The organism is Desulfomonilia bacterium, assembly GCA_036567785.1.
Taxonomy (GTDB): domain Bacteria; phylum Desulfobacterota; class Desulfomonilia; order UBA1062; family UBA1062; genus DATCTV01.
The window spans coordinates 1-115,343 of the sequence record DATCTV010000060.1 but is presented as its reverse complement, the minus strand read 5'-3'; the positions used below and the strand labels follow the sequence as shown (position 1 = coordinate 115,343).

General features: G+C 46.8%; 99 protein-coding genes (1 of these 99 running past the window's edge). 56 read left to right on the top strand and 43 right to left on the bottom strand.

The genetic code is table 11. The features are described 5' to 3' along the window. Together priA and VIS94_15355 are read left to right on the top strand one after the other, a co-directional pair. Positions 1 to 1,395, top strand: the 3' portion of a protein-coding gene (gene priA / locus VIS94_15360) for a primosomal protein N' (protein ID HEY9162455.1). 561 nt of this gene lie to the left of the window's left edge; 1,395 of the gene's 1,956 nt are visible here — the last part of the coding sequence; the start codon falls outside the window, past its left edge; it ends in the stop codon at positions 1,393 to 1,395. Between the two features lie 18 nt (positions 1,396 to 1,413). Next, positions 1,414 to 2,547 (top strand): NAD(P)/FAD-dependent oxidoreductase, encoded by a 1,134-nt coding sequence (locus VIS94_15355; GenBank protein ID HEY9162454.1) that lies wholly within the window; start codon positions 1,414 to 1,416, stop codon positions 2,545 to 2,547. 255 nt (positions 2,548 to 2,802) lie between these two features. Here VIS94_15355 and VIS94_15350 read toward each other — a convergent pair whose 3' ends face one another. After that, a complete protein-coding gene (locus VIS94_15350) occupies positions 2,803 to 4,161 on the bottom strand; it encodes a hypothetical protein (GenBank protein HEY9162453.1) in 1,359 nt (452 codons plus the stop codon). 227 nt (positions 4,162 to 4,388) lie between these two features. Here VIS94_15350 and acs point away from each other — a divergent pair, with 227 nt between their 5' ends. From acs to VIS94_15295, 11 genes are all read left to right on the top strand, one after another. Next, positions 4,389 to 6,359, top strand: coding sequence for an acetate--CoA ligase (gene acs, locus VIS94_15345; GenBank protein HEY9162452.1), 1,971 nt, complete (start codon positions 4,389 to 4,391; stop codon positions 6,357 to 6,359). A gap of 101 nt (positions 6,360 to 6,460) precedes the next feature. Further along, positions 6,461 to 7,039: a TetR/AcrR family transcriptional regulator gene (locus VIS94_15340; GenBank protein HEY9162451.1), complete on the top strand. Its 579-nt coding sequence runs from the start codon at positions 6,461 to 6,463 to the stop codon at positions 7,037 to 7,039. A gap of 38 nt (positions 7,040 to 7,077) precedes the next feature. Continuing rightward, positions 7,078 to 9,057, top strand: coding sequence for an enoyl-CoA hydratase-related protein (locus tag VIS94_15335; protein ID HEY9162450.1), 1,980 nt, complete (start codon positions 7,078 to 7,080; stop codon positions 9,055 to 9,057). Positions 9,058 to 9,096: 39 nt separating this feature from the next. After that, complete coding sequence (locus VIS94_15330; protein HEY9162449.1) at positions 9,097 to 9,876, top strand: electron transfer flavoprotein subunit beta/FixA family protein; 780 nt, start codon at positions 9,097 to 9,099, stop codon at positions 9,874 to 9,876. Between the two features lie 18 nt (positions 9,877 to 9,894). Beyond that, positions 9,895 to 10,866, top strand: a complete 972-nt coding sequence (locus VIS94_15325; protein HEY9162448.1) for an electron transfer flavoprotein subunit alpha/FixB family protein — start codon at positions 9,895 to 9,897, stop codon at positions 10,864 to 10,866. Between the two features lie 140 nt (positions 10,867 to 11,006). Continuing rightward, on the top strand, positions 11,007 to 13,160 hold the full coding sequence (locus VIS94_15320) for a heterodisulfide reductase-related iron-sulfur binding cluster (GenBank protein HEY9162447.1): 2,154 nt from the start codon (positions 11,007 to 11,009) through the stop codon (positions 13,158 to 13,160). Between the two features lie 106 nt (positions 13,161 to 13,266). Continuing rightward, a complete protein-coding gene (locus tag VIS94_15315) occupies positions 13,267 to 14,025 on the top strand; it encodes a phosphomannose isomerase type II C-terminal cupin domain (GenBank protein HEY9162446.1) in 759 nt (252 codons plus the stop codon). A gap of 2 nt (positions 14,026 to 14,027) precedes the next feature. Next, the gene (locus tag VIS94_15310) at positions 14,028 to 14,288 is read left to right on the top strand and encodes a hypothetical protein (protein HEY9162445.1); all 261 of its coding nucleotides are present in this window, start codon (positions 14,028 to 14,030) and stop codon (positions 14,286 to 14,288) included. 48 nt (positions 14,289 to 14,336) lie between these two features. Beyond that, a complete protein-coding gene (rhaD, locus tag VIS94_15305; GenBank protein HEY9162444.1) occupies positions 14,337 to 15,161 on the top strand; it encodes a rhamnulose-1-phosphate aldolase in 825 nt (274 codons plus the stop codon). A 13-nt stretch (positions 15,162 to 15,174) separates the two neighbouring features. Next, positions 15,175 to 16,659, top strand: a complete 1,485-nt coding sequence (locus VIS94_15300) for a rhamnulokinase family protein (GenBank protein ID HEY9162443.1) — start codon at positions 15,175 to 15,177, stop codon at positions 16,657 to 16,659. After that, positions 16,652 to 17,932 carry an L-rhamnose isomerase gene (locus VIS94_15295; protein ID HEY9162442.1) on the top strand — a complete coding sequence of 427 codons (1,281 nt, stop codon included), beginning with the start codon at positions 16,652 to 16,654 and terminating at the stop codon, positions 17,930 to 17,932. The genes VIS94_15300 and VIS94_15295 overlap by 8 nt, the downstream gene beginning before the upstream one ends. A gap of 6 nt (positions 17,933 to 17,938) precedes the next feature. Here the strand turns inward: VIS94_15295 and VIS94_15290 are convergent, their stop codons facing one another. Together VIS94_15290 and VIS94_15285 are read right to left on the bottom strand one after the other, a co-directional pair. Beyond that, a complete protein-coding gene (locus VIS94_15290; protein ID HEY9162441.1) occupies positions 17,939 to 18,262 on the bottom strand; it encodes an L-rhamnose mutarotase in 324 nt (107 codons plus the stop codon). Positions 18,263 to 18,274: 12 nt separating this feature from the next. Then, entirely contained in the window at positions 18,275 to 19,600 is a 1,326-nt protein-coding gene (locus tag VIS94_15285) for a DUF4388 domain-containing protein (protein ID HEY9162440.1), read from the bottom strand. Positions 19,601 to 19,677: 77 nt separating this feature from the next. Between VIS94_15285 and VIS94_15280 the strand changes: the two genes are divergently transcribed. The 3 genes from VIS94_15280 (at position 19,678) to VIS94_15270 (ending at position 21,078) form a co-directional block, all read left to right on the top strand. Then, complete coding sequence (locus VIS94_15280; protein HEY9162439.1) at positions 19,678 to 20,163, top strand: peptidylprolyl isomerase; 486 nt, start codon at positions 19,678 to 19,680, stop codon at positions 20,161 to 20,163. A gap of 124 nt (positions 20,164 to 20,287) precedes the next feature. Further along, positions 20,288 to 20,596 carry an isoamylase early set domain-containing protein gene (locus VIS94_15275; protein HEY9162438.1) on the top strand — a complete coding sequence of 103 codons (309 nt, stop codon included), beginning with the start codon at positions 20,288 to 20,290 and terminating at the stop codon, positions 20,594 to 20,596. A gap of 59 nt (positions 20,597 to 20,655) precedes the next feature. Next, the gene (locus VIS94_15270) at positions 20,656 to 21,078 is read left to right on the top strand and encodes a CBS domain-containing protein (GenBank protein ID HEY9162437.1); all 423 of its coding nucleotides are present in this window, start codon (positions 20,656 to 20,658) and stop codon (positions 21,076 to 21,078) included. Here the strand turns inward: VIS94_15270 and VIS94_15265 are convergent. After that, positions 21,075 to 22,958, bottom strand: a complete 1,884-nt coding sequence (locus VIS94_15265) for a GNAT family N-acetyltransferase (protein HEY9162436.1) — start codon at positions 22,956 to 22,958, stop codon at positions 21,075 to 21,077. The two genes, VIS94_15270 and VIS94_15265, sit on opposite strands and share 4 nt — an antisense overlap. A gap of 114 nt (positions 22,959 to 23,072) precedes the next feature. Here VIS94_15265 and waaF point away from each other — a divergent pair, with 114 nt between their 5' ends. Genes waaF through VIS94_15230 form a run of 7 tightly spaced genes read left to right on the top strand, consistent with a single transcriptional unit; the run spans position 23,073 to position 30,020 of the window. Continuing rightward, the gene (gene waaF, locus VIS94_15260) at positions 23,073 to 24,062 is read left to right on the top strand and encodes a lipopolysaccharide heptosyltransferase II (protein HEY9162435.1); all 990 of its coding nucleotides are present in this window, start codon (positions 23,073 to 23,075) and stop codon (positions 24,060 to 24,062) included. Beyond that, positions 24,059 to 24,823 carry a glycosyltransferase family 2 protein gene (locus tag VIS94_15255; GenBank protein ID HEY9162434.1) on the top strand — a complete coding sequence of 255 codons (765 nt, stop codon included), beginning with the start codon at positions 24,059 to 24,061 and terminating at the stop codon, positions 24,821 to 24,823. Before waaF ends, VIS94_15255 begins: the two co-directional genes overlap by 4 nt. Further along, positions 24,816 to 25,811, top strand: a complete 996-nt coding sequence (locus VIS94_15250; GenBank protein ID HEY9162433.1) for an NAD-dependent epimerase/dehydratase family protein — start codon at positions 24,816 to 24,818, stop codon at positions 25,809 to 25,811. Before VIS94_15255 ends, VIS94_15250 begins: the two co-directional genes overlap by 8 nt. Before the next feature lie 5 nt (positions 25,812 to 25,816). After that, entirely contained in the window at positions 25,817 to 26,926 is a 1,110-nt protein-coding gene (locus VIS94_15245; GenBank protein HEY9162432.1) for a DegT/DnrJ/EryC1/StrS family aminotransferase, read from the top strand. Between the two features lie 2 nt (positions 26,927 to 26,928). Continuing rightward, positions 26,929 to 28,044, top strand: coding sequence for a glycosyltransferase family 4 protein (locus tag VIS94_15240; GenBank protein ID HEY9162431.1), 1,116 nt, complete (start codon positions 26,929 to 26,931; stop codon positions 28,042 to 28,044). Then, a complete protein-coding gene (locus VIS94_15235) occupies positions 28,041 to 29,033 on the top strand; it encodes a glycosyltransferase family 4 protein (GenBank protein ID HEY9162430.1) in 993 nt (330 codons plus the stop codon). The genes VIS94_15240 and VIS94_15235 overlap by 4 nt, the downstream gene beginning before the upstream one ends. Next, positions 29,034 to 30,020, top strand: a complete 987-nt coding sequence (locus VIS94_15230) for a glycosyltransferase (GenBank protein ID HEY9162429.1) — start codon at positions 29,034 to 29,036, stop codon at positions 30,018 to 30,020. Here VIS94_15230 and VIS94_15225 read toward each other — a convergent pair. Genes VIS94_15225 through VIS94_15215 form a run of 3 tightly spaced genes read right to left on the bottom strand, consistent with a single transcriptional unit; the run spans position 30,017 to position 32,760 of the window. After that, positions 30,017 to 31,126 (bottom strand): uroporphyrinogen decarboxylase family protein, encoded by a 1,110-nt coding sequence (locus VIS94_15225; GenBank protein ID HEY9162428.1) that lies wholly within the window; start codon positions 31,124 to 31,126, stop codon positions 30,017 to 30,019. The two genes, VIS94_15230 and VIS94_15225, sit on opposite strands and share 4 nt — an antisense overlap. Beyond that, positions 31,126 to 32,349: a M24 family metallopeptidase gene (locus tag VIS94_15220; GenBank protein HEY9162427.1), complete on the bottom strand. Its 1,224-nt coding sequence runs from the start codon at positions 32,347 to 32,349 to the stop codon at positions 31,126 to 31,128. The genes VIS94_15225 and VIS94_15220 overlap by 1 nt, the downstream gene beginning before the upstream one ends. Positions 32,350 to 32,358: 9 nt before the next feature. Then, a complete protein-coding gene (locus VIS94_15215) occupies positions 32,359 to 32,760 on the bottom strand; it encodes an SCP2 sterol-binding domain-containing protein (GenBank protein HEY9162426.1) in 402 nt (133 codons plus the stop codon). A gap of 93 nt (positions 32,761 to 32,853) precedes the next feature. Here VIS94_15215 and VIS94_15210 point away from each other — a divergent pair, with 93 nt between their 5' ends. Continuing rightward, positions 32,854 to 34,224 carry a sigma-54 dependent transcriptional regulator gene (locus VIS94_15210; GenBank protein HEY9162425.1) on the top strand — a complete coding sequence of 457 codons (1,371 nt, stop codon included), beginning with the start codon at positions 32,854 to 32,856 and terminating at the stop codon, positions 34,222 to 34,224. On the opposite strand, the gene VIS94_15205 is transcribed toward VIS94_15210, so the two are convergent. The 4 genes from VIS94_15205 to VIS94_15190 all read right to left on the bottom strand — a co-directional run bounded on the left by VIS94_15205 (position 34,211) and on the right by VIS94_15190 (position 38,594). Continuing rightward, positions 34,211 to 36,070 (bottom strand): HD domain-containing phosphohydrolase, encoded by a 1,860-nt coding sequence (locus VIS94_15205; protein ID HEY9162424.1) that lies wholly within the window; start codon positions 36,068 to 36,070, stop codon positions 34,211 to 34,213. The two genes, VIS94_15210 and VIS94_15205, sit on opposite strands and share 14 nt — an antisense overlap. Positions 36,071 to 36,313: 243 nt before the next feature. Next, entirely contained in the window at positions 36,314 to 37,861 is a 1,548-nt protein-coding gene (murJ, locus tag VIS94_15200) for a murein biosynthesis integral membrane protein MurJ (GenBank protein ID HEY9162423.1), read from the bottom strand. 34 nt (positions 37,862 to 37,895) lie between these two features. Next, positions 37,896 to 38,327 (bottom strand): hypothetical protein, encoded by a 432-nt coding sequence (locus tag VIS94_15195; GenBank protein ID HEY9162422.1) that lies wholly within the window; start codon positions 38,325 to 38,327, stop codon positions 37,896 to 37,898. Positions 38,328 to 38,387: 60 nt separating this feature from the next. After that, on the bottom strand, positions 38,388 to 38,594 hold the full coding sequence (locus tag VIS94_15190) for a hypothetical protein (GenBank protein HEY9162421.1): 207 nt from the start codon (positions 38,592 to 38,594) through the stop codon (positions 38,388 to 38,390). Between the two features lie 161 nt (positions 38,595 to 38,755). Here VIS94_15190 and VIS94_15185 point away from each other — a divergent pair, with 161 nt between their 5' ends. Together VIS94_15185 and VIS94_15180 are read left to right on the top strand one after the other, a co-directional pair. After that, positions 38,756 to 39,898: a tetratricopeptide repeat protein gene (locus tag VIS94_15185; GenBank protein ID HEY9162420.1), complete on the top strand. Its 1,143-nt coding sequence runs from the start codon at positions 38,756 to 38,758 to the stop codon at positions 39,896 to 39,898. Further along, the gene (locus tag VIS94_15180; protein HEY9162419.1) at positions 39,831 to 40,601 is read left to right on the top strand and encodes an alpha/beta fold hydrolase; all 771 of its coding nucleotides are present in this window, start codon (positions 39,831 to 39,833) and stop codon (positions 40,599 to 40,601) included. Before VIS94_15185 ends, VIS94_15180 begins: the two co-directional genes overlap by 68 nt. 14 nt (positions 40,602 to 40,615) lie before the next feature. On the opposite strand, the gene VIS94_15175 is transcribed toward VIS94_15180, so the two are convergent. From VIS94_15175 to glgA, 8 genes are all read right to left on the bottom strand, one after another. Further along, positions 40,616 to 41,923, bottom strand: a complete 1,308-nt coding sequence (locus VIS94_15175) for an NlpC/P60 family protein (GenBank protein ID HEY9162418.1) — start codon at positions 41,921 to 41,923, stop codon at positions 40,616 to 40,618. Positions 41,924 to 42,122: 199 nt separating this feature from the next. Beyond that, a complete protein-coding gene (locus tag VIS94_15170; protein ID HEY9162417.1) occupies positions 42,123 to 42,533 on the bottom strand; it encodes a CGGC domain-containing protein in 411 nt (136 codons plus the stop codon). 12 nt (positions 42,534 to 42,545) lie between these two features. Then, positions 42,546 to 43,754: a hypothetical protein gene (locus VIS94_15165; protein ID HEY9162416.1), complete on the bottom strand. Its 1,209-nt coding sequence runs from the start codon at positions 43,752 to 43,754 to the stop codon at positions 42,546 to 42,548. A gap of 29 nt (positions 43,755 to 43,783) precedes the next feature. Next, positions 43,784 to 45,130, bottom strand: coding sequence for a phosphoglucosamine mutase (glmM, locus tag VIS94_15160; GenBank protein HEY9162415.1), 1,347 nt, complete (start codon positions 45,128 to 45,130; stop codon positions 43,784 to 43,786). Position 45,131: 1 nt separating this feature from the next. Next, positions 45,132 to 48,779, bottom strand: a complete 3,648-nt coding sequence (locus VIS94_15155; protein ID HEY9162414.1) for an SIS domain-containing protein — start codon at positions 48,777 to 48,779, stop codon at positions 45,132 to 45,134. Continuing rightward, positions 48,769 to 52,218 (bottom strand): alpha-amylase family glycosyl hydrolase, encoded by a 3,450-nt coding sequence (locus tag VIS94_15150; protein HEY9162413.1) that lies wholly within the window; start codon positions 52,216 to 52,218, stop codon positions 48,769 to 48,771. The genes VIS94_15155 and VIS94_15150 overlap by 11 nt, the downstream gene beginning before the upstream one ends. Before the next feature lie 110 nt (positions 52,219 to 52,328). Next, entirely contained in the window at positions 52,329 to 53,657 is a 1,329-nt protein-coding gene (dnaA, locus tag VIS94_15145) for a chromosomal replication initiator protein DnaA (GenBank protein HEY9162412.1), read from the bottom strand. A gap of 296 nt (positions 53,658 to 53,953) precedes the next feature. Further along, the gene (glgA, locus tag VIS94_15140; GenBank protein ID HEY9162411.1) at positions 53,954 to 55,366 is read right to left on the bottom strand and encodes a glycogen synthase GlgA; all 1,413 of its coding nucleotides are present in this window, start codon (positions 55,364 to 55,366) and stop codon (positions 53,954 to 53,956) included. Between the two features lie 76 nt (positions 55,367 to 55,442). Here glgA and VIS94_15135 point away from each other — a divergent pair, with 76 nt between their 5' ends. The 10 genes from VIS94_15135 to VIS94_15090 all read left to right on the top strand — a co-directional run bounded on the left by VIS94_15135 (position 55,443) and on the right by VIS94_15090 (position 63,732). Further along, positions 55,443 to 55,880, top strand: coding sequence for a C-GCAxxG-C-C family protein (locus tag VIS94_15135; protein ID HEY9162410.1), 438 nt, complete (start codon positions 55,443 to 55,445; stop codon positions 55,878 to 55,880). A gap of 16 nt (positions 55,881 to 55,896) precedes the next feature. Then, complete coding sequence (locus VIS94_15130) at positions 55,897 to 56,277, top strand: zf-TFIIB domain-containing protein (GenBank protein ID HEY9162409.1); 381 nt, start codon at positions 55,897 to 55,899, stop codon at positions 56,275 to 56,277. A gap of 18 nt (positions 56,278 to 56,295) precedes the next feature. Further along, entirely contained in the window at positions 56,296 to 56,862 is a 567-nt protein-coding gene (locus tag VIS94_15125; GenBank protein ID HEY9162408.1) for a LemA family protein, read from the top strand. Positions 56,863 to 56,870: 8 nt separating this feature from the next. Next, on the top strand, positions 56,871 to 58,364 hold the full coding sequence (locus tag VIS94_15120; GenBank protein ID HEY9162407.1) for a M48 family metallopeptidase: 1,494 nt from the start codon (positions 56,871 to 56,873) through the stop codon (positions 58,362 to 58,364). Positions 58,365 to 58,426: 62 nt separating this feature from the next. After that, complete coding sequence (locus VIS94_15115) at positions 58,427 to 59,557, top strand: acetoin utilization protein AcuC (protein ID HEY9162406.1); 1,131 nt, start codon at positions 58,427 to 58,429, stop codon at positions 59,555 to 59,557. 65 nt (positions 59,558 to 59,622) lie between these two features. Next, positions 59,623 to 60,042, top strand: coding sequence for a DUF1844 domain-containing protein (locus VIS94_15110; GenBank protein ID HEY9162405.1), 420 nt, complete (start codon positions 59,623 to 59,625; stop codon positions 60,040 to 60,042). Then, entirely contained in the window at positions 60,039 to 61,544 is a 1,506-nt protein-coding gene (locus tag VIS94_15105) for a DegQ family serine endoprotease (GenBank protein HEY9162404.1), read from the top strand. Before VIS94_15110 ends, VIS94_15105 begins: the two co-directional genes overlap by 4 nt. Then, the gene (gene ispE, locus VIS94_15100) at positions 61,541 to 62,404 is read left to right on the top strand and encodes a 4-(cytidine 5'-diphospho)-2-C-methyl-D-erythritol kinase (protein HEY9162403.1); all 864 of its coding nucleotides are present in this window, start codon (positions 61,541 to 61,543) and stop codon (positions 62,402 to 62,404) included. Before VIS94_15105 ends, ispE begins: the two co-directional genes overlap by 4 nt. Then, positions 62,385 to 62,660, top strand: a complete 276-nt coding sequence (gene spoVG, locus VIS94_15095) for a septation regulator SpoVG (protein ID HEY9162402.1) — start codon at positions 62,385 to 62,387, stop codon at positions 62,658 to 62,660. Before ispE ends, spoVG begins: the two co-directional genes overlap by 20 nt. 130 nt (positions 62,661 to 62,790) lie before the next feature. After that, a complete protein-coding gene (locus tag VIS94_15090) occupies positions 62,791 to 63,732 on the top strand; it encodes a ribose-phosphate pyrophosphokinase (protein ID HEY9162401.1) in 942 nt (313 codons plus the stop codon). Between the two features lie 21 nt (positions 63,733 to 63,753). Here the strand turns inward: VIS94_15090 and VIS94_15085 are convergent, their stop codons facing one another. From VIS94_15085 to lpxC, 7 genes are all read right to left on the bottom strand, one after another. Then, positions 63,754 to 65,247: a YifB family Mg chelatase-like AAA ATPase gene (locus VIS94_15085; GenBank protein HEY9162400.1), complete on the bottom strand. Its 1,494-nt coding sequence runs from the start codon at positions 65,245 to 65,247 to the stop codon at positions 63,754 to 63,756. 114 nt (positions 65,248 to 65,361) lie between these two features. Further along, positions 65,362 to 66,648, bottom strand: coding sequence for an outer membrane protein transport protein (locus VIS94_15080; GenBank protein ID HEY9162399.1), 1,287 nt, complete (start codon positions 66,646 to 66,648; stop codon positions 65,362 to 65,364). Between the two features lie 45 nt (positions 66,649 to 66,693). Further along, positions 66,694 to 67,917, bottom strand: coding sequence for a hypothetical protein (locus tag VIS94_15075; protein HEY9162398.1), 1,224 nt, complete (start codon positions 67,915 to 67,917; stop codon positions 66,694 to 66,696). A gap of 123 nt (positions 67,918 to 68,040) precedes the next feature. Then, positions 68,041 to 69,534 carry a radical SAM protein gene (locus VIS94_15070; protein ID HEY9162397.1) on the bottom strand — a complete coding sequence of 498 codons (1,494 nt, stop codon included), beginning with the start codon at positions 69,532 to 69,534 and terminating at the stop codon, positions 68,041 to 68,043. After that, positions 69,527 to 70,876 carry a sigma-54 dependent transcriptional regulator gene (locus VIS94_15065; protein HEY9162396.1) on the bottom strand — a complete coding sequence of 450 codons (1,350 nt, stop codon included), beginning with the start codon at positions 70,874 to 70,876 and terminating at the stop codon, positions 69,527 to 69,529. Before VIS94_15065 ends, VIS94_15070 begins: the two co-directional genes overlap by 8 nt. Then, positions 70,873 to 73,056, bottom strand: a complete 2,184-nt coding sequence (locus VIS94_15060) for an ATP-binding protein (GenBank protein ID HEY9162395.1) — start codon at positions 73,054 to 73,056, stop codon at positions 70,873 to 70,875. Before VIS94_15060 ends, VIS94_15065 begins: the two co-directional genes overlap by 4 nt. A 1-nt stretch (position 73,057) precedes the next feature. Then, complete coding sequence (gene lpxC, locus VIS94_15055; GenBank protein HEY9162394.1) at positions 73,058 to 73,867, bottom strand: UDP-3-O-acyl-N-acetylglucosamine deacetylase; 810 nt, start codon at positions 73,865 to 73,867, stop codon at positions 73,058 to 73,060. A 156-nt stretch (positions 73,868 to 74,023) separates the two neighbouring features. On the opposite strand from lpxC, the gene gpmA reads away from it, so the two are divergent. From gpmA to tatC, 4 genes are read left to right on the top strand one after another with little or no spacing between them, the layout of a single operon-like run. Continuing rightward, entirely contained in the window at positions 74,024 to 74,743 is a 720-nt protein-coding gene (gene gpmA / locus VIS94_15050) for a 2,3-diphosphoglycerate-dependent phosphoglycerate mutase (protein ID HEY9162393.1), read from the top strand. Between the two features lie 17 nt (positions 74,744 to 74,760). After that, the gene (locus VIS94_15045) at positions 74,761 to 75,816 is read left to right on the top strand and encodes a class I fructose-bisphosphate aldolase (protein ID HEY9162392.1); all 1,056 of its coding nucleotides are present in this window, start codon (positions 74,761 to 74,763) and stop codon (positions 75,814 to 75,816) included. A gap of 40 nt (positions 75,817 to 75,856) precedes the next feature. Further along, the gene (gene tatA / locus VIS94_15040; GenBank protein HEY9162391.1) at positions 75,857 to 76,144 is read left to right on the top strand and encodes a twin-arginine translocase TatA/TatE family subunit; all 288 of its coding nucleotides are present in this window, start codon (positions 75,857 to 75,859) and stop codon (positions 76,142 to 76,144) included. Beyond that, entirely contained in the window at positions 76,145 to 76,900 is a 756-nt protein-coding gene (tatC, locus tag VIS94_15035; protein ID HEY9162390.1) for a twin-arginine translocase subunit TatC, read from the top strand. Here the strand turns inward: tatC and VIS94_15030 are convergent. Beyond that, complete coding sequence (locus tag VIS94_15030) at positions 76,894 to 77,565, bottom strand: YggS family pyridoxal phosphate-dependent enzyme (GenBank protein ID HEY9162389.1); 672 nt, start codon at positions 77,563 to 77,565, stop codon at positions 76,894 to 76,896. The two genes, tatC and VIS94_15030, sit on opposite strands and share 7 nt — an antisense overlap. Before the next feature lie 200 nt (positions 77,566 to 77,765). On the opposite strand from VIS94_15030, the gene VIS94_15025 reads away from it, so the two are divergent. The 5 genes from VIS94_15025 to VIS94_15005 all read left to right on the top strand — a co-directional run bounded on the left by VIS94_15025 (position 77,766) and on the right by VIS94_15005 (position 81,801). Beyond that, positions 77,766 to 78,236: a hypothetical protein gene (locus VIS94_15025; GenBank protein ID HEY9162388.1), complete on the top strand. Its 471-nt coding sequence runs from the start codon at positions 77,766 to 77,768 to the stop codon at positions 78,234 to 78,236. Between the two features lie 30 nt (positions 78,237 to 78,266). Continuing rightward, entirely contained in the window at positions 78,267 to 78,704 is a 438-nt protein-coding gene (locus tag VIS94_15020; GenBank protein HEY9162387.1) for a hypothetical protein, read from the top strand. 9 nt (positions 78,705 to 78,713) lie between these two features. Next, positions 78,714 to 80,240 (top strand): GMC family oxidoreductase, encoded by a 1,527-nt coding sequence (locus VIS94_15015; protein HEY9162386.1) that lies wholly within the window; start codon positions 78,714 to 78,716, stop codon positions 80,238 to 80,240. Between the two features lies 1 nt (position 80,241). Further along, complete coding sequence (locus VIS94_15010; protein ID HEY9162385.1) at positions 80,242 to 80,922, top strand: hypothetical protein; 681 nt, start codon at positions 80,242 to 80,244, stop codon at positions 80,920 to 80,922. A 63-nt stretch (positions 80,923 to 80,985) separates the two neighbouring features. Beyond that, entirely contained in the window at positions 80,986 to 81,801 is an 816-nt protein-coding gene (locus tag VIS94_15005) for a prohibitin family protein (protein HEY9162384.1), read from the top strand. A gap of 57 nt (positions 81,802 to 81,858) precedes the next feature. Here the strand turns inward: VIS94_15005 and VIS94_15000 are convergent, their stop codons facing one another. From VIS94_15000 to VIS94_14970, 7 genes are all read right to left on the bottom strand, one after another. Continuing rightward, on the bottom strand, positions 81,859 to 84,045 hold the full coding sequence (locus VIS94_15000; protein HEY9162383.1) for an alpha-galactosidase: 2,187 nt from the start codon (positions 84,043 to 84,045) through the stop codon (positions 81,859 to 81,861). Next, on the bottom strand, positions 84,026 to 85,876 hold the full coding sequence (locus VIS94_14995; GenBank protein HEY9162382.1) for a carbon starvation protein A: 1,851 nt from the start codon (positions 85,874 to 85,876) through the stop codon (positions 84,026 to 84,028). Before VIS94_14995 ends, VIS94_15000 begins: the two co-directional genes overlap by 20 nt. A gap of 153 nt (positions 85,877 to 86,029) precedes the next feature. Further along, the gene (locus VIS94_14990) at positions 86,030 to 89,821 is read right to left on the bottom strand and encodes a PAS domain S-box protein (GenBank protein ID HEY9162381.1); all 3,792 of its coding nucleotides are present in this window, start codon (positions 89,819 to 89,821) and stop codon (positions 86,030 to 86,032) included. 241 nt (positions 89,822 to 90,062) lie between these two features. Continuing rightward, positions 90,063 to 91,400, bottom strand: coding sequence for an MFS transporter (locus VIS94_14985; protein HEY9162380.1), 1,338 nt, complete (start codon positions 91,398 to 91,400; stop codon positions 90,063 to 90,065). A 123-nt stretch (positions 91,401 to 91,523) separates the two neighbouring features. Next, positions 91,524 to 92,963, bottom strand: coding sequence for an efflux transporter outer membrane subunit (locus VIS94_14980; protein HEY9162379.1), 1,440 nt, complete (start codon positions 92,961 to 92,963; stop codon positions 91,524 to 91,526). A 1-nt stretch (position 92,964) separates the two neighbouring features. Next, a complete protein-coding gene (locus VIS94_14975) occupies positions 92,965 to 96,111 on the bottom strand; it encodes a multidrug efflux RND transporter permease subunit (protein ID HEY9162378.1) in 3,147 nt (1,048 codons plus the stop codon). Positions 96,112 to 96,126: 15 nt separating this feature from the next. Further along, positions 96,127 to 97,362 carry an efflux RND transporter periplasmic adaptor subunit gene (locus VIS94_14970; protein HEY9162377.1) on the bottom strand — a complete coding sequence of 412 codons (1,236 nt, stop codon included), beginning with the start codon at positions 97,360 to 97,362 and terminating at the stop codon, positions 96,127 to 96,129. A gap of 149 nt (positions 97,363 to 97,511) precedes the next feature. Here VIS94_14970 and VIS94_14965 point away from each other — a divergent pair, with 149 nt between their 5' ends. Beyond that, a complete protein-coding gene (locus VIS94_14965; protein HEY9162376.1) occupies positions 97,512 to 98,273 on the top strand; it encodes a DUF4410 domain-containing protein in 762 nt (253 codons plus the stop codon). On the opposite strand, the gene VIS94_14960 is transcribed toward VIS94_14965, so the two are convergent. From VIS94_14960 to VIS94_14950, 3 genes are all read right to left on the bottom strand, one after another. After that, a complete protein-coding gene (locus VIS94_14960) occupies positions 98,274 to 98,720 on the bottom strand; it encodes a hypothetical protein (GenBank protein HEY9162375.1) in 447 nt (148 codons plus the stop codon). A 16-nt stretch (positions 98,721 to 98,736) separates the two neighbouring features. Then, positions 98,737 to 100,629 (bottom strand): alpha-L-arabinofuranosidase C-terminal domain-containing protein, encoded by a 1,893-nt coding sequence (locus VIS94_14955; GenBank protein HEY9162374.1) that lies wholly within the window; start codon positions 100,627 to 100,629, stop codon positions 98,737 to 98,739. Positions 100,630 to 100,731: 102 nt separating this feature from the next. Beyond that, complete coding sequence (locus VIS94_14950; GenBank protein ID HEY9162373.1) at positions 100,732 to 101,484, bottom strand: hypothetical protein; 753 nt, start codon at positions 101,482 to 101,484, stop codon at positions 100,732 to 100,734. 120 nt (positions 101,485 to 101,604) lie between these two features. On the opposite strand from VIS94_14950, the gene VIS94_14945 reads away from it, so the two are divergent. The 3 genes from VIS94_14945 to VIS94_14935 all read left to right on the top strand — a co-directional run bounded on the left by VIS94_14945 (position 101,605) and on the right by VIS94_14935 (position 105,264). Continuing rightward, the gene (locus tag VIS94_14945; GenBank protein HEY9162372.1) at positions 101,605 to 102,939 is read left to right on the top strand and encodes a DUF1015 domain-containing protein; all 1,335 of its coding nucleotides are present in this window, start codon (positions 101,605 to 101,607) and stop codon (positions 102,937 to 102,939) included. Positions 102,940 to 102,951: 12 nt separating this feature from the next. Further along, entirely contained in the window at positions 102,952 to 103,530 is a 579-nt protein-coding gene (locus VIS94_14940; protein ID HEY9162371.1) for a dual specificity protein phosphatase family protein, read from the top strand. Between the two features lie 105 nt (positions 103,531 to 103,635). After that, positions 103,636 to 105,264 (top strand): PKD domain-containing protein, encoded by a 1,629-nt coding sequence (locus VIS94_14935; protein ID HEY9162370.1) that lies wholly within the window; start codon positions 103,636 to 103,638, stop codon positions 105,262 to 105,264. 102 nt (positions 105,265 to 105,366) lie between these two features. Here the strand turns inward: VIS94_14935 and VIS94_14930 are convergent, their stop codons facing one another. The 3 genes from VIS94_14930 to VIS94_14920 form a co-directional block, all read right to left on the bottom strand. Beyond that, on the bottom strand, positions 105,367 to 106,620 hold the full coding sequence (locus VIS94_14930) for an OFA family MFS transporter (protein ID HEY9162369.1): 1,254 nt from the start codon (positions 106,618 to 106,620) through the stop codon (positions 105,367 to 105,369). Between the two features lie 66 nt (positions 106,621 to 106,686). Then, entirely contained in the window at positions 106,687 to 106,887 is a 201-nt protein-coding gene (locus VIS94_14925) for a hypothetical protein (protein ID HEY9162368.1), read from the bottom strand. Continuing rightward, positions 106,887 to 107,723, bottom strand: a complete 837-nt coding sequence (locus tag VIS94_14920; protein ID HEY9162367.1) for an MBL fold metallo-hydrolase — start codon at positions 107,721 to 107,723, stop codon at positions 106,887 to 106,889. Before VIS94_14920 ends, VIS94_14925 begins: the two co-directional genes overlap by 1 nt. A 155-nt stretch (positions 107,724 to 107,878) precedes the next feature. Between VIS94_14920 and VIS94_14915 the strand changes: the two genes are divergently transcribed. The 5 genes from VIS94_14915 to VIS94_14895 all read left to right on the top strand — a co-directional run bounded on the left by VIS94_14915 (position 107,879) and on the right by VIS94_14895 (position 112,789). Further along, positions 107,879 to 109,213, top strand: coding sequence for a cytochrome ubiquinol oxidase subunit I (locus VIS94_14915; protein ID HEY9162366.1), 1,335 nt, complete (start codon positions 107,879 to 107,881; stop codon positions 109,211 to 109,213). Then, positions 109,210 to 110,205: a cytochrome d ubiquinol oxidase subunit II gene (gene cydB / locus VIS94_14910; GenBank protein ID HEY9162365.1), complete on the top strand. Its 996-nt coding sequence runs from the start codon at positions 109,210 to 109,212 to the stop codon at positions 110,203 to 110,205. The genes VIS94_14915 and cydB overlap by 4 nt, the downstream gene beginning before the upstream one ends. Before the next feature lie 89 nt (positions 110,206 to 110,294). Then, positions 110,295 to 111,296, top strand: coding sequence for a M28 family peptidase (locus VIS94_14905; GenBank protein ID HEY9162364.1), 1,002 nt, complete (start codon positions 110,295 to 110,297; stop codon positions 111,294 to 111,296). A gap of 126 nt (positions 111,297 to 111,422) precedes the next feature. Next, complete coding sequence (locus tag VIS94_14900) at positions 111,423 to 111,722, top strand: carboxypeptidase-like regulatory domain-containing protein (GenBank protein ID HEY9162363.1); 300 nt, start codon at positions 111,423 to 111,425, stop codon at positions 111,720 to 111,722. Between the two features lie 62 nt (positions 111,723 to 111,784). Then, a complete protein-coding gene (locus VIS94_14895) occupies positions 111,785 to 112,789 on the top strand; it encodes a hypothetical protein (protein ID HEY9162362.1) in 1,005 nt (334 codons plus the stop codon). Between the two features lie 25 nt (positions 112,790 to 112,814). On the opposite strand, the gene VIS94_14890 is transcribed toward VIS94_14895, so the two are convergent. Genes VIS94_14890 through VIS94_14880 form a run of 3 tightly spaced genes read right to left on the bottom strand, consistent with a single transcriptional unit; the run spans position 112,815 to position 113,787 of the window. Continuing rightward, entirely contained in the window at positions 112,815 to 113,309 is a 495-nt protein-coding gene (locus tag VIS94_14890; GenBank protein ID HEY9162361.1) for a ferredoxin-thioredoxin reductase catalytic domain-containing protein, read from the bottom strand. After that, positions 113,306 to 113,584, bottom strand: coding sequence for a glutaredoxin family protein (locus VIS94_14885; GenBank protein ID HEY9162360.1), 279 nt, complete (start codon positions 113,582 to 113,584; stop codon positions 113,306 to 113,308). The genes VIS94_14890 and VIS94_14885 overlap by 4 nt, the downstream gene beginning before the upstream one ends. A 26-nt stretch (positions 113,585 to 113,610) precedes the next feature. Continuing rightward, positions 113,611 to 113,787 (bottom strand): hypothetical protein, encoded by a 177-nt coding sequence (locus VIS94_14880; GenBank protein HEY9162359.1) that lies wholly within the window; start codon positions 113,785 to 113,787, stop codon positions 113,611 to 113,613. Between the two features lie 311 nt (positions 113,788 to 114,098). Here VIS94_14880 and VIS94_14875 point away from each other — a divergent pair, with 311 nt between their 5' ends. Both VIS94_14875 and VIS94_14870 read left to right on the top strand, forming a co-directional pair. Further along, on the top strand, positions 114,099 to 114,302 hold the full coding sequence (locus VIS94_14875) for a DUF5678 domain-containing protein (GenBank protein ID HEY9162358.1): 204 nt from the start codon (positions 114,099 to 114,101) through the stop codon (positions 114,300 to 114,302). A gap of 56 nt (positions 114,303 to 114,358) precedes the next feature. Further along, entirely contained in the window at positions 114,359 to 114,727 is a 369-nt protein-coding gene (locus VIS94_14870) for an aspartyl protease family protein (protein ID HEY9162357.1), read from the top strand. The last annotated feature ends 616 nt before the right edge of the window (positions 114,728 to 115,343 follow it).

The following is a 115,343-nucleotide window of genomic DNA, read 5'->3' as shown; positions in this document are numbered from 1 at the left end:
CCTCAGACCGTCATGCGGATAAACAGCAGGATACCATTTGAATCGGCAATATTTCATTCAGGACTTAGCCCTAATGACAGGTCAAGGGAATTTGTCAAAGTCACCTCCGGAAAGTCCAGATTCGTAATAGGAACGAGATCGGCAATATTTGCGCCCTTAACGGATGTCGGTCTGATTATCATAGACGAAGAGCATGACCAGAGCTACAAGCAATCAGACGGGGTCACCTACAATGCCAGGGACCTTGCCATCATGAGGGCCAGCAAGGCCGATGCAGTAGTCATACTCGGTTCGGCAACACCGAGTCTCGAGACATACGAAAGGGCAAAGAGGACCGATCATACGCTTATTACAATGACGGAAAGAACCGGAAGAGCTTCGCTTCCAGAGATATCCATAATCGATATGCGGGGACGGAGCGAGGTTCTTTCCCGGGAACTCGTTGATGCTGTCAGGGGAACCCTTGATAAGAATCAGCAGACGCTCCTTTTCCTGAACAGGCGCGGGTTTTCTTCGGTGATGATCTGCCCCGGATGCGGTGAGATCCTCGAATGCAGAAGATGCTCAAGAGGACTTACTTATCATAAAGCCAGACAGCTTGCGGTGTGCCATTATTGCGGGCATACGCAGGCCGTGCCCGAGATATGCCCCGGTTGCGGATGCATCGAGATGAAACATGTGGGGCTGGGTGTGGAAAGAGTTATTGAAGAAATACAAAACCTTATTCCGGAGGCAAGACTGCTTCAGATGGATTCTGATAAGATAGATACGCCCTTAAGGCTAAACAGAGCCTTGAAGGCAATAGCGGAAAGAGAAGTTGATATCATCATCGGGACTCAGATGATTTCAAAAGGTCATGATTTTCCCGGGCTGACTCTTGTCGGAATAATACATGCCGAACAGTTACTTCATATGCCTGATTTCAGGGCGGCGGAGAGAACCTTTCAGCAGGTCGTTCAGGTTGCCGGCAGGGCAGGTAGGACAAGACCTGACACAAAGGTGATTCTTCAGACGCTGATACCCGAACACCAGATCATGGGTTTCATATCCGGACATGACTATTTATCGATGATCTCTTCAGAAACAGAGATCAGAAGAAAGACAGGGTTCCCGCCTTTTGCATATATGGCAAGATGTATTTTTTCTTCGCCAAAGGAAAATGAATCAGAAGAACACGCAAAGAAGACATCGAAAAAGCTCAAAGAAAGTGGGGTTAATATTCTGGGGCCTTCGCCTGCCCCGATAGAACTGCTCAGGAATTCTTACCGCTGGAACCTTATTTTATTATCAGGGAACAGAAGCAGACTGCATTCATGTCTTGATAGTCTTGGAAAGATGAAATTCCCTTCATCCCTTAAGGTAAAGATTGATGTAGACCCTTATGATATGCTCTGATAACCGGTACAAAAAGATATGTATGATGTCGATATAGCAATCATAGGTGCAGGAGTTACCGGACTCAGTATCGCTTTGTCGCTCTCATTGAGAAAGGACTTCAGCATAGTTGTAATTGAAAAGGAGCCGGGTCCGGGCAGAGGTGTCAGTTCACGGAGCAGCGAGGTGATACATGCGGGCATATATTATCCTGAGGACTTTCTCAAAACAAAACTTTGTGTTGAGGGAGCAAAACTTCTTTATGAATTCTGCAATAAATACGAAGTGCCTGCATTGAAGGTTGGAAAGCTGATTATATCAACCGATGGTTCAGGCGCAGATGCAATCGAGACCCTTCATAAGCAGGGTATAAGAAACGGGGTTGAAAGATTAAGCCTGATTGATGAAAAGGGATTGAAAATTATTGAACCTAATGTGAGGGGTATCAGCGCATTATATTCTCCTGACTCAGGTATTATAGATTCTCACTCTTTTATTAAGATTGTCGAGGCGCTGGCTTCAAACAATTCCGTCGGATTAATCTACAAGACCGAATTGACTTCTCTTGAGCTATCGAATGAAGGATATACATGTACGGTGAAAGATTCATGCACTGAATATTCTTTCAGATCAAGGATTGTCATTAATGCCGCCGGACTGGGAGCTGATGAAGTTGCACGCATGGCAGGGATTGATATTGATATATCAGGCTATAGAATTCACAAGGTTAAGGGTGAATATTTCAGGCTGAAAAGAAGCAAGGCACGACTTATTAACGGACTTATCTACCCGAGTCCTGATAAAGATTTGAGGGGTCTTGGCATTCATACAACTAAAGATATTGCCGGAGAAGCCCGTCTTGGACCGAATGCATTTTATGTTGATGCATTGGATTATGATGTTGACCCTTCTCATAAGAAAGAATTCTATCTTGGCGTTAAAGATTTTTTGCCTTTTATCGAAGAGGATGACCTGACACCAGATACGGCAGGCATAAGACCAAAGATACAGACAGAAGGAGAGAAAGCGAAGGATTTCATTATCAGGCATGAGAAAGACAGAAATCTTCCCGGTCTTATTAATCTGATTGGAATTGAATCTCCCGGTCTGACATCGTGTCTGGCAATTGGCAGGCATGTTTACCAAATTCTTCTTGATGAGGATCTGCTGTAAAATTACAGCTGAAAAATTATGAAGATAGACTTTCAGTTCTTGACAATAGAAATTTATAAAACTATTTTAGCTCCATGAGCAGAGATAGACTATTATGTCCGGTATGTGCATGGAGAGGGGATTGCAACAAGAAATTCAAATCGTCAGGCGGTGTTAACTGCCCCGATTTCAGCAGAGATATCACCATAAAAGTTGTGGAAGAACCGGTTATACAGCCCAAAAAGGAAGAGAAGAAGCCTAAAAGAGGCCTCTGGCCTATATAACATTATCCTTAAGGCCGACGGTTCTGATAAGTGTCCCTTCGTCTGTAACTATCAGCGCTAGAATCTTGTCTCCATCTACGGCAATATCCACACAGTAGCCCAATGTTGATTTCAAAGGAATGGTTTCTGTGAAATCATTGACATTCCAGGTATAAACCCTTATCTGGCATGATTTGTATGAGGTCACTTTGTCGAGCACGCCCCAGAGCCCCTGATTGTTATCAATTGTTAACATGCAATTTGAATCTGCGATAATGCGGGGGGCTAAAAAGTAATCCACTTCCTGCTCTCTGGATTCAGCGTCTTCTGAGGTACTTGATTTCTTTTCTATGTATATCTGTTCCAGATACAAAGGCAGCCTTGAGAATTGTGTATCTGATGCCCAGAGAGCTTTCTTGTCAACATCCGAGAGAGTGAAAGCCCCTTTGGTTTTTTCCCACCAGCTTTTTGAAGACTCTTTGGGATTTTTCATGTCTTTGCTGAAAACAAGCAGCTTTCCGTTGGATTTTGAGAATGTTATGATTTCATTTCCACTGCTCCAGGGCATGATGTCTGCCCTTGTGGAGGCCAGAGGATCCATTGATGCAGGCAGAAGGTCAGGATCTCCGTCAACAGCCTTTGTTGATGACCACCTGTTGATTTCCTGTGATAAATCAGGAGGCATGGTTATATCTGCCTTGGCCAGACCATTTCCAAGGGGTACCACAACGCCTGTCCAGGTGTTTATGGTAACTCCGTCTTTTATTTGATGGGTTACGAACACATCAGTATTATAACCGCCATTGTACCTGATCAGGGCAATGATTGTATCCTTATAGGGCCACATGCGAAAAATCGGGCCCGGTCCTTTATATGACCACCATGGGGTAGCATTTCCATCATTTATAAGATAAATAGTATTGCCTCCGGATACATAAATATTGTGATTAAAGATAACAATCGATGTTGCTTTAAAATTCAGTCTGGTATCTTTTATTTTTGCCATGGGAGCCACAGGTGTTGAAGGGGGTTGGACAGAGAAAAGTGAAGCAATCATTTCATTAATTGTTGATGTCAAATCATTAAAAGATTTCATATCTTTATGAAAAGCTTTCGGGGGAGCGCTGTCAAGAATGGCATCGAATGAATACACATCTCCAAGCTTGTTTATATGGATACTGAGATTATTAAATTTTCCAATATCAATACCGTTTGCAAGACACCTTGTTTCAACTGTCTTGTTTATGGCGTCTTTCTGGTTTTTTAATTCATCCGGACCATTTATCTGGGTGTCGATAGCCATTGCAGATAATTGAGATGTAATGCAGAATAAAACTCCTAATGAAATCATCAGGACGAATAATTTTTTCATGATTTTCCCCCAATTTCTAATTATTAAACTTATTATAACATATCCTATTATTTTAACAAAACATTTGAATGTTGATTATAAAAATGGCATTTGCTGTCATTTTTGTTAAATCTGATAATCATAAAAGATGTATATGAATGACGATTCATTTTTCCTTGACCTGCTTGTCGCATTCGGTTATATGATGGCACGTTGCGAATAAAACCAATAATTAAGGAGGCAATTTTATGGCAGAAGATACCATGAGCATGTACGAAAAGATTTTCCCGGTTCCTCCCAAGGTCAGGGAAAAGGCCTACATCAAGAGTAAGGCAGAGTATGAGGCAATGTACAAGGATTCAATCGAAAATCCGGAAAAATTCTGGGCAAAACAGGCCGAGAGGCTCGACTGGTTCAAAAAGCCGACAAAGGTTTGGAACTGGTCATTCACTTCACCTGTAAGTGTTAAATGGTTCGAAGACGGGGAGCTCAATGTCAGCTATAACTGCCTCGACCGCCATATCAAAAACGGAAAGAAGAATAAAGCAGCTATAATCTGGGAAGGAAACGATCCTTCTGAATGCAAAACTTTAAGTTATATGGATATGTACCGCGAAGTAAACAAGGCCGCAAATGTTCTTAAGCAGCTTGGTGTTAAGAAGGGCGACCGTGTAACAATATATCTTCCAATGATTCCCGAACTTGCAATCACAATGTTAGCCTGCACAAGGATAGGTGCTATCCATTGCATAGTTTTCGGTGGATTCTCTGCAGATGCCCTTCGCGATAGAATAGTGGACAGCGACTCAAAAGTCCTTATCACATGCGACGGTACATTCCGCGGCGCAAAAGCTGTTCCGCAAAAAGACAATGCTGACAAGGCGGTTGAGCAGTGCCCGTCTATAGAGAAAATGATAGTTGTCAAGAGAACAGGCGACCAGATTAAATGCGCTTGGAAAGATGGCCGTGACCTCTGGTATGATGATCTCATGAAGGATGCAGCACCTTACTGCGAACCAGAAAGAATGAATGCGGAAGATCCTCTGTTCATTCTTTACACATCAGGCTCAACAGGGAAGCCCAAAGGTGTTGTGCATACGACAGGCGGATATCTTCTGTATGCATCAGTGACGCAGCAGTATATATTTGATTATCATGACGAAGACATTTACTGGTGCACGGCTGACATCGGCTGGGTAACTGGTCATACTTATATTGTTTATGGGCCTCTCTCGAACGCAGCTACATCCATCATGTTCGAAGGTGTTCCAAGTTATCCAGGTTATGACAGGTTCTGGGCTGTAGTTGAAAAGTATAAAGTTGACATATTCTATACAGCACCTACCGCAATCCGCGCAATTGCAAAAGAAGGCGACAAGTGGGTTGATATGCACGACATCACATCAATCAGAATTCTCGGCTCGGTTGGAGAGCCTCTGAACCCTGAAGCCTGGAGATGGTATTATGAGAAGATCGGAAGAAGCGAGTGCACAATAGTTGATACATGGTGGCAGACCGAAACAGGCGGAATTCTGATTACTCCGTTGCCAGGTGCAATCGATATTAAACCTGCAAAGGCAACGGTTCCTTTCTTTGGCGTCGAACCTTGTATTGTTGATGACGACGGCAAGGAAATCGAAGGTGTAGGAAGAGGCAATCTCTGCATCAAGAGACCGTGGCCCGGAATGATGAGGGGGGTATGGGGAGATCCCAAGCGTTTTGAAGATACATATTTCATTCAGTTCCCCGGCAAATATTTTACAGGCGACGGTTCAGAGAGAGACGACCTCGGTTATTACAAGATTACAGGCCGTGTTGACGACGTTATAAACGTATCCGGTCACAGAATGGGTACGGCAGAGGTCGAAAGCGCCCTTGTTTCTCATCCGAAGGTTGCAGAAGCAGCAGTTGTCGGGTTCCCTCACGATATCAAAGGACAAGGTATCTTTGCTTATGTTACGTTGAATACCGGCGTGGAAAAGTCCGAGGACCTCAAGAAAGAGCTTATCAATCACGTACGTAAAGAGATCGGACCTATCGCCACTCCAGATAAAATCCTTTGGGCGGACGGCCTTCCAAAGACACGTTCAGGCAAAATCATGCGCCGTGTTCTCAAGAAGGTTGCAGCCGCTGACTTCAGTGATTTTGGCGATACATCAACACTCGCTGATCCGAATGTTGTAAATATTCTGGTCGACGAAAGAAAGAAGCTTGACTAATATTTAACTTTTGGAGCCGGGGGCATTTCATGCCCCCGGATTTAGAAATTAGCTGTTCTGAAATTTTACCGATATTTTCTGCACAGGGTGAAGGGATCTGTATGAGAGGTGAAGAAAAATACAGAACAATATTGAATGCCGCCAAGCAGGTTTTTGCTAAAGAAGGATTTTATAATTCTAAAGTTTCGGAAATAGCAAGAGAAGCCCACGTAGCAGACGGCACCATATATTTATATTTTAAAAACAAAGATGATATCCTCATATCTCTTTTTGAAGAAGAGCTCACAAGAATAATAAAACTTGTAAGAAACGAGCTTGAAGGGATCGATGATCCCCGGCAAAAGATAATCAGGTTTTTCGAAACACACCTGGGAATGGTCGAATCGGACAGACCACTGGCCGAGGTTATCCAGGTTGAACTGAAACAATCGAACAAATTCATGAGAGAGTACAAAAATAAGCATTTTCTTGCTTATCTTAATATAGTTGCAGAGATAATTATCGATGGACAGCAGCGAGGGGTATTCAGAAAAGATATTAAACCTGAAATCGCATCAAGGGCGATATATGGTTCGCTCGATGAATTGTCCACATATCTTGTTACATCCAAAAGAAAAAGATTTGATGTCCGTGATGTGGCGATAGAAGTTGCCGGTTATTTTATAAACGGACTTTGTTAACTATTTAATAAACAGGGTTTTTTATAAAGGAGTTATTTATGCACATAACAAAAGCAGCTGTTATCGGCGGAGGGGCAATGGGAGGGTCAATTGCCCATCTTCTAACTTCGGTCGGGATTGAATGTTTTGTAAAAGACATTGATCAGAAGTTTGTCGATAAGGCTGTGGACCTATCGAAAAGCGTTTATGACAAGCTCGTTGCCAAGGGCAAATTGACTGCTGATAAAGCTGAAAAGAAACAGGGGCTGTTAAAGGGCGGCGTTCAATACGATCTTGAATATATGAAAGATGTTGACCTTGTTATCGAAGCTGTTCCCGAAATCCTCAAATTAAAAAAACAGATTTTCGTTGAACTTGATAAAATCTGTCCTGAAAAAACCATACTGGCTTCTAACACGTCATCATTGAGCCTGACTGACATAGCAGAAGAGATCAGCAGGAAAGACCGTTTTATCGGGCTTCATTTCTTCAATCCAGCGCATGTAATGAAACTGGTTGAGGTTATATATGATGTGAATACCTCAGCCGAAACCCTTGAAGAGATGATGAAATTTGCAACCGTGATCGACAAGATAGCCATCAAATGCAAGAATGCACCAGGATTTGTAGTCAACCGCATACTTATTCCCTACATGAATGAAGCCTTGCTTGCACTTATGGACGGTTCCGGCACTATACAGGAAATTGACGATGCAATGGTTGAATTCGGGATGCCTATGGGACCTTTTACACTCTGGGATCTGGTTGGGCTGGATGTGGCAATGCATGCTTCCGTTACGCTTGAAGAGGCATTCGGAAAAAGAACGCCTGTTCCGGACATACTTAAGATTATTGTTGATAAAAAGATGTATGGCCAGAAAACAGGCAAAGGCTTCTATGATTACTCGGATAAGTCCAACAAGACAGTTAACTCCGAGGTCGAGAAATATTTAAAGAAATTGTGGAAAGAAAACCCGCCGGACAGTCTGGATTTTGAACCCGAAAGGCTGCTTGCTGTACAGGTAAGAGAGGCACTACTGATAGCTCAAGAGGGTGTTGCAGGCGCTCATGACATAGATACAGGGATGGTTTATGGGACGAATTTCCCGACCAAAGTGGCATACGGCCCGCTGCACTGGGCTGAAGAAGTAATAGGCTGGTCAAATATAGCTGATATTGCTGAAATGTATGCCATTGAAACCAGTCCGGAAAGATTTACTCTGCCTTCTTCGATTGAAAGCATTGAAAAGACCGGAAGCATTTTTGTAAATTGCACATATGAAGTGGACGGTGATGGGGTTGCATTGGTGACAATAGAAAATCCCCCGATGAATGTTTTAAGCGTCAAAACGATCAATGACATTTCTAACTGCATGCTCAAGGCAATAGCGGACCCATCTGTCAGGGTGATTGTTCTTACGGGCAAGGGCAGAGCATTTGTGGCTGGTGCCGATATAAAGGAATTCCAGCAGATTATGACATTAGGCGGTGCAAAAGAATACTCTGAACGCGGACAGTTGATGACTAATATAATTGAAGGTTCGGATAAACCTGTCATATGCGCCATAAACGGATTTGCATTAGGAGGAGGACTTGAAATTGCAATGCCCTGCCATATCAGGATAGCTGCAGATTCTGCCAAACTTGGACTTCCGGAAATAAATCTGGGAATAATTCCGGGTTTTGCAGGTACACAAAGACTGCCGAGGATCGTTGGAAAGGCTAAAGGTCTGGAAATGATTCTTACAGGTTCACCGGTTAATGCCCAGGAGGCATTATCTATAGGTCTGGTAAATAAGATTGTTCCTCTGGCGTCGTTGATAGACGAAGCCAAAGGGCTGGCGAGAATAATAGCAAAGAAAGGAAGGATTGCCGTTTCTTCCGCCATGACCTCTGTAATGGATGGATATCAGGAAACCTTCGAAGACGGATGTGAGATCGAGGCTGAAAATTTTGCACGCGTTAAAGTTTCCGCAGATGCGGTGGAAGGTGTCGATGCCTTCCTGACAAAACGCACTGCAAAATTCAGAGATATGTAAAACAAGGCTTTAGGCCAATAAACGGTAAGGAGGTTTAATGTGAACAGTGTAGTATGCATTAAGCAGGTACCTGATACCGAGACTTTGATTAAGATTGACGGCTCGGGAACAGGGATTGCTACGGACGGTGTCAAATGGGTTATGAATCCCTATGACGAATTTGCAGTGGAAGAGGCCCTTAAACAGAAGGAAAAGGCCGGAGCTGGTACTATAACAATTATATCACTAGGTCCGGACAGGGCAATCGAGACCATCAGAACAGCTCTTGCAATGGGTGCTGACAACGGTATTCATATTCAGGATGCCGATTTTGCAGCCAAGGCAGATCCCTATGCTACAGCATCGGCGCTTGCTGCAGCGATAAAGGGAGTGGCAGATGTTAAGGCTATCTGGTGCGGCAAACAGGCCATTGATGATGATGCAGCCCAGGTCCCTGCAATCCTCGGTGAAATGCTCGGGCTCCCTGTCATCACAATGGTTGTCAAGTTCGAAGCAGCAGGAGATAAAGCCATAGTAACAAGGGAAATAGAAGGTGGCCAGGCAGTTATTGAAGTACCTCTTCCTGCCATTTTCTCGGCACAGAAGGGTCTTAACGAGCCCAGGTATGCATCATTACCCGGCATTATGAAGGCAAAGAAGAAGCCGGTTGATGTTAAGACGGCAGCAGATCTTGGTGTTGGCGCAGCAGCGAAGACCGCTATAAAGAACATGACCCTTCCGCCCGCCCGCCAGGCCGGTAAAAAAATCGAGGGTGATGATGCCGACGTTAAGGCAGCAGCACTTGCTAAAGCCCTTAGCGAAGAAGCAAAGGTCATCTAGGGGAAGGAGGACAGGACAATGGCAGGAATATTAATAGTAGCGGAAGTTCAGAAAGGCGAACTCAAGAAAGCCGGTTATGAAATCACCAGCAAGGCAAAGACACTTGGCGGAGAAATTTCAGTGGCTCTCGTCGGCTCCGGTGTTGCGGGCCTTGCAGGCAATCTTGCAAAATACGGCGCTGATAAAATATTTGTTGTGGATGCACCTGAATATGCCAACTATACAACAGAAGCCTATGTTCAGGCTGTTGCAGCAGTTGTGGCAAAGGTCAGTCCGTCAATTATCCTGATAGCGGCATCTGCACAGGGTAAGGATTTCACACCTGCACTGGCAGCAAGGCTTGGCGTAGGTTGCTTATCCGACGTAGTCGACCTCAGCCTGGAAGGCGGTAAAATCGTAGCAAAAAGACCGATATACGCCGGCAAGGCATATACAATGGTTGAATGTCTAGCAGACCCGCAGGTTATCTCTGTAAGGCCTAATTCTTTTATGGCTGCAGAAGCTGCAGGCGCGGGGGCAATTGAAAATGTTGCGGTTACACTTGATGCCGCCAAAATCAAAGCAGTTGTAAAATCAGTTGAGGTGGCGGAAACCAAAGAACCGGACCAGACCGAAGCGGAAATTATAGTATCTGGCGGCCGCGGTATGAAGGGACCGGAAGAGTTTGGTATTCTCAGAGAACTTGCAAAGGCACTCGGGCCAACGGCAACAATCGGTGCATCCCGTGCCGCAGTTGATGCAGGTTGGATCGGTCATGGTTATCAGGTCGGGCAGACAGGAAAAACCGTAAGTCCGAATCTGTATATTGCATGCGGGATCTCCGGTGCAATTCAGCACCTGGCCGGTATGGGCACATCCAAGGTTATCGTGGCAATCAACAAGGATGCCGAAGCACCGATATTCAGCAAGGCAGACTTTGGTGTTGTAGATGACCTCTTCAAGGTTGTTCCTGCACTTACCAACGAAGTAAAGAAAATAAAGGGAGCTTAAACAACAATTAAAAAGGGCGGGAATTTTCCCGTCCTTTTTATTTCGCAGAAACGGGGCGGCATGCAATATCATAAATTAATTACATGTGGCCCGGTTTTTGGGAACAAGGCAGAGATTATCAAAGTATTATAGGGGGATATATGAGCGCTACTTCTGGTATCACAAGGGAGATATTCTGGAACGTTAAGGGAGACGGATTCCCGATTGTTGAGCCGCTTACCTACATACTGGCACTTGTGGCAATTGTGCTGATGATTCATGGCATGTATGTCGGCGGTTTCTGGACCAGGCTGAAGATAGCCATGAAAGCGACCGGTTCGGAAACGGACAGGCTTAATAATATCGGAAAAAGAATCTGGGATACTATTGTTGACGTTTTCGGCCACAAAAAAATATTGAGAGAGCCGTTCCAGGGCATAATGCACTTCCTGATATTCTGGGGTTTTGTAATTCTCTTTGCAGGGGCCGGAATAGATTTTCTTCAGGTCGATATTATCGAGCCGATATTCCACTGGCATTTCATGGAAGGCGGTTTGTATATTGCATATTCACTGGTAACTGACACGGCAGGCCTCATGGTGATCATAGGCCTTCTCATGGCGCTCTATCGTCGCTATATAATGAAACCCGCATGGCTGGATGAGAAGCCTGAAGACAAGTGGATACTCTGGCTGCTTCTCGGCATAATAGTAACCGGATTCCTTGTAGAGGGACTTCGCATTCAGGCAACAGAGGTTCAGCCCGGAGATCCGATGAATGGCTATGTATGGGCCAACTATCTTGGCTATGCATTTTCTCTGATATTCAGCGCCATGAGCGTACAGGCAGCTAAATCAACGCACCTGTTCGTCTGGTGGGTACACTTTATTACCGCACTTGTTTTCTTTGTAGTAATTGCATATACCAAACTGCTTCATATATTCACTATTCCGGCAAACATTCTGCTTAAGTCCGATGCTGCTGTTCCGCAGATCAAGATCATGCCTCCGGAGATGTTCGAAAATGCGGAGACATTCGGCATCCATAATGTTGAAGAGTATTCATGGAAAGATATATTCGACACGGATGCGTGTGTACGCTGCGGCAGATGCGTTGAGGTATGTCCAGCGAACCTGACAGACAAACCGCTCAAGCCGAGGGATGTCATACAGAACCTGAGGGCGCATCTTGAAGCCAAATCCAAACTTATAATCGGACCTGACGGCAAGGTGAGGGCGATACCCGATGAGCAGTATACCGGTCCGCAGCTTATCGGTGATGCGATATCCCCCGATACTTTATGGTCATGTACGACATGTATGGCATGCGTGGAGGCATGTCCTGCTTATATCACACAGTTCCCGAAGCTCATTGACCTCAGACGTTACCTGGTTATGATGATGTCCGATTTTCCGCCTGAAGTTCAGGTTGTCTTCAAGGGTTTTGAGAATAATTCCAACCCGTGGTGCATCGGGGCACACAGCCGTGGAGACTGGACAAAAACCTGCACGTCGATAACCCTCGGAGACGGGACAATAAAAGAGCTGAACATCCCTCTCATGTCTGAAAAGGGAGGAGCCGAGTATCTGTTCTATATCGGATGCGCCGGTTCTTTTGACGAGAGAAACAAGAAGGTCACAATAGCACTTGCCAAACTGTTCAATGAAGCAGGCCTTGATTATGCGATTCTTGGCACGGAAGAAGGCTGCTGCGGCGATTCGGCAAAGAAAATCGGGAACGAATACATCTACCAGGCGCTGGCCATGGCCAATATAGAGACCTTCAAGGCATACAATGTCAAAAAGATCATAACCCTGTGTCCTCACGGCTACAATACGCTGAAGCACGATTACAAGGAACTCGGCGGAGATTTCGAGGTTTATCACTATACTGAGATTCTTGACGGCCTTATCAAGAGCGGCAAGATCAAGATGACCAGAAAGATCGAAGGCCTTGGTAACATTACACTTCATGACTCATGCTATCTCGGACGCTACAACAAGGTATATGAGCAGCCAAGAAATATTCTGACATCTCTTAAGAGCGGTTCTCTGGTGGAGATGGCCAGCCATCATGCCAAGAGCTTCTGCTGCGGCGCAGGCGGCGGCAGAATGTGGATGGAAGAGCATCTTGGAACACGTATTAACCAGAAGAGAACACAGGAAGCTCTTGCCACCGGAGCAAAAACTGTCTGTACCGCATGTCCATTCTGCCTCACAATGATTTCAGACGGTATCAAAGAGCTCGGATTTGAAGAAAAACTTCAGAGCTATGATATTGCCGAACTGGTAGTTAAGGCGGCTGGACTCGAGTAGGCACTAAAGACTATCGGATTGGAAATAGGGGTACCTCTGGCACCCCTATTTTTTTCTTGCCTTCTTATAATCACCAAGTATACCTCCATTAAAGGGGTGTTATTGCATGAAGATAGGTTTTCTTATCAAAGAAGATACGCAGCATGAAAACCTTATCGAAAGCCTTAAAAGCAGAGGCTGCGATACAATAAGTTATATAACACGTGATCATCTGGAACCAATTGATATAATGGAGCTTTCCAGATTCATTTATGAAACCGACTGTGATATTATACATAATGAATCAGGGACAATTCCTCTTGTTTTTAATCCCTGGATAAAAATACCTCTTCTTACTGTCTTAAGTACTTCCCTGAGTGATGATGATCTGCAGATTATAAAAACATCATGCAGGAAATGCTATTTTGCATCCGCAGATATGTCTATTGTTCCAAATGAAATATTGGACAGGACGTTTCCTGTAAGCAGTCCGGATATAACTGAATCATATTATGGAATTTATGAGAATATCAAAAAAGAAACGGCAACAATTGACAGAAGGCCCTGGGGCTTTTACGAGATTATTTCAGATAAAGATGATCACAAGGTAAAGAGAATTACGGTGAATCCCGGAAAAAGACTCAGTCTCCAGTCTCATAAAAGGAGATCCGAGCACTGGATAATAGTATCAGGCAGGGGAGTCGTCACCCTTAACAACAATAATTATGATCTTGGAGAAGGTGAATCAATCGATATAATGAAAGGGGCTGCTCATCGTATTGCAAATCCGGGTGATTCCCCGCTTATATTCATTGAAATCCAGATGGGTGATTACTTTGGTGAGGATGATATTGTAAGACTGGAGGATGATTTTGGGAGGGCATGATCATGCATAGCGAGAAATACTATAAAGAACTGAATAAAAAACTCCTCGATGAAGCTCAGACGGCAGGGCTTTTTATCATTGAGGACAAAATAAACCGCAGAGGCGGGGTATGCCGTCTGGATGATAAAATAATTGTAATCTACGATAAGAATACCGTCTGGCAGGAACGCAACAGGCTTATAATCGAGGCGCTCGAACTGGCCGGCAGCAACTTATGTAATGAAAATAAAACAGAAGCAATACCTGAAAAAACAGCTGAATAAGACATTATCGGATAATCATTAATGCCTGAAACAAAAACAGGAGATGGTATGAAAAATCACAAAAGTATAAATAAGTCCCTGGAAGCAATTGTCCATCAGGTAAAAGATGTAGCAGCAATGCTCTGGCATAAAGGCTGGGCAGAGGCAAATGCAGGGAATCTTTCTATTGATGTGACTGATATCAGTATGCCTTTAGACGAGAAAAACAATCATGATTTGAATATAGCACTGCGTACTGAAGGATATGCCAACCTTAAAGGAAGGAGATTATTAATAACCGGATCAGGTTGCAGGTTCAGGGATATTTCCAAAGACCCTGAGAGCGGGATGTGTTTGATACAGATATCTCAGGATGGTTCAACATACTCCATCATCGATGAGTGCAGATTCAATAAGAATATAAGGCCCACTTCGGAACTGGCGACGCACCTGCTGCTTCATGATCATTTCAGGAAAATTAATTCGAATTACAAAGTGGTTATTCATACACATCCTGCAGAGCTGGTGGCGCTCTCGCATATGAAGAGGTTCTGGAGTGAAGACGTATTTAATTCAATGCTTCATGGCATGCTGCCGGAGGTTAAGGTCGTGATACCGAAAGGTGCCGGACTCGTGGACTATGCCCTTCCGGGATCCGAAAAGCTTGCCGAATCAACACTTGAAAAGATCATGAAGGGTTTCAGGATTGTCATCTGGCAGAAGCATGGCTGTCTGGCGGTTTCGGATAGTCCGGTAAGCGGGTTCGATACAATTGACATATTGAATAAAGGTGCACAGGTGCTGCTTGCCTGCCTTAATGCCGGAGAGACGCCTGAAGGCCTGTCCGAAACCGAACTCGCAGAACTGAAACATGCTTTCAATCTGTCATGTTAAGGACAATGTTATCATGTCAGTTCATCTTGCAATAGATCTGGGAGCAGACAGCGGAAGGGCCATACTTGGAAGGCTCGAAGAGAAAAAACTGAATATCGAAGAAATTCATCGTTTTCCAACCGGCGTGCTTAATGTAAATGGCCGGCTGCACTGGAATATTTACAGGATTTTTGAAGAAATCAAAAAGGCCCTGCATCTGTGTGCCAGAAAAACAGTTCCTGATTCAATCGGCATTGACACATGGGGGGTCGATTTCGGACTGATTGACCTGAACGGACAGCTTATTGGTCTGCCGTTTTCCTATCGGGACAAACGTACTGAAGGTGCTGCGGATTCCTTTTTCAAAAAGATCACCAAAGAGGAACTATATAAAAGAACTGGCATTCAATTCATGGATTTTAATTCACTTTTCCAGCTAGAATCCATGTTTAGAGACAAATCTCCGATACTTGATATTGCCAATGCTGTTTTATTCATCCCGGACATATTGAATTTTTTCTTATGCGGAATCAAAAAGACGGAATTCACTGTTGCCACCACATCTCAAGTTTTCAATCCGACATTGATGGATTGGGACATGGTCCTTGTTTCGGCGCTCGGAATAAAGCCATCTCTGTTTCAGGAAATAGTAAAACCGGGGTCAATTCTTGGAAATCTATCATCCGAAATTTCGAAAGAGACCGGCATGAGAGAAGTTCCGGTCATTGCTGTTGCCTCGCATGATACCGCCTCGGCAGTTGCTGCGGTTCCGTCATGTGGGCGGGATTGGTCATATATCAGTTCAGGCACATGGTCGCTTATGGGTGTCGAGACAGACCATCCGGTGATAAATGATGAATCTTTCATGTCAAATTTTACCAATGAGGGAGGAGTACAGGGCCGTTGGAGGGTTCTTAAGAATATTTCAGGCATGTGGCTTCTTCAGGAATGCAGGAGGGTATGGGGATTAAAAGGGTCAACTCCTTCTTATGATGAACTGATCAGGGAAGCGGAATCGGCAAGGGGCTTTTCCGCATTTATTGATCCTGATTACAGAGGATTCAGAACCCCTGCCGATATGCCCGTGGCTATTGTGAATTATTGCAGGAAAACACACCAGCCTGTCCCGCAGACAAGGGGAGAGGTTACAAGATCAATACTCGAGGGTCTTGCACTTAAGTACAGGCTCGTTCTCGAACAGCTTCGTGATCTTTATGATTCTGATATTAACAGGATTCACATAATAGGCGGTGGGAGCAGAAATACCCTTTTGAACCAGTTTACAGCAGATGCAACAGGCATTCAAGTTATTGCCGGGCCTATGGAAGCGACTGCAATAGGAAACCTTCTCATGCAGGCGTCTGCTCTGGGCGGAATAAGCTCAATTGATGAACTCCGGGAAATAGTTTCCCTTTCATTCGAAACAGAAAAATATAATGCATCAGATAACAGGGATGAATGGGAAACGGCATATAAGGGATATAAAACAATCATTGAACGGAGCCCAATCGATGAATGAAGCATTGATTATGAAGGCATACGAGATTGCAGTCGAGAAATACGCCGAGCATGGCGTCAGCGTATCTGAAGCCCTTAAAAAACTTGATAGTATTTCATTATCAATACACTGCTGGCAGGGAGATGACGTCAGGGGATTTGAAATGCCCGTTTCCGAGCCGGGAGGCGGGCTTGCCGTAACGGGAAATTACCCAGGAAGGGCTGGAAATGTTGAGGAACTACAGGCGGATTTAAAAATTGCACTTTCGCTTATCCCGGGTAAACACAGACTCAACCTGCATGCAATCTACGGTGATTTCTCAAAATACACAGGAGACAGGGATACACTGGTTTACTCACAGTATATTCATTGGGTGGACTGGGCAAAAGAGCACGGACTGGGGCTTGATTTCAACGCCACATGCTTCGGACATGTAAGGTCATCGGACGGGTGGACTTTGTGTTCGCTGGAGGATGATAAGAGGAACTTCTGGGTGGAGCATGTAAAAAGATGCCGTGAGATAGGTGAGCATTTCGGAAAAACCTTAGGCAGACCATGCATGCACAATCTGTGGATACCTGACGGCTGCAAGGATAGTACTGCACTTCGTTTTAAAAGAAGGGAGAAGCTCAAAGAGTCATTATCGGAAATATATTCAGTTCGTCATGACAGGACATGCCTCATGGACAGCGTCGAGAGCAAACTCTTCGGCATTGGATCAGAGGCCTTTGTCGCCGGTTCACATGAATTCTACATGCAATGGGTATCCGATCATAATTTAAGAAACAATGACGATGTACTCCTGTGCCTGGATATGGGACATTTCCATCCGACCGAATCCGTTGCGGACAAGATATCCTCCATTCTTATGTTTCAGCAGCGGCTGCTTCTGCACATAAGCCGCGGTCTGAGATGGGATTCCGATCATGTTGCCGTCTTTGATGACGGAGTGAAGGAACTGATGCTTGAAACAGCAAGGGCGGGGGCACTTGAAAGGACATACCTGGCGCTTGATTATTTCGATGCATCCATAAACAGGATAGGTGCATGGGTGGCTGGCGCGCGTGCTACCCTAATGGCTGTCCTGTTTGCTCTGCTCGAACCGCTCGATAAAATAAGGGAATATGAACTGGAAGGAAACGGTCTGGGAAGACTTGCACTTATGGAAGCTTGCAAGACCTTGCCTTTGGGGAGCGTATGGGATTACTGGTGTACCATTAACGATGTTCCTGCCGGGTTAAAATGGCTTGATAAGACAGGCGAGTACGAGAAGAATTTTCTATCGAAGAGGTAAGCTGGTCTAGTCCAGGTGGAAGATTTCTTCAAGTTCGAGCATGCCCTTATCAGGTTGCAAACCATCAAGATTCTCAAAATACGGTGCCATAAACGCCTGCCATCTTGAGTTTATTTCCTCCTTTGACATGCCTTTGATTGCATCATCGAGTGTTCCGGGTGTTTCAAAATATCCGAATATAGTTCCATCATCCTTCAGAAACAGCGAATAGTTGTGCCATCCGGTTTTTTTGAGAGCCTCGAGCATTTCAGGCCAGACTCTTCTGTGATGCTCTTTATATTCATTTATTTTATCCGGCTTGAGCTTTAAAATAAATCCTATGCGATTCATGCGGCAGTCCGGCTAGACCTTACCCCTCATGCGATACAATCTGAGTTCGCGGCTTGCATCGACATTTTTAGGATTAATCCTTAGTGCAGCCCTGAAGGCATCGACAGCCTTGATGGAGCCTTCTTTCTTGAGCACCCATCCAAGGATGAGATAATAGAAATCAGTTTGAGGAAAACGTTTAATAGAGTCTCTTATCGCATTCTTTATTTCAATAGTAGGACCGTTTGTTGCCTGCAGTTTCATGAACATGGCATTAATGTATGACTCATTGTAGGCCTTCTCGTCTGGTGCCATTTTTACGCATAATTTCAGGAGATCCAGGGCCTTTTCATAATTTTTATTCTTCAGTTCGTCCAGGGCCTGCTGATAAATCAATTCAGCCTGAAGCTGGTCGTTCACCCACTGATCAACTTTAGGCTTGCCCTGGCGCTCCTTTAAAATTTCATTGTAAGCTTTCTGGATATCCGTGAATATCTCATTTGCCAGGTCTTTGACTTCAATATCAGCCGCGTATGCATAGGAATCGGGATGGTTGTCTTTGACAAGTCTTATATAGGCCTTTTTAAGAGTATCATCAGATGCATCGGAATCTATACCCAGCAGTTCGAAAGGCGTCTTTTTATTTATTTCTTTCAGTTTGCTGCGCAGCTTGTCAATCAACGCCTTGTGCTTGCTTTCTTCGAATGTTATCAATCCACTGCAGTAAAGTGCGAACAGATCAATGGCTGTCTGGGGGTTTTTTAATATAATTTCCGAAACAGTCATTTTCTCCAGGCTTTCAATGTCTATTGAAATCCCTTTAGGCATTTCTTCTTTCAGCGGCTTCGGTTTGACGGCTGCATAAGGCATAAGTGCCGTTATCGCCATGGAGGGATTGAATTTTTCGGTAATACCCTTTCTTAAAAGATAGTTCAGCTCATCCACTGTAAGTTCAGGATTCTTATTTATAGTTTTGGGGACCTCCTGAACCGATCCTGTCTGCCATTCAAAAATGTCCAGGAAACGTTTTTCTATCTGAATTATAAGTGCTTCAGTAAGCTGTATCTGGTTCAGGAAACCAAGCAGTATGAGTGCAGCTCCATGTTTGATTCTTTCAATCCGTGCCTTTTCCAGTGAAATGTCATTTTGTTCCTGAGTGATAAAGTTTTTTTCAACAAGAATATTACCAAGGAGCTCTTCGGGGCGGTTTGACTGTATGGCACAGAGCCTTCCTTCCTTGAATATGATTCCCTTTCTCCACTGTTCGAGAGACAGAAATAATATTCCAGAGAATTTATCTTCAATTATATCCTTCATCAGGAGAGGGAATGTGATATCTTCAAGCTTGAACTGTTCCATGCTCTATTCATATTATATATTTGTTTAAACAAGCAAGATGTTTTAAAAACAAAAAAATCAAACAATGTGAGGTGAATATGGTAACTCTTTCAACAACCCTGGGAGATATCAAGATAGAGCTGTTCAAGGACGAGGCCCCGATAACGACAGAAAATTTTATATCTTATATAAAGGACGGCTTTTTCGACGGGACGATATTCCACCGTGTTATCCCTGGATTTATGATACAGGGCGGTGGCATGACGCCTGATATGATGGACAAGGCTACAAAGAAGCCCATAAAGAATGAAGCGAAGAACGGGCTTAAAAACGAGCGAGGCACACTCTCCATGGCAAGAACTTCTGCAATTGACAGTGCAACATCTCAATTCTTTATCAATGTCAATGACAACAAGTTTCTTGATCACGGTGTACGTGATTTCGGTTATGCGGTTTTTGCAAAGGTGGTTGAAGGAATGGATGTTGTTGATAAAATTGCGGCCGTAAAGACGGGCAACAAGGGATTTCACAGCGATGTTCCTGTGGAGCCCGTGATAATTATTTCCGCCAGGCTGGAGGAATAGAAAGTCATTAAGTAATAAAAGCAGGAAACTTGCAAAAGAACTTAACCGAAATATAATATATGTTATGTTATGGGGATAACGGGTTCATGTAGGGAAATACTGCCAGGAAAAGGAGGGGCGCGTAATGGCATTGAAAAAACAATATGTGAAGTCAAAACAGTTGTTCAAAGTTACGTTTTCCATACCTAAAGAAGCCGTTGGAAATGCAAGAAAGGTTGCAATTGCTGGTGATTTCAATGATTGGATTACGGACGTGGATTTCATGAAGAAACAGAAAGACGGTTCATTTTCCATCAGCCTCTACCTTGAATCCGGCAAGACCTACCAGTTCCGCTATCTTATCGACAATACTAGGTGGGAGAACGACTGGGAGGCCGACGGCTATATACCTCATGCATATGGCGATGGCGATAACTCTCTTTTGATCCTGTAAAAGAGGAGGATGGCTTAATCATAAGTTTTGATAAACAATTATAACATGAGAGGTGATTTTTGAAGGTTTCTGAAATGATGAAGACCGCTGCCGTTATCATTGCACCTGAAGCTTCTGTCGGATCAGCAATAAAGATCATGGAAGAAAAGCGTTTCAGACGCCTGCCAGTAGTAAAAGACGGAAATCTCGTAGGTATAATTACCGACCTCGATATAAGGAAGGCATTGAATTCTCCATTCGTATTTCATGAAGCCATGTATGATGAATACCTGCAGAACGAGATAAAAGTCGAAGCATGTATGACGCCTAATCCAATAACCGTAAATCCCGATTCGGATATACTGGATGCAGCCGTCATAATGCATAAGGAAAAAATAGGCGGTCTTCCGGTGGTTGAAGAAAACAGACTCGCAGGTATCATTACCGTTTCAGACCTTCTCGAGATGCTTATAGGATTTCTTGGGAAAGAGAAGCAGGCTTAACTGCCTGCATTCTCTTTTTTCCCTTCTTCAAAAGGAATTTCCAGTTCATAAACCCCGTATTCAAGTTTGACCTTCAGAGGATAACCGGTTTTTGAAAACACTTTCATCATCGGAGTATTCCGGGCCAGAACGTCAGCCGTGAAACCTCGTATATTCCTGTCTACCGCTATCATGCACAAATGATTCAACAGAAATGTGCCTATGCCCATGTTCTGATAATCATGATGTATGGTGAAGGCGACTTCTGCATTGTTGGTAACCGGGTCGCGAACGTAATGGCCAAGGGCGATTATCTGTTCCTGCCTGTCAGGAGCCTCATTGCCCATTACTCCCACTATAGCCATCTTGTCGGTATAATCTATGGCTGCCATCGGCATGGCAAGCTTGTGAGGGAAATTTCTGAGGTTCTGGAAGAATCGCGTATAGACATCCTGTTCCGGGAGTGAATATACAAGGTCCTGAATAGCCCTTTCATCGGTGGGTCTCGTCGGTCTGAAGAATATTTCGTTGCCTTTCTTGTCTTTCCACCAGGACTCATATTCTCTCGGATATATTGCCGCCGGCAGAATCTGATCCTTGTAGATATAACCCTGTTCCTTGGCGCAATCGAGCAGCCAGTCTCTGAATTTTGGGTGGGCGATGCTTATTAATGCAAGCGCCCTTTCCCGTATAGTCTTCCCGTGTATGTAAGCATAGCCGTATTCGGTTACGACATAATTTACTGAAGCCCTTGTTATCACGACACCGCTTCCCGGATCCAGGAACGGGACTATTCTGGATTTCTCACCGTCATCCGTTGTTGACGGCAGTGTCATTATTGATCTGCCGCGGTTGGCCATTCGAGCTCCACGCACGAAGTCGGACTGGCCTCCGATACCGCTGTAGAACCTGAATCCCAGGGAGTCAGAGCATATCTGGCCGGTAATGTCCACGGTCAGTGCGGAGTTTATGGCAGTGCACCTGTCATTCTGCTTTATTATGCTGGAACTGTTTACATAAGAGCATGGCCTGAACTCGAAAAGCGGATTGTCATCGACATAGTCATACAGCTTGCGGCTGCCCATGCAGAATGCCGAAACAATCTTGCCGGTGTTGATATTCTTCTTCCTGTTGTTTACGACTCCCGCCTCGATTAAATCTATCAGGCTGTCTGTAAAAACTTCGGTATGAACTCCGAGGTCTTTCTTGTTCATAAGATAAGGCAGAACCGAGTTCGGTATCTTGCCGATGCCGGTCTGAATACAGGATTCATTTTCAATAAGGTCGGCAATTATGCTTCCGATCTTTTCAATTATCTCTGTGGGTGATTCAGAATGAAACTCTATGAGGGGCTGGTCATTTTCGACAAAGGCATCTATATCGTTGACATGCAGGTATGAGTCTCCATGGGTTCTCGGCATGTTTGGATTTACTTCAGCAACGACATATCTTGCTGTCTCGGCAGCTGTCTTGGTTATATCGACAGATATACCCAGACTTACATAGCCGCTTTTATCAGGAGGAGAGACCTGAATCAGGGCGACATCTATCCTCATCTTCCTTCGCTGCATCAGTTTCGGGATTTCGGAGAGGAACACCGGAGTGTAGTCGGCCCTGCCTTCTTCAACCGCCTTTCTTGTGCTCTGGCCTATGAAAAGGGCATTATGGCGGAAGTGTTCGGAATATTTGTCTTCCGCATATTCAGAATTCCCCAGATCGAGAAAATGGTACACCTCGGTGTCATACATATGAGGTGCAAGATCTATGAGGGTTTTCACCAGCAACTGCGGCTCTCCGCAGGCTGAGCCTATGAATATTCTGGATCCTTTCCTGATGCGTTTTAGTGCTGTTACAGCATCAGAAAGCCTTGATTGATAAATTTCTTTCCAGCCGTATATCATAAAATTGAGATTAAACTGTTAGAGTTAAATGTCAAGATTAACAATAAGCAAATAGATGGCTGAAGAAATGCTCCGGGGTTGCGCTATCCGTAATTTGTTAATATAAGACTGAAAATGGATAAGATTCTTATCAGGGGTGTAAACTGGATCGGGGATGCCGTAATGAGCATGCCATTTATATGCGGTCTGGGAAACGCCTGGCCCGATGCGGAAATTCATGTGCTGACAAGGCCCCATCTTGCAGAGCTCTATAGATATAACCCCTGTGTGAGAAATGTAATCACGGTCAATGAGAAAACCAGAATTACCGGATGGAAGGCGGTATATAGAAAGATCAGGGACAAAAATTTCAACATGGCGATATGCCTGCCGCACTCGTTCAGTTCAGCGTTTTTTCTGTTTCTTTCCGGTATCCCGATAAGATACGGCCGTGCATGCAGCGGCAGGTCAGTGCTTTTTACGCACCCCGTTTATGGAAAAATTGAAGAATATTCCGGGCACCAGGCGAAGTTTTATCTGGAAATGCTTGAAGCGATAGCTGGCAAACGGATTACGGAAGTTCTGCCCGAAATTTTTATATCAGATGCAGAAAGGCTTAAGGCTTCAGAGATTATCGGACAGACGAAAAGGCCCGTGCTTGGAATTTTCTGCTCGGCAGCCTATGGGCCTGCAAAAGTATGGCCCAGGGAAAGTTTTGCAGAGCTTGGAAAGATGTATATTTCAAAAACAGGCGGGTCAATCCTCCTTTTCGGCGGTGCGCAGGACAGGGATGCAAACAACGCCATTCAAGCTTCAATCGGAGAAGGCGCATTGAACATCGCAGGGATGACGAGCCTGCTTGAAAGTGTTGCCTTGATGGAGAAGTGTGATGCAGTTGTTGCCAATGACTCGGGGCCGATGCACCTGGCAGCTGCGAGCGGGACAAGGACGATAGGAATATTTGGCTCGACCAGTCCGGTACGGACTGCGCCGCTCGGCAGGAAGGCCTCATTCATAACGAAAAGGCTTGAATGCGCGCCGTGTATGGCACGAACCTGCAGATTTGGCACGTATGAATGCCTTAAAAGCATCACGCCTGATGATGTGCTCAAGGAGATTTTGTGAAGATAAGCGTCTGCATGATCACGTTCGATAATGAACGCACAGTTGCCGGGGCACTTGAAAGCGTAAAGACCTGGGCGGATGAGATAATTGTCGTCGATTCCTTCAGCACGGATTCCACCCCGGAGATTGTTAAGGGATATACCGATAATTTCGAGCAGAGGAAGTGGCCTGGCTTCAGGGACCAGTACAATTATTGTATCAGCAAGGCCAGAAATGAATGGGTTGTGTTCATTGACGCCGATGAAGTTATTCCACCTGCACTCGCATCCGAGATGCTTGAGCGCCTTGAGAGTGATAAGGGCATATACGACGGCTACATCGCCCATCGACGTACCTTTTACCTGGGCCGCTGGATAATGCACGGCGGATGGGTGCCTGATTATGAAATAAGGCTGTTCAGAAAGGACAGAGGAGGATTCGAGGGGGGGCTGCATGCAAACGTAAAAGTAAGAGGCAGGGTGGGCGAACTCAAATCATCTTTTTATGAGCACTATAATTACAGAGACATCGCGGATCAGATTACCACGATAAACCGTTATTCTGAAACCGAAGCGAAGGACAAGTTTGCTGAAGGAAAGCGCTTCAGGTTTATCGATCTGCTATTTAGGCCACCTTTCAGGTTTATAAAGGAATATGTTTTTAAAAAGGGTTTTCTGGACGGAATGCCCGGGCTTGTTATAGCTGTTTCCACCATGTATTATGTGTTTGTCAAATATGCAAAACTCTGGGAGCTGGAAAAAGGACTTAAAAGAAATGGTTGATCTCGAAACTGTTTATAGAGGCAAACATGTTTTGATAACGGGAGGTCTGGGCTTTATAGGCTCAAACCTTGCGATCAGGCTTGTCTCTCTCGGTGCCAATGTAACGCTTATAGACAGCCTCATTCCTGAATACGGCGGAAACCTTTTTAATATAGAACCTGTCAAGGACAGGGTAAAAGTCAATTTCTCGGATGTGCGCGATGAGCATTCGATGAGATTTCTGGTAAAAGGCCAGGATTACCTGTTCAATCTTGCCGGTCAGACCAGCCATGTCGATTCCATGCAGAATCCTTATGCCGACCTGGAGATAAACGCCCGTGCCCAGTTGTTCATATTGGAGGCATGCAGGCACAATAATCCAGACATTAAAATCGTGTTTGCCAGTACCCGCCAGATATACGGTAAACCTCAATACCTGCCCGCGGACGAGGACCATCCGGTCTGCCCTGTTGACGTTAATGGCATCAACAAGGTTGCAGGCGAATGGTATCATATCGTTTATAACAATGTTTACAATATCCGTTCGTGCGTATTGAGGCTCACAAATACATACGGCCCGAGGATGAGGATAAAAGATGCCAGACAGACATTTCTCGGCATCTGGATAAAAAACATAATTGAGGGCAAACCTCTGCTTATTTTCGGCGATGGTCTGCAGGTAAGGGACTTTACTTTTTCCGAAGATGCAGTGGATGCATTCCTCTTTGCAGGTGCAGATGAAAAGGCTGACGGCAAGGTCTATAATCTCGGAGGAGAAGGCAGGATTACCTTAAGCGAATTAGCTGCAATGATAATCGATATCAATGGTTCGGGCACAAGTGAAATAGTGCCGTTTCCCAAAGAGCGGAAAATTATTGATATAGGCGACTACTATTCCGACTGTAAAAAAATTGAAAACGAACTGGGCTGGAAACCTGCCACAGGTATTGAGCAGGGCCTTCAGATATCCATTAATTATTTTAAAGAGTATTTCTCATATTACCGGTAAAAATCATGCAGGGAAAAGAAATCATACCGGTTGTAAACCCGAAGGCGCAATCTGAAGTTCTCCAAAAAGAAATTCTCGATGCCGTAGCAAGGGTCGTCGATAGCGGCTGGTATATTCTCGGGAGCGAAGTTGATTCATTTGAGAAAGAGTTTGCTTCATTCATCGGTGCAGATAATTGTATAGGCGTTGCAAGCGGTACTGATGCATTGATGCTTGCACTGAAAGCCGCCGGCCTTAAGACCGGTGATGAGGTTATAACGGTTTCACACTCCGCCGTTGCGACCGTCGCTGCGATTGAGCAGGCAGGTCTTGTCCCGGTTTTTGCTGATATTGATAATACAAGCCGATGCATTGATCCGGGTCTTATTGAAGCACTTATATCACCAAAGACAATGGCCATCGTCCCTGTACACATATACGGCCAGCCATGCGATATGTCAGCCATAATGGGAATTGCTGAAAGGCACGGCCTCAAGGTTATTGAGGACTGTGCACAGGCGCACGGTGCAATCATCGGGGATAAAAAAGCAGGCACCTTCGGTCATGCGGCCGCATTCAGTTTTTACCCGACAAAAAACCTAGGCGCGCTCGGTGACGGGGGCGCTGTCATCACAAATGATTGCGGAATAGCTGATAACGTAAAGTGGCTCAGGGAATACGGCTGGAAGGAAAGGTATGTGAGCTCGTTTTCCGGCGTTAACTCTAGACTTGATGAAATACAGGCGGCCATCCTTCGTGTGAAGCTCGGCCATCTGGAGAAAGCCAATGAAAGACGCAGACAGATTGCATCAAGCTATAATTCTGCAATATCAGGGAGCAGCATTAAGGCCCCGGCGGATATCCAGAATACGACCCATGCAATGCACCTTTATGTAGTAGAGTGTGAAGAAAGGGATAAGCTTCGTGAATATCTGATGAACGAAGGAATAGGGACTGCAATCCATTATCCGCTTGCCATACATCAGCAGCCTGCATATCTGGGAAGGGTAAGGGGCTGCACCGGTCTTGCCAATACTGAAAGGCTTTATAAGGGGATCTTGAGCCTGCCCATGTATCCGGAGCTTGCTGATGCTCAGGTCGAAAGGGTGTGCGAAGCCATTAACAAATGGCGATGATCATGAAAGTCTGTCTTGCCATAGAAAAATTCGATCCAAAAACAGGCGGCGCAGAGCGCTACTGCTGGGATCTGGCGCATTTTCTTGCAGACAGAGGCCATGAGGTTGCTGTCATATGCATGAAGTCTTCCGGTACTGATTGTCCGGGTATAGCCATTCATAAGGTCCGTGTCATAAAATTTCCCCAGTCGCTCAGACATCTGAGTTTTGCCTTAATGCATTTCTTTAAAGCCAGGAAAATGAAAGGCTGGGTTCATTACGGGGTGGGAAATACATTTCATATGGATATTTATCAGCCCCATGGCGGGCTGCATGCCGCATGGTCTGAAAGGGACATTATCAGGTATTCTGAAAATATGAGGTCACTGATAAGGATCATAAAAAGGTTGAGCTTCAAGGATGCCTTTCAGCGAGCCTTTGAATGGTGGACTCTCAAGGTCGAGAGGCCTGTTGTCCTGGCAATATCAAGGATGGTGGAGAATGATATCAGGGAATTCTGCGGCAAGAATCCTCCAGAAATTTTTCTCATCCCCAATGGCATAGATACAAGGAAATACTCACCGGCTAAGATTGAGGGGCGCAGTGATATAAGAAAATTCTACGGTCTTGGTGAAAACGATTTCGTGTTCCTCTTTGTTGCGAATAACTTTATCCTGAAGGGATTCAGGATTCTTCTCGAAGCGCTAAAAAAAATAAAAAAGACCAATGTCAGGCTTCTTGTTGTAGGCGAACCTGATGCCGGATCCATGTCGCTTGCCGGAAAGTTTGGCAGGATGATTGTTTTTGCGGGAAAAAGCGCCGGACTTGATTATATCTACCCCGCATGCGACTGCCTTGCGCATCCGACCTATTATGATGCATGCTCGCTCGTTGTGCTCGAATCGCTTGCATCGGGGACACCTGTCATCACGACATCGGCAAATGGTGCATCCATGTTCATTGAAAGCGGGAAGAACGGATATATTATTCCGGCAGCCGATGTTGATGCACTGGAACACGCCATTGATAAAATGATTTCAGGTGGGATGCCGCATGTGGAAAACACCTCATTTGACGATTCATACACGGTCTTTGAGAAGATAGAGAAAGTTATAGCCGAAAAGGGGAAGCGAAAATGAAAATGCTTGCCCTGATACAGGGGAAAGAGATTGCTGCGAGCAGGTACAGGATCTTGCAGTACCTGCCCTATCTTAGAGAAAACGGGGTTTTTACGTATGTCATGGAGTTTCCGCGAACGATAAAGGAATATGCCGATTTGTATATGAAACTCAACGGCTATGACTGTATTTTTGTCCAGCGAAAACGCTTTCATTTCCCCTTTCTCGAACTGTTCAGGAGGAATGCAAAAAGGATTATCTACGATCTTGATGATGCCGTCATGTATAAAAACTCCCTGGCAGGCAGCCCGTATTCGCGAACAAGAGCTCACAGGTTTGAAAAGATGGCCAGGGTAAGTGACACCATCATTGCAGGAAACAGTTTTCTTAAGGAGCAGTCGCTTCCTTATAATCCGAATGTGGTTGTTATCCCGACTTCGATTCCGGCTGAGAGGTACAGCATGAAGGATTACGGAAGGTCCAGGGATATTGTTACTATTGGCTGGATAGGCGATCACGGCAGCATTCATTATCTTGAGTCGATTAAAGATATTCTGGATGAAGTGGCTGAAAGACATCCCGGCAAAGTCGAGCTCAAGATAATCTGCGATGTCTTCTTCGACTGCCGCGTGATGCCTGTAAGAAAGGTCAAATGGTCATCGGAGACGGAAGTGGCTGAACTCAAGGACTGTGACATAGGCATTATGCCGCTCAAGGATGACCTGTGGTCACATGGCAAGTGCGGCCTCAAGATTCTACAGTATTTCGGTGTCGGCATTCCTGTTGTCTGCACACCTGTCGGTGTGAACAGGGATGTCGTGGTCCCGGACGAAAACGGTTATTGGGCTATGGATAAAAATGGCTGGATCGATGGATTATCAAGGCTTATACAGGATCCCGGACTCAGAAAGACGATGGGATATAATGGCCGGTCAACCCTTGAGAAGGGGTATACACTGAAGACGAATGCCCCTCGGATATTGAAGACCATAACTGGAGATGTCAATTAAATGGGAATAATATACTATCTTTGCCCTGATTATAAGACACCTGTCGGAGGGGTCAGGGTGATGTACAGGCATGTTGACATACTCAACAAATCCGGACTTCCAGCTTCAATCCTTCACCGTCATAACCGATTCAGGTGCACCTGGTTTGAAAACGATACAAAGGTGTCCTACATCGGCAAGGTCAAGCTCGGAACAAGTGATTTTCTGGTAATACCCGAAAACTATTCAATGCTCTATGTCAATCCTTTATCAAGGCCCAAGGCATCGAAGTATTTCAGAAAAGTATATGAAACCCCGGCGGCAAAGGTCATATTCAATCAGAACACATACAACACATTCGGCGGCCATGATTTCAATACGGATATAAGGAAGTCGATCTATTTTGCAAAGGACCTTAGGGGCGTAATGGTAGTTTCAGATGATAACCGTGAATATCTCAAATATGCATTTCCTCAGTTGAGTGTCAGCAGGATGCATAATTATATAAACAGGGAAATATTCAGCTACTGCGAAACAAAAAAAAGACAGATATGCTTCATGCCAAGAAAAAATTCCGAACACGCGCTTCAAGTGATATCCATCCTGAAAGCTGCGGACAGGCTCGGTGATTTTGAAATTGTTCCCATAGAAGGCAGAACAGAGGCTGAAACAGCTGCTATAATGAAGGAATCGCTCATTTTCTTGAGCTTCGGCTATCCTGAAGGATTTTCATTGCCTCCTGCAGAAGCCATGAGCTGCGGCTGTATAGTAATAGGTTATCATGGCATGGGAGGCAGGGAATATTTCAAGCCGGAATTCTGCTTTCCTGTGGAAATGGGTGATCTGCTCACATTTGCCGGAACAGTCGAGGAGGTTCTTGCAATCAATAACCGTGAGCCTGCAAGAATAATCGATATGGGAAAAAAGGCATCGGATCATATCAGGTTGACTTACACAAGGGAAAGGGAAGAAGAGGATGTCCTCTCCTTCTGGAAAGACATTGTTTAACTGCCCGCCAGTGATTCTCCCAGTTCCCTGACGAGGCCTACATAGTAATTCCAGTCCTCAAAGCTCACATCAGGCGGTACGTTGTGGTCAAGGCCCGGTATATAGCCGCCCTTTTTAAGCATTTCAGGCACAACCCTCATTACCTCTGCGTATATCGCATCCTTTCCTTTTGCTAATTCAAGCTTATCGATTCCGCCCCATATGGCGAATTCTTTCGGCCATTCTTTCCTGATGTTCAGTATATCCATGCCCGCATTTACTTCGAACGGCCATATCATGTTGACCCCGGCATCCACGAAAGGCTTTATAAGAAGCTTCATGTCTCCGTCCGTATCGACGCCTATGATAGGTATTTCCAGTTCATTCTTGAGATAAGTAAGCAGCTCTTTGTAATAAGGCGCCATGAAGGTATCGAAAAGCTTCGGAGAAATTATGGGACCGTTCTTGTAGCACATGTCTTCCCAGAGGCTTACAAGGTCAGGCCTGCGCTTTTCGGCAATCTTCAGGATTACTTTCTTCCACAAATCAACCCAGTGGCGTGCGATATCGTGAATCAGGTCCGGCTGTCTGCGGTAGGCTATCATCAGGTTTGTGAAGCCCATGAGGTGTCTGTGTGTGCCGAAAAGTCCCGGAATATAAACGGTGAGGGGCCAGTCGGCAGTGCCTTCAAGGCCGAGCAGTATCTCGGCCTCGGAAAGCCTTCCAGGTGAATCGGGATTGAGGCGCCATTTGATGTCTTCCCAGTCCTTCCTGTTTTTTACCGGAGACTCAAGCCATGTCGGGATGGCGCTTGAATGGTCGGTATGTTCTTTGATTATGGAACCCGAGCTGTCCCGTTTGATGATGTGTTCGCCGTCCATGCTTATTACTTCTTCATCAAACAGTGGATCAAAACCTGGATTCAAGTGAACGCCCATGATAATCGGAAGCTGAAGGTCAAATCCTGAATACATATAAGCAGTCATTTCGTCATTTATTTCAGGCGGCAGACCTTCAGAATGCCATTTATCCAGCGTCTCATTCCAGAACCCCGTTGTTTCCATCCTGAAAGGTCTGTCCAGGGGCTCGAATGCAACAGTTGCAATGAGGCGTTCACGTGATGTCATCAATTGATCTCCTCAATCGCCAATGGATACTTCGACATGTATTCGCAGCCGTCCTTCAGGATAAGGATGGGATTCTCATATCTGAACCCGATTCCTTCGGATGGAGCCGCGTACTGCATGGCACAGATGAGGAGTTCGTTTTCCTGATAGACATGGTCGGGATTTGTCCAGAACGGGATAGGCCCGTCATTTTTTGCGCCTATTCTCCATTCATCACCGAAGAGACCTATCCCGTGTTCGCATCCGGGCACGACAAAATCGGCGCAGCCGCGGTCTTCAGCAAACTGCATCATAAGCTCGGCAAGCTTTGAAGGGGTGACGCCCGCCTTGTAGTTGTCAAGGACCAGGCTTACCAGGCCGGTGAAGTTGTCGGCATGCCACCTCTGTCTGGGTGTCGCTGGGCCTATCAGGTAATTGTGGGAGTGATCTCCCAATGCCAGTTTGAACATGGCATGAAAATCCAGCATCAGCGGTTCGCCTGCCTTGAATTCCCTTGTGGTAGGCGGTGTGCATGCTCCGAGCCCGGTCCTGTACCCGCTGGATATTTCATTAAGTCCTGCAAAGTTCCATTCGGATACGCTGCCGTTCTTCCTCATGGCCAATGCCGCGATGCCGGCTATAACAGTTTCGGTCATACCCTTCCAGCCGCCGTTTTCCAGAGCAGCTCTGGCAGCCTTATGGCCTTCGTCGACGATGCGTGATGCTTCACGGAAACGGTTGATCGTGCCGATGTCCTTGATTATGGAAAGGCTGTCAATTATCTCTATGGCATTGACAAACTCGAAGCCGTCGAGCGCCTGACTCAGCATGGTGTATTCATAGTGGCTGAGGTGGCCTTCAGCCGTATAGGTCGCCATGCCGTCTTCATAGCCGATACGGCCCTTTGTCAGACCCAGATCGTCTTTTACGAAATCGCTGATTGCCGATATTTGATCCATGCCGCCCATAGGGGCGTATGCCCTGACATGGTCTTCGTCAAGCCATGTTTCGTCTCCAAGCCTGACTGCGTCGATTACGAATGTGAATAGAGTAGGGTCTCCCTGTGCAGGGATGATAAGATAACTGCGCCATGGGCAGAATGCATCTATCACCCAGCTTATGGTTCTTATCCTGGAGCCGATATAGACGTCGATTCCAGCCTTTGCCATTTCGGCCTGAATCTCTTTTACTCGTGCGGGGTTGTTGATATAAAACGGGTCTTTGGGGTCAAGAATCCTGGGCATGGCGTCCTCCTAATAGACTGCAGGTACGCCGGATATTATCTTGTTCATCCGGTCTGCGAGAGAGGCCAGCTTGAGCGCTCTGGCCATGTTGCCCTTGAGCTTGAGCTTTCCTGTCATAAGTGCACGCTGGCTGCCGAGTTCCGCCCTGGAGATTTTTGCAAAGGTTTCATATTCACCGGTGATCGTAAATTCCGCCTTAGGGGGCTCGCCGGTTCCTGTTTCGACCTTTGTTACTGCGCCATTGTCGCACTGGATGTAAAGGTATTTTTCTCCGCCGCCGGGGCAATTTTTATAAATGTTTGACATCGATGTGGAAACATTGTTCATTTTTTCAGGCGGCAATGCAGCCTGCAGCCGCTTTAGTACTTCTTCCGCCCAGGCGCTGCTCAGGTATACAAGATTTTCACTCATATATTTCCTCCTTTTGTCTTAATTAATTTCTTTGAGGGAAGCAGTATATAATAAAAGTAAAGTTTTTTCTTTCAAAATACGATTTGTAAGATAATGGCACACATACTGATTGTAGAAGACGATATCAATCTTGGACAGATGCTGTTTCAGGAATTCAAATCCCAGGGGCATGATGTCGAACTGACTTCTGATGCGGAAGCTGCGCTTCCGAGAATCAACAAGTACATCTATGATATCATGCTTACTGACATCAAGCTTCCCGGAATGGACGGTCTCGAACTTCTCAAACAGATCAAAGCTGTAAGCCCGACCACTATAGTGCTGGTGATGACAGGGTATGCATCTGTTGACATGGCTGTCCTTGCCATGAAAAACGGTGCGCAGGATTTCATCCAGAAACCGTTTGGGTTTCATGAGATAAACCAGAAGATTGAAGGCGCTCTTTCAATAAAACGCATGAAAAATGAGATTGATTATCTGAGGCATACTCAGGAAGATCTTATATACCGCACATCCAACATTATATGCGAAAGCAAGTCATTCAAAAGAATTCTTTCGATGGTCGAGAAGCTTGCAAATGCCGATTCGACGCTCCTAATTTCAGGAGAGACCGGTGTGGGCAAAGGGCTTATTGCCGGTGCAATCCACCATAATTCCTACAGGGCCAGGAATAACTTTGTTCAGGTGAACTGTGCGGCGCTGCCGCTCAATCTCCTGGAAAGCGAACTCTTCGGCCATGAAAAAGGCTCGTTTACAGGTGCGGTGAAGATGCGTGTCGGAAGGGTTGAGCAGGCGAATATGGGGAGCATATTCCTTGATGAGATAGGGGATATGGACCTTTCACTGCAGGCCAAGATACTACGCGTTCTTGAAGAACGCGAATTTGAAAGGGTAGGCGGTACAAAGACAATCAAGGTGGATGTAAGGGTTATTGCGGCAACCAACAGGGATCTTTTCACTCTTGTCCGTGAAGGAAAATTCAGAGAAGACCTGTTCTATCGAATTAATGTGGTTAATATCCACATCCCTCCTATCAGAGAAAGAAGAGAGGATATAATCCCTCTTGTCAGATATTTCATGCACAAATATTCCCAGGAGTTCAGCAAACCGATCAGGGAAATTGACGAGAAGGCAATGGAGCTTCTTCTGCATTATGAATGGCCTGGGAATGTACGCGAAATACGCAACTGCATGGAGAGAGCTGTTCTTCTTTCAGAAGGTGAGTACATTAAGGCCGGGGATATAACAATAAATCCGGGGTTGAGAACCACTGAGGCTCAAACTCAAAACCTGTCGATGTCAAGTCTCGCAATCAATGAAAAAGAGATGGTTCTGGATGCCTTGAAAAAATATGACTGGGTCCAGAAAGATGCCGCAAAGGCTCTTGGAATAAGCAAGAGGGTAATGCACTACAAGATACAGAAGTACGGCATAACGCATCACAGGTGGCTTAAGAACCGATAACGTCTATAAACGCCGGAGTCATTGACGGATCGAGTTTGGTTCCGGACATCATATAAAGCTCACGGATTGCCTCATCCTGCATCTTTTGCGTCCTGTAAAGTCTCGGTGACATCATAGCGTTATACGTATCCGCAATCCTTAAAGCCCTTGCCCCGATGGGTATTTCAGATCCTTTCAATCCCCTGGGATATCCGGATCCGTCGATATTTTCGTGATGGTGTATCAATATATCCTCGTCACAATTCAGAACGCATGCATCCTTAAGCATATTTGCAGAGATAATCGGGTGACATGATATCTTCTTCTTGTCATGTGTGCTCAATTCATCTTTTGTAAGAGTGGAAGACGGCATACCAAGATAGCCAATGTTTGCCGTAAGCGCGGAATTTGCCCAGCGCGTAGCATCTTCCTCTCTCATTCCCAGAGAAGAGGCTAGCGTAAACATGTGATCAGCAACTTTTAATGAGTATCCGATCGGATATCCCGCCCTCATATCAGACATGATTGAAAACACGCTCAAAACGGACTGGCTCCAGTCCTGAACATCAGTTGAAAGGCCTTTTATGTATGCCCATGAAGGGGAAAGATAGGTAATAAGCCATTTGTATATCTCTTCGGGTAAGCCTTTATGTTTGAAGAAACCCAGATCGGCATTGCCCCATACAAGCAGATCACCGGGAGGGGTGCTTCTTAACTGTATCTCTTCCGCCTGACACTGCAATTTCAGGATATCTATGAACTGGTCGAATGTTTCCGGGCCCGGTGCCAGGCTCAGGACCTTCTTTATTGACAGTTCGGAAGAGAGATTGCATGTACGTAAATTGCCTGCCTGGAGGTAGTTTGCACATTTAAGGCTGTTTTTCCTGGCATAAGTGATCGATTGATGCGCTGCGCTGATAAGGCCTTTTATATCCTGAGCTTCATCAGGCATTGATGCAATTCCAATATGGATTGAAGATAAAAGGTTCTCTTCCAGGCTTTTTGTCGCGTTGTTGATGGCTTTTTTTGCCTGCTCTGACGTGCATCCGGGCAATATAACGAAGAAACTCATATCTTCATATCTGATTATGTTGTCATAGCATCTGAGGGATTCTTTCAGTTTTCTCGCTATCTTTCTAAGGGATAGAATCCCTTCAAATACATCTTTGCTGTTCCCGTTCTTATCTGACTCGTTCATCATCACGAGGGCAAGGCTCAGGGGATAAGAGAGCCTTCTGGCTTGTTCTTCGTACTGATGCAGTATTTCAAAGAGGACATCTTTAGGCTTTATATCCATCTTTGCGTCAATATGGTCTCCTAATCTGTTTCTGTTGCCCAGAGCGTGCTTTATTGTCCTTTCACTTAAAAGGAGAACCTGTTTGATAAGTGCCAGTTCGGTTGCGTTAAAGGGATCTCCACCCTTTCTGTAGAGTTCGAGGCATCCAACCGTGTTGGAATCAAGGTATATAGGCAGTGCCATCATTGATGAAAAAGAAAAGGGCATGTCATCCTGTTCAAGCTTTGTTTCCTTGATGTCTTTGATAAGGAGATGCCTGCCGGATTTTTTTACCACATGAGTAAATATATTACCCTTGTCGAGAGATTTGGGAATATTCCCCTGAATTCCCCTGCAGAACCACATGTCCCAGGGTTCCCATACATAAATCAGTGCGGAATCGAAAGATGTAATTTGTTCAATAACATATAAAATGATATCGGGAATTTTATCTCTTCGTACTTCCAGACCTTCAAACAGGGATATTTTAAAAATATGAGGTATTGCATGTGCGTTCTCCCTTATAAAAGCCGGTGTAAACTCCTCAACATTTTCAATAATGGAATCGTTTAATAAAGCTTCCTTGCTCATGGGTTTGCAACCTCAATTATTTATATAAAAACATTTAAAAATATTTATCTTTTCAAATACCGGCACTGTAAAACTCCTGTAAAACAAGTTAGCAAACATGATGCCATATATTCAGTAGATTGCAACTATTTGATTATATTAAAATTAGAAATTAATTAATACTCTAAACATTGTTAATATCTTGCCAGTAAATTATAAATAATGCAATTTTTTATCTTCTTTTAAGGCAATATATTTCTCATCCTAATGGACTCTTCTCTGTGAGAAAAATTTTGCCGGTCTTATTCCTGAAATATAAAGCACTGCAAAATATGCGACGGTTCCGGCAATAATGCATGCTGAAAGCATTATTAGGCTGTTCGTGTTCAAACCGTGCTGCCAGAAATTATGTAAAATGAACAGATAAAGCACTATTCCCATAATGAATGATGCCGTAATTATCTTCAGGCAGTCTCTGTATAACGACATGCTGAATTTAATTTGCTTTCTTGTCAGGATAAAGTGGAAAATTATAAGCTGGAAGAATACAGAGATACTGCTTGCAAGGGCAATTCCTGCATGTCTCATGAAGAACATCAATAAGAGACTCATGGCTACATTTACAACCAGGGCCATCCATCCTATGTTCACGACGGTCTTTGCTTCCTGCATCGAATACAGGGCCTGATTAAGGATACGTACATAACCTATTGCCCATAGGGATATTGAATACATCTGCAATGCATAGGCGGTTTCTTTTGCATCAGCGATAGTAAATGCACCCCTCATGAAAAGAACGGCGGTAACTGGTTCCGCCAGTATAACCAATGCAACAGAAGACGGCACGGTGAATACGAGAACCATTACAATGGAGCGCGATATCAGGGATGAAAGCTCAGTGTTGTCCATGCGAGCGGATGCCGAACTCATTGCAGGAAGCATTACATTACCAACGGCAAATGCGAAAATTCCAAGCGGGAGTTCAAGGAGTCTTTGAGCGTAATACAGAAACGAGATACTGCCGGTTTTAAGAAATGATGCAAGCTGTGTTCCTACAAGAACATTTATCTGATAAATTGATGCACCGATTGCCGCAATACCCATAAGTCTTGTCACCTGCCGAATGTTTTTATCCCTGAAATCGGCATTGAATCTTATTGGCACCTTGTATCTCTTCAGTTGAGGCAGTTGGAGAAGGATTTGAGCAACCCCTCCGGCTATCACCCCCCATGCAAGGGCATCCGCAGGAGATGAAAAGAATGGATACCAGACATAAAATATTACGGGTATTCCGATCATGAAGATATTGAGCAGGATCGGGGCCCCGGCAGGTGCTGCAAAGTGTCCTACCGAATTGAGAATTCCCATGAAGAGAGAAACTATTCCGATAAGCAGAATAAACGGAAACATTATTCGAGTAAGATGAACGGCAACCTGAAAATCGCCAGTGTTGATTTTTCCAAAAGCAAGAAGGGCAACAAGCCCGGGGGCAATAAGCTCACCAATGATGGTGATAATGACAAGGCTTATGAACATGAGAGTGAAAACGCTCTCAGCCATCTTGAATGCCTTTTCAAGGCCCTCTTTTTCCTTGACTTCATTGAAAACAGGAACAACTGCAATGGTTATCGCACCTTCTCCCATAATGCGTCTGAGAAGATTTGGTATCCTGTAGGCGATGAAAAAGGCGTCAGCCAGCCCTGTGGCACCCAGAAGCCACGCTGTCACCATATCGCGTATATATCCAAGTATACGGCTGATACCTGTAAGGCCACCTACGGTAAGGATGTTTCTTCCGAATCGTTCTTTCATGATACCTGTATGGAGGCCAAAATGTAATCTTCTCCTATCTGGCAAGAACCTCCGCTCTTACCGGTATGATTTTTTCAGGAAGACTGGGAATATTGGTTTTGATAGATATGGTTCCTTCAATGGTACTGGGACTGTTTCCTGAATCAAGCTTTAACATGAGGTCTTTTGTTTTGCCGGGCTTGATTATAATATTCTTATCAGGGGTTATGCTCAGATTGGCAGCAGACTTAACACTTATAGCCGTTATTTTCACGGTACTCTTTCCCTTGTTTTCGACTTTTATGGGCTGATTGATTTTTGAGTTTACAGATACACTTCCTAAATTAATATATGGAGGGGTTATCGACAGCGTCTCCCTTACAGTCGCATTTACAGTCAGTATGAAAGCCCCTTTATTGGGGTCGTTTGTCGTGACATTGATCTCTTTTTTATATGAATCCCTTATATGAGTTGTATTTATTTCCACGTGTATTTTTCCTATGGTTCCTGGTTCTATCGGCCCCACCGGGGCGTTGATTTTGACCCCTCAACAGGGTTTGACTTTTATTTCAAGCGGCATGTCTCCTGTATTCTTAATAATGAAATCATGAATTATGGCTTTTCCCTGAGGTATATCTCCGGCATTGAACACGTATTCGTCAATCGCAGCTTTTGGCGCTGCATATGCAATGGATGAAATGGCAGCAAACATTATTGCAGCTACGATTACAGCAAGGCTCCCTTTTTTCAGCATAATAAATCCTCCGGTATATGTCTTTGAATTTGCATAAGGGTTTATATCATAACAGGAATAGTGCTTCCAAACGTTTTCTCTGTATTTTGGTGATATCTTTATTTCATTAATTCCCATGCCGGCATTATTGACTTTTTTGCATGCACAGAATAAACCTGTGAATGATGAGAGGAAAACTTGAACAGACAAAGGCAGCGATTGAACTGATTTCAATTGAAGTTGAGAGAGTTGATGCCGAGTATAATGAACTCTGGGTAAGTTTTGAATATACATGCCCCGGCGGCGAATATAAGTCAGCAATGCCTATCCCGATAGAAAACTCGATGGACATGACAAATCACTTCTTCCGGGAACTGACAAACGAGGCAAGGCATCTCTCGGAAATGGAAGGGGATGAGAGCCTGATCACAAGTCTTGCAGTGTCCAACAAGGCTTCCACTATGCTTCCAATAAAGAACCTGTGCCAGAGGGTGGTTGAATCTCTTGATTACGACGGTGTTCTAAATGAGAGTGCTTCATATATTGACCTTTGCACATCCGGTCTTGATTTCAGGACACCTGCCAACAGCCTTTCCGTCAAAGACTTTGAAGAAAGGTTCAGAATATTCATGAGCAGGGCAAAAGATAAAATGTCCCATGGCTATTATACAATTGCTGCGGACGATCTGGAAAAAGCGAAAGTCTTATGTTCAAGCAGCTCTTTAATATTCAAACTGATAGGTATCTGCCACAGGGAACTCGGGCATCTGGATCTTGCACTTGAGATGTTTTTGAAATCCCTTGAACTTGGAGAGAATGACAGAGACACCTTCCTCTATATTGCCGAAATATATTTCTTCCTTGGAGACATGGAGAATGCAGCGGATATTCTCAATAAGGTAATTGTCAACTATCCTAATGACAGCCGGATTCTCGTTGAACTGGCGAATGTCTTATATCAGCAGGAAAAGGGCTATCTGGAAGTAATTGAAAAGGCATATCTTATCGACCCCGAGGAGACCAAGAACGCAATAGTTCAAACGTTTGTATTCAAAAAAAATGACAACAGGGATTTCAGAAGAATAACTCTGGAGAAGGCGTCAGAGATGCTTAAAATACCTTCAAATACTATAATGTCTCTTGCCGCAAAACATAGGATACCTGCAAGACAGGAACCTGGAACTGAGGGAATAATCTTTGATGAGACAGAAATATATGCCTGGGCATTGGTTTACAGGAGATTTGGACTGCTCCAGAATGAAATCGAAAGAATATCTTCTAACTTCAGGGAAACGGACGATAAAGGCCTGGCTGTACTTCCCTGAAAAAAAAGGTTTGTCGCCTGTTGTTATAATATGTCACGGCATCCCGGGAGGCAAGCCTTTGCCAGGTGACATGGGATATGTTCCATTGGCTGAATTGCTTGCGGATAATGGATTCATCAGTGTCGTTTTCAATTTCAGCGGGTGTGGTGAATCATCAGGGAATATCGATCTGAATCTATGGCATGAAGACCTTGTGAAGATATATGATCTTGTTTCGGAATTGCCCGGATCGGATAATGCGGCAATAAATATAATCGGGTTCAGTGCGGGCGGGGCAATAGCGGCAAGATTCGCCGCCCTGGAGAAGAAGAATATCAGAAGTCTGATGCTGATGGCGACCCCAGCGGATCTGTCTCAGATAATCCCTGAAGATAAAGAACTCATGGCATCACACTTCAGGGAACTGGGGCTTATAAGAGACCCGATGTCTCCTGATGATATCAATAAATGGTATTATGGTTTTACCTCACTCAAAGCAGAGAATTTTATCAGATGGCTTCCTCAGGATGTGCCTCTTTGCATCATACATGGCAACAGTGATACTGTGGTGCCTGTTTCTCACGCGGACAGAATCTATAAAGCTGCACCACATTTCCCCCAGAAGATTATACTTGAAGGAGCACCCCATCAGTTGAGGAAGGATAACAGAGTGAAAGGAATTATCCTTGAATGGCTTAAAAAACAAAAGATTTTATATGCCTGAAGCACTTATGAAACTCAGCGGATTACAGACCTGGCGCCAACGTAATTCTTTCTATAATAACTTGTATTGAGAGATTCTACTGTAACCGTATGTCCAGGCCTCGGGGCATGCATAAATTTTCCGTCTCCCACATAAATTCCCACATGGGTGATTCTCCTGGGTGCCTTTATATATTTGACGATTTTCTTGTTGGGATTCTTTTTGCTTTGGACTTTGATCTTTTTATATGGAGAAGTAGTAGAAAAGAATACCAGGTCTCCCTTTTCAAGCTCATCCTTTTTCCTGGGTATACCGACATGGAATTGTTCACTGCTCGATCTCGGGAGATTAAGCCCCAGATCCCTGTATATTTGCATAGTAAGCCCGCTGCAGTCGGTAGCGCTGGTTGAGGCCCCTCCCCTTCTATAGGGGATGCCTTTGTACGTATCCGCAACACTGATGAGCTTTTCTCTAAGTTCCGGGTTGTCGCTTATTGCTGCATCATCCGTATTGTCTTCGTATGCATCGGATTGGCTCTCGTCATCATATGAAGCAAGGAGTGTACTGCGTTTTTTCTGTGAATACGCATAACGGGAGTGTTCATTCATCTTCCTGTTTGCGAGCGTCTGGGATTTGTGACGTTTCGTTGATGCGAGCATCAGGTCTTTTTTCTTCTTCTCATTTTTTGATTTCAGAAGCTGTCTGTTCAAATCCTGTGTTTCCTTTCTGATTTTTGCCTGAACCTCTTGAGGTGCATTGAAGACCGAACAGAATGTACCATCGGCTGCTGAAAGAATATTCCCCGTCAATTCTTCGGGATTCATACCCGGGATTGCAACGATGTTTTCCTTGATTTGTTTATCAGGTATTGATGATTTCGTTACGGATTCCTTTGTGGCTTTTGAATCAGTTCCAGTAATGAAAGGTTTAATCGATATGGCTTTTCCAGAATAAATAACTTTTCTCTTTGATGAGGGGGAACTGTATCCTATTTCTATAATGAATGGTTTGCCGGTTTTCATTCTCAGGTCAATTTCATCGCCCGGTCTGATCCTTTTGAGGATATTTTTATCGACATTTTTTGAAGCATAAAGTGCATCGGTCATGGAAACGCCCTGACTGGTAAGGACTGTGATAAAGGTGTCTCCTTCCTTTACCTGGTATGTAATCTTACCTGGTACGATTCTGGCTGCTGTCGAGAATGTTTGTGTACCGGCGCCACCATTAATATATTTATGATTTGAGGCAGGCATTGCATTAACCGCGTCAGGCAGTGCAATCAGTATAAATATTATATTTATTAATATCAGCCATCCGAAGGACGGCGTCTTTGTTCTAATCACAAATAACCTCCAACAGTGTTTTATGATTTACTAAACAATGTAATTCAGAAGATCATAAAATACTTTTCTCTATATACCCATGATATGAATATAAGTCAAATTTGGAGAAAAAAACCAAATAAATCAATAGGATGACAGAAAAAAGCCCTGTCTGAAAATAGTACATGAAATACCTTGTCTTATAAGCTTACCACAACAGCTAACCTTGCCTGTAAACACCTGCCGCCCTTTTCTCCTGCGCCTTTTTTGAGATTACGGTATCGCAGGAGAAGCTCAGTCCGGTTTTATGTATCAGTTCCTTGATATAGTCCAGATGGGGGCAGGCTGGACCATGATAGTTGTCTTTGGTCATACAGCTGGCAAGTTTAACCAGTATCTCGTGGGCCTCGATGCCATCGGACTGTTTGGCCTTTCTTCTAAGAAGGCTCAGCTTCCGGTGTATTGCCCTTCCACAGCAGCCGCCGCAGGTGAAAGACAGCTTTCTGACATCATTTGAAAGATCAAGGTTTTCAAAGCCCCCTGTTTTTGTTGAGAATGCCCTGTCGCAATAATATCCGGGGCATCTTTCATGAACTATATGACACTGGATGATGGCTATCAACTTTATCATGAAAACCTCTTGTTAAGATAAAGCCGGCAGAAGAGAACAAACACCGGTTTCTATTGTATGTGTTATGGATGAGAGCCAGGAAATACCAGCCCTGACAGTGTTTTCATCAAGAGAGCGGATAGAAGCGATATAATCCGAACTGTCATCTGGCAGGCCGGAAAGAAAATTCCGCATTAGATTTGTATCACCTGCCAGGTCTCTGAACTTGTTCAGGTTGTCTTCGATTTCAGGCCACCTCAAGTGAAATTCTTCCTGTTCTCTGATAATACCAGACAGATGCTCTTTTTTAAGAAGCCTAAGACTTTTGACTGATTCCGGGATCTTTTCAGCAAAGGCTTTAAGCCTGGCAACCCGCTCATCCAGTCCAGAATCTATTGCCTCAACGGATGCCTTCAACAAAGGTTCGGTAAGGAATACTGACCTGACTTCAGTGTACCATTTCCTGAGTGCAATAAGATTGGCGATATAGGATATGTTATTCATAATCTTCCGTTTTACTTCGAAATAGGCCCCTGGGATGAAAGAAGATTCTTTAGCTTCAGCTTGTGTGCCTGCCACCAGCATGCCGTCCGCCAAGTCATTTCTGTATATAATGCCTGCAGCTATTGTCGAGCCGAAACCGATACAAGAGGGTCCTACAAGACCTCCCTGGCCTCCAAGAAAAATAGGCCTCTCTCTGAGAAAAACACCTCTGGGCACATCGCCCAATAATGAAGCGGTTGCCTTGTCCATATTGGGCGTGAAGTTGAAATGTATATATGAGCTTCCGACTTCGCTGTGGTTTTTTCTGCTCGTGCCACCTGCCATCATACAGTCACAGAAATTGATGAGGCTGCCCAGCGTTACGAATGGGAAAAGTATCGTCTGTTTAAGTCCGACGGCATGTGCCGCGTTAGCCTCTTCTTCCAATATAGTAGCCTCGCGTACATGAGCGCCAGAACCCATAGACGATCTGTCAAGGAAAACCGCATTCTTGAAATACCCGCCTTTCAGCTCCACACCACGGCCTATCGAACAATTCTCTAAGCTTGCGGGTGCCTCCTGCCCCAGTTTTGTATCTTTTCCTATATAGGTTTTTCTGCCCGATATCCTACAGCCGGGATATATTGTCACACCTTCTTCGATACGATCAGGGTCAACATCATCCGATATGTAGACAGTTTGAGGCTCGATTATGATGATGCCCCTGTTGATCAGGTTTTTTGAAATTTTATTATCCATACTCCTTGATTTTTATCCTTATTTGCGTTTCAGCCGATTGTGGCCCTTACAACTGCGGCAATCATCTCGCAATATTTGTCGGTCTCTTCCTTTGTCGGACCCTCGACCATAACCCTGCACATCTGCTGTGTGCCGGAATAGCGCACAAGCACCCTTCCTTTGTCGCCCAGCGCTTTTTCCGCCAGCTTTATGGCAGAGACAATCTCCGGTACTGTCTCAATATCGGGTTTGCTCTTTACGGTTATATTTATAAGCTTCTGTGGAAAAACCTGCATCACGCCAAGACCTGAAAGCGGCCTGTTCTCTTCCTTCATCACACGTGCAAGCTGCAGAGCCGCTATGATTCCGTCTCCTGTCGTATGATGATCGAGGAAAATGATGTGCCCGGAATCTTCGCCTCCGATTATTGCCCCCTTATCAATCATCTCCTCAAGGACATACCTGTCGCCTACATTTGCCTCGATGTGAGATATGCCCAGTTCCTTAAGTGCAATTTTGAATCCCAGGTTGCTCATAACTGTAGTAACGACAAGATTGTTTTTCAGTTTATCTTGTTGTTTCAGGGCCTTGGCGCAGATCGCTATCATCTGATCACCCGTGAGGACGTTGCCCTTTTCATCAACCGCTATCATCCTGTCCCCGTCGCCGTCGAATGCGAATCCGGCCTGCGCCCCTCTCCTTACGACCTCTTCGGCCATTTTTTCAGGATGCTGCGAGCCGCAGCTGTTGTTTATATTTCTTCCGTCAGGCGTGTTGGCCAGGTTGATTACCTCTGCGCCGAGTTCGAAAAAGACCTCTGGCGCCACCCTGTAGGTCGCACCGTTTGAGCAGTCCAGAACAATTTTCATGCCTTCAAGGCTGAGTTCAGAGGGGAATGAATTTTTGATGAAAACGATATACCTGCCTCGTGCGTCGTCTATCCTGTAAGCCTTGCCGAGTTCTTTAGATGGGCTTCTCAACTCGTTAAGACTGTCCGAGAGGATCAGGTCTTCGATTTCAGCCTCTTTATCATCAGGCAGCTTGAAACCGGTCTTAGAGAATATCTTGATGCCGTTATCCTCATAAGGGTTATGCGATGCCGAAATTACGATGCCCGCATCCGCACGCATGCTCTGTGTGAGGAATGCGACGCCCGGTGTAGGCATGACGCCTATGACTAGGGCATCCGCACCCATGGAACACACGCCTGAAACGAGTGCGTCTTCTATCATATAGCCAGAAAGTCTGGTGTCCTTTCCGATGACTATCCTGGGCGTATGTCCTTCCTTCCTGCATGTGTATGCTATGGCCATACCGACTTTGAGCGCCACTTCGGCTGTCATGGGGTATGTGTTTGCAACCCCGCGTATCCCGTCGGTACCAAAGAGTTTTCCCATTTCAGATCTCCTTTTTGATTATGTCGGCAATAACCTCGGGTGCTTCTCCGAGCAGCAGTTTTACAGGCAGATTTCTTATGAAGTCATCCCGCCATGCAATGTTTTCTTCTTCGAGCATGTTCATGATGTCGCCTAGTTTTTCTCCCAGAATCGCCTTCTTCTTTTCGATGTCAAGCGCGGTTTCAAAGTCTACATGGAACAGCACAAGCTGTTCAGGGATCAGGTTCTGGCCCAGAAGCGATATTATGACTATGGATGCGCTGTCTGACTTGCCGCTTCCTGCATAGATTTCGCGGTTCTTTATGATGGCCCTTTTTGTTCCCATCAGTGGTGTTCCGGCATCCGCCCTCGATTTAAGACCGGCCGCCACGCCCCCTTTCTTTTCCAGCATCAGTCTGGAAGAATCAGTCGGCATCCCGTCAATATCAAGGCCGGTTATGCTGTACAGGGCAAATCCTTTTACAGAGTTGACCGCGGGCTGGATTCTCTTTATGGCGAGTATATCTTTCTGAGTGATGTTTTCTGTCGTAAATCCGAGTGAGTAGAGGGAATCGAATATTACCCCTTTCAGCGTCTCGATCTTTCTGCTTGTCCCCACGGTTACTGTCTTTGCCTGATGCCTGATGGCATCGACAGGTCTCGCAAGTTCGTCGATGGCTTTGCCCAGTGTTATATCGAGCATCTCTATGGGTGAAGAGGCCTTTCTCCCCTTGAAATCCTTTCTGTATTCTTCAGGGGCTATTTTGCCTGTTGCGTATTTGAGCAGCAGCGTAAGATCGGTCGCCGTATCCACGTTAAGACTTGCCAGGTGGCCCGCACCCCGCCATTCATTGAATTCCCGGGCAAAGTCATCTACAACCATGTGAAGATCCCTGTCCGCCATGATTTCGAATATGGACAGGCCTTCTTCTTCATGTTTTGCAAGGACATCGGACAGCTTTATCCTGAAGTCCCTGAAATGACCTGCCTGTTCATCCAGGCTTAGTGCTGCATAATAACCCCAGATATGACCTGCCAGCGTATTCATGATGACTGATAAAGGAAATGAAGCCTTGGGCACATTGAAGACATGATCAGCAACATTGTCGAAACGCCTCTCGTCTTCGTCTGCTATGACAACCACCTTTGATGCATGCGCCTTGAAAATGGCGGAATCCTTGACGATGTCCTCAAGCACGATATCCGGGCTCCCAGCAGCCATGACAAGTATAAGAGGCTCGGCTGAGAGGTCGATATGCTTCTTGTCTTCAATAATATCCGATGAGATTGTCTTGTAGCAGAGTTCGCTCAGCTTTATCCTCACCTCGTCGGCCGCCACCTTGTTTGTTCCGCTGCCGACGACAGCCCAGTATTTCTTGAGCCTCACCAGATCCCAGGCAGTTTTTTTTAAATCTTCCATCCTTGCAAGCACCCGGTTCATAAGCGCCGGAGCCCTGCCAAGGCCTTCAAGCTCCCTGATGATATCCGCATCGGGGATGGCATTCAAAAGCTTGGCTAAATACAGCGTCAGGACATAACCAGCCGCTATCTGGGAGTAGAATGCCTTGGTCGATGCAACCGACATCTCGATGTCCCGTCCGTCGCTTGTGTATAATATTCCATGGGCTTTTGTGGTTATGTCCGACTGCCTGCGGTTTACTATTGCAAGGACAAGGGCTCCTTTATCCCTTGCCATGGTTACGGCTCTGTTGGTGTCGGTGGTTGTTCCAGACTGTGTAACCGCAATGACAAGCGACCTGGCGAGGTCGTCGTCCGCTGCGAATCCGCTGAGGTCGGTTGCCTTTTTCGCCTGAATATTGAGGTTGGTATTCTTCAGGTAAACAGCCATTGCTTCTGCTATTGCGGTCCCGGCAACGGCTGCCGTGCCCTGGCCTATTATATAGATATTCCTGATCCTGCCTTCGAGCAGGTCCTGTTTCATTTTCCGTGAGACGACTTCTTCCCCCAGGTTGAAATTTACCGTACCACCCGATATTTTATATTTACCCCTGAGGGTTTTTCTTACAGAAGACGGAGAATCCGTTATCTCCTTGATAAGGAAATGTGGATGCATGCCCCGGTCTATGTCACGTGTTGTAATCTCCGCCCTTTTGATGTTTCCTTTTTCGAGGGTTATGGGATGGCCGTCATAATACAGGGCCTCGATTCCATAAAGGCCCGGTCCCTTATCGTTTGAGAGAACGAATATCTGACCTGATGAGGCAGGTTCGCCTTCCATGCGGGGGCTTTCTCCGTCCAATTTTAAGAATACGGGTGTTTCTTCAACAATACCGTAGACTTCGGAAGCGAAGGAATACTGGTTATCCGAAAGACCCACGAAAAGCGCCTGACCGCTTCCATGAAGAGCCAGGTACATCTTTCCCGGTTCCAGATTCGATTCCATTGCAATTGCATGGGACCCAACAAAAGAGGATACGGCTTTCCTGAACGCCTCTTTCAGGGTGCAGCCGTCAAGGAGGTGTCTTTCTATCTCTACCGGTATGGCCTTGGTGTCCGATGTCACCCTCGTATCCAGGAGCCTGCCTGATGCCTCGCACCGGGATTTTATATCAAGGTAATTGTCGATATCACCGTTAAGCGCGACGTTGATGAAGAACCTGCCGCTGCCGTATGCAGGATAGGTCTTGTCCAGTACGACTGTACCGGCCGAACAAAGTGTGCAGTTGTTCACCGGGTGGCAATTGGGTATGTTAATTGCGCCCACTGAAGCCCACCTTGTATGCGCCAGATACATCTCATCATTACCGCCCGCAGCAAGGAATTCTTTCAATATCTGGTCCTGCGAGATGAATCCTCTGAGTTCCCTGCAGTTCCTGCCGAGTTCGCCGGTGATGGATGCGGTCTTGTAGGTAAAGGCGGCAAAATCGTCTGAAATGTTTATTGAACGGTTCATAAGCTCACCGGCTGCGCTTCTTTCGAGGAATTCCTTGTCAAGGCCCAGGGTCTCCAGTTTTTTTATAATGCTGTCCATTGAGGACGGTTCCATTCTGAAAGCGATCTGTACGCCTGTTGAATCCCTGCCCCTGACCTCGAGCCTGTCCATTGCATTAAGAATGGAATTAAGTCGCTGATATTTGCCGAATTGTGAAAGACTCGAGATATCTCCACACAGGCCTGCAATTTTTTCCTGGTTTTTAAGGAGATCTTCCTTGAGTCCCCAGAGGATATCTTTGAGCCTGATAAGGCGGCTTGAAATGGTTTCAAGGTCTGATACAGGCATTTCAGGCGCCATTGATTCGAGGAACTGCTCCTGAGAGCCTATAAAGCTGTCAAGTTCGAGGGAGAGCTTTTTCAGACTGTTGAGACGGCCGTCTCTGTTTATTTCAAATTGCAGCCCTGTGTCCTGTTTCATTGAAAAGAGCATCCCTTCGAGCTTGTCGAGCGTATCGGGAATTAAAAAATCCGAAAGCTTGGAGCTGTCCAAACCCATGGAGAAAATCTTTCGGGTAAGTGAGGAAAATTTTTCGGGGATCGTTTTGTCGGTTTCAGCCCCTTTTATGGCAAGGATGCCAGCCAGGCCGCAGTTCAGCCTTTCAGGTTGAAAGGGGAAAAGAATTATTGATCTTGCCGGCGCATTTTCAGGCCTGCAACCGATATGAATATTATATGATAATAGTGTCTTTAAACCTGATACAATCTTACTTGTCATTACCATCATCTCCGAAGGGTTTAGAAAGCAGTTTTATCAACCAGGCCAGACGGTACGATGATTCTTCTGCAGCTTCCACCAGCCTGTCAAGGGTTCTGAAAATATCCTCCGACGCATTCTTCTCTTCGGGATTTTGCTCGATCTTCTTAAGGGTGAATATATAAAACAGCCAGGTGGCCAGCACCTGATAAGATTCTCTGTTGAACCATTCTATGTCATTATAGATGTTTATGCCCAGGAGTGATCTGACATCACTGTCGGTGATCAGTTCAAGGGTGATTTCCGGAAGGTGCTCAATGATGGGAAGGGACCTGTCTTCTTCGGAACACAGGATTTTAAGGAGTTCGATGGCATGATCTCCGTCAACGGAACACTCGTCATGTTCCGAAATAAGTTCCTTTATGATTCCTGAGAACAACATTTCATCAAGCAGAAGTCTTGTGCGTCTGCCGGTGCTGCTGTCGGTGAACAGGGCCCCTAGGTTATGGATCATTGCCCAGACAACGGCAAAGCAGAGGGCCCCTGTTTCCGTGCATGTCTGCAGATTGTTCATGAACGATTTTTCCGAGATCAGGTCTTTGTTTTCAATGACCAGCCTGATTTTATCAGATGTCTTCCTGATGACATTATCCGTATCTGGTTTTATGCTGGTTACCTTTCTGATTTCTATGATGAGCCTTTCGAGTCTTTCTTCGAATCTCTCGAGTTCGGCATGCAGGTCTTTGCCGGTCGCATTGATGAGGAGATTCAGGTTGTTGTAATTTATCAGGCTTCTGAAGGCGGAATGTATATTCTCAAGGTAAAGGTCTTTGAACACCGCCTTTATGTCCGGCACTCCCCTTCCCGAGAGGTACCTTTCAAGCCTTGCATAGAGTCCGTCGGGATAGTCCTGAACCTCCTTGAAATCCAGAAAAATATTGGACTGGAATGCCCCCAGTTGTACGCTCAGTCCATTGTCGGAAAGTTCCTTGCCGCTCCTTATGTATTCAAGCGAGTTTCTGTAATCTTTAAAAATATAATATATGTTGGGATGGTTTTTAAGCCTCAAGCCTTCGGAGATCGTTTTGTGAACGATATTTCTCTTTCCCCCTGCATCGATGTTAATGCCGACGGACCTTCTGACATAACCCCTGGCCTCGGCATATCTGTTGTTATAGATGATTATTGCGCGCTCATCGTCTGCCATGTTCGAATAGGCGAACACATCCTCGTTTATCCATCCGCTGGGGCTTACGACATCGTACAATACGAAATTTTCCACACCGCTGAAGAGGTGTCTCTTTTTCAGAAGCGGGAATATTTCTTTTTCATGCCTTGATATAAGATCATTATCCGGCTGTTCGTCCCTGTAGGCCCTGCGGTATTCCATGCCGTACTTTTCCGAATAGCCTTCTACCTGGCCGTGGCCGAACATGGGAAGGCCGGGCATCGTGACCATAAGCAGTGCGATGCCGAAATACTTGTCACCCTTGCCGAACTGGACTACGGCCGACTCTTCGTCGGGGTTGTTCATGAAGTTCACGAAACGTCTCAGGATTTCGGGATTGAACCTGAGCACGTTTTTCATCACGTCCCTGTATTTACTGTTTTCCTCATTCTTGAGCATGTTCATGAACGCACTGTTATATACACGGTGCATGCCCAGACTTCTTACAAAATATCCTTCCATGAGCCAGAATGCCTCGGCCAGCAGAAGGGTGTTCGGCGCCTCTTCTGCAAACCTGTCGACAAGCTCTCGCCAGAACTCTTTCGGGAACATCCTGTTGAACTCGTCATTCGAAAGTCCCAGCCCCGCCCTGGAAGGGATATCCCCCCCCATGCCCGGGACCGGATACCACAGGCGCTGAAAATGTTTTTTCGCGAGCGTCATTGCCGCATCGAATCTTATGACCGGAAACCTCCTGGCAACATCCAGGGTAAGGTCTATCACGGCCTGCCTTACCTCATGCTTCAGATGGTCGAGCTGAGCCGTATCGTTCCAGGGCATATGAGTGCCGTCGTTTCCATGATAGATGTATCTTACGTTTCCGGTTTCTCTGTCGACACGTTTGAAGACAACTGCCGCATCTGTCCTGCTCCAGTAGCCGTCTTCTATATACAACTCCACCCTGGGGTCATCGGAAAGGTTGGGGCCGGTGAACGAATAGGAGGGAAAAGGCGGATAATCAAGCTGTATGAACCAGTCGGGATGCTCTATAACCCATCTTGAATATATGCCCATATGGTTTGGCACCATGTCCGTGGCGAGCCTTATGCCGAAAGTCCATGCCCGTTCTTTAAGGTTCCTGTAAGCTTCTTCACCACCGAGGTCATTTGAAATGGTATAGTCATATATCGAATAGGCCGATGCCTCGGCCTCGGGATTCCCGGTCATCTGCTTTATCTTCCTGGAGGCGGGACTCCTCTCCCAGACACCGATCAGCCAAAGTCCGGTGAATCCCCAGCGTGAAAGCCGTTCAAGCTCTTCATCGGGAATCTGATCGATACGGGATATGTTTCTGCCATACTTGGCGGACAGCTGGTTAAGCCAGACATAGGTGGATTTGGCCATAAGGACGAGCCTTGGCATCCAGTCTGTATCGGGGGTGAACTTCTCGATTTCATCAAGCCCTGCCGTCTTAAGCCCCGGGCCTGACAAGCCTTCATCTCCGAAAGTGAGGATCTGAGTGGGTCCGGGACCTGAAAATCTGGATTTTCTTTCCTCTTTTATCAGGTCGATACCGCCCAGTACCCTTATCAGAAGGTCTTTCAGCAGTTCTCCCCAGTGCGTTTTTATATACTCAAGCTGACCGTAGATGGAATAAGGTGACGCGGTCTGTGGTTCTTTCAGCATCTCGACAAGGGGGTTGTTAAACGGTCCGAATCCGGGTTGTGTCCTGAAGAATTTTTCGATTTCGTCGATTATTTTCCCGTATGCGGTATCTTTGAGCGGTGAATCTTCAAAAAACTCCATGAAAGGGACGAATGCGGGATTGCTGTTTGCGAGAGATAGAAGCAGAATTTCCTGCAGGGTGATGTGCGTATTTGGTACACCATCTGTTGAGAGCTTGAGATAATCTTTAACAGAGACATTCCCCTTATACACATCTGCCGGCGGGAAAAGTGCGGTGAAAGCCTCAAGACATTCATTAACATTTTTTCTGCCGACTTTTTTTGTTATCCAGCTGAATGCTTTTTCAATCGAATCAGGGTTTACCGATTGCCTGTAGATATCAATTACATGATGCAGGGCTTCATCGATAAGACCCAGTGCATAAATGTCGCCTGTACTGAAAGAAGGCGGCTTACTGGCCTCATTCCTTCTTTTCTTGTTTATCCTCTCGGTAAACTGTCGGACGCCCTGGATGTTTGCGAATATTACGTTGCCGGAAGTGGAAAAGAGTGTTTCATCAAATTCGAACTTGTCTCTTGCAGCTTTAGAAATGTGGAATTCAAACATAAGCTCTCCCGGGGGCTATCTGTAAAGAATCAGCCACAACAACCCACAATATATCTATGGAAAAAACCCTGTCTTAGTCAACAGATTAATCCTGATAGAAAATCCGGTAACTAACCGTCGAGTTTTTCAAAAAGAAAATCAAGCTCCTTCCTCGTTTTCAGGTTGTTCTGATATTCGGATTCCATGACCTCAAGGCTGTGCATGACAGAGGTATGTTTTCTGTTGAATGCGTTTCCGATTTCCTGAAGAGTATTCTTTGTATATCTTCTGCAGAAATACATTGCAACCTGTCTGGGGTATGCCAGCTCCTTTTTTCTTGATGGAGATATCAGTGCTTCCACGGTAATCCCGAAATGTTTTGAAACGAACTGCAGCAGAAAAGGTATATCTATCCTTGATTTGCGTTCAAGCGTTCCTTCAAGTATCTCCCTGGCAAGTTCGATTGAGATGCTTTTCTTCATGAATGTGCTCATGGCGCAAAGGGTGAGGACAGCACTTTCAAGCTCTCTTATATTCGTATCTATATTACTGCTTATGAAGTCAACGACATCATCGGTTAATGCCATGCCTTCCCTGATTCCCTTTGCTCTTACGATTGACGCTCTTGTCTTGATATCAGGCCTCTTTATATCAATGAGGAGACCGCCTTCGAATCTGGATTTCAGAGATTTCTCAAGGTTGGGTATATTGGAAGGCGGCCGGTAGCCAGAGAAGATTATCTGGGTGCCCGTATGCGCCATATCATCTATCAGGCCTGAGAGTTCCATCTGGGTCTTTTCCTTGGAGCCCAGCATGTGGACATCATCAAGGAAAAATATATCAGTTTTCCCCCCGCGGTATGCCTGTCTGAACTTGTCCATACACCCGTTTCTGCTTGCAAAGACATACTCCTGCGAGAATTCCCTTGCCGATGTAAACTTGATTCTTGCATTCGGTCTGTTCTTTGCGATCCTGTTGCCTATTGAATGTGCGATATGGCTTTTCCCTAGCCCGATATCCGAGTTGAAATACACCGGGTTGTACCTTCCGATGCCGTCTTCCGATACTGCGACTGCCACTTCATAGGCAAACGAATTGCATTTTCCCACGACAAATGAATCGAATGTGAACCTGGGATTGATGCCGAATGTCGAGCGCAGCATATCAGGAGAAGGGAGCATCATCTGTACCGGTCCGGGCTTTGGTGAGGGCAGGGCGTTAGTCCCGGCAGAGATGGTATATACAATATTTACCGGTTTGCCTGCCTGTGCTTTCAGGCTTTTTGAGATAATATCCTGATAATGGCGTTTTACATGCTGCTGCACAAATGAGCTGGGGCAAACTACCAGCACCTCATCATCATTTTCCTTTAATTCAAACTGGGAAATGAGGGCTCTTTCAGGTGCCGTTGCTCTTTCTGCAATCGAGTCACGCAACTTTACAAGATCAACATTAAGCACGTATTTCCTCCAAATATAAATAATCAGAATATCCCCGAGAACCGCAATTTCAGAAAAGTGAGTTGATGATGCTATCTGAAAAAATAAAAATCAAACCTTGGAATGTTTGATTATGAGGACATATTGCATAAATAAAAAAAGCCAGTTATTACAATAAGATGAATTGCGCGATGGCGCAGAATCAGATTTTCTCAAGTCGTTCCGGATGCACTGTCAGGTTACGACGGCTGCGATATATTCGGGGTTTTTCAACAAATTGTAGATAACTTTTCAGCTTTGAAATGCTAATGAAACCTTCAAAAACCTTTGATTTTATTATAAAGCTCAAAATATTCATTTGCCGGATTGTCCCATGAGACATTTGTATTCATGGAATTTGTAATCATCTCTTCAAGGAGGGACATGTTGCTGTTATAAATTTCGATTGCGTATCTTGCCGCACCCAGAAGCGAGGCATAGTCGGGGAATGTCACCCTGATCCCGTTTGGAAGGGGGCCTTCACCTGCCGCGGTAACGGTGTCGGCAAGGCCGCCCACGTTTGTTACAATCGGGATCGTACCGTATCTCAGGCTTATCAGCTGGTTAAGCCCGCAAGGCTCAAATCTGGAAGGCATAAGGAAGAAGTCGCTTCCCGCCTCGATCAGGTGCGCCAGCGATTCGCTGAATCCTATATGAAGGCCTATCCTGCCGGTATATGAGGAAGCCAGACTTCTAAGCCTGTTCTGAAGCCATTCTTCGCCGCTGCCAAGAATGACAATATGTGCATTTCCTGAAATTTCGGGAATAATGTCAGCAACAAGATCAATGCCTTTCTGGCTTACAAGCCTGCTCACTATGCCGAAAACCGGTGCATCGAATTTATCATCAAGGCCGAAATGTTTTTTAAGCTCGGATTTGCACTTCTTTTTGCCGCTCATATCCCCTGAATGAAAATTTGCCGGCAGCAGCCTGTCGGTTTCTGGATTCCATTCCTCGATATCTATCCCGTTGGTTATTCCGTAGAGGTTTGCGCTTATTGAACGGAGGAGCCCGTCGAGGCCGACGCCAAATTCAGGAGTCTGTATTTCCCGGGCATAACTTCTGCTGACCGTGCTCACGGCATCGGACAGGACAATGCCTGCCTTCATTATGTTGATTCTCCCGAAGTATTCCATGCACGATGGTGTATAAAAATCGCGGGGAAGAAGCAAAATGGGCCATAACGAGGTGTCGAAATTGCCTTGATAGGCGAGGTTGTGTATCGTAAACAGGGTTGATATGCCCTTGATTTCCAGGGCCTTCAGATACGCGCTTGCCAGAGCGGTCTGCCAGTCATTGATATGCATGATGTCTGCTGACAGATGGCAGGCCAGTTCCACACAGGCCCTTGAAAAGAAGGCAAATCTTTCAAGATTGTCCGGAAAGTCGTTGTTCTGATATGTATACAGGCTGCTTCTTAGGAAATGTTCATCGTTCTCAATAAAATAAACATGCTCATGCCTGTATATGCCGGCGGTGGCAAGACCATAGCCCATCGGGAATAGAAGGTCGGTTACATGTTCAGTTTTAATCCCCATGTTTTTTATGCTGCCGTAGTATGGCATCACCGACTCGCAGTCTATGCCTTTTGATCTGAGCGCTGCAGGCAGCGCCCCTGCAACGTCGGCAAGTCCGCCGGTCTTGGCGTATGGCGCCACCTCGGATGAGCAGAACAATATCTTTCCAATCATGAAAAAAGGAGTATCATAATAGATGCTTAAGAGCGAGTTTAAACAGAAGTCTTTTTACATACAGGGGGAAATGGAAATGAGCAGACTGGATGATGCCGAGAAATTGTTCAGAGACGGGTTCAACTGTTCTCAGGCAGTGCTTTCTGTCTTTGCCGGGGACATGGATATTGAGGTTGAAACGGCATTGAAGATTGCCTGCGCCTTTGGCGGTGGAATGCGGCTGGGCAATACTTGTGGCGCCGTAACCGGCGCACTGATGGTGATAGGCCTTAAATACGGCAAATCAAAGGCTGAAGACAATGAAGCCCGGGACAGGACATATGCGCTTGCAAAAGAGTTCCAGGCCGCTTTCAGCAAGATCAGAGGGTCCATCATATGCAGAGATCTTCTCGGATATGATTTAAGTACGCCTGAAGGCTATGAGGCGGCTAGGGAAAATCTTGCTTTTATTAAAATATGTCCGGGGCTTGTTAGGGATGCAGTCGAAATTCTTGAAGAAATCATTAAAAAATAAAACCGGTGATAGATGAATGAAATGTCCCTGCTGTTCGAATGTTCTTATAACACTTGAGTTCGAAGGGTTTGAGCTAGACAGATGTTTTGAATGCCGGGGCATCTGGCTTGATTCAGGGGAACTTGAATTCCTGCTCGGCGCTGAAACCGGAAATGAGTATGTGAAAACCATGAAAACCGCTGTTACCTCCGAGAAGGGTAAAAAGTGCCCGATTTGCTCGGTAAAAATGGCTAAGATGACCATTGGTTTCAAGAATATAATTTTTGACAGGTGCAGCAGTCACGGTATCTGGTTTGACAGGGGAGAACTGGAAAAAATTCTGAACGAGAATTCTGCGGATAACTCGGGTATACTTGTCAATATGCTTCAGGAAATGCTTTCAGGCGATAAATCATAGAAAAAGAGGGAGGGGAATATGACCGGTTTCACCATTTTCTTGCTTATACTGCTGGCAGTTATAGTTTTTCTGATCCTTTATATAATCGGCATCTATAACGGCCTGATAAGTTTGCGTAACCAGGTTAAAAATGCATGGTCACAGATAGATGTGCAGCTCAAGAGACGACATGACCTTATTCCCAACCTGGTTGAGACGGCAAAAGCCTATATGCAGCACGAAAGACAGACTCTTGAGGCCGTTACAGCAGCTAGGTCTGCAGCAGCAGGCGCGAAGACAATAGAGGATATAGGCAGAGCGGAAGGTGCGCTGACAGGAGCCCTTTCTAGATTTATGGCGGTTGCCGAGCAATATCCCGACCTCAAGGCCAACCAGAATTTCCTGGCCCTTCAGGAAGAGCTGTCATCCACCGAGAACAGGATAGCCTTTTCAAGGCAGGCCTATAATGATGCCGTTCTCATGCTTAACAACAAGGTCGAGATGTTCCCGTCAAATATTATTGCCGGTTCTTTTTCTTTCAAGAAGGAGTCCTTCTTTGAGATTGAAGATGCCGTCGAAAAGGCAGTGCCTAAAGTCGGATTCTGATTTATTAAATGTTCTGGCAGATAATAGCAGCGAATAAAAGGAAGACGGTTTTCCTCGTAATCCTCATGGGCGTGCTTCTTGCCGCTACCGGCTATGCAGCGGGTATTCTGTTTTGCAGCTTCCACGCGGGCTATGTTTACAGCGTAGAGCCCGAAAGCCTGGCGCCTTCAAGTGATACTGGTGTCATCGGTATTGCGGTTGCACTGATTATCTGGCTTGGGCTTCTGATAGCCGCATTTTTCGGTTCACAAAGTATATTTCTCGGGCTTACGGGTGCAAAAGAAATAAGCCGAGAGATGTATCCTCAACTTTTCAATGTCGTCGAGGAAATGAAAATAGCGGCTGCAACAAAAATGCCCAGAATATTTATTACTGAAGATACATCTCCCAATACTTTTGCCCTGGGAAGGGGTCCTGAAGACGGTATAATATGCGTTACTGCGGGTCTTCTGGCAATCTGCGGAAGGGATGAGCTTCAGGGCGTAATCGCCCATGAAATGGGACATATCATAAACAGGGATGTCCTCTATATGGGTGTTGCCGCAACAATGCTCGGGGCAATAACCTTCATCGCCGATACATTCTTCAGGTCCACAAGGTATATACCCGTAAGGCGCTACAGGTCATCAGGGAGCGGAAAAAAAAGCCCGGTGGAGACATGGCTTCTTATAATTGCCTTTGCCCTGATGGTGCTGAGTCCGATACTCTCCCGCATTCTGTATTTTTCCATATCCAGAAAAAGGGAGTTCCTGGCGGATGCAACAAGCGCAAGGCTTACCAGATACCCGGAAGGGCTTGCATCGGCACTCGAAAAGATAATGCTGTCAGGTTCCGGCATAATCGAGGCGCCTAAAGCGGCTGCCCCGTTTTATATCGTCAACCCTTACAGGCGGAATCTTGACGGAGGGCTGTTCGCGACGCACCCGCCTCTGAGGCAGAGGATAAAAACTTTAAGGTCAATGGCTGCCGGGGCAAGCTATAAGGATTATGTCAAGGCCTACTGGGGTGTAACAGGCACACACAGAAACCTCATACCACAAAAGGATATGCAGCTCGGGGAGAGGGTTGAAATAAGGCAGCCTTCTGCTGAAAACATACCCGGCTTTTCCTCGATTGAAATGAGGAAAAAGGCCGGTGACATAATCAGGGCAATTAACGGGTTTGCATTCATAAACTGCAGCTGCGGGATGAAAATCAAGACTCCTCCCGATGCCGGTTCTGGCACGATTGCCTGTCCCCGGTGCGGGCAGGTCCATAAGATACCTGATTCAGGCGATAGAAATCCGGAGAACGTAATTGATTATTCTTCTGCAATGGGAGCTTCGTCTGAAATAAACCGGACGGTGGACAAACTTTCCACACCTCAGATGGTGAGCCGGGACAAAGGCAACTGGCAGAGTGTTACATGTATCTCGTGCGGCAGGGAAATGCAGATTTCCCCGGCGTTTAACCTCGATCACACAAAATGTGCCAAATGCGGGGCAAGGATTGACTTTGCATGAAGGGAACATTTCTGTTTTGTAATAATATTTATTTAATATATACTCATTAAAGCGAGGAATTTATGAATTCAGTTTTCCTGTATACACCTAAATTCAACGAATATGATTTCGGGGTAAATCATCCTTTCAAACCGTACAGGGCCAAGATGGTCTATGAGATGTGCTACAGGTACAACCTTTTCAATGAACCGTGGATAAAGGTGATTGACCCGTGTTCAGCGACCGTTGAGATCGCCCGTTTATTCCATACTGAAGATTATATCGATGTCCTGAGGAGCGCCAACAGCGGCCATTTTGATTTCAGCATGATGGGATACGGTCTGGGGTCGGGGGACAATCCTGTATTTAAAGGAGTGTATGAGCTCGCAATGGCCATGCTCGGGGCAACAATGAAGGGTGCGGAGATGATGGCCTCGGGCGAGGCTGATATTGTGTTTAATGTCAACGGCGGACTTCATCACGGTAAACCGGCCTATGCTGAAGGATTCTGTTATGTGAATGATATTGCTGTGGCAATTAATTATCTGCTTAAGCATGGCTTTAAAAGGATCATGTATGTTGACCTGGATGCGCATCACGGAAACGGCGTGCAGGATGCGTTCTATGATACGGATGAGGTACTGTTTCTTTCTCTGCACCAGAGCGGTGATACTATATATCCGGGTACAGGCTTTGAGAGTGAAATGGGTGCAGGTAGAGGATACGGATATACCGTAAACGTCCCTCTACCTGAATATACCGATGACGAAGCATATGGCCGCGTATTCGATGAGGTTTTTCATCCGCTTGTCAAGTCATACGGACCTGAGCTGATTGTTGCCCAGATCGGTCTGGATACTCTCAAAAAAGATCCCCTTACAAATCTGCGCTGTACCAATATCGGCTACACCCGGATTATCAGGGAAATAAAGGATTCCTGCCCGAAAATCATGGCGCTCGGTGGAGGCGGCTACAACATAGGAGATTCTGTGCGAGGCTGGAGTCTTGCATGGTCAGTTCTCAACAGACTGGAGCCGCAGGATCAGTATGAAGGTATTATAAGCGGCAATTTCAGTCACGCCCATCATGAGGGAAGCCTGTATGATGAACCATATAATCTGTCTCCAGTGCTTAAAGAAGCCGTAAATAATTTTATCAATGCAAAACTTGAATTTATAAGAAGCAATATATTTCCTATTTTGTGTGCCGGGTGAAAGGCTTGACATAATCTCCGATTGACCTTAAATCATGCAAAACTGCCATACCAGGGAGGTTTTAAATGGAAGAACAGAAAAAAACATACAGCTTTGTTGATAAAAGAGGTGAGAACAAGCCGGAGGAACCGGCAAAAAAGATTGATGAATCATTAAAAAGTGAACCGCAGAAAACAGAAGAGAGTCCTGCGCCAGAGAAAAAGTCCGAAACACGCTATAATCAGCAGGATATCAATATTGACCTCTCAACCCTTGTCATGAGTTTTGCTACAAGCGCTATAGTGGCAATGGGGAAGGCCCCGGACCCTCATACCGGTCAGGTTTTTCAGGATTTTACCATAGCGCAGCAGAACATAGACATCGTAGCTTTGCTTGAGGAAAAGACCAAAGGAAACAGGACGCGCGAAGAAGACAATCTCTTTGAAGGTGTTCTTTATGAATTAAGGATGCTTTTCGTCGAAGCAAGGAAAGGGGGAACAAAATGAAGAAAAAGGTCCTGTCTTTAAGCATCATTGCAATTGTTGCGGTCTGTTCGGCCATAATAGGCATGATGATTGCGACATCGTTCAAGCTTCCTGCAATAGGAAAGGCTGCAAATTTCTGGGAAGATGGCGATCCGAATACAAGCCCGAAGGTCATTATGCCTTCGCTGAATTCCCTGGCCCAGGAGCTTACCCCTTCTGTTGTCTATATAAAGACTACGAAGGTTATCCAGCAGAAAGACATAATGAAAAAATACCGTTCGCCGTTTGGCGGAGGCCCGGATGATCCTTTCGAGGATTTCTTCAACCGTTTCTTCGAGGGAATGCCGAATACTCCTGAAAAGCAGGAACAGAAGAGCCTGGGTTCCGGTTTCATTATCTCAACTGACGGGTATATCATTACAAATGCGCATGTAATTGACGGTGCCGAAAAGATCGTCGTGTCTCTGAATGACAAAAAGGAATACGACGCCAAACTTATCGGAAAAGATACGAATACGGATATAGCACTTATCAAGATCAATCCGGAAGGTAAACTTCCTGCAGTGAAGCTCGGGAACTCCGATATCCTTAAAATCGGCGACTGGGTTATGGCAATAGGAAATCCATTCGGCCTGAGCCATACAGTGACAATAGGAATCGTAAGCGCAAAATACAGGATTATCGGTGCTGGCCCATATGACCAGTTCATTCAGACAGATGCTGCAATCAACCCTGGAAACTCGGGAGGGCCGCTCATAGACATGAGGGGCCAGGTTGTAGGTATAAACGCCGCCATCGTCGCATCCGGACAGGGTATCGGTTTTGCAATTCCTATTAACATGGCCAAGGAAATACTGATGGAACTAAAACAGACGGGTTCTGTAACCAGGGGCTGGCTGGGCGTAGGAATTCAGGAAGTGACGCCTGAAATCGCAAAAGCCGTGGGGCTTAAAGAGCCTAAAGGCGCAATGGTAACAATGGTCTATCCGGGTGACCCTGCGGCCAAAGCGGGTGTATTAAAAGGTGATGTCATAATCTCCGTTAACGGTTCTGAAGTCAAAGATCCATCGGCTCTCACCCAGATGATAGGCACGTTCAAGCCAGGCTCTAAAATAACCATTGGCGTATGGCGCGGAAAGAAGGAACTTAAGCTAGAGACCAAGCTGGAAAAAAGGACTGATGAGCATATTGCAGCACTTGGCAAAGAGGGCGGGGACAAAAGTGTACCGGACAAGGAGTCGAAAGATTCTCTTGGTATTACGGTAAAAAATATTACTCCTGACCTGGCCAAAAGACTGAGGCTTGATGACATTAAAGGTGCCGTTGTTGTCGACGTTGATGACAGTAGTCCTGCATCGGGGATAATCAAGAAAGGCGATGTCATAAGAGAGATCAATTACAAAGCCGTAGATACGGTGGATGATTATCTTGCTGCCGTAAAAGGCCTCAGAAAGGGAGATTCAATCCTGATGCTCATTATCAGGGAGGGAAGGTCTCAGTATCTCGCGTTTGAAATCAAGTGAGGGTTTTAAGCCCTGCAAAGATAAATCTTTTGCTGAAGGTTACAGGCAAAAGAAATGATGGGTACCATGAGCTTCTGACGCTCATGGTGCCTGTGAATTTTTTCGATACCCTGTATCTTCAGAAGGAGATAGAGGGCATTGAACTCGATGCCCCAGATTGCGGATGCTCATCTGTTGACAACCTTGTGTTTAAAGCCGCCGGTCTGTTCAAGCTTAAAACGGGATTGAAAAATGGCGTAAGGATAAGGATAGATAAGAATGTCCCGTTTGGCGCGGGTCTCGGTGGAGGCAGCAGTAATGCGGCCCATGCTCTTGTCGCACTGAATGAATTATTCGATACAGGTCTGAAAGAGGATCAGCTGTGTCAAATGGCCCGGGAAATAGGAGCTGATTGCCCTTTTTTCATACATGGAAAATCCGCGCTGATGGGTGGCAGAGGGGACATGCTGTTGTCCGATGTTTTGATTGAAGAGAGGGTTTATCTTCTTGTCATCCCGCCGTTCGGAATTTCAACCCCAAAGGTTTTTTCTAAGTATAAGATGTCATTGACTAATAATAAGGATGTGTTTAAAATAAAGGACATAACTGAAGAAAGTATTGCACCGGAGAATTATTTATTTAATGATCTTGAAGTTAGTGCATTTGAGTTGCATCCGGAACTTAAAACAGTTAAAATGGATTTAATCCGTGCAGGTGCCCTCGGGGCCCTGATGTCGGGAAGCGGTTCAACTGTTTTCGGGGTGTTTGAGGATGCCAGGCATCTCGAGCATGCAATGATTAAGTTGAGAAAACGAGAGGGGTATAAATATATACCCACAACTAGAACACTGGGGGGAGTCAATGGAGATTACAGAAGTTAAGGTTTTTCCGGTTCAGAATAACGACAAATTGAAAGCTTATGCATCAGTGGTATTTGACAACTGCTTCGTAGTCAGGGATTTAAGGGTTATTCATGGTGCAACCGGACTTTTTGTTGCAATGCCGTCCCGAAAAAGGAAGGACGGTACATTCCGTGATACCGCCCACCCGCTCAACATGGAAATGAGGGACATGATTGAGAAGACAATCCTGAACGAATACGAAGAGAGATTAACCGACGACGAGGTTCAACAATAAATTTGCCCGACTTGCTTTTTATATCACGAGTAGGGATGTCGTCTTAAACCAGGGCATAAGTTACATATCTCATTATAGGTGATTGAGATATTATCTTTCCGATCACTTATAATATAATAGGAGCAGAATCATGATGTCTGATATCCGGGTATTTGGCGGGAATTCTAATAGTGCGCTTGCTGTCAGTATATGTGATATTCTTGGCATTAAACTTGGCGAAGCCAGGGTGCAGACTTTTTCTGACGGAGAGACCGCTGTTGAGATTAACGAAAGTATACGCGGTAAAGACATTTTCATAGTCCAGTCGACATGTCCGCCAAGCAATGAGCATGTAATGGAACTTCTTATCATGCTTGATGCAGTTAAAAGGGCTTCGGCAAGCAGAATAGCCGCTGTAATACCATATTTCGGTTATGCCAGGCAGGACAGGAAATCATCAGGCAGAACCCCTATAAGTGCCAAACTGGTGGCAAATCTTCTGGAAACCGCCGGTGCTCACCGTGTGCTTACGATTGACCTTCATGCAGGCCAGATTCAAGGGTTCTTCGATATTCCTGTGGACAACCTTTATTCGAAGCCGGTCATGCTGGAGTATATAAAAGAAAATTATCCGGAAAACATCATCATCGTATCACCGGATGCAGGGGGCGTCGAAAGGGCGAGGGCGTTTGCAAAACCTCTTCGAGCAGACCTTGCCATCATAGATAAGAGAAGGGAAAGGGCCAATCAAAGCGAGGTAATGAACATCATAGGCGATGTTAAGGGCAAGACCTGCATGCTTGTTGATGACATGGTCGACACGGCCGGCACTCTCACCAATGCAGCCCGAGCGCTTATGGAAGCAGGGGCGAGCAAGGTTGCTGCATGCTGTACCCATGGGGTTTTGTCAGGCCCTGCAATAGACAGGCTGAACGCTTCCCCGATAGACGAACTTATTGTTACCGATACTGTGCCATTGAGGGACAATGCAGCTGGAAACAGCAGGATAAAAGTAATTTCTGTGGCGCCTATCCTGGCCGAAGCCATACGGAGAATCTATACAAATGACTCTGTAAGCGCCCTGTTCATGTAGAGATAGGGTATCATCAGATATTTATATTTCTATTTCCGGTCTGAACTGAAGGGCTTCGGCAAGATGCTTTTCAGAAATATTTTCCATTCCGTCAAGGTCTGCAATCGTTCGCGATACTTTTATCACACGTTTATAGGCTCGCATGCTCAGATTGAACTGCTTCATTGCCGAAATGAGAAGAGACCGGCATGAAGGGCTGAGGCTGCAAATCTTGTCAATGTCCTTATCCGGAATCCTTGCGTTTATGTGTCCGCGCTCAATCTGCATCTGTCTGGCTCTCATTATGGTGTCCTTGATCTGAGCAGACGGTATGCCAGGCGGGCAGTTCATGACATTTTCTATTTCCACCGGGTCGACCCAGACATGCAGGTCAATCCGGTCAAGGAGCGGTCCTGAAAGTTTCGAAAGATATTTTGAGATTTGAACAGGTGTGCAGCGGCACTCTTTCGCAGGATGCCCTTTGAAGCCGCATGGGCATGGATTCATTGCAGCAATAAGCTGGAATCTTGACGGGAAAGTGACCGACATGGAAGCCCTCGATACGGTTACCTCACCATCTTCCATGGGCTGCCGCATGGCTTCCAGTGCCGACCTTTTGAATTCCGGCATTTCATCTAGAAAAAGCACGCCGTTATGGGCCAGTGTGATCTCTCCCGGAGAAGGGTTTCCACCTCCGCCTATAAGTCCGGGTTCAGATATTGATGCATGGGGTGATCTTAAAGGTCTTTTCAATATTATTGAATTCTTTGGCAGTCTGCCAGCTACGGAATAAATTCTTGTACATTCAAGTATTTCCTGCCTGGTAAGCGGCGGAAGTATTGAAGGGAGCCTTTTTGCTAGCATGGATTTTCCGGCTCCGGGAGGGCCGATCATGAGAAGGTTATGACCACCGAGTGCGGAAATGATAATGGCCCTTTTGGGTAAAGTCTGACCGGCAATCTCTGACATGTCAGGTTCATGATCGGTTTTCTCAGGAAGCAGGATTTCAGTCCTTAAAATCCCTTCAGGATTTTCCTTGAGAATCCTGACAGTTTCTTTGATGTCTTTGCAGGGCCATACTCTGGCGCCTGAAAGAAGGGCCTCGTTGATGTTTGCCCTCGGACAGATGAGTCCTTTGAGGCCGAGTGATTTCGAAAGGAACGCGGCAGATATGGCGCCCTTGGTTGACCTTATTGAACCTGTTAACCCGAGCTCGCCGACAAAAAGGTATGACGAGGCTGTTTCCCGGGGGACAACTCCCATGGCGGCCAGTATAGCTATGGCAATCGGCAGATCATATACGCCGCCCTCTTTCTTTACGTCAGCAGGGGCAAGATTGACGACGATCCTAAGCGGCGGAAAATCAAGACCGGAATTGGCAATTGCAGATCTAACCCTGTCGCGGCTTTCTTTCACTGCATTGTCAGGCAGTCCAACTATTGAAAAAGAGGGTATTCCATGCTTTACGTCGGCCTCAACGGTAATGCCGATTGCTTCAGTACCGAGAAGGGCAGCTGATTTTACGCTGGCTATCATTTAATTATTAATAATCCCTGCTGGATGAATGTCCAGATATGATAAAAACAAACACCAATTTGATACCGGAAATTATATTTCGTGACAAGCAGGGAATCAGCTGTCTGCAATCTGTTAAAAAATATAGGCCGTGCTTAAAGAGAAATATAATGAGTCCTCATAAGCGCTTACCACGGTAGGTTCCAGATATTCAGTGCCGATCATTTTATAGCCTATAGCCTCTCCGTTTCCGAAAACATACTGGGCGCCAAGTGTTGTTATGACATGTTCGGTCTCGACTCCGAAACTTACGGTAAATCCATAAAGGTCAATTTTAGGCAATTCGTTTATTTCGTTGGGGTCTGCATCAGGTGCGGATGAAAAACTTGTGAAAAAACCGGCACGGATGGGGTATTTTTTCTTTATATAATATTCACCACCCACCTGTATATCAGTTACCGCCTTATGACTTCGGTCTATGCTGTTGCTGCAGTCAGGCGGAAAACATGCGCCATTTTCTTCTAGCCATTGATAGCTGTGGGCAAAATGATATGTGACATCCATTCCGATCCCGTATTCCTTCGGGACATTCAATGAAAGGCCCATCTTTATCTGTGCGGGTATGCCGTTGTCCGCCTTCAGATTATCCTCATATATCGAGACAGGGGCATAGTCGCTGTTCGAGTTCCTTACGGCGCTCTCATGCAATGTGCCGCTGCCTGAAATCCATATCGAGGGTGAAGTCACGCAAAGGCCTATATTTAAAATATCCGTCAACCTGTATTGCAAACCGGCAGATATGAGTGCAGCATAAACCGAATACTTGTAATTGCTTGAGAATGAGAACTCGTAGTCTTTCCAGAACAGGTTCTGGAACTGGCTCGATGTTGTATATGCGCAATAGGCCGAAGCGCCGATGTTCAGTCTATCCGTTAATTTGTATCCGATGGACGGGCCTATATAAAGGACCTGGAGGCTGTTTGTAAAATTGTAATAGTGTTCCTTGTTCTCTCCGAAGAATGATTCGATCTCTTTGGCGGAAATCTGCATGGGTACAAAAACGGAAAAAGCCAGCTTCATATTGTCATTATACGGATATATGACGCTGATGCCTGTTGGAATGGTGGCAAGTGTGTTTGCTTTAAGGTCCTCTTCAGGATAAAGGCTGTCATCTGTTTTAGAATTCTGTACGCCGTAAAGGTTTGCACTTGCAGAAATTGATCCGGTCGTGGAATCGGCAATTCCTGCGGGATTATAATAGCAGGCATCCATCCCTTCGGCATCGGCGCTTACCGCTCCGCCCATTCCCGATGCCCTTAGTCCGACTATGAAAGGCTGATAGTTGGATTCACCGGCTGTAAGCGCTACCGGGAATAAAACACAGGCTGTAATAAGCACCAGATTGAAGGTCCGTTTACGCATATCGTTTTCTCAAATAATGAATCCGTATTGAAATCTTACAATATATCAAAAGAGGAAAATAGGGTAAGAATCGGGATTCTTGCCGAAGCAGGTAATATCGTCTATTTTCTCAACGGCTTTTCCTCTGAGCACTGAATAAAGAAACCGTTCCACTCCGAGCCCTCCGCCGAAAGTCTCGGGGAAATAAGGTCGGCCGTTCTCATCTGTCATGCAGGCGGCTGACAGGAATGGGCTGTAGCCTGCAAGGGGTTCGATGTTTTTTATATTCCCATTCTCGAATACAGGCCTTTCAGTAAGAATTTTATTGTCGATGAGTCTTTCAATAATAGGCTCATAAAGCCATTCCCGGATTGCACCGGAAAGGATTTCCAGTGCGGGCATGAATTTGCCGGTATCCCGCTGTCTGGCCTTTGCGCATATATCGTAGTTGTAGATCATGTCTGATGTGAATGATGATATCGGGAGCCTGGTGCCGTCAGGAAGAATGTAGGGGTATATAAGGTCATAGTTTTCACGCATCAGCCCTGTTACCCAGAAGAACTGCTCGTTCGTTTCCTCGCCGGCCATAACCTCTCCCCATGCCTTGCCGTATCTTTTTAGAATATCATCATTACGAAATCTCGGGAACGGTTGCCTGGGCACTTCCAGTATTACACCAAGGGCCTTGAGTTCGTCTTCATTCTTTGAGGCTACCGCACTTACCATGGCAATAATCAACCGCTCGAAGAAATCATATGCCCTTTCGATGTCTTCATTTAATATGGCTTTCACCTTTTCAGGTTCATTCTTGTATTGGGTGAGTGTAATGCCCCTGTTTCTTTTCACCTCAATATCGATCTGCGAAAAGTCGATCAGGTATTTGCCGCGCTGTTTTCTCTGAGGGCTCTCTATCTCGAGCCTGATGTTCGGAGAATCGACGAAAATTCCCTTTATCTTCGGGTTAAAGCACGCCAGAAACTTATGGTAGATCATGGAATGAGTCGTGACATAAGGCATACCCTTGTAATGAATTGAAGGTACATGTTCGACATCATGTGCAAGCGGGTCGGTAATAGGGCTCATCAGAATCCGTTCAAGGTTGAAAAGCCCTTCATTCGTAAGAAAATTTGTAGCTGCAGTTACCATAGTGGTCCGAATGGCCATTGCCGAATAGATGGTATCGCCGATCCATTTGTTGACGTAGTTTTCGCGCACGAAATCTTCAAAAGAAGAGCCTGATTCTATTAAAGATGCCTGAAAGTGAAACAGATCCTCACCTATGAATGACATAAAAAAACCTCCTTTATGTAAACCTTTTCTTTTGCCTGCTGTCAGGGCATTAAAAAATATTTTTACACATGGCTGTCTCAAGTAACAATAAAAAAGTTTCTGTTCATAGCGGCAAATATTTATTCAGACTTTCTTATTTAAAAAGTCCCAGGGGAGTATCTCTTCTTCCCCCCGTTTCCTGAGTGCATAATAGTCGGGATTCCTTTCCCATGATTTCAAAATGTCCTGCCAGTGTGATTCAGGGACATCTGCAAGTCTGATCATCAAATCAAGGACATGCCTGTCTCCCCGGGCGATGACAGCCTGAAGGTATGCCCATTTAGGGCCTTCATAGCCGAGCTTGACATTGCTTTGCCGCCTGAGTCCGTCTTCAATCCTTTTAAGCCTCTTCTTTGCATCTCTGATGTCGATCATTTCCATGCGCTCGAAATCCGTTCTGGGCTTTGGAACGAAGGTGTTGACACTGACCTGGATGCTGCCGATCTTTTTATTGCCTCTGGAGACTTTTATAAAAGTCTGTCGGCAGCGTTTTACCAGGTCGATGATTGCATCGATATCTTCCAGGTTCTCTCCAGGAAGTCCGATCATGAAATACAGCTTGATATCCATGATACCTGCAGATACAAGCGCTTCGATATCAAGGAGAACGGCTTCGTTCTTTATATTTTTCGATACCGATTTTCTTAATCGCTCGGAGCCGGTCTCAGGGGCAAGGGTAACGCCTTTTGTGCCGGAGCGTTCAATAAGACTGATGAACTCCGGCGTGATCATTCCAAGCCTTAGTGACGGTGGCGCAATCTTTAAATCAAGGTCATTTATAGCCCTGAACATGTCCTCGGTCTGGGGGTGGTTATTCAGTGATGCGCTGACCATTCCGAGTTTAAGCCCTGATTCCTTAGCTTTTTCAAATGCCGGTATAAGATTATCAAGTCTGACCGCCCTGAACGGTGAATATATATTTCTTGCAGCGCAGAACCTGCATGAAAACGGGCAGCCTCTGGCTGTCTCGACAAGGAACATGTCGCTGAAGGCAGTGGAATCCGTCATCACTGCAGTATGTGCTGGTAATGGGATGGGGTTAAGTGTGCTGCCGGAGAATTCCCTGGCAAGCGGCCTGCCCGGTATATAAATGCCGGGTTTGCCCGCGAGCCTGTCAAGGAATTCTTCATAGCCCGCACTCATGATAAAGGCATCATGAATCATATCAGGGGCAGGTTCCCCGTCACCGATAAAGCAGATATCGAGCATGTCGGCTGCCGGCTCCGGATTCATTGATACTGCGGCCCCGCCGGCTATTACAACCGGTGTGCCGCTTCGTTTCGAGGCCAGGACAGGTATCTTTGCATCTTTGAGTATCTTTGCTGCATTTATCCAGTCGAGTTCATAGGAAACGGAAAAGGCTATTATGTGAAAATCAGATATGGGCCGGGCATTTTCAACAGATCTGGGATAATCGGTAAAGAACCGTTCACAGACGATTCCCGGATGATCGTTGAATGCCCTGTACATGGCATGAACGCCGAGATTGGACATGCCGACAAAATATGTATTCGGATATACAAGGGCTATATTCAGCCTGCCGCCAGGGTCTTTTCTGACAGCACCTGCTTCATGCATCTATTTCAAGCCCTTTGATCTTACGATGGAGGTTGCTTCGCTCAACCCCTATCATATCTGCGGTCTTTGATATGTTGTAACCGCACTGTGCGAGTTTTTTGGATATGAATATCCTCTCGAACTCGTTCCTTGCGTCTTTTAAGAGATCAATATCAAAGATCCTCTCGAATTCGGATGTGGCCTTTGATGTAAGTGGCGAGACATTATCCGCCGTAATGGTGTTACCGGGGGTCATTATGACGAGCCTTTCGAGTATGTTTTTGAGCTCCCTGACATTTCCCGGCCAGTCATGCTGCATGAGCTTTTTTATGGCGCCTTCTGTTATGATCTTTTTGTTGCCGTTGTTAAGGACGGCATACATAGTGAGAAAATGTTCGATAAGCTGGGGGATGTCCTCTTTGCGTTCCCTTAAAGGCGGAACATAAAGCGGGATGACGTTCAGTCTGTAATAGAGGTCCTGTCTGAAATTGCCGTTTGCAATCTCTTCCTCGAGATTCTTGTTTGTCGCCGTTAGAACCCTTACATCCACCTGTATGGTCTGGGAGCCTCCTACACGCTCGAATCGCTGCTCCTGGAGAATACGCAGTATCTTGGCCTGCGTGTTCATGCTCATGTCTCCTATCTCATCGAGGAAGAGGGTTCCGTTGTTCGCAAGGTCGAACTTGCCTCTTTTGCGCTCTGTCGCCCCTGTGAAAGAGCCTTTTTCATGACCGAAAAGTTCGCTTTCTATGAGTTCACCCGGAATGGCGGCGCAGTTGACTTCGACAAAAGGCTGATTACTACGCCTGCTCTGTTTATGCAGACTTCTGGCCACGAGCTCCTTTCCGGTACCGTTTTCACCAAGTATGAGAACCCATGAATCAGAAGGCGCGGCCCTGTCAATTTCCTCCTTCAGCTTGAGGATGGCGGGGGAAGTCCCGATCATCTCGTTGTCTTTTTCTGTCTTTTTCTTCAACAGGGCGTTTTCTGCTGAAAGTTCCTTCATGTGGAGCGCATTATTTATGGTGATTATAATGCGGTTCAGGTCCAGCGGCTTTTCAAGAAAATCAAGCGCCCCGAGCCTGGTTGTCTTTATCGCGGCATCGATAGAACCGTGACCGGTCATTATAATCACGGGTAGGTCGGGATTAATTTTCTTGATCTCCTGAAGCGTCTGTATCCCGTCAATGCCGGGCATCCATATGTCCAGCAGCACAATGTCCACATCCTGTTTGTCAATAATTTTAAGTGCGTCCTCTCCTGAGGATGCCTGCATGACATAGAAGCCCTCATCCTCGAGGCTGCCCTTTAATGAGAGTCTGATATTGTCTTCGTCGTCTACAATGAGTACCGTGTATTTCATGCCTTCTCCTTAACGGGTAGTTCGATTGTTATAATTGTGCCGTTAGGCTTATTGTCGCGTACCCGGATAAATCCGTTGTGATCGGTAACAATGCTTTTTACTATTGCCAGTCCAAGGCCTGTCCCTGTTCTTTTGGTGGAAAAATACGGCTCGAATATTCTTTCCTTGACCTTTTCCGGGATGCCGGGGCCGGAATCCATAATCTCAAGTCTGGCAAAGCGTATATCGCGGTTGTAGGAGGTCTTTGCCGTGATTGTCTTGACGGGGACATCCGATTCCTTCAATGCGACCGTTGCATTTTCCAGCAGGTTGGTGATGGCCCTGCTCATCTGGGAACGGTCAATCTCGACGCCGGTGAGGGTTTCATCGGTTTCCAGAATATATTCTATATCGGGATGGGCCTGCTTATAAAGCGCAACGGCGTCAGTCAGCACTTCATTCAGGTTGTCCGGCACAGGCATCGACGAGGGCATCTTGGCAAATGCCGAGAATTCGTCAACCAGCCGTTTCATCTCCTCCACCTGTGTCACGATGAGCCGAGTACATTCGTCAAAGACCTCGGGGTCGTCATTGATCTTGTCGAGGTACCGCCGCCTCAGCCTCTGAGCCGACAGCTGTATGGGAGTAAGCGGATTCTTGATCTCGTGTGCGATCCTTCTTGCGACCTCGCGCCATGCCGCTACGCGCTGCATGCGCTGAAGTTCGGTGAGGTCGTCAAAGACGACAACAACACCAATGTATTCGTTATTATCGTCATAAAGCATGGAGGCATGAATGAGCAGCGAGAGCCTTCTGCCCTCGATGCTCAGCACGATTTCCCTCTCGATAACCGATCCCTTGCTGTTGTTGAGGGCATCGGACAGCCCAGTCACAATAGGGAGGTGCTCTTCCTTCATGACATCCTGCCACTTCCGGCCGATGACCTTGTCTATTTTTATTGCAAGCATTTTCTGGGCGCTTGCATTGATCATCGATATATTATCGTTTGCATCAACCGATATGACACCGGTTGATACGTTTTTAAGAACTGTCTGGATATACATGTTGCGTGCGGCAAGCTCGTTGTAGGTCTGCTCAAGGTTTGTCCTGGAATCCTTCAGGTCTCCCACCATCTGGTTGAAGTCCTTGACAAGTATTCCCAGTTCGTCATCCGAAGTCACGTCGACGGAAAACCCGAGATCGCCTTTTGATACCCTCTGGGTGCCTTCGACCAGCTTTTCTATAGGGTTAGTAAGCCCTTTTGACAGGTTCAGCCCGTACCAGATTGCAGAGAAGATAACAAGCAGAGTCACTGAAGTAAGGGTTATTATGAATTCCGTCTTTATCCAGCCCTTCAATCTCAGACTTTCTATATAATCATTATATGAGGTATCAATAAGCCCGAGCCTTCCCGAGAGACTTTCCGGTACATAGTAGTCGACTGCAAGAACGCCTACGATATCTTTCGGATTGAATGAAGAGTGTATCGGTACTATGCCTTCTATGATATCAGCCTTTCCCGCCTGGATGATCCTGCTGGTGCTGTCGCCGTTCATTGCTGCCTTGACAAGACCTGATTCAGGGTCGGGCAGTGTCGAAATCCCGAGTTTGGGCGATATGATCTTGACAAGTTCCTCTCCCTGGGAAGAAAAAACTGCAACTGCGGACAGCCGGAACATTTCCATCCTGTCGTCAAGCAGGTCTTTCAGTATGTCGAGGTTACCTTCACGAAGGAGCCTTCTCTGCGTGATCTCCTCCGATATGAATGTCGCATAGTGCCGGGCATCAACCGATGCCTCCTGATAATAAATGTTCGCAACATTAAGAGATTCGGCAATAGCCTTTTTGACCTCTTCGGAAAGCCAGCCCTCCATGCTCCTGTCAATAAAGATTACGCTGGTGAAGAACAGAACCATTGCCGGAAAGATCGTGAGTGTGACAAACGATGCAACAAGCTTGGTGCGCAGCTTTGAGCCGAGCATCCCTCTCCGCCGCTCCAGCATGAGCTTTACGACGTTTCTTACAACAAGGAAGATTACCAGGATTAAAAGGACGATGTTAAGATTGAGAAGCGCCAGGAATGTTACATGACTTGACGGCATTGCCTGGAATTGCGGCAGGTGTTTTTCCACCCAGACAAGGACAACGATGAGCCCCATCAGTAGAAATGCAATGCTGAACTCTATCGTCTTTTTTGACATATCATTCCCTGTCTGATGATTCCGATAATATAGCCTTTGCCATCTCGACGTGCAGTCTGTGGTTTGCCCTGGATGCTTTGATTATTCCCGCAACAGGCCTTCCCAGTAGCCACAGGTCGCCCAGAAGGTCAAGGATCTTGTGCCTTATGAACTCGTCCCTGTAACGAAGGCCCTCGGGATTGAGGATGGTATCATTGTCCACGACGACTGCGTTTTCAAGGCTCCCGCCGAGCGCAAGCCCCATTGCCCTCATCATATCAACATCCTTAAGCCTTCCGAATGTCCTCGCCGGTGCGATCAGTTCTTTATAATCTCCGCCGGAATATATATATGTCTGTCTGCCGATTGCCGGTTCCGGGAAATCGATTGAATAGCTTATTGAGAAATCTCCCGGTTCGATTTCAACATAGGCGATGTCATCGCCAACCCTCAGTTTTGATTTGATGACGATGGGGTCAATCTCTCCTATTGCAAGCATTCCCGCTTCAGAGATGGCCTTGAAGAAAGGCAGGGCCGATCCGTCCATGGAGGGCATCTCGTCGCCATCCACATGTACTTCGCAGTCGGTAATTCCAAGTCCATACAGCGCACTCATAAGATGTTCCACAGTGGAAATGAAGACATCCTTGAAGCCGAGCATTGTATTGAGTCTCGTATCCGTGACAAAGTCCGGTCTTGCAGGGATTTCTACGCCTTCCCTGATAAAAACTATGCCGTTTTTTCCGGTCTTGATGTTCAGACAGACCATATTGCCTCTGTGAAGGCCGGTCCCCTTAATTGTTACGGTGTCTGCGACTGTTTGTCTGAGCATGAAACAAGACTATTGCAGGTAATCCCAATAGTCAACCTGCGTTAGCAAAATGTTTAACGCTTCATTTGTATAATTTCACCGGATATTGATTTTTTTATTTATATTACACGGCAAAAATTTCGATAAATGAATGAACAACAGACATAAGGAGCCGTCATGAAATTACTGGTCCTTCTACGTCACGGGGAAAGCGTATGGAACAACGAAAACCGTTTTACGGGCTGGACGGATGTCGGCCTGTCCGAAAAAGGCATAACCCAGGCGCATGAAGCGGGAGTGTTGATAAAAAGGGAAGGTTATATTTTCGATGTTGCATTCACGTCTCTTCTTAAAAGGGCGATTGATACGCTCAACATAGTCCTCGATGAATGCGGACAATACTGGATACCTGTTGTCAAGAACTGGCGGCTTAACGAGAGGCATTACGGGGCGCTTCAAGGTCTGAATAAATCCGAAACAGCTGAAAAATACGGTGAAAATATGGTGCATCACTGGCGCAGGGGATACTACAACAGACCGCCTGCGCTTGGCAGGTCGGACAGCCGCTGGCCCGGACATGAAATTAGGTACAGGGATGTAAGCGATGATGACATTCCGCTTACCGAATGCCTCGATGACGTGCTCAAAAGGCTTATGCCTCTATGGCACGGCGATATAAAACCATGCCTGAAATCGGGAAGGAATGTCCTTATAAGCGCACATGGCAATTCGCTGCGCTCTCTTGTTAAGCATCTGCAGAACCTTGATGAGGATCAGATTGAAGACGTGGACATACCTACCGGAATTCCGCTTGTCTATGAACTGAGTGATGACCTGAAGCCCATGGACATATATTATCTAGGTGAACATGACAAGATTGATGCGGCATACAGATAAAACAAAGGAGGAAGGATATGCGTGAGAAGATAGCTGAGTTGCTTGGTAAAAAGGCTGCAAAAGACCTGCTCGAGCACAAATGCATCGTTCCAAAGGGGAACCTGAACCTTCCCGGCCCCGATTATGTCGAAAGGAGCCTGATGCTCTCGGACAGGAGCCCCAACGTGCTCAGAAACATGCAAAGCATTATCGGCCACGGAAGGCTCGGCGGCACGGGCTATCTTTCCATCCTGCCTGTGGATCAGGGCATCGAGCACAGCGCAGGCGCTTCTTTTGCGCCGAATCCTCTTTATTTCGATCCTGAGAATATCGTCAAACTTGCGATCGAAGCTGGCTGCAGCGCGGTGGCTTCAACTCTTGGCGTGCTGGGCTCAGTTGCCAGAAAGTATGCACACAGGATTCCTTTCATACTTAAAATAAATCACAACGACCTGCTGATTTATCCGGAGAAACACGACCAGATACTTTTCGCAAATGTACAGCAGGCATTCGACATGGGTGCCGCCGCCATCGGCGCAACCATCTATTTCGGCTCCGAGGAGAGTTCGAGACAGGTCATGGAAATATCCGAGGCATTCGCACATGCGCATGAGCTGGGGCTTGTCACTATTCTGTGGGCTTACCTCAGAAACAATGGTTTCAAGAAAGGAGGTATCGACTATCACACTGCGGCAGACCTTACAGGACAGGCCAACCACCTGTCGGTAACAATCGAGGCGGATATTGTAAAGCAGAAACAGCCCACAGTGAACGGCGGTTATACGGCAATCGGCTTCGGAAAGACCTCTCCTCTGGTGTATTCCAGACTGACGACAGACCACCCTATAGATCTCACACGCTATCAGGTGATGAACTGCTATATGGGCAGGATGGGACTTATTAATTCAGGCGGTGAATCAAAGGGGGAAACAGACCTTGCCGAGGCGGTAAGGACGGCTGTCATAAACAAGCGCGCCGGCGGCATGGGTCTGATCTCGGGAAGAAAGGCCTTCCAGAGGCCCATGAAAGAAGGCATTGAGCTCCTTCAGGCTATCCAGGATGTCTATCTCGATGACGGTATTACGGTTGCATAATAAATTGACACCCTGATTTGTTCATCCTATAAGGGCTCGCATGTTCGGCATAGGTGGAACGGAACTATTTATAATACTTTTGATAGCCCTTATCGTACTGGGGCCGAACAAGTTGCCCGATCTTGCCCGGATGCTCGGCAAGGCAATGGGAGAGTTCCAGCGTGCTACGAGCGACCTGAAGCGGGAAATAGACATAGCCGGAGAAGACAGGAACAATTCAGCAAAACCGGAGTCCGATGACAAGGACGGCAAGACTGAAGATTCTCCGGCTGAAACCGCATCTGAATCAAAAGATGTGGACGATAATATCAAACAGGGGGCAGACTGATTGGATGACCCGAAGCTGCCCATCACAGACCATCTCTCCGAGCTGAGATCAAGGCTTATAAAAAGTCTTCTGGCCATAGCGGCAGGGTTTGCATTGAGCTACGGCTTTTCGGAGAAGATTTTCAGATTTCTTATCAAACCTCTGGTAAACGCTATGCCGCCCGGGTCTCATCTGATTTACACCGCCCTTCCCGAGGCGTTTGTAACATACCTCAAGGTATCATTCTTTGCCGGATTGATCCTGGCGGCACCCGTTATCTTTTATCAGATATGGAAATTCGTGATGCCGGGTCTGTATGAGAAGGAACGCAGGTATGTCATACCGTTTGTGCTCATGGCCACGTTCTTTTTTCTGCTCGGGGCTTCATTCGCCTTTTTCGTGGTGTTTCCGTTCGGCTTCAAATTCCTTCTAGGATATGCATCAGGCGATATATACGCAATGCCAAAGCTGAACGAATACCTGAGCTTTACAGTAACGCTGCTGATTGCATTCGGAGCGATATTCGAGCTTCCGGTCATAATTTTCTTTCTTGCAAAGATAGGCATTGTCTCCCCTCAATTCCTCAGGAAACAGAGGAGATATGCTATACTGGCCATAGCCATTGTTGCGGCGGTTCTCACCCCGCCCGATCCTGTCAGCATGATGCTTATGATGGTACCGCTTCTGGTGCTTTATGAATTCAGCGTGGGTGTGGCGAGTTTTGTCTGGAAACCCAGGTCGGCCGCATCAACCGGAGAAGAGGCCGGAAATCAGTAAACTTTAGGCGGTCTCGGCCCGTATATCAGAGTCCCTATCCTGACCAGGTTTGCGCCTTCTTCGATAGCGATCCTGTACGAATCGCTCATGCCCATTGAAAGCCATTTCATTTCCGTATCCGGCAGGCTTTTTGTCTTGAGTTCTTCAAAGAGATTCCGTGTCAGCCTGAAACAGGGTCTTAATTTCTCCGGGTCATCGACAAAGGGTCCCATTGTCATGAGTCCGTTTAGCCGTATGTTCTTGAGCGTGCTCATGTATTCAGCCAGTGCCGGGACTTCCTCGGGCATTGCGCCGGCCTTCTGCTCTTCACGCCCGCTGTTTACCTCTATCAGTACCGGCATGATCCTGCCCAGCTTTGCTGAAGTCTGGTCGATCAGCAGGGCCAGTTCCTTCGAATCGACGGTTTCCACCATATCGAACATGGGAATGATATGCTTGACCTTGTTCTTCTGGACATGTCCTATGAAATGCCAGGATGCCATATCTCCAATCTCGCTGATGATGCCTTTGGCATCCTGCAGATAATTTTCTCCGATCATTGTTATTCCGGCTTCAATGGTTTCTCTGACCTCTTCCAGGTTTCTTGATTTTGCGGCAGCAACAACCCTGACGTTCTCAGGAATATCTTTGAGAATCCTTATGATGTTTTCGGATATATGGCTCACATGAAACCCCTCTTTGTAATGTATCAACCGGCTGATATACTAACATCTTTTTCTTTGACAAAAAACGGCCAATACGCTACTTTTGCAGATGCTTTAATAAACATCAATAAATTTAATGAGATGGGGTTGTTTCCCCGACTTTGATCTTTTTTCATTTGCCTCGTATCTTATCAAAAAACAGGCAGGGTTGTGAGGGTATCATGGTTGGATTCAAGATGGATGAAATAATGATCGGGACACATACTTTTTCCGACGGCTCTTACGGCGGAAGGGAACTGCCCATTAATTTTTCCCTGACATGGGGCAACGGCGATCTTTTCAAATTCCTGAATCCCCGCTCAAAAGAGTTTCTTGTGAGCAGCGCCAGTGGTTTTATTACAGTGGGTGGTCTGGTAAACAAGGCCGACTGCAAAGGATATCTGAAACTCATGTATTTCTCGGAACGTAAGATCCGCTACGAGCTCGATTTCAAAGGGGACGATGACAGGGGATACAGATATGTGGGTGAAAAGGTGAACATATGGCCGTGGAATCTTCACAGGACGCATGTCACCTGCTATGGAACTATATCTGATATGGCAACAGAAAAAATCATATCCAGTTCCATTGTGTATTTCCCGTTGAGAGAAATGTATGATTTCCTGAAATCTTTAAGGTTGGTAAAATCCTGATATTATTTGATGCCTTCTAAGGAGACAGGTATGCCTTATAAAGTTCTTAGCAAAAAAGATGCGAAGATTATCGCCGCAATGGCAGGCGGAATAATTCCCAGAGGAGGTGCCAGCTTCGAACTCGGGGCTGCCGATATTGAAGACAAGTGGCTTCCCAGGACGGATTTCATACTTTCAAGAATGCCTTTTGTTACCCGGTTTACGCTCAGGGTGATGGTGCATATACTGAATTATGCCTGGCCTGTCATTTTTATGGGAAAATTCAAACAGCTTGTCAATATGGATGAACAGGAGCGAACCGAACTTCTGCATCTCATCGAGAATTCCGCGTTTCCTGGGCCGTTTTCATTGCTGATAGTCAAAGTGCTTGTGTTTCCCGCTTTTTACGGAATCATCGAAGTGAAGGATGCCATAGGATACAAAGAAAAATTCGATAACAGTCAGGGGTATAAAGGTGTCAGAGGCTAGGGGTCAAATATGATTAAGGAATGTAAGGATATAAAGGGCCATGTAGATATAAAGGCCGATGTATGCATTATCGGTTCAGGCGCCGGAGGGGCAGTCGTTGCAAAGGAGCTTGCCGTAAAGGGGCTTAAGGTCGTAGTGCTGGAAGAGGGCGGATATTTTACAGAAAAAGATTTCAATCAGGACCCCGGCAACATGATGGGTATGATGTACCGTGACGGCGGGGCAACGATCGCTTTTGGATTGCCTCCGGTGTCAATAACAATGGGCATGACGGTAGGCGGTACGACGACTGTCAATTCCGCGATATGCATGAGAACGCCGCGCGGTGTCGTTGAAAAATGGATCACTGAATATGGCTGCGAAGGTATCGATTATGACGTGCTGAGCGGATATTTCGATAAAGTCGAAAGAGAGATCAATGTTACGGAGCTGAGTGAAGACATACTTGGGAATAGCTATCAGATAGTGAAGAGAGGGGCAAACGCTCTGGGGTATGAGGCAAAGCCGCTCAAACATAACGTCAGGGACTGTAAAGGCGCCGGAAGCTGCCAGTGGGGCTGTATCAGGGGCGCCAAGCAGTCAATGGACGTAACATATATTCCCGGTGCGGCTGCAGCGGGTGCTGATATATACGCCAATTGCAGGGCTACAAAGGTTAATGTCGAGAACGGTCGCGTCAGAGGTGTTGAAGGTCTCATAATCGACCCGATGACAAAAAGGAGGCGCTACAGGGTAAAAGTAAAGGCCGATGTGGTCTGCCTTGCAATGGGGGCTCTCATAACTCCAGCATTCCTGCTTAAGAACAGACTTGCCAACACATCCGGCCTTGTCGGAAAAGGTTTGACGATCCACCCGTGCGGAAGAGTTGTGGCCGAGATGGACGAAGAGGTGAACGGCCATTACGGGGTTTCACAGGGCTGTTATATAGACGCCTTCATGGATGAGGGCATAATGCTTGAAGGGATGTTTGTCCCGCCCGGGGTTATGGCAATGGCGTTACCCGGTGTGGGGGAGGAGCACAAATACCTTATGAAGCATTATAAAAATCTTGCTGCTTTCGGTGTCATGATTAGCGACTCGACCCGGGGCAGTGTGAAACCGGCAATGTTCGGTCAAGCCTTTCGGGCGTACTATTCAATGAACCGGGAGGATGCGGGGAAGCTTCACAAGGGATTGTGCATAACTGCGGAGATGTTTCTTGCCGCCGGCGCTAAAAGGGTATTCACCTGCTGCAGTACCATGCCGGTCATCAACAGCAGGGAGGAGCTTAACCGCTTCAGAAACCTCAAAATTAAACCATGGCACTTTGAGATCATGGCATTTAATCCGCTGGGGACATGCCGTATGGGAAATGATCCCGGAAAATCAGTTGTCGATACAAATCTTGAATCTCATGATATAAAAGGCCTGTTCATACCTGACGGCAGTCCGTTTCCGACTTCGCTAGGCGTCAATCAGCAGGTAACAATAATGGCGTTTGCCGCAAGATGTGCGGAATATATTTCATCGAATATAAAAAAATACAAAGGGGAATAAAATGAGAAGAATAGTTGCAGTTTTGATTGGTTTTGTTTTTTTTCTTCCTGGTGCATTGTTTGCGCAGGAAAAGCTGAATCTCAAGATAGACAAGGCAAAGCTGGAAGCGGGAAAGCTCCAGACGTTCACAGTCGAGATGAAGGTTGAGGGAGAAGGCAAGAAGAAAAGGGGCATAGGCGTGCTTCTTATCAACTCTACACCAGAGAATACCTGGAAATATCTTTGCGACTGGAATTCCATGGGGGAGTTCGTACCCGGTCTTGAATACTACAAAACAGTCGGTGTTATCAAACCCATTGAACCCGGCGAGACGGGAGAGGTCCTTTTTGAAGGCAAGCTCAAGTTTCCCGTTCTCACCGTTATTTATACTCTGGATGTAAAGTTCGACGGGAAAAACATGAGGCAGGATTGGAGCCTTGTTTCTCAGCATCTTGTGGATGAATACCAGAAGAAGGGGATAAAGATAACCAGGGCCACAAGCGGACTCAAAAACGTCGAAGGATTTGAATATATCGAACCTTATGATAACGGAAAAAAGACAGTTTACTACTATGCGCCGATTGTGGAAACATCGGTACCGGTTCCCGGTTTTGCGGAAAGGTTCATGACGAACAGCACGCTTCCGGGCTATATGGAAGGCGTCAAAAAGCGTGTTGAATCGAACGGGACATATAAGAAATAGGAAGGCTGTCTCAGACAGCCTTTTTTATTGCCCGGAATAAATTGATTGCAAGGAGGGAGTAGAATGGAAACAGGCGCATTCAGATCAAAAGGGATCCTTATAGTGGTTGCGGTAGTGGTGCTGGTAATCCTCTTTTCAGCAAGGCCCATAGTGGTTATTCCTGCCGGATATGTCGGTGTTAAGGACTTTTTCGGCTATGTGTCCAGCGACACGCTCTCTCCAGGGATAAGGCTGATCATCCCTTTTACTAAAGTTATCAAGATGTCCACAAGGTCCCTGACGATTATGGAAGAGGCAGACACCCCGTCGCGGGAAGGACTTATAATAAATCTGGATGTCTCTCTTATCTACAGGATAGACCCTGCCAGGGCCGTGAATATTTATAAAACAGTGGGCAAAAGCTATCAGGAAATTATTGTTGAACCCCAGCTGCGTTCAGCCATCCGGGAAATTACGGCTTCATATGATGCGAAAACGCTGTATTCGGCTGAAAGGGACAAGCTTGCGGGAGAGGTCAAGGAACTGTATTCAAAGATAACAAAAGACCGAGGCATAATAACCGAGCAGGTGCTGCTCAGGAAGATAGGCCTTCCGACGGTTGTGGCAAACGCCATTCAGGAAAAACTCAAACGCGAACAGGAGGCCGAGCAGATGAAGTTCGTGCTTCAGAAGGAGCAGCAGGAGGCCGAGCGCAAACGAATCGAAGCGCAGGGCATCGCTGACTTCCAGAAAATAGTGGCCCAGGGCATAAGCCCGCAGCTGCTTGAATGGAAAGGGATCGAGGCGACCGAGAAACTCGCCAACAGCCAGAATACAAAGGTGGTTGTCATAGGCAACACCAAAACAGGCCTGCCGATAATACTGGGAAGCGATAAATGAAAAAGAAGGTCCCGGTAATGATAAACCGGGGCTTTTCCTTTTTTCAAATTGAAAAGGTCAAACAGCCTCAAACCTTATCAGCGCGCTGCCATAATCTCCAATGAAAATAGGCGAAGGAAGCCCCGCCTTCATCAGGGTATCACCCTTGTACCGGGCTCCGAATACGGCTTCCCTGTATGTTTTTTCAGGGTCAAGACCGGTAAGCCTTATTGTCCTGAAGGGCTCCTGCGCCTCGGCAAGCACACGGAAAAAGAATAGCACAGCCTTTGACTGGTCCTCGTTTACAAAAAGCCAGGCCGTCATGTTACTTTCGAACGGGCTTATAAGTCTGTACATTCTACCGAACTGAACTGTGTCCCTTATTTCTTTTTTGTACAGGTCGATATGAGTTTTGAGAATGGCTGTTTCATCCTGCGAGAGTTTCGACAGGTCGAGCTCAAGCCCTAAATTACCGGCCATGGCCGTGTGGATACGTGCTATCAGAGGCGTCGAACGATGCACCTGGTGATTCGGAACAGCTGAAACGTGTGCCCCCATTGAGATTACAGGATAGACAATACTGGTGCCATGCTGGATCTTGAGGCGCTCGACCGCGTCCGTATCGTCGCTGGTCCATGTCTGCGGCATGTAGTGAAGCATGCCGGGGTCGAACCTGCCGCCTCCTCCCGAACAGCTCTCAAAGAGGATTTCGGGAAATGCGGAGGTTATGGTTTCGAGCACGCGGTATAGTCCGAGCATATATCGGTGGAATGTTTCCTGTTTCTTTTCTGAAGACAGCGAAATAGAAGCGACTTCAAGAAGGCTTCTATTCATGTCCCATTTGACGTATGCGATCGGCGCGCTCTTGAGCACGGCGCTTACGCTGTTGATGATGTAGTTGCACACCTCGGGTCTGGACAGGTCGAGCACGAGCTGATTTCTCGAGTCGGTCCGTCTTCTTCCTTTTACATGAAGGCACCAGTCAGGGTGAGCCCTGTAGAGATCGCTGTCCTTTGATATCATCTCGGGTTCGAACCAGAGTCCGAATTTCATGCCGAGCGCGTTGACCTTTTCGGCAATCCCTTTTATGCCGCCCGGGAGCTTGTCCGTGTTCACGACCCAGTCGCCCAGAGAGCAGTTGTCCTCGTTGCGAACGCCGAACCAGCCGTCGTCGAGTACGAAAAGCTCGACCCCGATTGCTGAAGCGGCCTTTGCAATTTCGAGAAGCTTCTCCTCGTTGAATTCAAAGTAGGTTGCTTCCCAATTATTGATAAGAACAGGCCGGGGAATGTCCCTGTGGATGCCCCTGCACAGGTTGTTCCGATAGAGCCTGTGGTACGTGTCCGACATGCCGGAAATCCCTTCTGCTGAATAGACCAGAACTGCCTCGGGCGTCTGAAAGCTTTCGCCGGGTTTGAGTACCCATGAGAAACAGTATGGGTTTATGCCTACCGAGGCTCTTGCTGTCGAGAACTGATCGACCTCGACCGTGGCGAGGAAATTGCCCGAATAGACGAGGGAGAACCCGTAGGCCTCGCCCGAAAATTCCGTGCATCCCTTGCTGATAAGCGCCATGAAAGGGTTCTGCTGGTGGCTGGATGTACCGCGCCTGCTTTCAATCGACTGGGTGCCCGGCGCGAGCGGCCTGATTTCGACATGCCTTTCGCGCGCCCATGCTCCCGAGAGCTGGAGCATATCGTAGTTTGCGTCCATGAAATCGACGCTTGCGCTCATGGCGTTCAATATTTTTATATCGGAACCGGAATTATTGATAAACCTGGCCGAACGTGCGATGGCGTCATAATTTCTGAAGGTGGTATATGTGAGTTCCACCGCAAGCCCGATGACGTCATCCCTCATCTCGACGATGAGCGTATCCGCCTCGTAGAGCATCTCGATATAAGTTGAAGGAAGGCCGGGAAGCGCCGGTTTGCCGGTAAGTATTTTATGGCCTGAATATTTGAGCTCTGCCAGTCTTGCTCCGTCCGCGGTCTCGACGATGAATGCTGGCTGCCTGAAATCTCCTGTGCCTGATGACGGATATTCAAGAGGAAGGATATCGAGAGATATGCCAAGCTCGTCAGGGTGGGTATCCGGAGAGAACGCTCTCATGGCAGGCCTGAGCAGGTACGAGCAGTCCGGGTCGCTCAGGGCCTTTCCCCAGTACAGATGCAGGAGTTCACCATAGGCGGCCTTCATTATATAGCTGGCGCCACCCGCTCTCAGGTGGAATATCTGTTTATTTTCATCGAACGTTATCTGCATAATCTCCCTTTAACGGTCTCATGAAAGACATGTAGACCATGTACAGCGACGATATTATCAGAAGAAAGGCCATGCCAATAAGTATTATCTGCATGATGATGCCGGTGATGTCACTTGAAGGGATGCCTGCAAACGCTTTTCCCCACCTCCCTATGCTTATTACTCCGGCGGTGGTTGCCGTAACGGTTAAAAACAAACAGGGCAGTGCGGTTATGAGAGCGTATTTCCTTTTTGCAGAGTTCTGAAGAATCCAGCATGTGCCGACGGCCAGCACTGTGGCCGCAAAAAGCTGATTGGATATGCCGAAGAGCGTCCACAGGGAATTGAGAGTCCCGGTATATAGCAGGTATCCCCAGCAGAAGCAGACTGCAAAGCTCGTCATGATGTTGAGCCTCCAGTCGTAGTGGTTCGTTTTCACCCTCGACTCCTTTATTATAACGTCCTGCAGAATGTACCTGCCCACACGCGTGCCTGTCTCCAGCAGCGTCATTATGAAGAGCGCCTCGAACATGATGATGAAGTGATACCAGTAGGAGCCGAGTTTTTTCATGCCCGGCAGGTGGGTGAAGAGTTTGGCCATGCCTACGGCGAGTGTTACCCCGCCGCCTGTCCTTCCTGCGAGTTTCTCCTCGGTTTCGTCTTCGAGCGTTTTCAGGTCGACAGGGTTGAGATTCATCTGAGTTCCCGCCGAGCTGTCGTTTACGAAAGAGACATAGGCGGCCTTCTGTTTATCTGTATCCTGGGGCATGTTGATTGCGAAATAATCTCCGGGCTGGAGCACGCATGCGGCGATGAGTGCCATGACCGCAACGAACCCTTCGGTAAGCATTGCGCCGAAACCGATGGGAAGCGCGTGCTTTTCATTCATGAGCATCTTGGGTGTCGTGCCCGTCGAAACCAGTGCATGCCAGCCCGAAACCGCGCCGCACATGATGGTGATGAACATGAACGGCCATACACCTCCGCTTATTATCGGGCCGTTGTGTAAAAATGGTGAGAGTGCGGGCATGTTGAGATGCGGGTTTGCAAGAAGTATCCCGACCGCCAGCACGATGACGACACCGATCTTCATGTATGAACTCAGGTAGTCCCTGGGGCACATCAGTACCCAGACCGGCAGGATGGAGGCGATAAGTATGTATGACGGAAGGATTATCGACATTGTGTGTTTGCTGAACATGAACAGGTGTCCGTAAGGGGAATTCGAAAAAGGGTTTCCTATGAATACGCCTGCAAGAACTATTATAATGCCGATCAGGCTGGCCTCGAAGATTTTTCCCGGCCGGATCCTGTACATCCAGAGACCTGTGATGAGTGCTGCTATGATGGTTATGAATATGACGAATACACTCCATGAGCTTAGTGCGAGCGCGTTCACTACAACGACCGATGTGCTTGCCAGCACCGCTATCAGGCTGAAAAATGTCGCGATGGAAGCAGCAAGCCATGCCCTGCGGCCGAGCATGGATTTAACGATATCGGGGAACGACTTTCCGTCATGCCTTACCGAGAGAAGGAGGATGGTGATGTCATGTACGGCGCCGCCCAGGCATGCCCCGACTATTATCCACGAGTATCCGGGAAGGAACCCCCACTGTGCAGCCAATACGGGTCCGATCAGCGGTCCGGCACCTGATATAGCTGCGAAGTGGTGCCCGAAAAGCACCCATTTATTGGTGGGCTGGTAGTCGACACCATCGCGGAGCTTATATGCCGGGGTCATTTTTGCCGGGTCAAGAGCCAGTACCTTGGCGGCGATAAAGGCCCCGTAATATCTGTAAGCAACAGCGAACGCCGCAATGGAACAAATGATCAACCATATTGAAGACATTTCAAGAGTCTCCTTCAAAATTATTGAACATTCTATTGTTTATAACGGATATAATATTCAATTTCTTTAGACCGTACGAAATAATATTTCAGCCTGAATCCTTGGGCATCAAAATCAATGAATGAATTCTGAGTGTTAAATAGCTGGGGGGATCTATTGTTTGGCCAGGGCCTTTCTTATTACGCTTTTAAGGGTGTCGGAATGATACGGTTTCTGTACGAATCCCGACAGATTGTTTTCCTCAAAACGGCTCACCACTTCCTGCTCGCCATATCCGCTGCTCATTATTACCGGCATCTCCGGGTTGATGAGCCGAATTTCCCTGAAGACCTCATCACCGTTCATTTCAGGCATTGTCACATCAAGGAGCACTAGACTGATTATATCGGAGTTTTCTCTGAAGACGTTCAGCGCCTCTTTCCCGTCAGATGCGATTAAAACCTCGAACCCCCAGTTTTCCAGCAGCTGCTTGCAGATATTGCATACATATTCCTCATCGTCCGCTATCAGGACGACTCCGCTGCCGGTCCAATCTTTCTGCTTCCCGGATGGTGTGCGGAAATCAACCGCGGCTTTTTCGATTGCAGGGAAAAATATCCTGAATGTCGTCCCTTTGTCGATTTCGCTGAATATCTTTATTGCCCCTTTGTGCCCGCGTACAATGCCTTGAACGGCTGCGAGCCCCAGTCCCCTTCCGGTAAATTTGGTGGTGTAGAACGGGTCAAAGATTTTATCAACCGTCTCTTTATCCATACCGCATCCGTCATCGGTAATATCGAGACAGACGCAGCTGCCCCCCTCCTTGATTTCGCCGTAGGAAAGCGTTGCGCTATCATCCTTGCTGTTGTATTCAAGTCCTGTTGTTGAGATAACGATATTGCCTTTTTTATCATCGAGCGCTTCCGAGGCATTGATAACCAGATTGAGTATAATCTGCTGTATCTGGGCCACATCGGCATTTATTGAAGGTAGGTCTCTGCCGAGATAGTATCTGAGGCTGACCTTTTTGGAGACAGATATCTCAAGCATGTTCTTCATGTCGTTGATAAGGTCCGACAGGTTGATCGGAACGACCATGAAACGCCCTTTTCCCGAGTAGGCCAGCATCTGCTTGCACAGGTCCGCTGCACGGAAGGAAGCCTTTTTGATGTTCTCGATCTTGGATGCGGCCGGAGACTGCTCGGGGATATCCATCAAAGCAAGATCCGCATTGCCGGTTATGACCATCAATATGTTGTTGAAGTCGTGGGCTATTCCTCCTGCAAGCACGCCCAGACCTTCAAGCTTCTGCGTCTGCTGGAGCTGCCTCTCGAGGTTGATGCGCTGTTCCTCAACCTCCTTGAGTTCAGTAATATCCTCGAATATTACGCATATATGGTTTTGCGAATCAGAAGGACGGTAGGCATTGCAGTGATACCATTTTTTTGTAGGTCCGTGATACATGTCGAATATTCGGGGGACGCCTGTCAGGGCAACGCTGCCGTATGCATCCACCCAGCTCTGTTCGGTTTCCGGCCAGACGTCGAAAACATCCTTTCCCCGGATGTTTTCGTTCTTGAGTCCGGTAATCTTTGTGAAGGCATCGTTGAACTGTCCGAAGCGGAAGCTTACATAATTGCCGTCCTGGTCGAACGAAGACTCCCAGACGACGAATGCATTGATCATATTATTGAATATAAGCTGCAGCTCAGCGGATTTCTTATGAAGCTCCTCCTCGGCCAGCTTGCGCTTGGTGACATCCCATGCGATTCCGGTGAGGCTTACGAAAGAGCCTTTGGAGTCATGGTATATGGAGCCGTTTATGTTGTACCAGTGCCAGCTGCCGTCACTGTGTCTGAAACGGTATTCGGTCCCTGATACCAGCTTTCCGGAGCATGTTTCGGTAAATGCCTCCATGCATTTCTGAATATCGTCGGGATGCAGTATATCTAAGAATTGGGTTCCCAGCGTTTCCGATATTTTATATCCTGTATTTTTTTCGAATGAAGGCGAGAGGTAAGTAAAATCGCCTCTGTCGTTCAGATTGAAGATTATGTCATAGCTGTTCTCAATGATCATCCTGTATCTCTCTTCACTCTGCTTGAGGGCATCCTCGGCCTGTTTCATCTTTGTTATGTCTTCAACCGAACCTTCGTATAGGATAACATTTCTGTTTTCATCCAGAATGGCCTGCACATTGAACCTTCCCCAGATATGGTGACCGTCTCGATGCTTTAATTCAATTACAAGGTTTTTTACGAAGCCGCTTTTTATGAGTTCTGCTTTCATTTTCTCCCGTTCGACGGGATTTACGTAAAGCTCCTCTATGTCCGATACACTGTCAATCATCTCCTTTGGAGAGTCATAGCCGAACATGTCCGAGAGGGCCTTGTTCATATCGACGAATTTCTTTCCGAATGACGAACGGAATATCCCGTAAAAGGCATTGTTGAAGATTTCACGGTATTTCGTTTCGTTCCGGCGGAGTTCCTCTTCCATGCGTTTCTGAGTGGTTATGTCATGGGCTATGGCGATGAACCTGCGTTCGGATGAGGCCGTATCGCCCTTGGAAGCGATCGAGAGTTCGAACCAGCGTGTGCCGGACGATGTCTCAAAGGAGTATGACGAACCGTAATGTACGCCGGTTTCTCTTGCCTCACTGATCGCTTTTTCGACTATGGCGGTGGAGGTTTCACTGAGTATGTCCCGGACATTCCTGCCTACAAAAAGTTCAGGCATCACTTGCATTTTCTCCGGCTGAGGCGCCCTGAAGTCATAGATAATGCCAAATTCATCCACCTCGAACAGGTAATCGGGAATGGCATCAAGTGTTGCTATAAGCCTTTCATTGAGGACCATCATGGACTCATGCGCATCATCTATTTCCTTCTGGCGCTGTTCGAGAGAATCGGCCATGTTGTCGAAAGAGTACGCAAGAGAGCCTATCTCGCCGTTGTAGTCCCTGAACCCGGAGCGCTCCTCGAGGCTGCCCGTACTCAATCTTTCGGTTGCCCTTTGCAGATTGTTTATCTTGCTTATCAGAAGCTTGTCTGCGCCGTACCAGGCGAGGCTTATGGCAAGCAGTGTAAAGAGTAACAGCCCTGTAAGATTATATGCTAGCGATCTGTTTATCCTGGATACAGCAACAGATTTGGATATGCCCGTGACCAGAAAAAGAACCGCCTCAGGTGCTATCCTGACCTCGGCAAATGAACAGAGCCTTTCTACGCCGTCCATACCCTTGACTGGTATCAGGTCATTACTGTCGTTTTTCAGCATCCCCCGTATCATGGGAATGTTGTTGAAGGTCTTCCCCACATATTTTTCATGATCAGGGTTACGGGCAAGTATGGTGCCGTTGCGGTCGGATACAATGATTACCGCTCCATCAGGAAGAAGGTTCTCCGTTATCAAATTGCCCAGCATCGAAAGGTCGATGGAAACCCTTAATACGGCTTTCAAGGCGCCCGCCTCGTCATATACAGGGAGAGCGGCACTGATTCCTTTCCTGCCCGTAATGGAACCTTTCGTATGATAATTCCCGATCGAGAAGTTCCTGCTCAGTACTGCTCGCTTGAACCATGCCTCACCTGAGGAATTGATGGCTTTATTGAGAGGTATGGCGCTGGAGAAGCAGTCTCCCGAAGGGCTGTAGGCGGCTATGTTAGAGTAGAAAGGATAGAGACTTAATAATCTTGAAAATGTTTCATTGCATTTTGACGGGTTGTTGTCCCTGATTGCAGGCAGAAGGGAAAGCAACAGAAGTATCTCCCTCGAGTTTTCAAAAAATCTCTGCTGCTGGTTTGCCGAGACCTTTGTCAATTTAATTACATCTGTGTTTATCTGACCCATATCGATGCGGCGTTGTTCAAAGGCTGAATATATAAAAAGTCCCGACAGGGGCAGGACTATTATCAATATCAGAAGGACCAGCTGAAAACGCAGTCCGGAAAACAATCTGTGCATAATTTCATTCATCCTTTTGAACAGATAGACCAACCATATTTTACCTATCGGCAGAATTTTCGAGAAACTTACAGGAAATGATTGTTTATAAGGATTGTGTTTCCCTCTTGAGCAGGAGAAGCGTCATTTCCGTCATTAAGCGATACAGGAAGGAAGAGAAAATGTATGCTGATTAAAATATTCCGCCCCTGTTTTCTAGAATCAGCCTGTCCCGGGAACCGTTCCAAGGCAGGTTGATTATCTAAGAGCTTTTTTTCATTTCCTCGGCGCGCTCGGCCATAAGCTTTAAGAGTGCGTCGCGATCCTTTCTTATATAGAGCATTATCATGAAGAATATCAGCCCACAGGGAATCCACCAGAAAACGGCGAAGTTCATCATGCCGATATAGCCTAGCAGCGGTAGCACAAGCCCGCCGATTGCCGGTCCAAAGCCTTTGCCTATGTTGTCGGTAATATTAAAGCAGGCAAACACGGTTCCCCTGTTCTCAGGGCGGTTGACGTTCATGAGTATGGCCCTTACATTCGGACCCGCAGCGGATACGAAGAACCCTGTCACTATCGCAAGTATTATATAAACCTGATAGCCGGATCCTGACGGGTCAATCGGAATATTGACAAGCATGAATGCAGGAATCACCCCCAAAAGGACGCAAACGCCGCAGAAGGCGGGCATGAACCTCGGGTCTTTTTTGTAGAGCCATTCGCCGATATATCCTGCCAGCAGGCCGCCTATGGTTGCTCCGACTCCGAGCATTGTGATTACGAATGTCGCCTTTTCCTTGCTGATGTGTCTGACCTGCTCGAAGAAGTATATTATCCAGAAGCTGAGAATGCCCCAGGGCACGGTGCCGGGAAGCCCCTGGAGGAAAGACCAGATGTTCGTCCTGTTAGAGAAGACGTACTTGAAGTCGCTCAGGCGGATCTTCTGCTTGTATTCGGCGCCTGCGTCGATGAGTTCCTCGAGAGCTGCTTCCCTGCGGCCCCTTTCCGGGTCCTTTGCATAAAGAGCGAATATTATCGCTATCGGTATGTTGGGTGCTGCGACCACTATGAAGGGCAGCCTCCATCCAAGGCCGAACAGGTTCATCGGCGTCAGGAAACCGGCCGCCATCATGCCGAAGAGAATGCCTATGGCCCATGCCACACCAAGCCATGCAGAGGCGACGGCCCGGTCTTCCTCGCGGAAGTAGTCGGACAGAAGAGAGAAGGTGAGAGGGAATATGCCGCCCAGTCCAATGCCCGAGAGTATGCGCCATAGAGCGAACATCTCTATACTTTTCGTAAGTGCGGGTATGCCTGTCAATATGCACGGGATTTCGCCTATGAGGACTATGAGCACGAGCAGCCATTTTCTGGATCCCTTGTCGGAAAAGTACCCGAAGAATATGCTTACGATAGCGCCCAGTATTGTGAAGAGAGATCCGATGAATCCCAGCGTCACTTCGCTTACCCCGTACTCGGCCTTCAGGTCGGTGAGTATCGCGGTCATAACGTTGGTATCCGCCTGCAGAAATACAAACATGAGCACCATCAGCGCAAGCGTTATCACATCCCTTGCCGGCATTTTCGATCTGGCCATGTTACCTCCTACCTGACATATAAAATGGTCTTTTCATAGACCGGTTCTTTACATAAAACTCCTCTTTCAGGATGACAAAGGATGCTTTCCTGAAGATTATCCATTCTTATCCATAAACGGCTGCTATTTCTTGTCCGCTTTCTTGACGTCCGGCTTTGGCGGATCAAGTATGGTCTCGGCTGTTTTCCAGCCTCCACCCATTGCTTTGTATATGCTTACAACAGCAAATGCCTGATTGCTCTTTGTCTGCACATAGGAAAGTTCTGTATCGAAAAGCCTGCTGTCCGCATCCAGAACCTCCAGATAATCGGTATATCCGTTTTCATATCTGAGATATGAAAGGTCACGGTAGTTCCTTAGCGCCTGAACCTGCTTTTCCTGTGCAGCGCCCTGTTCGGTTATCTTCTGGTAGCCCGTAAGTGAATCATCAACATCAGCAAAAGCAGCCTGAATTGTCTTTTTGTAATTGGCCAGAGTTTCCTCCCTGACCGCTTCGGCGGCCTTTACTTGTCCTCTTATGGCGCCTGCCGTAAATATTGGCATGGTGATCGGGACTGAAAAATTCCATACCTGTGCGGGTCCGGTGAACAGGTCCGACAGCTCCGCGCTGGTTGTTCCCAATGCGCCTGTAAGGGATATGCTCGGGAAATATTGCGCCTTCGCAACGCCGATCTTGGCGTTGGCCGCGATCAGGGCCTGCTCCGCCTGCATTATATCCGGCCGCCTCTCCAGGAGGTCGGATGGAAGCCCTGAAGGTATGGGCGGCATCTTCTGATTGTTTAAATCCATATTTCTGTCGATGTGTCCGGGGTTCCTGCCGAGCAATACGCACAGGGCATTTTCCTGCTGTGATATGGCTTTTTCTATCTGGGGTATCTTGGCAAGGGCAAGCTGGTATTCTGAAATGACCTGGTTCAGCTCAACCTCTGATACGACACCTCCCGCATACCTGTCCTGGAAGATCTTGAGTGTCCCCTTTCGGCTGTCGGCAGTCTGCTTAGAGATGACGAGCTGCAGGTCGAGATTTATAAGATTCAGATATCCCTGCGCCACCGATGTGACAAGGCTCAACAGTACGGCCCTTTTTGCGTATTCCTGAGACAGCAGGTCAGCCCTGGCCGCCTCGTTGGCCCTTCTCAACTTTCCCCATATGTCAAGCTCCCAGTTTGCATTGGCGCTCACAGTCCATGTGTTGTAGGTCGGATTCATTCCCATCTGCGACAGGATGTCATAGTCCGGTATCTTCTGCCGTCCGCCCTGTGCGCCCGCGCCGACCTGAGGGAACATTTCAGACCTGGTGGCCTGATAGCGTCCGGCGTATTCGTTTATGCGCGCAACGGCTATCCTGACATCCTGATTCTGTTTTATCGACTCGACAATCAGAACATTCAGCTTGGGGTCATTGAAGCCTTCCCACCATGCAGAATCGATCTGTTCCTCTGCGGCCTTTTCCGGGATGCTGAACTTTTCAGGTATGTCAATTTCAGGCCTTTTGTAGTCTTTGCCTATGGCACACCCTGAAATAATTAACGCTGATAAAAGATACAGAGAGAGCCTTTTCATATTAAACCGCCTCCCCGGATGATTTTTGTATTTCATTTTCGGCATTTGGCTTATCCATCTTTTTGTCTTTTGAGAGGAGCACGAAGAACATGGGAATAAAGAATATCGCAACAAGCGATGCCATCAGCATGCCTCCTATAACTCCTGTACCGATGGAATGTCTACTGTTGGCTGATGCGCCTGTGGCTATCGCGAGAGGTACGCATCCCAGTATGAAGGCCAGTGATGTCATGATGATCGGCCTTATTCTCAGCCTTGCTGCCTCGACGGCTGCCTCGACGGCGCTCTTTCCCTCCTTTTTGATGTCGACTGCAAACTCGAATATCAGAATGGCATTTTTAGCTGCGAGTGCAATCAGTGTAAGAAGTCCGATCTGGAAATAGATATCGTTCTCGATACCCCTCAGGACTATGGCCAGCATGGCGCCGAACAGAGCGAACGGCACGGCCATGAGGACTCCCAGAGGAAGCGACCACTTCTCATACTGCGCCGCCAGGATAAGGAATACCATTACCAGACCGAATGCAAAAACCATTGAAGAGGCGGAACCCGATTTCTTTTCCTCAAAAGCCTCTCCCATCCATGAGAAACTGAAGTCCTGCGGCAGCACTTTCGCCGCAACGTCTTCCATCGCATCGATCGCCTGGCCCGAGCTGTATCCCGATGCGGCGTTTCCGGTTACGCTCGATGCCGGGAAATTGTTGAACCTCGAAACGATGTCGGGGCCGGATGAATACTTGTAAGTCATGACTGCTTTCAGGGGTATCATGTTACCGTCATTGGACCGGACATAGGCCATACCCAGCGACTCGGGCGTAATCCTGTACTGGGATTCGGCCTGCACGATGACCTGCCAGAGCCTGCTGAACTTTGTGAACTGACTTACATATGCGGAGCCGAAGAGTATCTGCATCGTCTGGTAGACATCCTGAACAGGGACCTTCAGGGCCTCCGCTTTTTCCCTGTCCACATCGACCCACATCTGCTGTGAATAGGCTTCCAGTGTCGAGGATATGCTGGCAAGCTCGGGCCTTTTCTGTGCCTCTTCGACGAATTTGTCAGTGACCTCCTGGAGTTTTGTAATGTCTCCTTCGCCCTTGTTCAGTATCCAGAACTGGAACCCTCCCATGTTTCCAAGCCCCGGTATGGACGGGGGATTGACGGGAAACACCTGGGCTTCCTTGTATTTCCTGAACTCAAGCATTGCCGCCAGCTGAAGCATGGGGGCGGAAAGTTTCATACCCTTTCTCTCCTCGAAATCCTTGAGCGATACGAAAAGGACACCGGCATTTGTTTTTATCTGGGAGTCGATCAGCGAGTATCCGTCGAATTCGCTTACATCCTGTACCGCCGGTTGTTTCAGGAAGAAGTCGGCAGCCTTGCTGTCCACGTCCTGCGTCCTGTCTAGGCTTGCAGCATCGGGCAGCAGAGAGATTCCGAAGAGGTAGCCCTGATCCTCGGTCGGGACGAACGAGGTCGGGACCTCTTTAAACATGATTGCAGTAATTATGATCATGACCGCGAAGACTATCAGGCTAACCTTTCTTTTTCCTATGATCTTGCTAACGCCGCTGACATATTTGTTTGTGAATTTTCCGAATGCGTTGTTGAACCATTTGAAGAAAAAGAATTTGGACTCTCCCCTTTCCTTTAGTATGAGTGCAGCCATTGCAGGAGACAGTGTCAAGGCCATGAGCCCGGACAGCACGACGGATATTGCGATGGTTATGGCGAACTGCTTATAGAGCTGTCCTGTCATTCCCGAAAGAAAGGCGACCGGGACAAAGACGGCGCACAGCACGAGCACGATCGCCACGACAGGACCGGACACCTCCTCCATGGCCCTTATCGCCGCCTCCTTGGGAGGCAGCTTGTGCTGCGTCATGTTCCTTTCGACATTCTCGACGACGACTATGGCGTCGTCAACGACGATACCGATTGCGAGCACCATACCGAACAGCGTCAGCATGTTGATTGAAAAGTCAAAGAGCAGCATGCCTGCCGCGGTGCCTATGATCGATATGGGAACCGCCAGTATCGGGATGAGCGTTGCCCTGAAGCTCTGCAGGAACAGGAATACGACCAGGATTACCAGTATAACGGCGATCAGGAAAGTTATCTCGACTTCTTTGATCGATGCATTGATGAACGATGTCGTATCCAGCGATACCTTGCATGCGATTCCGTCGGGGAATGATTTTGACAGGTCGGCGATGGTGGCCTTGACCTTCTTTGAGACCTCAATTGCATTTGCGCCCGGCTGTTGATATACGGCGATCAGGGTGGCGGTCTGGCGGTTGTACCTGCATCTGACCGAGTAGTCCTTTGCACCGAGTTCGGCCCTGCCTACGTCCTTCAGCCGTACTATGGCGCCGTTCTGCTGCGTCTTCAGAATAATGTTTTCAAACTCGCCGGGTTCGGTAAGCCTGCCTTTTGTCGCCACGGAGAAAGTCTGCTCCACCCTGCCGTTTGTCGGAGACTGTCCTATCTTTCCTACCGCGAATTGCTGGTTCTGGTTTTTAATGGCGTTTGCCACGTCGGTTGCGGTAAGGCCGAGCTGCACCAGCCTATCGGGTTTTAGCCATATCCTCATCGCATAGTCCGGCATGCCCAGAATGGCGCTCTGATTTGCGCCTTCGATCCTCTTTATCGCATCGAGCACGTAAAGGTTAGCGTAATTGGCGACATAGTTCTGGTCATACCTTCCACCCGGCGAATATACCGCGATTATCATCATGAAGGCGCTTGATTTTTTCTGCACCTGAACGCCCTGCTGCTGGACCGAATCAGGCAGCTGCGGCATGGCGGTCTGAACCCTGTTCTGAACATCGACCTGCGCCATGTCCGGATCGGTGCCTATATCAAAATATACGCTCAGCGTCATATTGCCCGTGCTGGAAGAGGCGGACTGCATGTAGATCATGTTGTCAGCGCCGTTCACCTGAAGCTCTATCGGGGCTGCGACATTGTCGGATACGACTTCCGCGCTTGCGCCGGGATATACGGTCGAGACGGTTATGCAGGGAGGGGTGATATCAGGGTACTGAGCGATGGGAAGGTTAAAAAGGGCGACCCCTCCTCCGATAACTATTATCAGGGATATGACAGATGCGAATATGGGTCTTTCGATAAAGAATTTGGAGAACATGTCTATTCTCCCCTTCTACTTGGTTTTTGCCACAGACACACTTTGAGGTTTGTTGTCGGTGGAAGCGGCGACCTCGGTAATCTTATCGACTTTCTGGCCTTCCGAAAGCTTCTGGAAACCGTCGACAACGACCTTGTCACCGGCGAACAGGCCGCTGTTGACTATGACATCGTTGCCGACCCATTGTCCCAGAACTATCTGTCTGACCGATGCCTTGCCGTCGTTTTTGATTATCCATACGAAATTGCCTTTTGCGCCTTGAAGCACCGAACTCCTGGCAACTGTAATCGCATTAGGCCTGATTGCTCCCTTCATGCGGACCCTTACGAATTCCCCCGGTTTCAGCATTCCTTTCGAATTGTTGACCTGAGCCCTTACAAGGAATGTGCCGGTTTCAAGACTGAAGGACGGGTCTGCGAACATGAGCTTGCCTTTCTGGGGGTAAACGGAGCCATCGGCAAGGACTATCTCGACATCGAAGTCTCCATACTCCGGTATTATCATTTCTTTTGTCTGCGTCTGCTTAACAAGGCTCAGATATTCATTTTCGGAAATGCTGAAGTTGACCCACATGGGATCAATCTGGGCGACATATGTAAGAAGGCTGTCCGGCCCTGCGGATATGTAGCTTCCGGTCTGCTTCTTGGCGTTTGAAGACAGGCCGTCAATCGGTGAGCTTATTACCGTGTAGCTCAGGTTGAGTTCAGCCTCTGTCACTTGGGCTTTTGCTGCGATGACAGCGGCTGCTGTTTCCTGCTCCTGTCCGACCGCATCATCAAGATCCTTCTGGCTGACCGCATTCTTTGCAGCCAGAGGCCTTATCCTGTTCAGGTTGGCAAGTGCGGTCGAATGCCTGGCCTCCTGCTGGGCAAGCTGTCCTTTTGCCGCCTGCAGGTTAGCCTTGAAAGGCTTCTGGTCTATAATGAACATGGGCTGGTTTGCCTTTACCATGCGCCCTTCTTCGTAAAGCTGCTGATCGAGGAACCCCTGGACCCTTGCCCTGATCTCGACCATATGGGAACTTTCGGTCTCTCCGATGTACTCGAAAACAATAGGAGTATCCTTCGGCTTGACTGTCATGACGCTTACTGCGGTTTCCTGGTTGCCCAGCATTTTCTTTACTTTCATCATTTTAATTTTTTCGCATCCCGCGCCCAGGAATAAGGACAGAACAAGCGCCGCTGAAGTGATCTTTATGATTGTTTCCGGTCTCAGCCCTTTTAATGAAAAAAATGATTTCATTCGGTTCATAATCCCTCCTGATTATTGTTCACCCAATATTATAATGACTAAACGGTAATCTTAAATTTTTTATTGAGCAAATAAAAATTATTTTTTGTTTTTTGTTACAATGATAATGGGCATAGACTAACAAATTAAATAAAAAGGACCGTGTTCATATGTCTAAGACCTTGAAAACTGTGCTGCTTGCTTTGATTTGCGGAGTTCTGGCGTCAACAACCCCGGCATCAGCCTCAGAAGCAGCTGTTGCCCAGAGTTCTACATGTAAGGATGATGCCGCCCTCATGCAGGACGGGGATAATAAGACAAAGGCAATTGCAAGGCCTTCCATCATATATGTCACGGACTTCCACCTTGATCCAGACCAGTTGCAGAAAGAATCGATAATCAAGAGGGATGGTATTGTGAAAAAGAGACTTGATGCACTCAAACCGGATGATGACCCTTCTCAGAAGGCTGCAAAACTGATCGCAGCCCTGTCGGGTTCCATAATCAAGGGTTTGAAGGATGCAGGGCAGAATGTGGATTATTGTCCGAATTCTTCGGGTCTCAGAAAGGATTTTGTTCCTCAGGACCTTAATCTGCCTTCCGATGGCTGGCTTGTAGCGGGATGGTTCTCAAAGGTTGATGAAGGTAACAGGGCGCTCAGCTCTACGGTAGGTTTCGGGAAGGGCGCCGAAAGCATCCAGATTGAAGTTGATGTTTATGATCTTTCAGAAAAATCCGGCGGGCCTTTTCTTCATATCGGCTCTGAAAGCGGTGCAAAAAAGATCCCCGGAGGGCTGATAACAAAAAACCCGTATACGATGGCGGCCCAATATGTCCTTTCGAAGGGTGCGACTGAAAAGGATGTTCAGAAGCAGGGTTCTGCAATTGCAGAAACCCTGCTTCAATTTATCAATGATAAAACGGGGAATTGATTAGAACTTTTTCTTGGGCTCTACCTTGTATTCTATGCCCATTTCATCACATATCTTCTTTACTGATTCAAGCACCAGATTGGGCGTGCTCACATCTTCGCTCTTGGTTTTCTTTGATTCGATGGTCAGCAGAGAGAATCCGTCCTTCTTCTCCTTGATTTTAAGGGTGGCCTCCCTGTCTCCCTTTTTAAATTCAATGGTCTTGTCCTTGTCGTCCTGTTTTACGATGGAGACGTCGGGGTTTTTACCCGCAGTTTTGATTGCCGCCTGATAGATCGCATCCGGTGTCGCCTTGAGTTCGACTTCGGCGATGTCATGGGTTTTGCTCACCTCATAGTAAACGATAGCCGACAGTACTGCGGCTGTACCGACGCCTCCCATGCAGCCTGCCAGACTTGTCGTAAATGCGAAAAGCAGCCCAACAATTATTCCTTTCCTTACCTTCATGAATTCCTCCTTATGATTAGTCCAGCACTGCTACGGAGCATGCCGGAATCTCGATACTAAATGAATCCGCCTTAACATTCAAAGGTTTTTCTTCAAGTCTTATTGCATGTGGTGAGGCAAAGCTGTTTTCAACGAGCGGCGATTCGGCTGAGAGAATGCTTATGCGTACAGGGTGAATCCCGGGCCCTGTATTTTTGAGGCTTATGCCTATTTTCATCCGTCTTGAGGGGTGGCGGTTTACAAGGCCGATTGCGAGACGCCGCTCGTCATAAGAGCGTGTAGCCACTGCATCAAGCCACGGGACATTTTTGAAGGCCTCGATATTACCCAGTGCATCGGAGTCGAATAACGGGCTCTCTATGCTCAAACCTACGGACAGTTTCTGCATCCTTGTGTACATCAGGAACGGGTAATAGATGGCGGTGGCAAAGGCTCTTGATTCGTCAGTAACAATTGCGGGGAGCACATTTACAAGTTGAGCGAGATTCGCCATGAACAGGTCTTTGCACTGGCGTTGAAAAGCATTCAGCATGCCAGCACAGTAAACCGCGTCACGCATGCAGTAGTTTATGTTGTGCATTGACGATGCCCCGGGCGCAGGAGGCAGCCACAGGTTCCACTCGTCAAAAGTGATGCCGATGTTTGACCCGGGCGCATATTTTCTTATCTGTCGGGCGATTCTTTTTATGACGCGTTCAGCGGAAAGAGGTGCTGCGCATACCGTTTTATGGAGGCTTTCCATGTCATAGCTCTCCTTCCACCCTTCGTTTTCCGGCTGATATATATGAAACGATATGGAATCGATTATGTCCCCGGCTTCTTCAAGGACAGTCCTGTTCCATATATAACCAGGGTCGTCCGGTGAATCGGTATGGACCTTGTCGCCCACTGCTACTATATGTATTTCAGGATCGACCTCCTGCATGGCGGAAACGAACTTCCTGAGTCTTTGCGCGTATTCCGCGGGGCCTGTATGACCTATCTGCCAGCGTCCCCAGACTTCGTTGCCCGCTCCCCAGATTTTTACATTATGGGGTTCAGTATGGCCGTTTGCAGCCCTGCGGCCGCCTTCCTGGCCGTTCGCCTTTTCATTACAGTATGCTACCCATCGGGCCGCTTCCTCCGGTGTGCCGTTGCCGTCGTTTACCACAAGAAAAGGTTCCGCGCCTGCCATCCTGCAGAATCTTATGTATTCATCAGTACCTACCATGTTTGTTTCATGCGACTGCCATGCCTCATCGAACCTTTCGGGGCGCTTTTCTCTGGGGCCGATGCCGTCCTCCCAGTGATAGCCGCTTGCGAAATTGCCGCCCGGATACCTTATGACGGGAGGTTTCAATGCGTTTATCAGATCGAAAGTGTCTCTTCTTACGGCCGAGCCGTCCCTGGTCCAGATGCCGTCATATATGCATCTTTCTAAGTGCTCGATGAAATGTCCGTAAACAAAGGGATTGATTTCGCCAAGTTCGTCGTCGAGATCGATTGTCACCTGGGCCTTGAGTGAAGGTATCAGAAATGAAGGGGTCTTGAATCGTTTTTTCGCCGAACCGGATACTTCTTCACCACCCGCCTGTACTGTGAAAGCTATCTCTCCGGCTTCTTTCGTGTCTATCCTGATCGTCAGTCTTCCTTTTCCTGAGGATGCGGATGCAGTTATCTTATAGATGACACCCACGGAAAGGGGCAGCGGATTATCGGGCGTGATTTTTTCCGCCGCCACAAGTTCACCGTCTTCGGGGCCCATTGCAAGCCTGTTCTTGTCAATTGCGGTGCCGTCGACATCAAGGCCTACGGAAAGAAGCGTAGCCGGTGCGAATGTGTTGTTTATAGAGAAGCTGAAACCTTCGTTCTCTTTTTTGAGGCTCCCTTTTACAAAAAGTTTCCTTAAGATAAATTCGGGAATTACCATATCTTTCCTCCTGAAGTTATAAAAAACCCTGCCGGAAACCTTCCGGCAGGGTTGCATGATAGCACAGCGGGCGGTTCAATGCCCACTGTAATAATTAGGCGCTTAATCCATAGGAGAAACTTTCACCACCAGTTCGCCATAACCAGGCTCGAGCCTCATGGTAGCGCCTGATGTTGCCGAGGTCGAAACAAGCCAGAGCGGGACGTTGTAATAGACATTTGTCAGACCGGTTGTACCGACAACTTCCGTACCGAAATGGACAAGGACATAATGATGTTCTGCAGGCGTCGAATTGCTCATGACTGCCCGGTTGATGGGCGTGCCGCTTGTGGATGCAGCGCTTGTCGTCCTTATGATCTGCCTGCCCACGCCGACATTGTATCCGAGGTCGTTTGTGAGTTCGCACTGGAAGAATACTTCTACAAGGCTGTTCGGGGGAATGTTAATCGGTCCGACCGAGTACGCGTTGTTTCTTACCACGTTTGTTTCCTGAGTAACCGGCAGATTGAGGATGTTTTCGGTATTGTCCCTGTAAACGACAATTTGCCGTTCGGGTTCGGTTGCAACTACCGTTATGTTCCATGTCCTGGAGTCTCCCGTTCCATCCATAACGACAAGAACGTGGTCTCCTGCATCGGCATTATCAGGGGAATAGATATATGTTGTTCCTGTTGCCGACGGGATGAGTGCATCATCCATTGTCCATGCAATGGTAGTGCTTGAACTGTTCACGGTGAAAGTCTGTGAATCCCCTGCATTAATGATTACGGTTGACTTGTTGCCCGGGGTTATCGAGATGATGCAACCCGAGAACATGAAAAGAGCACATAAAACCAGACCAAAAAATTTTTTCATATTTCCTCCTCATATCTTATGTTTTTTATTCAATCAAAAAAACCAAAGCATCCATATTGTACCAATATGGTTCTTATGTGTATATAGAAATTTAATACAAAATATTAAGGAGTCAAGACCATGGACCTGGAAAAATTCGCTTTGAGCCTGCCTGAAATTCTTTTGCCGAAAAAGGAAACCGATCTCACCAAATGGGCGGTTGTCGCCTGTGATCAATACACATCACAACCCGAGGTGTGGGAAGAGATCAGGAAAACGGCAGGAAACAGTCCGTCAACGCTCAATATTATTTATCCCGAGGTCTATCTTGAAGAAGAAGGTGCTGAAGACCGGATCAAAAGCATTAACAGTTTTATGGATAAATACCTTGCAGACGGGACCCTTGAGGTGCAGAAACCCGGTTTTGTCCTGGTGGACAGAAAGACTTCGCAGACGCCTTCCAGAAAGGGATTGGTTGTTGCTCTGGACCTTGAACAGTATGATTTCAGCCCGGGCTCGAAAACCATGATACGGGCAACCGAAGGTACGGTCATAGACAGGCTGCCCCCCAGAATCAGGATAAGGAAAAATGCCGCAATCGAATCACCGCATATAATGGTGCTGATAGACGATCCTGATAAGACCGTTATCGAACCTCTGTTCATGAAAAACCTGAGGATGCTGTATGATTTTGAACTCATGATGAACTGCGGACACATAAAAGGCTGGGCGGTCGATGACGAGGAATCCTTGAATCAGGTGGCAGCTGCTCTGGCAAAACTTGCCGAACCTGGAAATTACATGAAAAAATATGGCGTCAATGACGGCAGCGTCATGCTCTATGCCATGGGTGACGGCAATCATTCTCTGGCCACTGCAAAGAGCATATGGGAAACCATGAAAAAAGATGCGGAAGACCAGTCTTTACTGATGAGCCATCCGGCGCGCTACGCACTTGTAGAGCTTGTAAATATCCATGACCCGGGGCTTGAATTCGAGCCGATCCACAGGGTGCTTTTCGGTGTTGACAAAGACGACCTTATCGGAAAATTCAAGGCCTATTGTGAATCGGAAGGTTCAACAGTTTCAATAGCAACAGCAGGCTCACCGAAGGAACTCTGCCAGAAGCCGGCATCGCGGTCTGATATCCACCTGATACCGTTTGCGGCGGGTGGAGCATGCGGAACCATAAAGGTTGAGAAACCCGTTCGTCAGCTGGAATACGCAACTCTTCAGACCTTCCTTGATATTTATCTGAAAGATAATCCTGGTGTAAAGATCGATTATGTACACGGAGAAAAGATTGTCGAAGACCTTGGAACAAGACCCGGCAATATGGGCTTTTTCCTGCCGGTTATACCCAAGGATACATTCTTCAGGACCATCATTATCGACGGCGTCCTCCCCAGAAAGACCTTTTCCATGGGCCATGCCGATGAGAAGCGTTTCTATCTGGAATGCCGCAGGATAAAATAATGGAGGGAAAAAATGAAGAAGACCGGGATTATTATTTTAACGGTTCTGATTTCATTAGTTTTTACTGCTGCCGCAGTTCAGGAGCAGAGGCCTTCGAAATGGGCACAGCCTGTAAAAATTGATGGGGTGCAGAATCTCTTCAAGGTCAGTGATACTCTTTACAGAAGCGAGCAGCCTACGGCCGAAGGTTTCAAAAACCTCAGAAAGCTGGGCATAAAGACAGTTGTAAACCTGAGGACATTTCACACTGATTCTTCATTGCTGAAGGGCTCAGACCTCGAATATGAGCATATCTACATGAAATCATGGCATGCGGAGAACGAGGATGCCGTTAAATTTCTGAAGATAGTGACAGACCCGAAGAAAACACCGGTCCTGGTCCATTGCCAGCACGGTGCCGACCGCACGGGCACGATGTGCGCGGTCTATCGCATGGCGGTTCAGGGCTGGTCAAAGGAAGAGGCCCTGAAGGAAATGACTGAAGGCGGGTTCGGGTTCCATGAAGTCTGGTCAAACCTTCCCGAATGGGCCGGGAACCTTGATGTGGGAAAGATAAGAAAAGAAGCAGGGATACCTGATAGAGGGAAATAAGGAGATTTATAATATATTGATTCGCCTGGCAAACTATATTATAAAACAGAAATCATCAAATATAATAAAAGCATCAACTTAACTTATACCATTGAGGGGGCTACAATGAGGAAATCAGCATTATTCCTGATGTTTATTCTGTTAGCGGCCATGCTTGCCGGGTGCATTAAATCCATAACACCGGTTTCAAACAATGTTACAACGGCATTATATAATGAAACAACTTTCAGAATAACAGTATTCCCGTCCAACGCTACATATACATGGACACTTGACGGCACTGCCATATCGAACTCGGAGAGCTTTTATATATATCGGGCTGAAACAGTCGGGAACCATACGCTTACAGTCAAAGCCAGAAGTTTTTTAGGGACGGATACCCAGACATGGAAGATATTCGTAAAGAGTCCCCCTGTAGCAAATGCAGGCCCTGACCAGTCGGTATATGCGGCTTCGGATGTAACCCTTGACGGTTCCGGCTCATCAGACCCTGAGAATGACACGCTTTCCTATCATTGGGAGCAGACGGGCGGACCAGCGGTAAATCTGGGCTTTACCGATATGATGACAGTGCAGTTCAATGCTTGTGTTGAGCGCGGATCAGTGCTGACTTTTATGCTTACGGTTACTGATTCCGACGGCCTGACATCGACTGATACATGCACGGTAACCATTCTTGAGACAGTCACTGTTGACTGGAAAAGCGTATCTGCAGGCGGTGAACATACGGTTGCGATCAAGACCGACGGCTCTCTCTGGGCCTGGGGTTACAATGGCGATGGTACGCTTGGAGACGGAACTTATATAGGAAAGCCATTGCCCACACGGATAGGAACAGACAATAACTGGGCTAGCGTATCGGGTGGCGGATTACACACATTGGCTATTAAGACCAATGGCTCTCTCTGGGCCTGGGGGAAAAATGCAGATGGCCAGCTCGGGGATGGTACGAATATCTCAAAGAACATACCCGTTCAAATAGGCACGAATACTAATTGGGCAAGTGTATCTGCCGGCGGTTATCATACGGTTGCGATCAAGACCGACGGTTCTCTGTGGGCCTGGGGAAACAATAATTTCGGCCAGCTCGGTGATGGTACAACCGATAGTAAAAACATCCCTGTCCGAATAGGTACAGATACAAACTGGGCAGCCGTATTTGCCGGTTATTATCATACCATTGCGATTAAAAAAGACGGTTCGTTGTGGGCCTGGGGGCGCAATAATCGTTATCAGCTCGGGGATGGAACAGCCATAAACAAAAAAGTTCCCACCCCTATAGGCATGGATACAGACTGGTCTGTCGCGGCAGCCAACGTATATCATACGGTAGCAGTTAAGGCCGATGGTTCGCTGTGGGCCTGGGGCTACAACGGATATGGAGAACTCGGAGACGGCACCACCACGGACAGGAGCGTGCCAACGCGCATAGGGTCGGACAACGATTGGGATATCGTTTCCGCCGGATACTATCATACTGCGGCGATAAAGAAGAACGGCACCCTATGGGGATGGGGTTACAACATTTACGGCCAGGTCGGTGACGGGACTGATATCCAGAGGGATGAGCCTGTTCTCATAAGTTCAGACACCGATTGGAACATTGTCGTATCCGGGCTTTACTTCAATCAGGCCATCAGGGATGATGACACATTGTGGGCCTGGGGTTATAACAACTACGGCCAACTGGGAGACGGGACCTATTCTGAAAAGTATGAGCCTGTACGGTTGTAGGATTTCAAAACGGATCAGGATCCTAATATGCTTCAGGGGCGGTATCCAAAACGGATGCCGCCTTCTTATTAATGACCGAGTAATATTTCCCGGGTGATAAAGCTATTTGATTTGGATTTTCCGTAACGGCCTTCTGAAAACCGCTATCAGCAGCAGCCCTGCCGCAAGGATTACCGATTCTATGTAGAGTGCTGTCTGGAAGCTGCCGGTCACCATCTTGATCCTGGCAAAGAGATAGGGGCCGCAAACCCCGGCAAGGCCGACTGCAGTGAAAATCACGCCATAGATTCTGCCTATGTAGGCGGGGCCGAACATATCTGCGACAAAGGCGGGGAATGTGGCGAACATGCCGCCATAGCATGCGAGCAGATAGCAGGCGATGCATGTGAACATAAGGCCGCCGGTGGAATGGCCGATGACGGCATAGCCTGCGGCCTCTGTCAGAAAGATGATCACGAACACAGCTCTTCTTCCAGTCAGGTCGGAAAGCCATGCCCATACAAACCTACCCAGCCCGTTGAAGATTGATGCGACCGCAACAATGGTGCCCGAGAGTATATAGATGCCTTTGAGCCTATCCTCCGTGACGGCTCCGCTCAGACCCTGTCTTATGATGTCCTGTGCAATGGGTGAGAGCTGAGAAATAAGACCCAGTCCGGCTGTTACATTCAGAAAGAGCATGAGCCAGAGGGCCCAGTATTGCCAGGTTCTTATGGCTTCGCCGAACGTGAATGAAGAGGAATCGGCAAGTATGTGAGGATTTCCGGATGGTGCGTATTGAGACATCCAGCCTGAAGGCGGGTTTTTAATCAGCAAAATTCCGGAGGGAACGAGTATGATGCTTATAAGCCCCCATAAGGTGAATGTCTTTTCCAGGCCGGAATCAAGTATTGCCCTGGGTGCCAGATTTCCCATGATAAACGATCCGAAGCCGTAGCCCATTACTGCAAGCCCCGTTACAAGACCGCGCCTGTCAGGGAACCATTTTATAAGGGTTGTTATGGGGACGGTGTAGCCCAGTCCTCCGCCAAGTCCCACAATCATTCCATAGGCAATGTAAAGGAGCCATATGTTACCTGTCAGATTTGCATAGGCCGCCAGCAGAAGACCGGAGCCGAAAAGCACTCCTCCCGCAAGTCCTGTAAACCTGGGCCCTTTCCTGTCGATGAGCGCCCCGCCCAGGGCGACCGATATGGAAAAGCAAAGGGATTGTATCATGAAGGCGGCCTGTGTCGCGGTTTCCGACCAGCCATGTGCGGCCATCATGGGCTTTTTAAATATCGACCAGGCATATACGGTCCCCAGGCAGAGCTGAACAATCACGCCTGCTGCGGCGATGATCCACCTCTTTTTCATTAAAACAGGATTTTCTTCATTAAAGGACATTAGCAGATGCCTATAAAATAAATTCCGATAAAAAAGCTATTGTTTCTTTTTGGGCGAGAAGGATTTTTTTCGCATTTTTTCACCGTGGCTGGCGTTATATTCGAGCCATGATGCCAAGAGTTCCTCATTCTTTTTTTCAAAATCCCTTGTGCCTGATTCGTCCGACCCGCATGAGGCAGCCATCTGCATGAAGAATGCGTCGTGGACGTTTCTCTTTTTGCAACCCGGTTTTTTCATCAGAATACCCTGAAACTCATGAGTGCAGGCACAAACCTTACCTCTGTCTCAGGGACAGTCTTCATGGCCTCAGATATGAATTCATCGATACCCACTCCTTTGAGCAGGTGCACCCCTTTTTCAAACGGAGAGAAAAACCAGTCGTGGTGTACGGGGATTATTCTTTTTGCCCCTGTTTTCAATACAGTTTCTTCAATATATGACCTGGTGTTTTTCCTGCCCGCAAGGCACAGAAAAATGGTATGCGCCTTTATCCCGTCGTACATTCCGGGTATCCAGCCCGCGCTTCCGTGATGTATGAATGTGCCCAGCGGATGGCTTACAACCATACCATAAAACCCTCCCAGCCTGTAATCAGAGGCTTTTACGGGCGGGGCGAACGGTTTTTCAATGACGCCCGGATAAGGTATTCTGCCAAGAAAGGCTGGACCGTGGATGCCTTCGATGAATCTGATGTTGAATGCGCCGAGAGCAATTGCATCGCCGTTTTTTATGACCCTGATTCTATCTTGAGGCAGGCCTGCTCCATAGCCGACATTGGCCGTGCTTTCTGACCCGATAAGCATTGCCCCGGTTTTTCGGGCGAATTCAGGCGCATCCAGCAGGTGATCGAAGTGGGAATGTCCAATCATGACAGCTGCTGCATTCTGCCCTGATGTACGGCTTATGCATGTATCAATGCTCTTGATATCCGGACTGATCTTCCTTCCGCCGAACACACTGAACGCCGAGATCCTGCTTACATAAGGATCTATATAAAACGCAGTCTCGCCGTCGGACACAAAGAGCCCTGCGGTCCCTAGCCAAACTGCATTAACAGAGGTTGAACTGCTCATCTGATTTTCTCTCCTGCTGGAAGAATTACGAATTTACTATCGACTATTTTGAAGGACATTGCGTTTTAGTCAAGACCAAACTGCAATCGGCTGCGTTTTAGTCAAAACCATTTTTTCTTCTGGCATATCGTTTCAAAATCATTACAATATAATTCATGGATATAATCTCTCTCGCCAGATTTCAGTTTGCTATGACGGCGATATTTCATTTCCTGTTTGTTCCGCTTACCCTCGGATTGGCCCCGATTGTAGCATTTATGGAAACAAGACATCTCACGACCGGCAACGAAATGTATGAGCGCATGGCGAAGTTCTGGGGCAAGCTCTTCATCATCAACTTTGCGCTGGGTGTGGTGACGGGCCTCACCATGGAATTCCAGTTCGGCATGAACTGGGCCAGATACTCCGCTTATGTAGGCGACATATTCGGCGCCCCGCTCGCGATAGAGGCATTCGCGGCGTTTTTCCTGGAGAGCATCTTCATAGGCCTCTGGATATTCGGCCGGGGCAGGATATCGAAGAAACTGCACGTCGCCTCTATCTGGATCGTGGCCTTTGCCGTCAACCTTTCCGCTTTCTGGATATTGTTTGCAAACGGCTGGATGCAGCACCCGGTGGGTTACGAAATACAAAACGGCCGTGCAATAATGACTGACTTCACGGTATTTCTCACAAACTCATACAGCTGGTCCAAGTTTCTGCACACCATGCTGGCAGGTTTTACTACTGCATCGTTTTTTGTCCTAGGCATATCCGCGTGGCACCTCCTCAGAAAAAATGAGACGGAAGTTTTCACCTCGTCGTTTAAAATCGCAGCCGTGTTCGGGCTTGCCAGTTCTTTCCTGGTATTTGTGATGGGAGATTTCGCAGGCGGTGAGATTGCAAAGGTTCAGCCCGAGAAACTGGCCGCAATGGAATCTCACTGGGAGACGGCAAGAAATGTCCCCTTTTATCTGTTTGTCTTTCCTGATGAGGAAAATTCCAGAAATGTCGTCGAACTCTTCGGGATCCCGGGAATGGTCAGCTTCCTGTCATTCAAAGATTTTAATGCCGAGGTCAAGGGACTTCGCGACTGGCCGAAAGAGGACAGGCCGCCGGTGCTGCCCGTATTCGCAGGGTTCAGGCTGATGGTCGGTCTCGGCATGCTGTTCATGCTCTTAAGCGCCGTGTCTGTTTTCATTGCATTCACAGGCAGGGCCGGCAGGTGGTCCTGGTTTTTAAAGCTGCTCCCATTTGTAATACCGTTACCATACATTGCGGCCGAACTCGGATGGATTGTCGCCGAAATGGGCAGGCAGCCCTGGATTGTCTACCGGGTCATGCGGACAACAGACGCGGTATCGCCGTCGGTGGGCTCCGGACAGGTAATGTTTACCATCATCAGCTTTGTTTTCATTTACGGACTGCTCGCAGCGCTTGATATCTTCCTTCTTGCAAAGTCCGCACGCAAAGGGCCTGAGATTGCCCCGGCAAAGGGGGCGGCATCATGAGCCTTGAATCCCTCTGGTTCTTTATCTGGGGTATACTCTGGGCGCTCTGGCTTGCAACCGACGGGTTCGATCTGGGTGCAGGCATATTGTATCCGTTCATAGGCAGGAGCGATAAAGAGAAATCCGCTGTAATAAGTTCAATCGCCCCTTTGTGGGACGGAAACGAGGTGTGGCTCGTCGCTGCGGGCGGCGCCACCTTCGCGGCATTCCCTGCTGTTTATGCAGGCCTTTTCAGCTTCATGTACATTCTGTTCGCGGTCCTTCTTTTCTCTCTCATTCTAAGGGGTGTATCCCTTGAATTCATATATGAGGGGAAAAGTTTCCTATGGGTCAAAACATGGGGCATGATATTTTTTATCGGAAGCATTACCGCTCCTTTTGTCTTCGGGCTTATCTTCGGGAACGTCTTTCAGGGAATAGCATTTGACGGGGCGGGATACAGGGGCGGTATTTTAGACCTTATAAATCCCTTTTCCGTTCTTACGGGAACCGTAATGGTTGTTATCTGCATCCTTCACGGCAGCATCTGGATAAGCATGTATTCTGAAGACGATCTGAAAAAGAGGGCCGAAAGAACAATGGTGATGTCGTGGTTTATTGCACTTGCTCTTCTGGTTTTATTCATTATCGAAACCCCTATGTTCACATCCCTGCATCTGAATTACCTGGCGAATCCGGTTCTTTTCATTATCCCGGCTGTCATGGTTGCCAGCTTTCTTTGCATTCGCATATTTATTGTAAAGGGCAGACCCGGTGTCTCATTCTTCTTTTCAATTTCTGCAATCATGCTTTTATTAATAAGCGCTCTGGCCGGCCTTTACCCGGACCTGCTTCCGTCTTCATTTGAAAAGGCTGCAAGCCTTAGTATTCATAACTCATCTTCAGGCCGGAACACGCTCATAATAATGACTGCCGTGGCCGCGGTGCTTGTACCTGTCGTTGTTGCGAGCCAAGCCTTTGTGTACTGGATATTCAGGTTTAAAGGAAAATGAATATCGACGCATCTTGAGTTGTATAACCCGTTTTCTTAACGGACATTATAAGGATTTCTTTTTCTATTTTGAACTGCAGGGGGTGTCTGATGAGAGTTAAATCTGTAAGCAGGAACGGTCTTGTTTTAATGATCGCACTGGCGGCTCTTTTAAGCCTTGGCTCAATGAGGGGCTGCGGCACCGGTACGGGCCCGTTTGATCCTGCGGAGCTTTATTTTCATGTGACGAAGCTGGCAGGTGAGATAGGCTCGCGGAATATTGATGAACCAGGCAATATAGTTGCTTCACTGTATATCCGGGACAGACTGATTGAATATGGTCTTGAAAATGTTCATTTCGAGTATTTCCCCGACGGCTACGGAAACCTTAACAGAAATGTCGCAGGCATATGTCCGGGAACTGCATATCACGACCTTATTATTATCGTCTGCGCCCATTTCGATACGGAAAAAGGAGTTCCCGGTGCTGTGGATAATGCAACAGGAATAGCGGTCCTGCTTGAGTTTGCCCGATATTTTTCGGCTAATCCCGCCCCTTATACAATAAAATTCATCGCATTTAATGGAGAGGAATCGGGTTATCTGGGCTCATCGTACAATCATTGGAAAAGTAAGCAATCTGGCGAACTTCTTGATACGTTGATGATATTGAACCTTGATATGGTACAGAGCAATGCTTCAAGCCCCGAGCATCCTTTTATATTGTTTGTCGTCTCACCCACCAAGGCAAGTCAGAGAGCTTTCACCGAGGCAAAAAGAGAAACAGGCAAGCAGGCTATGAATATATTTTTCATCCCGGCAAAAACAGCTTCGCTGCTCTCTAATGGGCTCAGGACCGATGCGAAATTCTGGATCGATGATGAACTTACCCTGTGCTGGCCCTGGGCTTATGACATCTATTACAACAAGCCTGTCGATACCTGCGACAAGGTGGATGAAGCGGGTCTGGCAATCAGTACAAATTTTATTTTCAGATTCTTCAGCCGGATGCTTGAATGCGAACCTGTTGAATTCAGGGAAGAGCTTCCTGATTATAAAGTATCTCCCGCTCTGCTGAAATTACTTGCGGATATAGGCGGCATAAAGCCCTGATCCTCTTTTGAGCATATAATGTTGTTCAGGCAGGGATTGTGCATCTTAATGAAAATGTGTAATAGGAATTTAAGATTCCCGATTGCCTTTTTTAAGGCAAAACAATTCTGTTTCTGGAGGATAGAAATGAAAAAGCTTACAATTGCCATAGTCGTAATGTTAGGAATCATGTTCAGCACAACGCTTCTGGCAGCAGACCTTTACGGCATCGTAACGGATAAGAGCGGCAAACCCGTCGAGATCAAGATGGAACTGAAGGACGCCAAAGACGGCAAGGTTGCTGCAAGCGTCAGTTCTGACAGCAAGGGAAACTATGCATTCAAGGACATCAAGCTTGGAAGCTATCTTATGATTATCGGTACAAAGGAATTCAAGGTCCAGGTGGCCCCGGGCGACACTCGCAGAGACTTCCAGCTCGATAAATAGCGGTGTTATAATAAGCGCCAGACATCTTCATATTATCCTGCAATCTCAGATGAGGTTTTATCATGTCCGATAATGTAAAGCAGAAAAAGGATCTCTGGGATATCATGCAGGCGCTCGGGCCTGCCATCATTGCAGCGACTGTCGCCATAGTCGGAACCATGTACAACCACCAGCAGGCGCAGATTGCAAAGGCATCCGAAATGCGCGAGGTTTATACGAAGATCATGGCCGAGCGCGAAAGCTCTGACAACAACATCAGGGCCACCATGTTCGGCATGCTCTTTAACGCCATGTTCCAGAAAGAGGGCGGACTTAAGGGAGAGCCGACCAGTATCCGCGCTGTAAAACAGCAGGTCATGTTTCTTGATCTGTTGAGCCGCAACTTCGATACGATAGACATCAAGCCTTTATTTGAAGACCTCGACAACGAGATGACGAAAGAGGTTTATGACGGTAAGTATCCTGCCGAGCTCAGGGGCGAAATGTTTCTCATGAGAAACGACCTGAGGCGCATCGGGAAGAATCTTTCAATCAAGCAGCTTAATGCCCTTGCATCTCTTTCGGGCAGCGAGGTAAGACGCGTCGTCATAATGCAGATGGAAGACGGCACCATACAGGTGATTCCGGATGATGTGCCCGCTGGCAAGGCAGATGATTTTCCGGTCGAGATCAAGCCCGAGGTCATGCATGATGGTGTCATCGACCTGACGCTCGACTATAAAAAGAGCAAGGCCGCAGATCAGGGGTTCAAGGCACCGAGCTTCTACATAACCTTTTATGACCTGCCGTATATAGACAACAGCGTGCTCGATAAGGACATGAGGATAGCGCTTGTTCTGACCAAATTTTTCAATGTCCTGGACCTTGAGAAATTCAGGAGCAAGCTGGACAGGCGCCTGCTCAAGGACTATCAGGACATGAAGGACGGCGGCATATCGAAGTATGCCGAGGTGCGTCTGATAAAGTTCCCGGCGAAATACACAGGCCATCGTGACAGGCCTTATCTGCAGGAGATTCTGCAGGACCTTGTCGAAGACAAGAATTTAAAAGGAATAAAGCCGGAATGATCCGGAGGACCTGAAAAAGCGCCTGCTACATGAACCTCTCGAAGCGGTCCGATTTTGCCTTGCAGACGGGACATACCCCCGGCGGATTGTCTCTCGCGCACAGATATCCGCATACTTTGCACCGCCAGACAGGATAGGGCAGCTCTTTATTTGGCGCTCCTGATGCAGCCGGTTTTTTAATCTTCTCCTTTTCAAAAAGCCTCCTGTCCGGTATCGAGGAAAGCTTTTTAGTCCCTGCTGCAACTTCTTCGGTTATATAAAGTGCGCAGTAGCAGGCCCCGTAATCGCTCAGGTCCGTGTCCCTGTAATCACAGGGACATATCATGTCCCTGTCATCTTCTATGCTGCCGGAGGCGAGCCTGCACGGGCAGGCCTGATACCCGTAGCGCTCCTCGTTTGTAAGCAGCCCTTCGGCCAGCGACAGCGTGAATTCATCATCGGGATTGATGATGTAGCCGCCAGATTTCGCATCGGCCTTCAGTTTATTAAGCAGGGCCTGGGCTTTAGAGCTGTTGATCATTTCAGGATGTTCCTTATCTCATCTTCCTGGAATCCGACTATGCGGTTGCTGCCGTTGATAACTAGGGTAGGGAACGAACAGGCGGAATTCCATTTTCTGACTTCATCCATGACGCTTTCCCTTTCGGCGCCTGTAAGAGTATCGACATCGGTGTAGGAGTAAGCCACTCCCAGTTCGTTCAGAAGACCCTTGGTCTTCTTGCACCAGCCGCATGTGCTGAGCGCGTAGAGCATTACCTTGCCCTTATCTTTTCCTTCGACGGTATTAACAGACATAATCCCTCCTCTTTTTCTCCCGGTTTCTATTCAAGCCCTGTCTTGTCGGCTGCGTCGGAATGCTCCTCGACATACGTTAAAGTATGCCTGCGTCGCTTTCTCTCCGCCTTCGGCTCGAGGAGCGAAACAAGATGCACGAGACCCCATTTTCTCCTGGCCTCCTCGACATCATCTTGAATATAAACCGGAAATATTATTTTCACCTGATCACGTTGCTTTACAGCAACACCTTGTTCTTACGCCCTGTATTTATAATCGCTTCTAACTTTATTATAAAACAATTTGTTTAAGAAAACGATCTCCATCTGATGACAAGTTGCCAATAAAAATAAAAGAACACTCTTGCTGGAAAAAACAGTGATTCGATTTCACGACTTTTGTCAATTGTTGGGGGCTAACCCCTCTTCTGTTTCTAAATTTGTACGATTGAACAATCCTAGCTTGATTGTTGTTTTGAGCTGTTAATTGATATAATGTATTATCGTTATCAGCTGATAGTTGAGCGAGGTATATTATGAAAACCGAAGACAGCAAGCATGCATTGATTGTGGATAAAAAATACGAAGGAAAGTTTGTAGCAATGGAAGGCTTTACAAGCAGGCATGTTGTTGCTGCGGGAAATGACCCTGAGAGGGTTATGAAAGCCGCAAGCAAAAAAGGAATTGCCGAGCCTGTTATTGTATTTATCCCTAAAGGGAATATCACCCAGATTTATTGATGCCTATTGTTAATTATCCTTTTATTTCGCATTTGCAGGGAGGCATTGCCCGGCCGATGCTTCCCATAAGAATAACAAATCCTGCAACTGGACAATCTCTGAGAGTCTGGGGATTGATTGATACTGGCGCCGATGAATGTGCAATTCCTGCCGCCTATGCAAACCAGCTTGGCCATAACCTGACGGCAGGAGCGACCAAGCATATCGGCACAGGAAATGGAATGACTATCGCATACTCTCATCTTACCAGAATCGAAATATTCGCTAATAACAGCAACAGTGTTATAGTTCATACAATCAACGATACCCCGATAGATTTTATGCCCAACCTTGGAGTAATTCTGCTGGGAGTGAAAAATTTCATGAACCAGTTCAGACTGATAATTGATTACCCGAATCAGTGTTTTTCCTTGAAGAATCCATAAACCCTGACGATAAACAAATAAAGTCCGGGGCCACATGGCCTGCAAAAACTCCTTTTTATCCCTTCATAAATGGACAAACCTTGAATGGGATAAATTAGTCGATTTGTAATGGTTCAAGGCTAGGCACCTTTTGCTTCTTAACGGTATATGTTGAATATTCTTTAGATCCTAAAACCTGCCTATATCTTTTATTCATCACATTTGCCTACTGCATTCATCGAGTTCATTTACGAGCCATTCTTTTTGAGATGGTGAAAGATTAGGGATTTGATTATTGATTTGTTTGAAATATGATAAAAGATTACTTGTATATTTTATACGACCAGCCTTGTTTTTTCCATCAAATCCTACCTGCGGAGTTATCAACCCTAATGGAAAAAGTTCAGTTTCTAAAGCTTTTGTTTTCTCTGCTGAGAAAGCTGGCAGATGATGGGCAGTTAAAACCAAGAAAAATAATATTGAGGAAAAGATTAAAATGTAGTAGCTCCGACCTGATCTGACAGCTCTCCTTTCCGAGGGGATGTTTGTACGATTAAGTTTAAGCTGCCAGATCGAACTTCATATCCAAGATTTTGTCTTTTGCCAAGGGCAGATTTTCCAGGAAGGTTTCCATGGG

Excerpts from the sequence above, each read along its gene's own strand:
- VIS94_15205 (HEY9162424.1), bottom strand. The coding sequence starts at position 36,070 with ATGAGCAAGGAAGCTTTATTAAACGATTCCATTATTGAAAATGTTGAG.
- VIS94_15085 (HEY9162400.1), bottom strand. The coding sequence starts at position 65,247 with ATGATAGCCAGCGTAAAATCAGCTGCCCTTCTCGGTACTGAAGCAATC.
- VIS94_15220 (HEY9162427.1), bottom strand. The coding sequence starts at position 32,349 with ATGCCCAGGATTCTTGACCCCAAAGACCCGTTTTATATCAACAACCCC.
- gpmA (HEY9162393.1), top strand. The coding sequence starts at position 74,024 with ATGAAATTACTGGTCCTTCTACGTCACGGGGAAAGCGTATGGAACAAC.
- VIS94_15215 (HEY9162426.1), bottom strand. The coding sequence starts at position 32,760 with ATGAGTGAAAATCTTGTATACCTGAGCAGCGCCTGGGCGGAAGAAGTA.
- VIS94_15005 (HEY9162384.1), top strand. The coding sequence starts at position 80,986 with ATGGAAACAGGCGCATTCAGATCAAAAGGGATCCTTATAGTGGTTGCG.
- VIS94_15225 (HEY9162428.1), bottom strand. The coding sequence starts at position 31,126 with ATGACATCACGTGAACGCCTCATTGCAACTGTTGCATTCGAGCCCCTG.
- VIS94_14925 (HEY9162368.1), bottom strand. The coding sequence starts at position 106,887 with ATGAAAAAACCGGGTTGCAAAAAGAGAAACGTCCACGACGCATTCTTC.
- VIS94_14975 (HEY9162378.1), bottom strand. The coding sequence starts at position 96,111 with ATGTTCTCCAAATTCTTTATCGAAAGACCCATATTCGCATCTGTCATA.
- VIS94_15310 (HEY9162445.1), top strand. The coding sequence starts at position 14,028 with ATGCATAGCGAGAAATACTATAAAGAACTGAATAAAAAACTCCTCGAT.
- VIS94_15285 (HEY9162440.1), bottom strand. The coding sequence starts at position 19,600 with ATGGAACAGTTCAAGCTTGAAGATATCACATTCCCTCTCCTGATGAAG.
- murJ (HEY9162423.1), bottom strand. The coding sequence starts at position 37,861 with ATGAAAGAACGATTCGGAAGAAACATCCTTACCGTAGGTGGCCTTACA.
- VIS94_15250 (HEY9162433.1), top strand. The coding sequence starts at position 24,816 with ATGGTTGATCTCGAAACTGTTTATAGAGGCAAACATGTTTTGATAACG.
- VIS94_15170 (HEY9162417.1), bottom strand. The coding sequence starts at position 42,533 with ATGATAAAGTTGATAGCCATCATCCAGTGTCATATAGTTCATGAAAGA.
- VIS94_15230 (HEY9162429.1), top strand. The coding sequence starts at position 29,034 with ATGGGAATAATATACTATCTTTGCCCTGATTATAAGACACCTGTCGGA.
- VIS94_14870 (HEY9162357.1), top strand. The coding sequence starts at position 114,359 with ATGCTTCCCATAAGAATAACAAATCCTGCAACTGGACAATCTCTGAGA.
- VIS94_14970 (HEY9162377.1), bottom strand. The coding sequence starts at position 97,362 with ATGAACCGAATGAAATCATTTTTTTCATTAAAAGGGCTGAGACCGGAA.
- VIS94_15020 (HEY9162387.1), top strand. The coding sequence starts at position 78,267 with ATGCCTTATAAAGTTCTTAGCAAAAAAGATGCGAAGATTATCGCCGCA.
- VIS94_15130 (HEY9162409.1), top strand. The coding sequence starts at position 55,897 with ATGAAATGTCCCTGCTGTTCGAATGTTCTTATAACACTTGAGTTCGAA.
- VIS94_15295 (HEY9162442.1), top strand. The coding sequence starts at position 16,652 with ATGAATGAAGCATTGATTATGAAGGCATACGAGATTGCAGTCGAGAAA.
- VIS94_15025 (HEY9162388.1), top strand. The coding sequence starts at position 77,766 with ATGGTTGGATTCAAGATGGATGAAATAATGATCGGGACACATACTTTT.
- cydB (HEY9162365.1), top strand. The coding sequence starts at position 109,210 with ATGAGCCTTGAATCCCTCTGGTTCTTTATCTGGGGTATACTCTGGGCG.
- VIS94_15190 (HEY9162421.1), bottom strand. The coding sequence starts at position 38,594 with ATGCTGAAAAAAGGGAGCCTTGCTGTAATCGTAGCTGCAATAATGTTT.
- VIS94_14955 (HEY9162374.1), bottom strand. The coding sequence starts at position 100,629 with ATGGTAATTCCCGAATTTATCTTAAGGAAACTTTTTGTAAAAGGGAGC.
- VIS94_15150 (HEY9162413.1), bottom strand. The coding sequence starts at position 52,218 with ATGTTTGAATTCCACATTTCTAAAGCTGCAAGAGACAAGTTCGAATTT.
- VIS94_15105 (HEY9162404.1), top strand. The coding sequence starts at position 60,039 with ATGAAGAAAAAGGTCCTGTCTTTAAGCATCATTGCAATTGTTGCGGTC.
- VIS94_15000 (HEY9162383.1), bottom strand. The coding sequence starts at position 84,045 with ATGCAGATAACGTTCGATGAAAATAAACAGATATTCCACCTGAGAGCG.
- VIS94_15290 (HEY9162441.1), bottom strand. The coding sequence starts at position 18,262 with ATGAATCGCATAGGATTTATTTTAAAGCTCAAGCCGGATAAAATAAAT.
- VIS94_15180 (HEY9162419.1), top strand. The coding sequence starts at position 39,831 with ATGAAATCGAAAGAATATCTTCTAACTTCAGGGAAACGGACGATAAAG.
- VIS94_15090 (HEY9162401.1), top strand. The coding sequence starts at position 62,791 with ATGATGTCTGATATCCGGGTATTTGGCGGGAATTCTAATAGTGCGCTT.
- waaF (HEY9162435.1), top strand. The coding sequence starts at position 23,073 with ATGGATAAGATTCTTATCAGGGGTGTAAACTGGATCGGGGATGCCGTA.
- VIS94_14935 (HEY9162370.1), top strand. The coding sequence starts at position 103,636 with ATGAGGAAATCAGCATTATTCCTGATGTTTATTCTGTTAGCGGCCATG.
- VIS94_15350 (HEY9162453.1), bottom strand. The coding sequence starts at position 4,161 with ATGAAAAAATTATTCGTCCTGATGATTTCATTAGGAGTTTTATTCTGC.
- VIS94_14890 (HEY9162361.1), bottom strand. The coding sequence starts at position 113,309 with ATGATCAACAGCTCTAAAGCCCAGGCCCTGCTTAATAAACTGAAGGCC.
- VIS94_14920 (HEY9162367.1), bottom strand. The coding sequence starts at position 107,723 with ATGAGCAGTTCAACCTCTGTTAATGCAGTTTGGCTAGGGACCGCAGGG.
- VIS94_15185 (HEY9162420.1), top strand. The coding sequence starts at position 38,756 with ATGATGAGAGGAAAACTTGAACAGACAAAGGCAGCGATTGAACTGATT.
- VIS94_15075 (HEY9162398.1), bottom strand. The coding sequence starts at position 67,917 with ATGTCATTCATAGGTGAGGATCTGTTTCACTTTCAGGCATCTTTAATA.
- VIS94_15135 (HEY9162410.1), top strand. The coding sequence starts at position 55,443 with ATGAGCAGACTGGATGATGCCGAGAAATTGTTCAGAGACGGGTTCAAC.
- VIS94_15320 (HEY9162447.1), top strand. The coding sequence starts at position 11,007 with ATGAGCGCTACTTCTGGTATCACAAGGGAGATATTCTGGAACGTTAAG.
- VIS94_14940 (HEY9162371.1), top strand. The coding sequence starts at position 102,952 with ATGAAGAAGACCGGGATTATTATTTTAACGGTTCTGATTTCATTAGTT.
- VIS94_14885 (HEY9162360.1), bottom strand. The coding sequence starts at position 113,584 with ATGTCTGTTAATACCGTCGAAGGAAAAGATAAGGGCAAGGTAATGCTC.
- VIS94_15265 (HEY9162436.1), bottom strand. The coding sequence starts at position 22,958 with ATGATATACGGCTGGAAAGAAATTTATCAATCAAGGCTTTCTGATGCT.
- VIS94_15015 (HEY9162386.1), top strand. The coding sequence starts at position 78,714 with ATGATTAAGGAATGTAAGGATATAAAGGGCCATGTAGATATAAAGGCC.
- lpxC (HEY9162394.1), bottom strand. The coding sequence starts at position 73,867 with ATGCTCAGACAAACAGTCGCAGACACCGTAACAATTAAGGGGACCGGC.
- VIS94_15210 (HEY9162425.1), top strand. The coding sequence starts at position 32,854 with ATGGCACACATACTGATTGTAGAAGACGATATCAATCTTGGACAGATG.
- VIS94_15340 (HEY9162451.1), top strand. The coding sequence starts at position 6,461 with ATGAGAGGTGAAGAAAAATACAGAACAATATTGAATGCCGCCAAGCAG.
- VIS94_14960 (HEY9162375.1), bottom strand. The coding sequence starts at position 98,720 with ATGAAGGTAAGGAAAGGAATAATTGTTGGGCTGCTTTTCGCATTTACG.
- VIS94_14915 (HEY9162366.1), top strand. The coding sequence starts at position 107,879 with ATGGATATAATCTCTCTCGCCAGATTTCAGTTTGCTATGACGGCGATA.
- VIS94_14930 (HEY9162369.1), bottom strand. The coding sequence starts at position 106,620 with ATGAAAAAGAGGTGGATCATCGCCGCAGCAGGCGTGATTGTTCAGCTC.
- VIS94_15335 (HEY9162450.1), top strand. The coding sequence starts at position 7,078 with ATGCACATAACAAAAGCAGCTGTTATCGGCGGAGGGGCAATGGGAGGG.
- VIS94_15165 (HEY9162416.1), bottom strand. The coding sequence starts at position 43,754 with ATGGATAATAAAATTTCAAAAAACCTGATCAACAGGGGCATCATCATA.
- VIS94_15275 (HEY9162438.1), top strand. The coding sequence starts at position 20,288 with ATGGCATTGAAAAAACAATATGTGAAGTCAAAACAGTTGTTCAAAGTT.
- spoVG (HEY9162402.1), top strand. The coding sequence starts at position 62,385 with ATGGAGATTACAGAAGTTAAGGTTTTTCCGGTTCAGAATAACGACAAA.
- glgA (HEY9162411.1), bottom strand. The coding sequence starts at position 55,366 with ATGATTGGAAAGATATTGTTCTGCTCATCCGAGGTGGCGCCATACGCC.
- VIS94_15115 (HEY9162406.1), top strand. The coding sequence starts at position 58,427 with ATGAATTCAGTTTTCCTGTATACACCTAAATTCAACGAATATGATTTC.
- VIS94_14905 (HEY9162364.1), top strand. The coding sequence starts at position 110,295 with ATGAGAGTTAAATCTGTAAGCAGGAACGGTCTTGTTTTAATGATCGCA.
- rhaD (HEY9162444.1), top strand. The coding sequence starts at position 14,337 with ATGAAAAATCACAAAAGTATAAATAAGTCCCTGGAAGCAATTGTCCAT.
- VIS94_15155 (HEY9162414.1), bottom strand. The coding sequence starts at position 48,779 with ATGACAAGTAAGATTGTATCAGGTTTAAAGACACTATTATCATATAAT.
- VIS94_15245 (HEY9162432.1), top strand. The coding sequence starts at position 25,817 with ATGCAGGGAAAAGAAATCATACCGGTTGTAAACCCGAAGGCGCAATCT.
- VIS94_14900 (HEY9162363.1), top strand. The coding sequence starts at position 111,423 with ATGAAAAAGCTTACAATTGCCATAGTCGTAATGTTAGGAATCATGTTC.
- VIS94_15125 (HEY9162408.1), top strand. The coding sequence starts at position 56,296 with ATGACCGGTTTCACCATTTTCTTGCTTATACTGCTGGCAGTTATAGTT.
- VIS94_15235 (HEY9162430.1), top strand. The coding sequence starts at position 28,041 with ATGAAAATGCTTGCCCTGATACAGGGGAAAGAGATTGCTGCGAGCAGG.
- VIS94_14995 (HEY9162382.1), bottom strand. The coding sequence starts at position 85,876 with ATGTCTTCAATATGGTTGATCATTTGTTCCATTGCGGCGTTCGCTGTT.
- VIS94_15045 (HEY9162392.1), top strand. The coding sequence starts at position 74,761 with ATGCGTGAGAAGATAGCTGAGTTGCTTGGTAAAAAGGCTGCAAAAGAC.
- VIS94_15300 (HEY9162443.1), top strand. The coding sequence starts at position 15,175 with ATGTCAGTTCATCTTGCAATAGATCTGGGAGCAGACAGCGGAAGGGCC.
- acs (HEY9162452.1), top strand. The coding sequence starts at position 4,389 with ATGGCAGAAGATACCATGAGCATGTACGAAAAGATTTTCCCGGTTCCT.
- VIS94_15060 (HEY9162395.1), bottom strand. The coding sequence starts at position 73,056 with ATGTCAAAAAAGACGATAGAGTTCAGCATTGCATTTCTACTGATGGGG.
- VIS94_15110 (HEY9162405.1), top strand. The coding sequence starts at position 59,623 with ATGGAAGAACAGAAAAAAACATACAGCTTTGTTGATAAAAGAGGTGAG.
- VIS94_14875 (HEY9162358.1), top strand. The coding sequence starts at position 114,099 with ATGAAAACCGAAGACAGCAAGCATGCATTGATTGTGGATAAAAAATAC.
- VIS94_14980 (HEY9162379.1), bottom strand. The coding sequence starts at position 92,963 with ATGAAAAGGCTCTCTCTGTATCTTTTATCAGCGTTAATTATTTCAGGG.
- VIS94_15065 (HEY9162396.1), bottom strand. The coding sequence starts at position 70,876 with ATGAAATACACGGTACTCATTGTAGACGACGAAGACAATATCAGACTC.
- VIS94_14990 (HEY9162381.1), bottom strand. The coding sequence starts at position 89,821 with ATGCACAGATTGTTTTCCGGACTGCGTTTTCAGCTGGTCCTTCTGATA.
- VIS94_15280 (HEY9162439.1), top strand. The coding sequence starts at position 19,678 with ATGGTAACTCTTTCAACAACCCTGGGAGATATCAAGATAGAGCTGTTC.
- glmM (HEY9162415.1), bottom strand. The coding sequence starts at position 45,130 with ATGGGAAAACTCTTTGGTACCGACGGGATACGCGGGGTTGCAAACACA.
- VIS94_15355 (HEY9162454.1), top strand. The coding sequence starts at position 1,414 with ATGTATGATGTCGATATAGCAATCATAGGTGCAGGAGTTACCGGACTC.
- tatA (HEY9162391.1), top strand. The coding sequence starts at position 75,857 with ATGTTCGGCATAGGTGGAACGGAACTATTTATAATACTTTTGATAGCC.
- VIS94_15070 (HEY9162397.1), bottom strand. The coding sequence starts at position 69,534 with ATGCATGAAGCAGGTGCTGTCAGAAAAGACCCTGGCGGCAGGCTGAAT.
- VIS94_15315 (HEY9162446.1), top strand. The coding sequence starts at position 13,267 with ATGAAGATAGGTTTTCTTATCAAAGAAGATACGCAGCATGAAAACCTT.
- VIS94_14985 (HEY9162380.1), bottom strand. The coding sequence starts at position 91,400 with ATGGCCAGATCGAAAATGCCGGCAAGGGATGTGATAACGCTTGCGCTG.
- VIS94_15080 (HEY9162399.1), bottom strand. The coding sequence starts at position 66,648 with ATGCGTAAACGGACCTTCAATCTGGTGCTTATTACAGCCTGTGTTTTA.
- VIS94_14950 (HEY9162373.1), bottom strand. The coding sequence starts at position 101,484 with ATGAAAAAATTTTTTGGTCTGGTTTTATGTGCTCTTTTCATGTTCTCG.
- VIS94_14895 (HEY9162362.1), top strand. The coding sequence starts at position 111,785 with ATGTCCGATAATGTAAAGCAGAAAAAGGATCTCTGGGATATCATGCAG.
- VIS94_15325 (HEY9162448.1), top strand. The coding sequence starts at position 9,895 with ATGGCAGGAATATTAATAGTAGCGGAAGTTCAGAAAGGCGAACTCAAG.
- VIS94_14965 (HEY9162376.1), top strand. The coding sequence starts at position 97,512 with ATGTCTAAGACCTTGAAAACTGTGCTGCTTGCTTTGATTTGCGGAGTT.
- VIS94_15120 (HEY9162407.1), top strand. The coding sequence starts at position 56,871 with ATGTTCTGGCAGATAATAGCAGCGAATAAAAGGAAGACGGTTTTCCTC.
- VIS94_15010 (HEY9162385.1), top strand. The coding sequence starts at position 80,242 with ATGAGAAGAATAGTTGCAGTTTTGATTGGTTTTGTTTTTTTTCTTCCT.
- VIS94_15240 (HEY9162431.1), top strand. The coding sequence starts at position 26,929 with ATGAAAGTCTGTCTTGCCATAGAAAAATTCGATCCAAAAACAGGCGGC.
- VIS94_14945 (HEY9162372.1), top strand. The coding sequence starts at position 101,605 with ATGGACCTGGAAAAATTCGCTTTGAGCCTGCCTGAAATTCTTTTGCCG.